An 85,845-nucleotide genomic window follows, 5' to 3' on the forward strand; every position below is an offset into this window, starting at 1 on the left:
AAAGCATATCGATTATGATTTTTACCGTGACTGGATCCCTGCCATGCGAAGCTATGCGAATCGTGAGCTGTTTACGGTCGGCGAATACTGGCACAGAGAATGCTGGGCACTTGAAGCCTATCTGGAAAAGACAAACTATGCCTTCTCCTTGTTTGATGTACCGCTGCATTTCAGCTTCCACTACGCATCCAAGGACAGTGAAGGGTATGATCTGCGCAGAATCTTTGATGGCAGTCTTGTTGCAGCAAAGCCGCAGAATGCAGTTACTTTTGTTGATAACCACGACACAGAACCCGGGCAGGCACTCTGTTCTTTTGTGGAAAGCTGGTTTAAGCCGCTTGCCTATGCACTCATCCTCTTGCGCGAGGCAGGCTATCCGTGTGTCTTTTACGGAGACTGCTACGGTATTCCGTCCCAGAATGTATCTCCGGTCGGCAAGGCGCTTACCAATCTGATCTCTGTCCGCCAGTCACATGCCTACGGACAGCAGCATGATTACTTCGATGATTATCATTGTATCGGCTTTACCAGAGAAGGGCTTGCAGAAGATGCAAATACAGGGCTTGCCTGTATCCTTTCTTCCAAAAATGACACCCAGAAGACTATGTATGTCGGGAAGCAGCATAGTGGACAGAAGTTTTTTGATGTGTTATTCGGCTATCGCCATATGGTAACAATCGATGCGGACGGAAACGGTACCTTCCCTGTTCACGGCAGATCAGTTTCTGTCTGGATCCCAGTGTAGGAGCAGCCCGTCCTTGCGGGTCATCGGTTCCACATCCGGAAAATACCGAATCATACGATAGATATAAAACAGGAGCATACAGGCAATGAGAATGATCATAAACTGTAATGCTCCTTTTGGTTTGCCGCCTTTGATATAGCGGCAGAACAGGACATACAACAGAAGCACTGCCCATCCGTAAATAAACGGATGCATCTGAAATGCCGCTGCAAAATGTCCGGTCAGAAGCAATACACCTGCTCTTGTCAGTCCGCAGCCCGGGCATGGCAGTCCATACAGGATCTGCACCGGGCATACATCCTGGAAAATAAGCGCAAAAAGGATAAGACATGCCACTACCGCAGCACATCCTATCCCGTTTTTTTGCAAATCTTTTTTGATTCTGTCTACTATATTCTGCATTTCAAAATATAACCTGTTATTTTCTCTGTGCTTCCAACAGATCAAAGAGGGCATCGTCACTGTCTTCCACCCATGCGGTTTCTTCCTCTTTGTTCAGACCCAGAAACTTTGCCAGTGTCTCCTTTGTATCGGAATTGTTCCATGCAATGATGTAATCATCGATTGCTTCCAGCTCCACTTCATGTGCCAGATATTTTTCCTTGAATGTTTTCTCCATGCTATTCCTCCTGCCCGTAAATCTCCTGCTTCAAAAGCTTCTTATTTGCTTCAAAATCAACCTGCAGAATTGCCATCTTACGGATCGTGGCATTGGAATAAGTACCTTCTGCCGGAACGGTGCTCTGTACCACATCATAGGTCAGAAGTTTACTTGCCTGCGTTGATAAGCTATACATTTCCGTCTGTGTCAGGTTGGTTGTCAGATTCGGGAACAGACCGTCTATCAGTTCCCCTGAATTGGTTGCCATGGCAAGCGGCAGCTTTTTCATAACGGCTGAAAGTACTTTTCTCTGTCTTTCCGTTCTGCCGAAATCCGTTCCGATATATCTGTTTCTGCTGTAAGCAAGTGCCTGTGGACCGTTCAGATGGATTTCCCCGCTTAATGAGGTATCCAGATAATCGGTCGTCATCTCTTTTCCTTCCAGCAGGTTGTATTCATTCAAATATGCATTGATCCACTGGACTTCTTCATTCGTCACTTCCAGATCTACGCCGCCGACTGCATCTACCAGACTTGCAAATGCCTGAAAGTTCACAAGTACATATCTGTTTACTTCAATATCCAGATTCTGCTTGATCGTCTCACACAAAAGCGCAGGCCCGCCATAAGCGTAAGCCGCATTTAACCTGTTGCCGTCATGCCCCGGAATGTCCACGTACATATCACGCAGCAGAGAGGTCATGTGGATCGTCTTTGTTTTATTGCTGATAGAGATCAAAATCATCGCATCGGAACGGCCGTCTTCTCCGTTTTCACGGGAATCGTTTCCGATCAGCAGCACATTGATCACGCCCTGATCCTTTAAAGAACCGCTTGCCAGTTCATCCGACTTTTCATAATTCATTTTATGGTAGATCCGTCCCATGGTCAGATACCACCACAGGAAAAGTGCCAGAATCACAATTCCGAGGATCAGCAGTATTTTCTTTGGCTTGGACAGCTTGTCCTTCTTTTTGCCGTCTTTCTTTTTCTGTCTCTTATCGGCTTTTCTGTTGGACTTTTTATGCTGTTTCTTCTTATTTTCAGATACAGGCGGTTCATATGCCTGATGCTTTCTCTCAGATGCTGTACTGCGGCGGTCGGAAACATCTTCCTGTCTCCGGCGTGAAGTTTCTTCCCGATCTGTGTTATGATATCTGTCCGTTTCCTGCGATATTCTTCTCCTGCTTACCGCATCCGCAGCATGGCTTGTCTGTCTCTCGCCCATGCTGCTTCTATGTTCCGGCTGTCCCGCCGTAGCTGTATATCCTCCTGCGGACCTTCTCTCATAGCTTGCCTTCCTCTTTGGCGTTACTTCTGTGGCAAACTCAGTCTTAAGTTCTTTTTCCTTTGGCTCTTCGTTATATATAATGGTTCTGTTCGGTGCCACCTGTTCCTTGCGGACACCTGCCAGCTCTTCATCCAAAAAGCGTTCCAGCCCATCCTGTATTGCCTTATTTTCTTCAATCGAATCCTTATTCATCTTTATCACCCTTCGAAATCATAGCATGCCTTTCTTAAAATTCCTAGCGAAAAAAGGAATCTTAAACAAATCTTCAAAAAGTTCCTGCAGATTTTACGAAGAAGCCTGTGCTTTTTTATGGAAAAGATCCTTGGATATGATGATACCGCTTATGATCAGTGCAGCACCGATCAGACCCGTTACACCCAGTCTTTCTTTCAGAAAAATGCTGCCCATCACTGCTGCACTCATCGGATTTACTGCGGTAAGCAGTCCTGCCCGTTCCGCAGTCAGGCGGCTTTGCGCCACCGGCTGGAGGGTAAAACCGAAGCCCGTACAGACAACTGCCAGATAGATGACCATAAGCCAGCTCATCTGTCCCTGTGGCAGCGTCGGCTGTTCAAACAAAAAGGAAGCTGCCATGCCAAGTGTTCCGATCGTTCCGACCTGTACCATTCCGATCAGCAGCGAATCATCATTGTGGGAAAGTCTGTCTGTTGTAATGATCGCGATCGCATATAAAATACCGGATAACACGCCCAGACATTCTCCTTTTCCGAAAGACATTCCTGCACCGCCCAGCGTCAGGAATCCGATGCCTATGATCGCCACCACAACGCCGATAATGCTGGTTGCCTTTGGCAGTCTGCGCAACAGTACCGCTTCAAAGATCGGTACAAATACGATCGCCATATTTTCCAAAAAGGAAGAGGTAGATGAGGCTGTCAGTCGGAGCGTAAAAAGCTCTGCTGTCATGACGCAGAAAAAGGCCAGTCCGACCAGCATTCCTTTCAGCAAAGTACGCTTTTTGATCTTCACAAGCCTTTTCCCAAACGGGATGCAGAGAAGCAGAAACGCCAGCAGGAATCTGACTCCCAGCAGGTTAAACGGATCCATCGCATTCATTGTGACCTTCGACATCACAAAGGATGTACTTCTGGCAACCAGTACCAGGATCAGTAAGATCTCCGCACCGCGCTCTGTTTTTATGCCTTCCCATTTTTTCATTTTTCTATTTGCTCCTTATATCTTCTGCCTTTTTATTCTGTCAAGGAGTCTACCGTTATGGTATACTCGCTTTCACCATTCGCAAGTATTTTACCATTCGTGTCAAGTATTGTCACGGATTTTCCGTTTGCGTCCGTGATCGTTCCGTTATTTGTAAGACTGGTCAGTACGCTGTCTCCTGTCACGATCCATGTCGAATCTTTGTCGATCACCAGATTGGCATAACCGTCACCGCCGTCTCCCGCATTGCTCTCATCCTGCACAAAAGCACCGGTCAATGTGCTGCTTTTCATCGTAAAGTCAAGCTGGCTGATGCTGTCCCAGATCACATTACCCTGCATTTCCTGCTGTTCTGCGGTAAAGCTGCAGTCAGCACCGTTCTTTCCTGTTTCACCCCAGCCTCTCTGGTTGGCATTTCCGGTACATTTTAAGAAAAACGGATTATCCTTCGCATAAGTCATGTCAACACCTGACAGATAAAAGGTACTTTCTGTATTGGTTGTATAGAACATACCGCCGTTTTTCGCTGTCAGACTGCCGCCGGTCATGCTGAAGGTACTATTGCCGACCTCAGAATCACCGGACATGCTCTGGTATAAGATCACATTCCAGGTACAGTCATTCTGGGAAAGATCCTGCATATTGCCTGTCAGATCGCAATTTGTCAGTTTCAGGGAATTCAGACCTTCTATGCAGACCGCCTCGGAACCGTTTGCGGTAAGTGTTGCATCTGACACCGTAATATCTGCTGTACTGTAAACTGCCGGTGATCCTGTTCCATTGGAGGTATAGCTGCCACCGTTTACTGTCATGGTTCCGCCGCCGCGGTCACTTCTGATCGCCGCTGACGACTCGCCGCTTGTCTCTACCGTCAGATTGGTTGCTTTCAGTGTTCCGCCGCCTGCTACGTGGATTCCGCCCGATGTATCCTGCCCTGTTGTAATCGTAGTATCCGATACCTCTGCCACGCCATCTCCGTAAGCAAAGACGCCTGCTGCGCCCGCTGCATCTGTGGTGATCGTGCTGTTTGTGACCTTCACCGTTCCGTCTGTGGTAAGCACTGCTGCACCTACGCCGTAAAAACTGGAAGAATCGCCGCCTGTGGAAGCATCACTTGTTCTGTCGATCTTTACGTCTGTAAGAGAAACTGTCGCACCATTCTGTACCAGAACCGCATTTTCATCCGTCCCTGTGGAACTGATGCTTTCTCCCGTTACCGCTGCATCCTCCGTATATGTATTTTGTGCATCGTATTCTGTCGGTGCCTGACTCTGTCCGCCCGGTCCTCCGTTTCCATCCGGCGGTGCGCCGTCAGGCTTTTCTCCACCGGGGCCGTTTCCGTCCGGTGCCTGCCCATCCGGTGGTGCACCATCCGGTTTTTCGCCATCCGGTGCTTCTCCGTCCGGCTTTTCAGGCGGTGTATTCTGATCTGTATTCTCGTCTGCCGCAGTGCTTTCCTCCTGCGTCTGCTGCGCCGTATCCGTCTGTGTGCTCTGATTGCTGCAGCCTGCCAGAATGCAGCAGCCGGTAAGCATTGCAAGTGTCCAAAGAGTTCTTTTTCTCATGGTCATTCCTCCTGTCCTTCACATCTTTTATCTGTCCTTATTATAGCCGGCAAATTGTGTTGTCTTTTTGACCTGTCTGTGTAAAAAATGTGAAACAGAATTTTCCATTTATCCGTCGATCATACTCTCCTGCAAAAATGAGAGGATCTTCTGATAGCTTTCTTCTCTTGCCTCCATGCACTCTTTCGGGTATTTCTTTTCCATTGTAATAAATTTTCCAAGCATACGCATCAATTTATCCACATCCCCCATGGCTGCCAGTGCTTCATTTGGCATACCCAACAGATGACTGCCTTTTTCATAGATCACACACTCATAACGATGAGGGTATTGTTTTTCCCGCAGAACCTGTATCATACGTTTCACCGCCTGATCGGACGGCCATGTATCGTCATAGCCCGGTGCCAGAAACAGCCAGTCGCAGTTTCCGTTTTCTACCTTGATCCTGCTCGCATCTGTCCGGTTCTTAAAACATTCATTATAATAGAAGCGGTTCATTGCCTTGGAACCGTAACGCGGATCCTTTTTCCACTTTTTCAGTGTTGCAGGCAGGTGGGAAAGTGCCTCCGCAGGCTCATACGGTATATTTTCCCCATGCAGGGTAAAATATGATCTATGCTGTCTGATGACCATATTTTTGCAGCCTTCCACTACAAAATCAAAGCCCGAAACAACGATTGCACAACTGATCTGCGGAAAATAAGCACCGCAAAGTGCCGTATAGGCAGCACCAAGTGAAAGCCCGATCATGCCGATCTTGGTTACCTTTACCGGACATTTTTCTTTTAACCAGTCGATCGCCAGTTCCACATAATCGAGTGGGATCGCTACGGTCTGTCTGGAAAGCGGCTTCCAAAGATAGTAGCCCACTGCTAACACGCTGTAGCCCTCTTTTGCCAGGATCGCAGCTCTTGCCTCTACCACATTCCGTGGTTCTCCACTGCCTCCCACAAAAATGATCGCTTTATCCACATAACGGTCTCCCTGATAAAAACTGCCAAGAAACCCTTCCTTTTCCAAGCTGCAGATCAGATCCGGTTTTCTTTCCTGTCCGTTTTCCATAAAAAAACTCCCTTCCGTGTTACATGTTAGTCAATTCTAACTCAAATTGTAACACAGAAGGGATCGTTTTACTATCTTTTATTCAGATCCTGCCAGCTTTCATATTTCTTATCATAGATTTTCTGTATATTCTTTTTAGAAAGCTCTTCCAGTGGATTTTCTGTATTTACGATCACCGCGATCGCATCCCGTCCGAATACCTGCGTCTGTAACAGCTCTTTTTCATATGCTTTCAGACTTCTGGATGACATCGCCAGATCGCAGCGGTTTTGCAGTACATCGTTGATACCCTGCGTGGAATCCGACACCTCGATCTCTATCTTCGCATTGGGATTTTGCTTTTCATAATCTGCTGCAAGCTCCTGCATCATTGGTGCCATAGAGGAAGAACCATGTATCACGAGCGTTCCCTTTGACTGATCTGACAAAAATGTTTCCGATTTCTGAACAGGCACGCAGTACTTTCCTACCAGCTCCTGTCCCTTTGTCCGTACATAGTACAGGAAATCATTTGCAACAGCGGACAGTGTATCCGGATATGCCACATAATACTCTCTTGTCAGCGGATATTTTCTTTCTTCTATCGTCTGCTGTGTCGGCAGACTTCCATCGATCGCAAGTACCTTGATCTGTGCAGACTCCTGTAATGCGCTGTATGCCACATATCCGATCGCATCCTTTGCTGCCTCCACCTGCTGTATCATATCCTCTGTGGAAGCTGCGATCTCTTTTGTGCCTGATGCATCTGTATTTACCAGATTTTCAAATTCCGCTTTTGTACCGGAACCGTCTTCTCTGGAAATTACCTGCAGCTTACCCATTTGGGACAGATCAGGAAGCGTCTTTTGTCCACAGCCTGTCAGAAGCAATAGGAAAGCGGGCAACAGTAAAAGTAATTTTCTCTGTCCTTTCATGCTATGCCAGACTCCCTTCTGCTGCGGGAACCTTCAGACCTTCCCTTACAAGTTCTTCGTTTTCGATGGCAAACTTGTCGAATGTGATATGCTCCAGTGCTTCCTCCGCGATTGCTGCGCAGTTATCTGCCATTCTGTCCATATTATATAGAATAGAGGAATACGTTGCTGTCAACTTACCGGAACAGGTCTTTTTCTTGACTCTGGCAAGATGTGCCTTGTTGTTCTGCTTCTGTGCCTTCGTCATTTTACGTTTATCCATGACTACTTTTTCAGCCACCTGTTCGTTCCCATCTGTTACAGCTTCCACGCATCCTCCGAAAAGTTTTTCCAGAATCTGCATACAGTCTTTTAATTCCTTAACAGCCGCTTCAGAAAAATACTTGTCTTTTTCTTCCATTTTTTCAATAAAACCGCTTATTTCCTGACAACGGTCTGCAATCCTGTCCACGTTATTATTGATGACCAGAAGACCGGCTGTCTGTTCTGCCTGTGTTTCCGTCAGGTTGCCACCGGCAAACATTTTGGATATATAATCTGTAATCCGATCCTGCAGCTTCTTCACAGTTTCATATTCTGCATGATATTCGCTTCTCTGTTCTTTGTTTTTCCCGTCGGAAAGTACCTGCTTCATATTGGAAAGCATGGCAGCTGTATGACCGCAGAGTTTTGTCAGCTCACAGGATACCAGATACATGGCAACTGCCGACTGACCGATCAGATGTTCATCCAAAAATTGTGGCTGATAAGAAACAACCGGCTGTTTGTCCTCTCCGCGGATGATAAATTTCACGATCTTTACCATGATCGGGATAAGTGGCAGCCAGATCAGCGTACATACGACGTTAAAGGTTGTATGCGCATTGGCGATCTGTCTGGAGATCACTTCTATTTCCGGTCCTTTCGGTGAAATGAACTGTACAAACTTTGTCAGTACAGGGATCAGGAACAGAAACAGGATACTGCCCGTAATATTAAATACACTATGTGCAACTGCTGTTCTCTTTGCATTCTTGGACTGTCCGATAGAAGCAAGCAGTGCTGTGATCGTTGTACCGATATTATCACCAAGCAGGATCGGGATCGCTCCGGCAAGTCCTATTACGCTGACCGTGCTGTCTGCCGCAATCGGCTGCGTGGCAAAATTCTGCAAAACGGCAATGGTTGCAGAACTGCTCTGTACAACAAGTGTCATGATCATGCCGAGTAACACACCGAGAACCGGTATATCACTGACCTTTCCCATCAGATCCAGAAAGATCGGGCTTCTTGCCAGCGGTTTCATAACGCTTCCCATGATTTCGATACCTTCAAACAACAGACCAAAGGAGAATATGACCATACCGATATTTTTGATCTTCTCTTTTTTGCAGGCGAAGAACAGCATAAAGCCCACAAAAATGATCGGATAAATATAATCACTGATCTTAAACGCCATTAACTGCGCAGTCATTGTTGTTCCGATATTCGCACCGAAAATAACGGAAATTGCCTGTGGCAGCGACATGAGTCCTGCACTGACAAAACCGATCACCATAACGGTTGTCGCAGAGCTGGACTGCAGTACGGCTGTTACCAGTGCTCCCGCAAGCGCTCCCATGATCGGATTCTTTGTCAGAAAGCCCAATACCTTTTTCATCTTTTCACCGGCTGCTTTCTGCAGGGCATCGCTCATACTGTTCATACCATATAAGAACAGTGCAAGACCGCCCACCAGACCAAATATTACTTGTACTTTTTCATTCATAATTCTTCTCCTTTGTCTGATACACTTTCTTCAGTGTATCAGTGAGAAGAAATATGCAATATCACATACCGGTAAAATGAAAGTAAAATTTATGTCAAGCGTGCAGCAGCTTTGCCAGATCTTCTTTAGGCGTGGAAATTTTGCCGATATTATAGTTCTTTACTAAGATATCCAGTACATCGCCGGACAAAAATGCAGGCAGTGTAGGACCAAGCAGGATATCGTGGATGCCCAGATGCAGCAGTGTCAATAGAATGCAGACTGCCTTCTGCTCATACCAGGAAAGCACCATGGAAAGCGGCAGTTCATTGACACTGCAGCCAAACGCCTCTGCCAGCGCAAGTGCGATCCTGATCGCACCATAGGCATCATTACACTGTCCGACATCCATGATACGCGGAAGTCCCGCTATCGTTCCGAGATCCAGATCATTAAAGCGGAACTTTCCACATGCCAGCGTCAGAACGATCGTATCCGGCGGTGTCTGTTTGACAAATTCCGTATAGTAGTTTCTGCCCGGCTTTGCACCGTCGCAGCCACCCACCAGAAAGAAATGGCGGATCTTTCCGGCTTTGACCGCTTCCACCACTTCAGCCGTATGCGAAAGCACTGCGTGATGTCCGAAGCCTGTCATCACCTTTTCTCCACCGTTGATGCCATGAAGCTGCTTATCCTCCTGATAGCCGCCCAGTGCAAGTGCCTTTTCAATGACCGGTGTAAAATCCTTATCGTCTCCGATATGCACCATCTCAGGATAGGAAACAACCTCCGTTGTAAAGATCCTGTCCGCGTAGCTTTCCTTTGGTGGCATCAGGCAGTTAGTTGTGAACAACACTGGCGCGGGAATATCTGCAAACTCCTTTTGCTGATTCTGCCATGCGGTTCCGAAATTTCCTTTTAACTGCGGATGCTTTTTCAGCTCCGGGTAGCCATGCGCGGGCAGCATTTCACCATGTGTATAGACATTTACGCCTCTACCGTCTGTCTGCTCCAGCAAAAGTTTTAGATCCAGCAGATCATGCCCGGATACGACAATAAACGGTCCTTTTTCGATCTTCAGCGGAACCTCCGTCGGCTCAGGATTTCCATAGCTTTCCGTGTTGGCACGATCTAACAGTTCCAGACAGAGCAGATTCTTTTCTCCCACTTCATCTACAAGGGGCAGCAGATCTTCTACTGTCAGTTCTTCCCCCAGCAAAAAGAGTGCTTTTATCATGAAATAGTTTACTTCTTCATTCCGAAAGCCAAGCACCATGGCATGATACGCATAAGCTGCCATACCACGCAGCCCGAATAGCACAAGAGATTTTAAAGATCTGATATTTTCCTCCGCCGTCCAGATGCTGCCAAGCTGCAGATCCTCGGTCATCCCACAAGGATTCGCACAGCTCTTACAGCCGGGCTTTAAGCTGTCCTTTTCCTGCTGCACCGCTGCGATCATTTCCTTTATGGATGCTTCATTAAAATTGACATTCGTCAGTGTGGCAAACAATGAGCGGATCACCAGATCACTTGTCCGCTGCTCTACTTTTCCGGCTCCGTTTAAAGAACGGGCAAGCCCGATCAACGCGCCGGTCAGTTCATCCTGCAGATTTGCCACCTCCGCCGTTTTGCCGCAGACACCCACTTTTCCGCTGCAGCCATCACAGCCCGCAGTCTGCTCACACTGAAAACAAAACATATTCTGTATTTCTTTTCCCACCGGATACTCTCTCCTTTTCTATGTTTTCTTATGTATTTAGTATTCTTCCGAATTGCATTTCTATGTATTTTATCATAAAAATGTAACTATTCGGCTGCGCCATAAGAAAAACTGATCGGGACTGATTCATGGTAGGCTTCCATCGCCTTGTTAAAATCTGCTTCGGACCGGGTGTCATCCTTCTGCTCACAGATAAGCTGACACGTCGTTTCATCGATCGCATATTTACTTACACTATGATTTCCCGCCGTATAGATACAGCCCTGCCCATAGCTGACAGGATATGCGGTTCCTTCGCTTTCCACACTGCCCAGATCCTTTACACTACCGTCTATCACATAATATACATGGCAGTCCAGAGCAGCCTGCACGCCCGTATCGTAGGTATAGCTTTGCTCTGTGGTAAACAGCACAGGATGCTCCAGTCCGATATCAACCAGTGCAAACTGTGTCTGATCATCCAGTCCGGCTATGGTATTCCCGTACAGTAACGCATTTTCCGCACTCTTTGTCACATCTTCTATCTCAATCGTTCCCGTATCGTAGCTCTGCAGATTCCATGTTTTTACCTGTATGCTACTGTCTGCCGGATCACTTGCAGGCGCTGGGAAGGTAAACGTTCCGCTGTAGCCATCTGCTGCTTTTTCCATGGTCGGCTCTGAGTCGGATGTACCGGTATAAGCCCATGGTGTATAGAAATAATTCCAGTTATCCTCACCGTTTAACTTATTGTTCAGAAGGATACCATAACTTCCGTATTCCCCACAGAGAAAACCATACGCCGCATACTGTCCGGTCGGATCCTCCGCCATTTTGATGAGTGCCCTGGCATCGTCCTTAAATTTTGGAGTGTTGCCCCACGGATACGCCTTGGAGAGATCCCCGTCAAGCTCTGCCAGAATGCTGTCCATCATGTCCTGTACCTGCTCCTCCATTTTCTGTCGTGCACTCTCGGCAGCAGCTTCCGCTGCTTTCTCTGCATCCTGTTGCGCCTGCTCTGCTGCATTGGCTGCATCTGCTGCATCTGCTGTTGTTTCCGACTCCTGCTGTGCCTGTTCCGCCGTCTGTCTGGCAGCTTCCGTCTCCTGCTGCGCTGCTTCTGCTGCTTTCTTATTCTGGACATTTTCAGTTACCTGTTGCTCACTTTGTGCAGCATCTGCTGTCTGTAAAGCGCTTGTGTCATCCTCTGTTTTCTGACCGGTCAGACAGAATACTGCTGCCAGTATCACAGCCAGTATCGCCAGAAGACTGCCCCACACCTTCGGCTTTTTAAAGTCCAAAATATTTTTAATACGTCCTGATGTATCGGATTCTCCGAATGCCAATGGGGAGAAAGTGACCTGCTTTCTGCCTGTCGCAAAAGTAAGCAGGGAGTTACTGTATGCTTTCCGAATCTGTGTCCCAAGCTGCAAAAGTACAGCTTCATCACAGCTCATTTCCATATCCCGGATCATCAGAAAGTAGGCGATCCAGACAAATGGATTGATCCAGTAAGCTGCCAGTAATACAAATGCAAGCAGCCGGACAATCGGATCTCCTCTCCTGATATGATACATTTCATGCGCCAGAATATAAGGCTTTTCTTCCACAGATAAATGGAACGGAATATAAATGCGCGGTTTTATGATCCCCAGAACAAACGGAGTTGTCAGATGATCGCATTCCCAGATATTTGCCTCCATATGTACTGCCTGTGCAGTCATTCTCCTGCATTTTAAATAAGAAATAATGCCATACAGCATCAGCGCGATCACGCCGGCGATCCAGATAAACATACAGATCTGCAAAATCTGATTCCATCCGCTGCCCAGTCCGGATCCTGCCTGTGACAGTCCCTGTGCTGCTCCGGTCACTGTCTGTCCTGTAATAAGCTGCCCTGCCGGCTGCAGATTCTGCGTGCCCGCCTGCAGATCTGTTAGCCTTTGCATATTGGATATGGTTACCTTCGGCGAATCCGTTAGAAACCGGATACCACTGATCCGCTGCATCAGGAAATGCCAGATACTGAGTAAACTGAACCGTGCTGGGAGCTGTATCTGGAACAGCATCCGGATACCAACCACTGACCAAAGCAGATAGCTGTATTTTTTCGGCAGTCTGCGCAAAATGAGACGCACCAGTAAAACAGCAAGGATCACAAGTGTCAAAATTCCGTTTCTCTGTAAAAATGTCATAAAGAATTCCATCTGCTATTCCTCCTTATGTGCCTCGATCATCTGTTTCAGTGCTTCCGCTTCCTCACCGGATATCTTTCTGCCCCCCAGAAATGCTGCAATAAAACCGGGCAGAGATCCGTCAAAAGTTCTCTCCACAAACTCCTCCGATTCCTTTGCCTGTATCTGCTCTTTGGATACCAGTGCTGATACGATCGTGTCCTTATTTTCCAGATATCCTTTTTCACACAGCTTTCTGAGAACGGTGTAAGTTGTTGATTTCTTCCAGCCCAGCTTTTCCTGGCATAAACTAACCAGTTGCCCGGAACTTACCGGCTCTGCCTCCCAGATCACACACATAAAACGATATTCGCTGTCACATAATTTTGCATATTCCATTTGACATTCTCCTTTTCCGGGTTCTTCGGTCTATAGTTGTAAACCTATTGTGGTTTTAGTTTATAACCATAAACCAGAGCTGTCAATATGCAATTCTAAAATAATCTAAATATGCTTTATACCTGTCCTGCGCTGTCAGACAAGTATCCGTCAGATACCCCTTCTCATTGTCCCATTCCTTCAGTCCACGATAATAGAACAGCTTCAGATCATCTTCAATAATAAACGGAACGATATGATATTTCAGACATTCCTTAAACAGGATAAGTCTCCCTACACGCCCATTTCCATCCTGAAACGGATGAATCCGTTCAAATTTCACATGGAAGTCCAGAATATCTTCCAATGTCTTTTCTTCCTTGCTGTTATATGCCGCCAGCAGCTTCTTCATCTCACCGGCAACTTCTTCCGGAAGTGTAGTTTCCATACCCCCAACTTCATTCGGCAGCTTTTTATAGTCCCCGACAACAAACCACTCTTTTCTGGAATCACTGGTACCGTTCTTTAAGATCAGATGCAGTTCTTTGATAAACTTTTCTGTAAGAGTTGTTTTTGCACAGTCAATGATGCTGTCAATGCAGCGGAAATGGTTTGCCGTTTCGATCACATCGTCTACATTGAGTACTTCTTTTTCGATACCGATTGTGTTTGTTTCAAATATATACCGGGTCTGATCATGTGTCAGGCGACTGCCTTCCATGTGGTTGGAATTATAGGTCAGTTCGATCTGTGTCTTATGATAAATACCACCGGCATATCTGTTTGCCTTTTCATCCTGCAAAATATCCAGCAAAGTTACCGACTGCTCCTTTTTATTGGAACGCTCGGGCTTTTCTGCTTTTTCCGGAATATACCATGTTTTCCCTTTCAAAAAGGCTTCCGGTACACGTCCCTGTGCACAATAATTTCTAACGCTGCGTTCCGATATATTCCACTTTTTTGCCATCTCAGCCACGGAAAGATATTGCATATGTGTCCTCCCTTTTAAAGTTTTAAGCCACGTCTGTTTTCATTAGTATACCATATTATCGGCAATAAATGCGCTGATTTGTATTGTTTTTATCCATATTTCTTGCCGATACAAGTTATTACCAGATCTACAACCCAATCAAAAAGAACGTAATATTCATAGTACACTCTCACGCTGAATGCGGTTGCTTGCATTATATATGCTATCACAGAGAAATCCCGGACAAAGCAGCCACAGGCTGCTTCATCCGGGATTCTTATTCTGGTTTTCTTTTTATTCACATGCATTCATATGCACGTTATACCTTACGGAACGTAATAAAACCTTTTCCATACAGTATCTTCATATACTGTGCCAGTCTTTCATATAAGGGCTCCGCTTTCTCGCCAAAGGCTTCCTGCACCAGTTCACCGATCTGCAGGATGCTTTTCTCTCCGTCGATCTGCTGCCAGATAAAGCTGCCCAGTTCTTCCAGCGTGATATGGCTGACCTTCGGTCTGCCAAAACAAAGCTGTGCAATGCGGTTCGCCAGACCTTTGTTTTCCATAGCAATGATGACATGGTCTTTTTCCAGCCTCCAGCTTATTCCCTCTTTGATCTTCGGAATATATTCCAAAAAATTATCTTGCTTCTTCATAGTTACTCTTTGTCAACCTTTTTATTCCAGATCGTAAATTTCAGGATTGTTAAAATGACAAGGGCAAGTACAACAAGTGCTCCGATCTGTCCGAGATTTACGCTGCCTGACAGATCAATATACTCTGCAAGTGATCTTCCGTTTACTTTTACAACCGCAAATACGGCAAGTAAAATGCCGACCAGACCTTCGCCTGCGATCATACCGGAACAGCAGAGCACACCATTTGAAATTGTGCTTTCCTTCTGCTCCCCACTCTTATATTTTCTCTTTTCCAGTGCCCAGCGTAAAATACCACCGATCATGATGCAGGAACTGAGCTCGATCGGCAGATACAGGCCAATGGCAAACGGCAGTACCGGAATGCCAAGAAGCTCTACGGCAAGTGCAATAAAGACACCGATGAAAACAAGTGTCCATGGCAGATTGCCACCCATAACACCTTCTACGATCATCTTCATGAGTGTTGCCTGTGGTGCGGAAAGCTCCGGTGTACCAAAGCCCCAGGCTGCATTTAACAGATATAATACAAAACCGATCGTTACAGCAGATACAACGGTTCCGATCATTTCACCGTACTGCTGTTTCACTGGGGTTGCACCTAAAATATAACCTGTCTTTAAGTCCTGTGACATATCGCCTGCCATTGCAGCGACAATACAGATCACGGAACCGATCGCGATCGCTGCTGTCATACCGGACATACCTGTGTGACCGGTTGCTTTCAGCAGAACAGTTGTCACAAGCAGTGTTGCGATCGCCATACCGGATACCGGGTTATTGGAACTGCCGACCAGTCCTACCATACGGGAAGAAACGGTTGCAAAGAAGAAACCGAAGATAACGATCACGATCGCGCCGATCACATCAATCGGAATAACCGGTGTCACTGCGATAGCAACAATGAGGATTGCCAGCATAATGAGTACAACCGACATCTTCAGATCTTTTTCGGTACGCAGTTCATTTGCCTGTTTCCCGGAATTTTTCAGTCCTTTCATTGCATCTGCGAATGTTCTGACGATCAGTGGCAGAGACTTGATCAGACTCACAATACCACCTGTTGCCACAGCACCTGCACCGATATAGCGGATGTAGCTGCTCCAGATACCGGATGCACCAGCCTGCTCCCAAAGCTCATGTACGGAAACACTTGCCGGGAATAACGTCGTATCCGCACCAAATAAATAGATCATCGGAATGAGAACGAGCCAGCCTAAAATACCGCCCGCAAACATATAAGAAGAAATCTTAAAACCGCAGATATAACCTACGCTGACAAGTGCCGGATATACCTGCGCACTGATCTCTCCGTGAATTTTCTGTACAGTTACCGTAACGGCAGAAGATACCACTTTCAGACCGTCTACAATAAATTTAAACAGAGCTGCGATTCCCATGCCAAGGAATACGACTGATGCATTTGCACCGCCCTTTTCGCCTGCCAGCAATACTTCCGCACAGGCAGTTCCCTCCGGATAAGGCAGTGTTCCGTGCTCTTTTACGATCAGTGCCTTTCTAAGCGGTACCATAAAGCAGATACCAAGCAGTCCACCGATCAGGGCAATGAGTGCAATTTCCATAATGCTTGGCATTTTAGTGCCTTCCTCCTGTGCCCATAAAAAAAGCGCCGGCATCGTAAAGATCGCACCGGCTGCAAGTGATTCACCTGCCGAACCGATCGTCTGTACCATGTTGCTTTCCAGAATCGTGTCCTTTTTTCTGCACAGGCGGTAAACGCCCATACCAAGAACAGCCGCCGGGATCGATGCGGATACGGTCATACCGACACGCAGACCCAGATATGCATTGGCAGCACCGAAAACGATCGCCAGAATGATACCGACAATAATAGAAAGCGGTGTCATTTCATGCAGCGTCCGATCTGCGCTGATGTAAGGTTTCATAGTTTCTTTTTCTTCCATTTGTAATGTGTTCCTCCTAAATAAAAGTGCGTTGGCTAACGAGTAGCCAACGCTAACTTTCACGATTGTATCATATTGCACAAAAAATTGCAACATACTGTTCCCGTTTTCACTCCGTTTCCAGTATTTTGTGCATTTTCAGGCTTTTCCATTCGAACCGAATAATAAAATCTTGTCACGGACAACTTCTTTCATGGCATCGATCTCATACGGAATGAGCCCCATCATAGACTTTGCTCCTGCTGCAAGTCCCGCTTCAATACCACGCTTTCCAGCCTTATCGATGTCCGTAAAGATATTGACCTTGGCAACACCTTCCTTGACAGCCGTCTTAAAATCTGTATCGGAAAGCCCGCTGCCGCCATGCAGCACAAGCGGAATCCCTGTTTTTCCCGCGATCACACGAATGCGGTCAAAATCCAGCTTTGGCGGGAATGCATAATCGCCATGTGCGTTACCGACTGCTACCGCAAGAGAATCCACGCCTGTCCGTTTTACAAAATCTGCGGCTGTTTCCGGATCTGTAAAATAATCACTCGGATTTTCCAGTTTGCCTGCGCCGGCATTATCGCCGACATGCCCCAGCTCACCTTCTACCGTTCTGCCCATTGCATGACAGATCTTTACCATTTCAGCCACCTTTTCAATATTCTCCTCATATGGAGCGGTAGAGCAGTCATACATAATAGAAGTGAAACCGAGCTCCAGTGCCTGCATACATTTTTCAAAGGTCAGACCGTGATCGTAATGTACACAGACAGGCACACTTGCCTTTTCTGCCATCGGAATCAGATACTCCGCTACTCTTGTCATTTCCATAGCAGGCAGCAGGACTTCTGCCGTTCCGACCATGACCGGAGCTTTCAGTTCTTCTGCTGTTTCAATAATGGCTCTTGCCATCTCTACATTAACCGCATTAAAAAATCCTACGCCGTAACCGCCCTTCTTTGCAGGCAGCAGGACATCATTCATATTGGCTAACATCTTTTCTCCTCCTTACATATGTGGAACCTCTCGCATGTTTAATCGCTGCGCGATGCGAGAGGCTACATCATGCATCTAACGATGCATGACATTTTGTGGAACCTCTCGCATGTTTAATCGCTGCGCGATGCGAGAGGCTACATCATGCATCTAACGATGCATGACATTTTGTGGAACCTCTCGCATGTTTAATCGCTGCGCGATGCGAGAGGCTACATCATGCATCTAACGATGCATGACATTTTGTGGAACCTCTCGCATGTTTAATCGCTGCGCGATGCGAGAGGCTACATCATGCATCTAACGATGCATGACATTTTGTGGAACCTCTCGCATGATTGATTGCTGCGCGATGCGAGGGGCTGCATCATGCACCTATCGATGCATGACATTTGTCCCAACCTGCGGCGATCTTCTTCCGCAGCTCATCAAACGGCTTCAATCCGCTTAGTGCGTCATATTCCGTTACACAGCAGGCACCTGTCGCCGCCGCCAGATGCAGTGCTTCCTCCGGCTCACAACCTTCCAGCATGGCAGTCAGAAACGCTGCAATGCTCGAATCACCCGCTCCTGTCCCGGAACGTACTCTGTCCGGTACATAGCTTCTCTCAAAGATCTCTTTTTCTGCCCATGCATCTGCGGTAAGCTCTGCCTTACTGCCGATCTCCCGCAACGCAGCTTTGTCTGCCGTGCGCAGATACATGCCCGGAACACCGCATTTGATCAAAAGTACCTTTGCCCCCAGCTCCATACACGCATCTGCAAGAGGTCTGATATCTTTCTCCACATCCAGGATTTCCGTGATATCACGTCCGCCTGCCCTCTCCTGCCATGCATGAAACCGCTCACGATCCAGCATAAAGCAAAGTTCTTCCACGCTTGGGACAAAGAAATCCACAAAAGGCAGTACATTTTTCAGAATTTCTTTCCAGTCAGCCTGTCCTGCCGGTGCATTTTCATCTACCGCTGCCATATCCAGTGAAGTTGCCACGCCTGCAGCTTTTGCACGTTTCATCAGTGAAACGAGCTCTGCACCGTTGTCCGCATACATTTCCGGCATTAGCGGTGGGTAACCAAAGTGGAACAACGCTGCTTCCTCCAGTTTTTCCTGTGGAATATCCGCTGCCTTAAAATGACGGTTTGCCCCCGCATTATGCAAAAAGATGCGGTCGATCCCCGGAATTGCAAGCACGACAGAATAAGAGGTCTCTTCCCCCTCTTCTATCAGCATATCCGTATCCGCATCATGTTTTTTCAAAATATCCAGGATCATATTGCCAAAAGCATCTTTTCCGACCTTTCCCATCAAAGAGACATCAGCGCCAAGCTTCTTCATGGCAAGCCCCGTATTGGCAACACTGCCACCTGTATGTACATCAGCCGCGCCAACCTCCAGAAGCTTTCCGGGGGATAGGATCTCCCCCGGATGCTGTACTTTTCTGTCTGGAAACATCGGTGTGATATCAAGGCAGATATGACCTGCCGCGATTACCTTCTTTTTTTCCATACTTATTCAATCCCCATCAGTAAATTCATCACATACATTTCAAGTGCTTCGAAGTCTCTGTTTTCCACACATTTCTTCTGGAACTCATAGTCAAATCTATCTACCTTTTCTTCCAGTGCCTTAAAGATCTTCAAGCTGTTTTCCAGATGCTTATAGCTGTCCTCGTCCTTTGTGGTACGCATTGCTTTTACATCCAGTCCGACATATTCACCATGGCTTCCATAGCCGTTTTCTTTCAGTACCTTTACCTGATTAAAGGCAGCACGCAGATTTTCTACGCCGAAGGATTTATCCTGATCGTAACGGATTCCGTTCTGGTCATTTAAGTGCACTGTCATCAGCTTGCCCATTGCAAGTGCAAAACCGATCTCATTTGCCGGATCCAGACCTGCCAGGATCGCATGTGCGCTTTCCAGATTACCGCCGACACGGGAAGGATCAATCGTAGCTGCTGAAATTGCCATGACATGCCCCATTGTACCACAGATGCTTCTGTCGATTGGTTCATTTGGTTTTGGCTCGATGCAGACACGGATCTTCGGATCATATTCAAGCATCTTGTTGATCGCTTCTATCAGCATCTTGGTTGCCCATACAGGAGATTTTGACTCTGCACATAAGGTACCTTCTCTTGCCAGCCAGAGCACGATCATATCTGTGCCAAGCTCATTTGCAATATCAATAGAACGGTAAGCTCTCCACATTGCATACTCTCTGTCTTCCTTGGAAGTGCTCATGAATCCGCCGTCCTGTGTATGCTCATCCATCCAGAGACGAGGTGCCACGAACTCTGCCTTTAAGTTGTACTTGTCTAATGTTTTCTTTAATTCTCTTGCTTTTTCCCTGATCTCTTCTTCTGTGTAATCATTGATGTTCGGTACTGCGTCATCATCATGGAACTGCACTGCAGAGAATCCAAGCTCTGCAAATTTTTTATATTTTTCCTCTGCCGGAATATCTGCTCTTGTTGCCGGTCCGTAAGAATCTGCTCCCGGATGTACGTTCCATGGTCCTACTGAAAATTTAAACTGTGACATATTGTTTTCCTCCTTTTCCAATCATACTGCACGCGTTGTATTCTATATCCTCCGGGTATTACCGGAGTTGTTTTTGATGTATTTATCCTACTATGGAACGCAGCTTTTGGCTGTTACAAGTTTAAGGAAAAAACATGACTAATTTGCTGTATTGTGCTATCATAATACACATGATGAAAAGAGAATACGAGATCATTTCCCATGAGGAAACCAATTTTAAAGTATTTGTGGTGAATCTGCTCTACCGCGCACCACACATTCATAAAGACTTTGAGCTCGGACTTGTGCTGGACGGTAACATCTCCATCCTGCTGCCCGGGCAGACACTTTTGCTGCAGCCCGGCGACTTCTGGCTGATCAATCCGTTCCAGAGCCACGAAATAAAAGCGGACAAGCCTGCACTGCTGCTTTCCCTGCAGGTTTCATCCGCCTTTTTTGCTCCGTATTATCCCGAGATCGATCATCTGGAATTTATTTCCTGTGTTCTGTCTGCCAGTGCCGATCCACAGTACCGGACACTGTTTTCCGATATGACTGCACTTGCCCTTACTTATTTTCAAAAAGATGCCTACTTTGCGCTCCGCTGCGCCAGTCTGGTCAATGCCTGCTTTTTCTCCCTGCTGCAGCTTTTGCCGCACCATTTTATTTCCCATCAGGAATCACAGTTGCTCCATGAAAATGCCAGACGTACCAGAAGCATCTCCCAGTATATTGAACAGCATGCAGGAGAAAAGCTGCTGCTTTCCGATATTGCAGCACGCGAAAATCTTTCCCTGTACTACCTTTCCCATCTGTTCAAGGAAACATTCGGAATGCCCTTTCAGACGTATCTGCTCAAAATACGATGTGAAAATGCCAGACGACTTTTGCTCCTGACCGATCTTTCCCTGCTTGATATCTGTATTAGCTGCGGCTTTTCCGATCCCAAGTATTTTAACAAAGGCTTCCGCCAGCAATATCAGCTCTCCCCGAAGGAATACAGACAGCAGTTCCAGCACGAAAAGCTGCCACAGCAGCAAAAATCCATGCTGACAACGCAGGAATTTTTATCAGAAAGCGCGAGCCTTATTGTACTGGAAAATGCCTATCGCAAGTCCAGCGGTTACAAGCTCCGCAATGCCAAAGGCGAGGAAGACACCGTTCGCCCCCAGACTTCTGCTGAGAAGCCAGGCAGCAGGGATAATGACCACGACATATCTTGACAGCGAGATAAAGAAGGATGGAATTCCTTTTCCCAGTCCTTCCAGCACACCGGAACATGTCACAGATACGGAAGATACCACAAAGCCAAGGCTGATCAGCCGAAGTGCTGTCATACCCAGACGCAGCGTTTCTTCATTCGTGATAAAAATGCCCATAAGCTGCTTTGGCAGACACAGGCAGAGCAGCATACCAACTGCCATGATCCCCATGATCAGGGCAAGGGCAAAACGGTAAATCTGTTTTACCCGCTTTTCTTCCCTGGCACCGTAGTTATAACCGATCAGCGGACGGATTCCCTGGATAATACCGTTTGCCGGCAGATACAGGAAAGTCTGCAGCTTGTAATAGACACCAAGCACCAGCACGTAAGCCTGTGAAAAGCCGGAAAGGATCGTATTCAGTGCAGAGATCAGAAGCGACGGAAGTGCCATATTCAACGTTGCGGGGATTCCGACACCATACAGCCGTTTCGCCGTTTCACTGTCCGGTTTCCAGCCCTTTAACTGCACCTTGACGGGGATTGGGCTGGCATAATAAAACACCAGATACACCAGCAATGTAATGACCTGTCCGATGCCTGTTGCTACTGCCGCACCTTCCATGCCCATTTCCGGGAACGGTCCCAGTCCGAAGATCAGGACAGGATCCAGCACAATATTGGTGATAAAGCCTGCCATCATACTGATCATCGATACCTTCATCCTGCCAACCGCCTGAAAGATCTTTTCATAGGCAATTCCCACCGTAATGACAACCGCAAACGAAAATGCGATCCGTGAATAGGAAAGCCCGTAGGCGATCACTACCTCATCCTCTGTAAAAAAACGCAAAAATGCCGGCATAAAAAGCAGACAGCCGATCACCAGCAGAATGCCATGCAAAATGTTGTACAGAATTGCATCTGCCGCTGCCTGGTCTGCCTTGTCCTGCTTCCCTGCGCCCAGATAGAAAGCGATCGCCGCATTCACACCGACAGAAAAGCCGACCGCGATCGCCGTGATCAGGTTCTGTACCGGATACACAAGAGAAAGTGCCGTCATTGCCTTATCACTGATCTTTGCCACAAAGTAGCTGTCTACAATATTATAAAGGGAATTGACCAACATCGACGCTGCCATCGGAAGTGACATCGATATGACAAGCGGGATGACCGGTTTTTCTTTCATAAAAGTCTGGTTCATTTTGGTTCTCCTTCCTTATTACAACAAACGCCACATAACTGCCTACTGGCAATTATGTGGCGAAAAATAGATACATATCCTAAAAAATCCACATGATTTTTATTATAGCTTATACAAACAACTCGATCACAAATACGAGCAGGCAGCAGATGACAGATACCGGAAAAAGTCCCGCACCAAGCCATGCTGCGATCATGCCCGCGATCAGTGCTGCCAGACCGGAGATCGGACTCTGCGTGGCATGTACGATAGCCGGGAAAGTCATGACGGCAAGTGTGACATACGGTACATAATATAAAAAGGACTGAATAAACCGGTTTTTGATCGGTTTTCGGATCAGCGTCAGAGGCAGGATACGGATTGTGTAAGATACCAGTGCCATGACAATAATATAGATCACATTACTTCTCACTTGTCTGTCCCTCCTCTTCCTGTGTATCCTTTACCGGGAATAAGATCGCTGCTGCGCCTGCGATCAGTACTGTCAGCAGGATCGTTCTTGTACCGTCCGACAACTTTGAAATAAGCGGCAGATAACCACAGACAAAGCTCAGCGCAAAACTGATCACAACCAGCACACCTACGATCTTATCTTTTTTAGCAGGCGGAATGATGATCGCAAGGAACATACCATACAGTGCCACACTCAGCGCACTTACAATCCGAAGCGGCAGTGCATTACCCGCCATGATGCCAAATGCTGTACCGAGTGCCCAGGCAGGTGCTGCCAGCAGGATCGCACCATATGTATAGAAGGGATTCAGATACCCCGGTCTTGCGATCGTAATACCAAATAATTCATCCGTCACATCATAACCTATGATCAGTCTGTGATAAAATGGCATGCCCGGTGCACATCTCTGCGCCAGTGCACAGCTCATCAGCAAATATCTCGCATTGGCGATCAGCGTGATGATCGCAACCTCCAGATAAGTTGCGTGCGCCGCGATCAATGTAAATGCTGCGTATTCTCCTGCGGATGCATTGTTAAACAGGCTGGCGAAGAATCCCTGCAGCGGTGTCAGCCCGGCTTTTCTTGCTGCGATTCCAAGCGAAAAGGAAACCGCAAAGTAACCAAGGGCAATCGGGAAGCCATCCCGCATACCATCACAGAACACTTTTCTGTTAAATGCATAGACCGCTTTATCTACTACATTTTCTTTTGTTTTACTCATGACTTTTTCCTCAAAACTGATTTTCTTCCAACACCGACAGACCATTTCCCACTTATCGATGTCAGTCACCGGATAATATCCGCATAGCTGTCCGACTGCTGATTGGAATAAATCAGGTTATATATTCCAGTCCGTATACAGCCAAGGCATATTATAACGCACAAATCAGGAAGAAAAAAGAGGCAATCTGTCCAATTTCCAACTAATTTCTGCTATTTTTCATGTTTTGGCACAATTTTTCTCCCGCCATGTTACAATATGGAAGGCACAAAGAATGTGCCCTGGCACATTCTTGCGCCTGCGGCGGTCGCTTGCGACATCCACATTGTACGCCGCAGTGCGCATCCCCGCGGAGCGTTTTTGTGTAACAGGAACGAAGTTTCCTATTACACAAAAAAACAGATTCTGTTACATTTCAGATAGCGGAATGAAATTATAAAAGGAAATTACTCTATGCTGACAATTTATCCAGACTATTATACTCAATTTACCTGCATCGCCGATTCCTGCTCCATCACCTGCTGCCAGGAGTGGAAGATCTATGTAGACGATACAACAAAGAATAAATGGAAAACACTCTCTGCACCTGACTCTATGGATGCAGATGGCAGAAAGCTTTCTTCCTATATCACGAAAAAAGAAGGCTCTCACGTGATCCGGCTTCTGCCGGACCATCGTTGTCCTTTTCTAACCGATAATAAATTATGTTGCCTTGTACAAACTTACGGAGACAGCGTGCTGTCCGAAACCTGTACCTCATTTCCAAGGGAGCTGCATACATTTTCTACGCATAAAGAGGCTTCTCTTATGCCATGCTGCCCTGCAGTGATCGATCTGTGGCAGCAGGCTGATGCTATGGGCTTTCCTTCTTATACCATGTTTTCCGAACAGATTCTGCCTCCTTCTGCCGGTCAGACACAGGCAGCCTTTTTACTGCGTGATCACCTGATCCAGCTTTTCTCTGATGCCAGTCTGACACCGGAGGAAGCACTTTTGACTGCCTTCTATTTTCTGCAGGAGCTGCTGCGGGAAGAAAAATCCGGCAAAAAACTGACAACGTCTTTGGTAGCATCTTATTTCCAAAAAGAAAACCTGCAACAGTTGCTGCAGGCTATTCACGAAATGCCATGTGTCATTTCCGATCTGTTATACGAATGTAATGAACTTCTGCAGGATCTTTCCGTCAATTACCTGCAGGAAGGGTTGTATACTGCTTACCTTTCTCCACTGATGGAACAGGCAGAAAATTTAACGCAGTTATTTCAGGAGCCAACTGATTCAGATGCCCGTATGGCATCCCTCTGGAAAGACTTCATGCGCAGCTTTTCTGTCTATCATCCGCTCCTGAGAAGCTATCTGGCAAATGACATATATGCGGATCTTCTCATTGACGAAGACCTTTCCCTGTCACACATGCTCATGCGCCTTGAGTGGACGACGCTCCAGTATACTGCGATCCGTCACAGTCTGTTCCTGCAATATCAGGCACAGGATGTGCCTGTCCTCTCTTATGAAGCAGTACGGGAATCCCTTGTTATCCTGACCCGTATGACAGGCTATGAAGAAGAGGATATCATCAGCTATCTGGAAAGCAGCTTTGAAGCACTCTTATGGGATTTTGGTTACCCTGCGCTTATTGTTGGCCGGTAACATCCAGTATTTCGGATGATGCTTCAGGCGATACTTCGGGAAGTTCGCCCTGTGCCTCTGTATTGTCAGCGACACCTTCCGGATCGTACTCTCCGCCTTCCTCATCGTCCCAGAGAGAATCGTATTCCTTCTGCTTTTCTTTCATGGCAGCCATCATCATCTGTGCCTGTTTTGCCTTACCATACAGGTCCGAATCATACTCCATCAGCTTCTTTTCATCCGCATAAGGTACTTTATCCCCCGCACACATTCTGGCTACCGTTGTCATGATCTTGGACATAGTTGCTGCCATACCTGTTTCCGGATCTGCCAGTGCCTTTGCATTTTCCGCGTTAGCTGCCAAACACCACTGTTCCGTCAGGCCGTCCAGCACTTCCTGGTTCTTATCAAATTCTTCCTGCGTCTTTTCGATGGAAAGCTGCAGCGTCGCAGCCTCATCCGACCACGTTTTGTCATTGGTTGCCTCAAATTTGGCTTTTGCAGCATCTCTTTGTTTTACCAGACTGCGCGTCTGATCAACTAGCTGCTGCCTGTATCTCTGATAAATAGGCATTGCGTCCTTGAGCTTCATCTTTTCAACCTCCCTGTTGCTATTGTGATCAAGTTATATACTTCCCTGTATTTTACCTTTTATATCATATAAATCGGCATATTGCCATGCAGGCTTAACCATCTCTGCTCCTCTTTGCAGTTCCGCCACAAATTTTCCTTTTTATTTCATGTGGCAGATAGTATACTATATGTAAGGAATTTATTACCCCGTACTAACCTTATAGAAGAAAGGATTTCTCATCTATGGAAAAGTTTTTTAAACTCAAAGAAAACGGAACCGACGTCCGTACAGAGGTTCTTGCCGGTATTACCACTTTTATGACAATGGCGTATATTCTGGCGATCAACCCGAACATGCTCTCCGCAGCAGGCATGGACGCTACAGCCGTTCTGATCGCAACCTGCTTATCCGCCTTCTTTGGCACCATGTGCATGGCACTATTTGCAAACTATCCGTTTGCGCTTGCTCCTGGCATGGGGCTGAATGCTTACTTTGCTTATACGGTCTGCCTTGGCATGGGCTATGACTGGCGTGTTGCACTGGCAGCCGTTGCGGTGGAAGGTATCATTTTTATCGTTTTATCGCTCACCAATGTCCGCGAAGCTATTTTCAATGCGATCCCAAGCATGCTCAAGAAGGGCGTCAGCGCAGGTATCGGTCTTTACATCGCTTTCATCGGTCTGCAGGGTGCTCATATCGTCGTCAACAGTGATTCGACTCTGATCACCTACGTCAGCTTCCGTTCCAAATTCGGAACCGAAGGCATCTGTGCACTGCTTGCCCTGATCGGTCTTTTCCTGACCGCCATTTTATATGCCCGCAATGTGAGGGGATCTATCCTGATCGGTATTATCGCCACATGGGTTCTTGGTATGCTCTGTCAGGCAGTCGGTATCTATCAGGTAACACCGGAGGAAGGCTTCTATTCCTTATATCCGTCCCTTGCCCTTACCGATTTTTCAAAGTTTTCCCTGACTTTCGGACAAGTGTTCAAGGCTGATTTTTCAGGTGTCAGCCTCAGTAATTTCATTGCCATTTTATTTGCTTTTCTTTTTGTTGATATGTTTGATACGATCGGTACTTTGGTCGGCGTTGCGACGAAGGCAGATATGCTTGACAAGGATGAAAAGCTGCCTCGCATCAAACAGGCTTTGTTTGCAGATGCGATCGCTACGTTAGTCGGTGCTATCTTCGGTACTTCCACAACAACGACCTATGTGGAAAGCTCCGCCGGTGTCGGTGCAGGTGCCAGAACCGGTCTTGCCTCTGTTGTAACCGGCCTGATGTTCCTGCTTGCCATTTTCTTTGCCCCGATTTTCACAGCCATTCCGGGCTTTGCTACCGCTCCGGCTCTGATCTTCGTCGGTTTCCTGATGGTAACCGCAGTGACAGGCATCAGCTTTGATGATCTGACAGAAGCAGTTCCCGCTTATCTCTGCCTGCTTGCCATGCCACTCATGTATAGCATTTCAGAAGGTATCGCGATCGGCGTGATCTCCTATGTCATCATCAACCTGTTTACCAAAAAGGCAAAAAAGATCACACCACTGATGTATGTACTGGCAATCTTATTTGTTGCCAAATATATCTTCCTGTGATCCTATAAAGTGTGCGCGAAGTGCGCATCTTTGCAAGCTTATTTCCTATACATTAGGAAATGCCCAGCCTCCCCCGGTCCAAGACTGAGGGTGGCTGGACATTTCTTGTTATGGCGACCGTTCATCAGAGCGTATCCCGTCTCTGCTTATAATCCCAGATCTGCATAATCCTGCGGCAGAAATCTGTGATAGATCATATGACAGCCTTCGTCTTTAAAGCAGTAATAATACCTGTCTTCTCCTTCCGTAAAACGGATATAAAAATCAAACTCATCCGCCTGCATTTCTTTTGTCAGAAACGGCTTTTCCTGTGCTTCAAATAATGCCGTCACCTCCTGTTTTGTTACCCCATGCTTACTTACAAGATCTATCAGCCTTGCAATAAATGGATTCTCCTGTTTATGCGCATGCACATAAGCCGATGCTTCCTCTGTCAGAAAGAAACAGAAACGATCTCCCTGATGCGTTACCCTGCTCTCACCAAATATAGGCTGCTTCACTGTCAGGAAATCCTGTAACCTTGCCTGCATTTCTTCTGTCAAAACCTCATCACCAAAGAAATGATTTAAAGAGGACAGTGGATAATATAACCTGACCGGCTCATCACGATACCCCAGCTTGATCTGCTGCTCCAGCATCACGTCCTCTATATTTGCTGCTAACTTTTGATATGCTTCTTCCCACATATGACTACTCGCTTTCTTTTCATTTCCATCGGTACAGATGAATCTGCACACTTTTCTATGATCATCATAACCTATTTTTCCCGGTATCGCCACATTCTTTTCCTTCATTCCATTGCTCCAATTTACATGACGCATTTGCGCTTCTTACAATCTCTGCTATACTGAAAGAAAAGATTTTATAGGAGGAACTGCACATGAAGGTTCTGATCGCCATAGATTCATTCAAAGGAAGTCTGTCCTCTTTGGAGGCAGCATATGCCATACAGGAAGGCATTTACAATGCAGATTCTCATACTGATGTCTGCATCCGTCCACTTGCAGACGGCGGGGAAGGCACAGCCCAGGCTCTGACACAGGGCATGCATGGGCATATGGAAACAGTCACTGTCACAGGTCCGCTTGGTGATCCCGTAAAGGCAGACTACGGCATTATTGGTGATACGGCTGTGATTGAAATGGCTGCGGCTGCAGGCATTACACTCGTTCCTGCCGGCAGACGCAATCCGCTTTATACTACTACCTACGGCGTCGGCGAGCTTATTTTAGATGCCATGGAGAAAGGCTGCAGACACTTCATCATCGGGATTGGCGGAAGTGCCACAAATGACTGTGGGGTCGGTATGCTGCAGGCACTTGGCTTTGGCTTTTCGGATTGCAATGGCAAACCTGTATCTTTTGGTGCAGACGGCGTAAAAGACATTGCAGCCATAGACAACTCTCATGTATCTCCCCTGGTATCCCGATGTGATTTCCGGATTGCCTGCGATGTTACAAATCCGCTTTGCGGAGAAAACGGCTGCAGCAGTGTTTACGGTCCGCAAAAAGGCGCAGATCCTGCCATGATCGTCCGGATGGATGCATGGCTGTCTGCTTTTGCCGCTCTGACAAAAGCGCAGTATCCAAATGCAGATCCCTCCATGCCCGGCGCAGGTGCAGCAGGTGGTCTCGGCTTTGCCTTTTCTGCTTATCTCGGTGCCACGCTCCAGTCAGGCATTTCCATTGTCTTAGAAGAAACACAGATGGAAGCTGCCATAAAAGAAGCTGATCTCATCGTTACAGGAGAAGGCAGACTGGATGGCCAGACTGTGATGGGAAAAGCCCCTGTCGGGATCGCTGTCCTTGCCCAGAAACACCATAAAAAGGTTATTGCTTTTTGCGGCTGTGCGGCAGATGACGCTTCTCTTTGCAATGCGCATGGAATTGATGCTTACTTCCCGATCCTGCAAAAGCCTGTCAGCCTGGAAGAAGCCATGGATCCTGTGATCGCCGCCGAAAACCTGAAAAAAACAGCAGAGCAGGTCTTCCGGCTGCTGACCTGCTCTGCTGCCTTATAACTGACTTTATTTATTTTTCCTTTGTGACATAATAGAGACCATATCCCATTCCGGCTGCCAATATCTCTGGCATGACAATCAATACTATATAAACGGTTATATACCCAAATGTTTTTCAATCATCGCCAGAATATTTTCCTGCCTGGCCGGCTTTAAAATATAACCATCAGGCTTTAATGCCAAAAGTTCCTGTATATAATCACGATCCGCTACAGCAGATAAAAAAATAACTGGTAGATGAGCAAACTGATAATTTGCCCGAATAGCTTTTAATACCATTTTCCCATTTATAATGGGCATTTCGCAATCCAGAAAAATGAGATCCGGACACTCCTGTTGCATAACCTCAAAAGCCTGTGATCCGGAAACTGCAATTGATACCCGATATTTATCACTGACCAGAGCCTTCATGCTACGTAGCAGCAGTGGGTTATCATCCACAAACAGAATATGTTTTCTCCGATCCTTTTTCTCCAATATTTTATCCTCATAATCTGTGTAGGAAATCCCCATGCTTTCACACAATGCTCTTATGATTTCCTGATTTTTTACAGGCCTTGTAAGACAATGTATATGAATACTGTCTGAATCAAAGCCATATCCCTTAAATTCATATTGACTTCCAACAAGCACTGCCTGCAGCATATCATACTCTTTTAAAATATTCTTTATCCCTCTTATACCTGTACTGTCTATTTGATTAAATAAAACCAATAAAATATCCGGCTCAAAAATCTTTAACATTTTCCCGGCATAATCCATATCCGCCACACATAACTGCACTTGAAAATAAGGTAGCATTGCCTCATTCAGACTTCTGGTGATTTCATTCATTTCAGCAATCAATAATACTCTTTTCATATGATCTCTCCTCTCATCATCTGTCTGATTCTTTCCCCCAATTCTACTGCTTTTTTATTATTTAGATCCCGAACAGACTCCTGTAGCTGTAAAACCAGATCCTGCACTGGTTTTACATACTGATATTGTTCCAGTTTTTTCTCTATCCTGTCAGCTTCGTCATAATCAAATCTGCACATAGCATCTAAAATCATCTGCACCATGATCTGAAGCTGTTGCATATCTTCGCTTTTTATCTGCTTTGTCTCTTGAAATAACATAGCAAGGTCATTCTCTCCCCGTTCTATTTCCTCTAACAATACCGGAAGCAGCATCTTTATTCGGTCAATATTACCATCTCTGGCTGCTGTTTCTATTACCTTTGACAAACTTGAAATTGTCAAAGCCCCAGCAGCGGCCGTCAGCCCTTTTAAAGAATGCACAGCAATACGAAGCTCATCCAGATCAATCTCTGTGTCTTTTTTCTCAAGTATAACACGCCACTCACATTTGAAATCAGGAAGAGTCTGCCGCAAACCGTTCAACAATTCCAATAGCTGTTCCTCTTCCGGGTTATATAGTTTTGCATAATCCCATTGAAAACAACTAAGATCCGTAAGTCTATCAAAACAAGTGTTTTCCTCTTTTTCTCCCACCTCTTCTATTCTATTGCTGCTAATAAAGCGACATATTTCCTTTTTCAGTTTTTGAGGATCGATTGGCTTTGATAAATAACCATCAAAGCCCTCCCTCTCATATTCTTCTCTTGCACCAGCTATTGCATTGGCGGTCAGCATAATGACAGGTGTTTTTCTGTTTTTGCCATTCTCATCCAGCCTTAGCCTGTGCATTGCCTCAATTCCATCCATATCCGGCATCATATTATCCATAAATATAAGATCATAAACTTCTTCCTTTGCTTTTCTGATACACTCCCGTCCACTTTCTGCCTCTACTACCTGTATCCCGGTCTGTTTTAACAGTCCCTTGAATACACGCCGATTAAGATCTATATCATCTGTAACAAGCACACATACATTCGGTGCCCGAAAACCGGCATGATGTGTTTTCTGTCCTTTATCATTCTTTAGTCGTTCCTCCAGATTACCTATTGCTTCCCCACTTACAATTTTCTGTTCCACAGTAAAGAAGAAGCAAGATCCTTTTCCATAAACGCTTTCTACACGCAAAGTTGATCCCATTAACAATAACAGCTGCTGTGTAATATTAATACCCAGCCCTGTTCCTTCTATTGTACGGTTTCTCTTTTCCTCAATTCTCGTAAATGCCTCAAAAAGCTTATTTATATCCTCTTCTTTGATCCCAATGCCTGTATCCTTTACCTGAAAATCAAGTGCACAGGTATTTCCCTTTATACCGCCATCTACATTTAATGTTACAGTCCCCTGTTCTGTGTACTTTACTGCATTTGTCATCAGATTAACAAGAATCTGTTTCAGTCGGACATCATCCCCGTATAGCACCGATGGAATTGACTCATTCACTTTAATTTGTATGCTAAGACCTTTCTGTCTGGCTCTGTCACCAATCAACATATAAATATCATGAAGTAAACTGGAAAGTTGATATGTCACAGGTTCAATCTCCATATGACCAGACTCAATCTTTGAAAAATCCAGAATATCATTTACAATGCCTAGCAATGAATTTGCCGCCGCGTAAATATCCCCGGCATATGATAGAATTTCTTTCTCCCTACTCTCCCGCAAAATCATCTCGCTCATTCCTATGACCGCGTGGATCGGTGTTCTTATCTCATGCGACATATTTGCCAAAAATGCTGATTTTGCATGATTGGCTCCCTCTGCCAGCTTTTTTTCTTCCTTCAGCTGTTCAATCAAATGAATATCTGGGCTTTCCACAGTCAGGAAAAAACCAAGGTTTACCAATGTAATTCCCAGACATGATATCAAAGAAAGGGGTCTGAATGCCTGATAGACAGATATCGTTACCTGAAACACTACAGTAATCAATATAATTTCCCGTTTCTTTTTTTCCATGTCTTTGTAATGACATAAAAGAGAGTAACTCATCATAACTGTATAAATTGCAACACTACCATAGGTCACATAAGCAGCCGGTCCATAGGAATAATTTCCCAGTTCTGTGATGCGGTAGTATAAAGGAAGTACACCCGCTGCTGCTACAGAGGCAATCATAAGCCAGCCATTCTCTCCGACAGCTTCCTCATAAATCATCAGCAATACATATCGATAAATCAGATAAATACAAGCCACAAGGCTCATCAGGAAAAGACGATGCATCAATTGATTCCAAGCAGCTGGAACCTTACTGATATGATTTACCGTATATACCGTTATTCTGTCAAAGACCAGATATAATAACGATATGATCAACAATAAAGAATATAATTTATGTGATCTGGTAACCGTTCTTTTTACTGAAAAATACAATATCATAATAAATATTGTGATAATAAAGCAGCCAGTCTGTAATTTCCCCATATCTGCTACCTCAATGACAGTATTTTATTCTCATTCGCTATCCGGATTGCCTGCTGTCTTGTTCTAACATTTAATTTAGTATAAATATTTTTTACATGAAATTTTACAGTGTTAATACTAATGTCCATAAAATCTGCAATTTCTGCATTTGATCTTCCATCTGCGATCAGACATAAGATTTCTTTTTCTGTTTCTGTTAATGCAGGATAATCTTCTTTTGCTTTTCTTAGATAGTCCGGATACAGCAATGCCATTCTTTTAGACAAGCTGATCAGTTTATTCAGATACTCATTTTCTTTTTGCCTTTCTTTTTTATAACTACGAAGCAGAAAATATATTTTTTCCCCCTCATCTGCTACCAGCCTGTCAAATCTTCTTTCCAGTATCACTGGTAAGATACGATCCAATATGCTATAAGCTTCTCCCGGATTTCCACACAGAAAATAGCTGATTGCACTCAGTATATCAAGTTCACACAAATCCATTATGCGTCCGGCCTCCTGCAACGGTCGTCTTAAATACTCTGCCAGTGAAAGCTGAGCTATATATTTCTCTTCCAGAATATATGCTCTCATTTTTACCATATATTTATATATATCCAACATACATAGTTCCCCCATCTCCCCCGGTGCTTCCCGTGCCATCCACTCTGATACTGTATGTATATCCCCATCATACAATAGTCCCTTTGCACGCATGGCGCTGAAATTTTCAAGCAGCCATCTACTTCTTCCTTCATATAACCTCTGATAAATCTGATCAAGCATTGGGTACACTACAGCAATCTGTCCCGTGGCGATCATTATTTTCATCTGCAAACTCAACGCAATGAACAGAACAGCAATCTCTCCCTCTTTTTCAATAAATGGAATAATACTCACCAAAGTTGTAATTGCCTCAAAGCATGCGTCCCGCTGATAGCTTATTTCTGCATAAGCGATCTCTGCCATACCGATTGCACTGTCTCCGTATAACTGATTTATATATCTGCCAAGTTGTTCTTTATGACCCAGTATCCAGTTACTATAGGCTGTGAAATCCCTAAATCCATTCACAAGTGTCAAACGTCCGGCTGCCAGAGGCAGGTTAGGTAAAATACCATGACTTTGCTGTAGTCCTGCCAGCTTTTGAAGCGCACGGATTACTTTTTCCATATCATTCCCCGGAATGATCACATCTAGGTGAAGTTTCATAAGAGGTTCGTTTTCCACACATAATGCATACCGCTTTGCCCGCTCCAGATCCCCATAAATAGCACTGATTACAGCCGCTGCAGTTGCCAGATAAGGCGTTTGCATAATTTCCTCTTCCGAAAACGCATTTAAATACTTTCTGCAATATCGAAACCCATTCAAGCAACACGGATATGCCAATATTCTACTCAATTGATCTTTCAATGCTTCTTTATTGCCTGCCTGTAATAACTCATCCAGTTCTTCTTTCACGAAAAATTCATTATCCCGATTTTTCATGCTCCCCCTCCTTCCTCTTTTACACTGTAAGCATAAATAACTTTTACAGGATTGTAAACTACCCTCATGGGTGGGAAACTAAGAACTACAGAATTTATTGTTGATTAGCTGGTCTCAAATATCCGCCTATATGATTGTAGTATCTGTTTTTCCCTTTCGCTACAATAAATGCCCAGAAGTATACCAACTATCTGGGCATTTGCATCCTAATATGTGTTTTAGTGCTAGAACCGAAATTATTTATTTTTCCTTTGTGACATAATAGAGACCATATCCCATTCCGGCTGCCAATACCGCTGTCAGACTGTAAATAACCGGTTTCAGCGCAGTCGCCGAAGATACTTCAAAAATGGCAATGGTTTTTCCTGTCATGATAAAAATACCGATTGTACTGATAACTGCCAGCAGGACTGGCATCCATTCATATTGAAATCCACCGTTTTTTGCAAGATTTCTTCTTTTCTCCATCCGGATCACAAGCCAGAACAGTACTGCGGTCACGAGCAGAAGCACTATGCAAAGCAGTCCCATACTCCACGGACTGACAGCTATTTCATTTCCCTTTGTTTCATACAATGTGTTATAGCTGTAGATAAGTGTTCCCTGCAATGACAGGTTAAAATTATAGCGCCACATGCCCTGACAAAATGCCAGCATCAGATAGCCCCAGACAACCAAAAACAGACAACTGCCCGGCGTATTGGTCATTGCTTTCGCCAGAAGTACGATTGCATAAAGCAGCAGACCGATTTCAAGCATCGCAAACACATACAAACTTTCCAGCAAATAGTTCGCTGCAGACATCATATTTTTCGCCTGAGGAAACTGCTCTGTCAGCGTATGCTGCATGGAAAGCTCCAATCCAAGCTGCCCTGCCATATAAAGCACATATGTGACTGCAAAGAACAGAATGCCGGTCAGCATTTCATAACTTGCAGACTTTCCTCGTGTGATCGGCAATGTTGCACTGAATTCTCTCCCTCGCCTGTTCTCCAGCAATATCCATTTAACAAACTGGAGTATGACCAGAAGTGCTGTAAGCAACTTGGCTGCCAGACATGCATTCATCGTTACCACTCTGTAAGACAAATCCTGCAGTTCTGTCATTGTGCTCTCATACCCATCTCTGAGCATTGTTTCTTCCTGCAGCTTTTCAGAGCCTGTTTCCTGCATTTTCTCTATCTTTTCATCCATTCCCTGTATTGCTTTCCGGTATTCTGCTTCCGTTTCTATACCGGATCTGAGATTCTGCGCATTTTGTCCCAGAAAGAACAAGATCAGTAAAACAGATGCCAGTGTCAAAATAACCAGTTCCAAACGGTCTCTGTATAATAGTTTCTTCATGCTAACCCCTCCTATTTTTCCAGTGCTTTTATCATATCTACATTCTCATTCCATGTCAGAAATACTTCCTCAAAACTGATCTTCTGCCGTGTGAGTGACTGCACGCCCATCTGGCTGAGCATTTGTTCGGTTTCTGCTGCATTGCCCATTGTCTGGAACGTAACGAGCCTTCCCATCTGCTTTACTTCATAAAGCCCGATCTGTTTTCTGACTCTTTCCAGTTCATCCTGTCCAATTTCTCCCTGCCACTTCTGTACGCTCTCTATCACATCGTCCATGTCACTATGTCTTTGGATCCTGCCTTGTTTCATAAAAGAAACTTCATCACATAGCATCTCCAGTCCGTTCAGATCATGGGACGATAGGATCACACACAGCTCTCTCTTTTCCGTTTCCTCGATCAGCACATCCTTCAGGTAGCTTCGGCTTCCCACATCCAGTCCGTCAGTTGGTTCATCCATCAGGATATAAGCAGGTCTTCTGGCGATCGCCAGCATAAAGGGAAGCCGCATCTTCTGCCCCTTTGACAGTGCTCCGATTCCCTTTTTCAGATCCACTCCAAATTTCTGATTCAGCTTCATAAACTGATCCATCTGAAAATCCGGGTAACATTTCTGATAGAATTTGAGCAGTCCTCTCACGGAATAGATTGAAAAGAACTCCTGCGAGTCCGATATAAACGCAACTCTTTGCAGTGTTTCTTCGTTATCGTAGATTGCTTCCTTGTCATATGTAATACTGCCGCTTTCCGGCCGGTAGATCCCCGCCATACATTTTAAAAGAGTAGTCTTTCCCGCTCCGTTTTCTCCGATAAACCCATGGATCCTGCCTCTGTCCGCCAAAATCGTTGCATCCTCTACCGCAACTTTCTTCCCATATTTTTTTGTTACATTCATTACTTCCAACATAGCCGTTTTCCCCCTGTCATGCTTTCAATGGTTATCTCTTTTCAATTTACCTTCTCCTGTGAAACTAACCTGCTGCTAGATCTCTTCATAGGCTTCCGCCATCAGTTCCATGACCTGCTCTCTTGTATATCCCATCATTTTCAGCTCCAATGCGATACTTTTCAGAGAATTACGAAGAGAAAGCACTTTTTTGTCATCCATCCGAATTTCTACTTCCTGTGCAATGAAAGTACCTTTTGCACGGATCGTTTCGATCACGCCCTGCCTCTCCAGTTCCTGGTAAGCCTTAGCTACCGTAGACGGCGTGATCCCAAGCTCTGCCGCCAGCCTGCGAACCGATGGAATGGCATCTCCCGGATTAAGACTTTCCCGCATGACAAGCAGCTTGAACTGTTCGATGATCTGCTCATACAATGGTTTGCTGCTTCGTTCATCCAGTTGAATCATGGTATCCTCCTTTCGTTCTATAGTAACGCGCTTTCTGTATTAACTGTACTACTGTATGTAATACAGTATAGGTACGAAAATTTATTTTGTCAAGTATCTGTATTTACATTTTCCTCGTCGCTATAACAAAAAAGGAGAGAATTTCTTCTCTCCCTTCCGATTTCTGCTTACTGTACTGTTACCTGCCCGGATGCACTGATGATAAATCCAACATCCGTCGCAGCTTCTCCCGCCTTGATCTCTCCGTTATAGTCCTTTGAACGGATCACCAGTTTCTTACCGTCTGCCTGATATTCACCGTTCCAGCCATCGGACAGCGTGATCGTATCCGAGAATGTCAGCGATACTTCCCAGGATGACGTTGTCTCTTTTCCATTGTTTGTAATCGTAAGCTGATACTGATAAAAGGTCTTGCCCTCCGACTCCCAGCTTCCTGTTACCTGCGCATCTACTGTCAGATCTCCCGATTTTACCGTCTGTGCAGCAGCATTTTCATGCTGATCTGCGGCATTTGCGTTCTCCGCTGTTCCGGTGTTGTTTTCCTGTGTCTGGTTTTGCTGGCTCTGCGCGGAAGTCTTACTGTCACGCTCTACAGATTCTGTATCCTGATTTTTCTTATCTCCTGCGCTGCCACCAGTGTTTCCTTCCGTATGCAGCATATCATAGATCCATTTACCGCTTTCACTCAGATCTTCTCTAGTAAAACCGGAGGTTTTCTGGCAAGAAGAAGCGATCAATGCCGAAGTTTCCTCTTTATTACAGAAGCTCCATACCGCATAACTGATGCCTTCTTGGTCCATCGTATCGATCCAGCTCTGCGCCTGCCCCAGATCATTTCCTCCGTTTCCGCTTGCATCACACAGACCATATTCGCTGACAAATACAGGAGTTCCGGCTTCTACCGCACTTACCATTTTATTGCGCAGATCTTCCTTGTGCGTTGCTGCATAGAAGTGAAGTGTATACATGATATTGTCATAGTCTGTGATCGGATCATTTTGCGGCTTGTCAATTTCCTGGCTCCACGTTGGTGTGCCAACCAATATCACGGCGTCCGGCGCATTTTCGCGGATCACGGGGATCACCTCATTGGCATACGACTTGATATCTTCCCAGCTGCAGCCGCTGTTCGGCTCATTACAGATCTCATACAGCACATGTTTTTCGTCTTTCAGTTTCTCTGTCATTTCTTTAAAGAATTGCAGTGCTTCCGTCTTATGGGTCAATGGATTGCTGTCATGCAGGATATGCCAGTCCACGATCACATACATATCTGCCTGCTTTGCATATTCCACGCCGTCTGTTACAAGTGCCTTCAGCTTTTCCTTGTCTCCGTCTGTACAATACCCGCCGTTCTCATCCGTATACATGGCGATCCGGAACAGATTCGCGCCCCAATCCGTACTGAGCTGCATCACAGCATCCTGATTTACAAAATCGGGAAACCATGCAATACCGTGGGTGCTGATCCCGCGAAGCTGCACTGCCTGTCCTTTTTCATCCACGAGCTGTGTGCCTTTCACGGACAATGCCCCATTTTGAGATGGCCGCGCCAGAATGTAATCGCCGTTTTTCACGATCCCCTGCTCCGCAGCTTCATCCTTTTCATTTTCTACAGACACTGCATCTGTACTGCTCTTGGCATCTGCACCACTGTTTCCTATATCCGTGTCTGCTTCAACATTCTTCGGATCATCTGCGCCTTTTGCTGCCTGTTTCCCCACAGTTTCTTTCTCCTGTGTCTGTCCTGTTTCCTGTTCTGCCGTCTGCTGCGCATCCTTCTTTCCACACGCAGTAAGCCCCAGACAACATATGCATATGCCCATGATCACTACACTTTTCTTGAATCCCTCATATAATTGTCTCATGCTAATCCTTCTCATCCGGCGCAAACAGACCTTCCCATTTCATCTGATTCCATTTCGCATTATTCTGCTCCATGCCCTTCTTCTGCATGATACGGTTCCGGTCACTTAAGATCGCAAGCATCTCATCCACGATCTCTTCCTCCGGAAGATTTGTATAATGTGACAGATAGCCGATCATCCGTCCGGCTGTAAAATCCGTATTCAGATTTCTTGTGATCAGCTCGCTGAACTGCTGTGAATAGCCCTTTTCCTGCAATATGTCATACAGTTCTTCACTGATGGGAGATTTCGAGTTTCTTTCCGCCTGCATTTTCGCCTTATGCCTTTCTTTGCTTTTCTATAGGCACATTATATCATTTGAAAAAGAAACCTGCATCAGAATATTTTCTTTACCATGGCTCTCGGAATTAATGCCGCAATCACCCCAAATACAGGGATACATGCAAGCATCGGCCAGATCACATAATGACTGGTGAACATGATCATACCACCGGCAATCGCATATACAACGTAGTAATTCAGTAGCTGCCCTACCGTCAGTACAAGTACAAATGCAAGTCCCATTCTCAGCATTCCTTCAAAGGAAAGCATGAAAGCGATCTGCTTTTTTGTCATACCGACAGACCATAAGATTTTCAGTTCCTGTTTCCGTTCATGGATCGAGGTGTAAGTCAGATTGATAAAATTCAAAATGCCAATCAGCGCCAGGATCGCACTCAACGCACCTCCTACGATCAGAAACATGTTTACCATATCTTTAAATTCCTGCAGATACATTTTTCTGGATTTAAAATCCAACTTTTGATTTGTCACATCACAATACTGTTCTACATACGCCTCATCCGCCTCAAGATACTCCTTCTCCACATTGATCATGAATTGCAAAGCGCCCTTCGCCTGTGGCACAACCTTCAGATATTCCGCAGCGGGTATTGTTATATAGATGTCCATTCCATGGCTGTGCATTGGTCCCATGACATATGGCACATCTCCGATTCCAATGACCTCATATTCCTTTGTGCTGCCATCCGGCAGCTGAACCGGTATTTTCTCTCCTACCTGATACAGCGCCAGATCCGCATCGTTGCCGTCACTATCCAACATAGAAGATACAATGGCATAATCGCCGGAGCAAAAAGTATTCCAGTCGACCTTATCCGTTTCCAGTTCCAGTGCATGGAAGACCAGCTCATCCACACCATACAAATGAGAGCTGATCTCTTTCCGGTCGTAAACACACGAATCCCACCACTCTTTTTCATCCGGGCTTTGCACATACCAGTCAGTATGTTCCTCATATATTTTTTTCATCCTTTCCCATGCATCGCCTTCCAGCTTCTGCTCCGATTCCTCCATATAGATTGCACCGGATTCTGTAACACCATCCATTGCTCTGAGTGCTTCCATATCCTGTGCAGATACTCCCTCCAGATTTTTGTCAATAGCACTGAGATTATATAACGTGGCATCTGCAATGGAAAAATCACTGCCCGCAAACATGGAAATATATTTATCTTCATCAAAGCAGGAAACGATCGATACTGTAACATTGATCATCAGAACGCTGAGTACCATGGATAATAGCACCGCTGTCGTTCTCTTCTTATTTCTTTTCAGATTTTCCCATGCCATGGAAAACGGCGTTACCCACTTTGCCTTTTTATGCTTTGACAGCTTTTCTACCGGACAGTCACTGAACTTTACAGCCTCTACCGGAGATATTTTCCGAATGATCCTGCAGGGCTTTGCGCAACTGATCCTGACTGTGATCCACGCAAATACAGCACAGGCAAGAAACACAAATCCATTCGGATAAACCTTGCATGCATCTGTCAACATATTATTTGCAATCAGAGGCACTACAAAATATGATATCAGATAGCCCAGAAGCATGCCTACCGGGATCGCGATCACACTTAAAAACAATGCCTGCCTTAAAACCATTTTTTTCAACTGCCTGTTCGTCATTCCGATCGTTTTCAACAGACCATAATAATGAATATCGGACGTGATCGCGATCAGGAAAATGTTATAAATGATCAGATACCCCGCCAAAATGATCATGATCAATATAACTGCAACGATCAGAACGGTTGTTGCATCCAGCTCACTTGTCGTATATGCCCAGTTAATGCCATCCTTGATTTCCTCTCCGAAACCGAGTCTGTCCTTCAGCGCATCCATTTTTCCTGTAATATTGAAGGAAGAACTGAAATTAAAATCAGGATTGATGGAACCTGCATAGGAATTTGCCTGCATATATCTGTTATAATCCTCTCTATTCTTCCAGACAGGCGCAAAACTTTCCTGAAATTCTTTTGAAAAATAAATTTCATTTGTCAGCGTCGACGCCGGTTTCTCCCAGATCCCGCAGACTTTAAAATCTCCTTCATAGGTATCAAATCCATTGGTGAGCTGCAGATGCAGGATCTGTCCAAGCTCGTGTGGAACACCGAAGGCGTCCAGAACCGCAGTACAGGTTGCCACTTCCTCATATTTTTGAGGCAGCGTTCCTGTCTCCGGGTAAGAATAGCTCTGCTTTGCGCAAAGAGGCTCCGTGTATCTGATCTCTGTATAATCTTCAGATAATTCTTCATTTAACACTTCTCCAAGTATGACATTATAGGACAGATCGTAAATTTTTGTATCTGTTTTGAGCTTATCATATTCTTCCTGTGTCAGATACTTGAAACCTGCATGTGTGTATGTACCGACCTGATAGCAGGTTGCAGTTTCAAGCGATTTGATCAGACTGCTTATCACCGTAAACAGCGTGGTGAGCATGACCGTTGTTAAAATGATCGCTGCCAGCAGGATACTGTTTCTCTTTTTATTTGCCAGTATGCTCTTTTTACTGATATTCGCAATACATTTCCCATTTTGCACCTTACGCATGGATCTGACCCCCTCCCGCTAAAATGCGTCCATCCTCAATACGGATGATGCGGTCAGCCATCTGCGCGATCTCCTCGTTATGTGTGATCATAACGATCGTCTGTTTAAATTTCTGCCCAGTTACCTTAAGCAAACCCAATACATCCTGACTTGTCTTGGAATCCAGATTTCCGGTCGGCTCATCTGCCAGAATAATAGATGGTTTTGTGGCAAGTGCTCTCGCGATCGCCACCCTCTGCTGCTGTCCGCCGGAAAGCTGATTTGGCAGACTGTTTTTCTTTTCGGTAAGACCTAATGTCTCAATTACCTGTTCTATGAATGCCTCATCCACTCTGCCGCCGTCTAACTGGATCGGCAGTACGATATTCTCATATACGTTCAGCACCGGAACAAGATTATATGCCTGAAACACAAAACCGATCTTTCTTCTTCTGAAAATAGTCAGTTCTTCCTCTTTCAGGTCAAAGATCTTTTTCCCATCTACCAGCACAGTACCTGCTGTAGGGCGGTCAAGTCCTCCCAGCATATGCAGGAGTGTGGACTTTCCGCTGCCCGATGTACCGACGATTGCTACAAATTCGCCCTGTTCTACCGACAGATCCACGCCATCCAATGCTTTCACACATACCATGTTCTGGTCATAATATTTCTTCAGATTTTCTGTTCTTAAAATTTCCATTTTGCTTTCCTTTCCATTGTAGTTTATTATAATCCCGTCAATTAAATATGCTGGGTATTTCTTTACAATACCCAGCATATCGCATTGTTCTTTCCAGATTCTTTCTCAAATCTTACAATGTTGCAATATTTGGAACCTCCATCCGTGCATCTCTTGGAAAGCATATATCAAATGTAGAACCCTTTAAGACCTCTGACCTGACCTTTATGTATCCTCCGTTATGTTCCACGATTTCCCGCGCCAGATATAAGCCGATGCCTATTCCTTCTTTGTCATGCACTGCTTTACCTCTGTAAAACCGTCCAAACAATAACGGAATTTCTTCTTCCGCAATGCCCACACCCTGATCTGTGATCCGTATTCCCGAAAAAAATTCATAAGAAAACTCTTCCACAGAAATCACTGTACCTGCGTCTGAATACTTGATCGCATTGTCCAGAATGTTATAAACTGCTTCCACAACCCATTTTTCGTCAATGTTTGCCTGATAGCAGTTACCTTCTTTTATACAGATCGTTATCTTCTTTTCGGTAGCTTTAGGCAACGCCTGTTCCACCGCTTTGCTGATGATTGTCTGATAAGCAGTTATCTTTTGCTCATATTGGAAGATTCCGGTCTCAAGCCGTGACATTTTCACAAGTGCACCGATCAGGCTTTCCAGCTTCTTTCCCTGCGCATGTATTTCACCTGCATATTCCTTTTCCTTCTCTGTCTCCGCTTCCTCTGTCAACAGTTCCGCATACATCAGTATATTCGTAAGCGGTGTTTTTGTCTGGTGCGAAATATTTGTGATGAGCTCCTTTATGTTATTCTTTTCTTCACAGATCTTCTTTTCAGACATCGATGCTGTAGTCAGATAACGCATCAGCTTTGTCTGCAATTTTGAGAGCTCACTTTCATCAAAGCAGTTTTCCTCAAAAGTGCCTGCGATCGCATCATCCAGCATCTGATTTAAAATTTCATATTCGTTTCTTCTAAATTTCATGTTTCCACCTATGCTGCCATCACAAATATCTGCTATCCGGCAGATGCGCCGCTATCCTTTCAAAACATATCCAATACCGTATATAGTATGGATCAGCCGCTCCCCGGGGCTTTCTATTTTATCCCGCAGTCTTTTCACACTGACAGACAATGCATTTTCATCCACATACTGCTGATTCTGCCATACATGGTCGATCAGCTTTTCCCGGGAAAGCGTGATCCCTTCATTTTCCGTGAAATATTTCAGCAGGCGGATCTCCGTCTTACTCAGCTCAATTTCTGTACCATTTCTCTGAAACAACAAATTGTCAAAATCCAGAAACAAACCATGTTTTTCGTATCTGTTTGCATGCTCTGCCTGTCTGGATCCTGCTCTTGCCAGCAGATTGTTCACGCGAAGCCTTAATGTCATGAGCGAAAATGGCTTTGTGACATAATCATCTGCCCCCAGCGTCAGTCCCATCACCTCGTCCAGTTCCGTATCGTTCGCCGTAAGTATCAGGATCGGTACATTGGATATCTTTCTGACTTGCCTCAAATAATCAAATCCGTTTCCGTCCGGCAGATTGATATCCAGGATCACAAGATCCGCCTGCTCTATATGCTGAATCTCACCTAGTGAAAAAAACTGACGACACTCATATGCTTCATTTCCAAGCGTCAGCTCAATTCCGTGATTCAGTGCCACGTCATCTTCTATGATGTAGATTATCTTTTTGTCCTGTGCCATTTTGCTCTCCTGCAAGTTGTCATTACATTTCTGTATCCATCCGTAAAAGCCATCTCTTAAATGGTCAGGCTTATTACAGCTTTACATCGTTTTGAATACTTACATCATAGCATATTTTCAGGCGTTTGGAATTTCTTTTACACGCTTTCACTGAATATCTATCGAAACCGGCTCCTCTCCCGGCTTAACCAGAAGCAATAACGACTGTATCTCATCCACATCTACCACGCGGTCATAACCTGTGATATGGTATGCATGTGTTGCATCCGTATAGCCGACATTTCCGCCATCTGCCAGATACGGAATATGGGTTCCGTCTTTCAGAATGACACCTTTTACTTCCGGGATTCCAATTTCATCTTCATTTGCCTCCATATCCGCAGAAACTGTGTAATTTACCCGCATGGATATCGGTGATATTTCCGCGTCTGTGACTGTAATGTCCGCTCCCGCCAATTCTTTATTGATATCAAAATGCTTTGCGGAGCTGACATCAGGCAGTTTCATTTCAAATTTCCATACGCCGTCTTTTTCATTGGTAAAATCCGTTTTATATAAGGTTCCCAGATTCTCAAACTCCACATTTACTGTTTTACCTAACAGTGTATCTTTTTCATCGGCAACAAATGCCTTGATAATATATTCCAGATTACCATTTTCATCCAGATAATGACTTATGACATCTCCATCCTCTCCGAACTGAATAGCACTTCCGTCCTCATACACCGGGGTTCCATTTTCATCCGGTACGATCCCATCATAAATTGATCCTGCCATATTCAACAGGACATCTTTGGAATCCACATTAACGCTTTCAAATCCCGGTTCCTTGTCCCCACTTACCTGATATCCTGAGATAGTAAAAGACATGTAGGCAAAACGCTCGTCCACAATGACTGTATCAGGCGCGATCGTTACCCCATTATCTACAACCTTTAATGCTTCATAATCAGCCTTTTCCGGATAAATTTCAGCAATGCTGTCATTTGTCAACTGCTGTTGCTGTGTATCACTTGCCTGTATATTGCCATTCATCCCCCTTCCCCAGTAATGATGAATCGCAGCCACCACACTTGCACTGCTGACTGCCAGTATACATGCACCTGCGATGACCGCAGCCTGTGATTTCAACCATGTTCTCTTATTCTTCTTGCTCATTATGACACAATCCTCCTGTCTGATCATTTCAAAGGCATGATTGGTCTTCTTTAATACACTTTCTGATAATTCAATTTCTTCCGGTAATATTTTTTCTTCCATCATATGAATTCTCCTCTCCGTAAAACTTTGCGAGCTGCTTTCTTCCTCTTGAAAGATATGTTTTTATCGTATTTTGCACTTTCTTCACATTGATCCAGTCCAATATAAACTCTTTTTTCTCTCAAAATAGTATAACAATGATTGATCAGTATTCTTGTAAGCCATGTCTTAAAGTATTGCGGCTTCTTCAAGGTATCTATCTTTTCCCAGCACGATAATATAGTATCCTGCATCGCATCTCCGGCATCTTCTTCACTTGCCAGAATGGCGATTGCAACGCGATACATATCCTTCATCTGTAAGTCCAGCAATTCGCAAAAAGCATCTTTATCACGCCTTTGTGCTCGTTTGACTAAAAATATGTTTTCTGTATTCATTTTTTCTCCTGCGCGCATATCTGTAATTTTAAAATAAAGCGTCCTTTATTTCATTTTACATACATTAGACGGAGATTGGTGGGATTGGGTTTCAAGAATATGAAAAAAGGGTTCCAGAGGAAATCCTCTGGAACCCTATAAACCCATAGTGTGAAAATATACTAAGATCTAATTGCATTTAGAATCTGTAAAATTTGTAGTAATTCTATTCTCCATATGGATAATAATGCTCTGCCTTCGACTGAAACTCCTTCAAATCACAAATCTTCCTATCCGCATCAAACTCCGCAATGGTAACCCCGTTAAAGCCATCCACATTACCATCATAGTTGCACTTAAAATACCACTCTACAACGACTGTATTTTCTGAAACAATCACACGCTTTATATTCCACTGTAAAACCGTACCTTTCCGATTCCATTCTTCAAACCATCTGATTACCTGTCCAATGCCTTTATATACCGGACCATAACACTCACTGTAAATAACATTGTCACTGAAAATCTGTTTTACAACAGTAATATCTTTATCCAACCAGCATTGAAAATATTTTCTAATAACCTCTTCCATTCTACTGTTCTCCCTTTCCACATAAACTTGTTATAGTACTTACAACTTTACCCTTGCAACAAGTGTTTCAAATCCTTAATTAAATAAATATTCAAGCATACAAAAAGAACCAAATTATTTTTTTCGGTATCGTCTATCACGGTTACTACCGATAATTTCAATATGGTCGGAAAGACCTTTTAAAATATCTTTTGTTCGACTTTCTTTCAAACCTAACAATTCACAGAAATCCCAAATACCATACTCTTTTCCATCTTCCATAAATTCAAGAATTCTATCATATTGCATTTGAGTTTTCTTAGTCACTTTCTTACCGCCGCTTTTTATCGCCGTTTTTTTATCGCCGCTTTTTATCGCCGCTTTTTTATCGCCGCTTTTTTTGAACGAAAGCGACAGTACCGTTCTATCAGGATCAAATCTCTCCTCAATCACCGGTTCTTCTAGACCTTCATCTGCCCAAACATTAAAGATATTCGGCACACCACTTCCAGCACGTTCACCGATATTGATAAGATTAAACATCTTCATAAGTGCCTTGTTTCGCGGATCGGATTCACCGCCAAGACGCATCTGCTTTTTACCCGTTCTGATATAACCGGGATTTGCCAAAACCAGCTTGTCCGGCTCTTTTCGAATAACAATGCCACGCAAGCCATGATAATCTGCATTAATTAAACAGTTTGCCAATGCTTCGCGAATTGCCTTGTGTACCGGCGTATCGTCAACACGCTCACCACCGGACATTTTGAATGGCACCTTAACATCTTTGATAATTTTGTTATAAACTCTGAAATAAAAGTCGCACACATTTCCGGACCATTCACCGGAACTGGACTGCAATCTGTCACTCCAGCGCGTAGTAGGATCTAACTCTTCTCTATAATCCAAGAAATACTCAGGGAAATGACGAACAATATTATACTCATCCCCGAACATCAACATGCCCGCTGCCGTAGGATGCAACCTTCCATCTTCCTCAGAAATTGCAGCCGCACCAATGCTTCGCAAGTATTCATGATCACTCAAACGTTCAAATGGATGTCCTTCTTTTAATGTACGATGACTGTTGCGATATCCATGAATCGTATCATAATTCAAATCTTCCATATGAACCTTGTCCAGCACTTCCATATCCATGGTACGCTCAGTCTGATCACGGAGCATTGTTTTTACCTGCAGTCGGGTACAGTGATAATCGCCCTCATAATTTCTGCGGAATGTACCATTAAAAATATCATTATTAATGTACACCGGCTTCTGCTCGCGCTTTGCCATCGGCACATAAATGACCATAATGACATCCTTATTATCACCAACCTCATATATCTGTACATCATCTTCTGACAGGAGATTGATACTTACCTTCTTAGAATTGTTCATATTATCCCAAAATTCTTTACGAAGTTTAGATGCATTCTGAAGACCAGTGGTTCTCCAACTACCATCCTTATTTTCTTTGACACCAAGAATAATAACTCCGCCATAGCAATTTGCAAAAGAAGAATAGGTATCCCACAAAGAAACTGGCAATCCACCTTCTGCTTTTTTCACTTCTCTTCTGTTATCTTCTCTATATTCATCAAACTGTGAAAGGTCAAAAGTATTTTTCAATGGGCTCATCTCTTTTCTATTCTAAGATTGATTTTATCTTACTTCTCATCTAATAATTCTTTCACATCATCTTTATTTTATATATTTAATATTAACATAGTAATTTTTATTTGTACACAAGTCTTAATAGTACAAAAAAGGTCATTTACGCCGCTCCACTATATCTCAGCCGCGAACTTTCCCCAATAAATAAACAAAAATAAACCCAGAAACAAACAAGCTTGTTCCTGGGCTATATTTTTACTTATTTACTTGGCTCATTGCCATCGCGCAGATTACTCGATGATTGTAGCAACACGTCCTGAACCTACAGTACGTCCACCTTCACGAATAGCGAATGTAAGACCCTGCTCCATAGCGATTGGATGGATCAGTTCGATTGTCATTTCTACGTTATCACCAGGCATGCACATTTCTGTACCTTCTGGTAATTCACAAACACCTGTGATATCAGTTGTTCTGAAGTAGAACTGAGGTCTGTAGTTGTTGAAGAAAGGAGTATGACGTCCACCTTCATCTTTTGTTAAAACGTAAACCTGAGCTGTGAACTTTCTGTGGCATGTTACACTACCTGGTTTAGCAAGAACCTGTCCTCTTTCGATATCTGTTCTCTGGATACCACGAAGAAGTGCACCGATGTTATCACCAGCCTGAGCTTCGTCTAACAGCTTACGGAACATTTCGATACCAGTTACAACAGTCTTCTGTGTTTCTTCCTTAACACCAACGATTTCAACTTCATCAGACATATGAAGAACACCACGCTCTACTCTACCAGTAGCAACTGTACCACGACCTGTAATAGAGAATACGTCTTCGATAGGCATCAGGAATGGCTTATCTGTATCACGCTGAGGATCTGGAATATAAGAATCAACTGTATCCATAAGTTCCATGATCTTGTCGCCCCACTCGCTCATCGGATCTTCCAGAGCTTTCAGAGCAGAACCTTTGATGATTGGGCAGCCTGTGAAATCATATTCCTCTAACTGCTCTGTGATTTCCATTTCTACTAATTCAAGTAATTCTGGATCATCAACCATATCACATTTGTTCATGAATACTACGATGTAAGGTACACCTACCTGACGAGACAGAAGGATGTGCTCCTTTGTCTGAGCCATAACACCATCAGTAGCAGCTACAACGAGGATAGCACCATCCATCTGAGCAGCACCTGTGATCATGTTCTTTACATAGTCAGCATGGCCTGGGCAGTCAACGTGAGCGTAATGTCTCTTTGCTGTCTGGTATTCAACGTGAGCTGTAGAAATTGTGATACCACGTTCTCTTTCTTCTGGAGCCTTATCGATATTTTCGAAATCAACTTTTTCGTTACCTGGTACTCTTTCAGCTAATACTCTTGTGATAGCTGCTGTTAAAGTTGTTTTACCATGGTCAACGTGACCGATAGTACCAATGTTACAATGTGGTTTGGTTCTGTCAAATTTAGCTTTTGCCATTTTGAAACTCTCCTTTAATTTTCTTATTATTGTTTGTTTGTGTCTATTAACTCGGCTATCTTTGATTATAGTAAAGATAGCCGATAATTTCAAGCATTTTTAGCCGCAGGGGTCAATTATTTTGCCTTTGCTGCTAAAACCTTTTCCTGTACGGACTTCGGTACCGGCTCATATTTCTCGAAGAACATTGAGTAGTTACCACGTCCCTGTGTCTTAGAACGCAGGTCTGTAGAATAACCGAACATTTCAGCAAGCGGAACATAACCCTTAACCATCTTGCCGCCGCCGATATCTTCCATACCTTCGATACGTCCACGACGTGAGTTGATATCACCGATTACATCACCCATGTATTCTTCAGGCATTGTAACTTCTACCTTCATGATAGGCTCAAGTAATACAGGTGCAGCCTTCTGCATAGCTTCCTTGAATGCCATAGATCCGGCAATATGGAATGCCATTTCTGAGGAATCGACTTCATGGTAAGAACCATCGTATACATTTGCATGTACACCAAGTACAGGGAATCCTCCAAGGATACCAGCCTTTGCAGCTTCTTCGATACCTTCACCGACTGCTGGGATGTATTCCTTCGGAATAGCACCACCGACAACGGTAGACTCGAACTTGAATGTTTCTTCGCCGTTCGGATCCATTGGCTCGAATTTAACTTTACAGTGTCCGTACTGTCCACGACCACCGGACTGCTTAGCATATTTGTATTCCTGATCAACAGGCTTTGTAAATGTCTCTTTGTAAGCAACCTGAGGAGCACCTACGTTAGCTTCTACCTTGAATTCACGAAGCAGACGGTCAACGATGATCTCCAGATGAAGCTCACCCATACCGGCGATGATTGTCTGACCAGTTTCCTGATCTGTGTGCGCACGGAATGTCGGATCTTCTTCAGCAAGTTTTGCTAAAGCTTCACCTAATTTACCCTGACCTGCTTTTGTCTTAGGCTCGATAGCGAGCTCGATAACAGGTTCCGGGAATTCCATAGACTCAAGGATAACAGGATGCTGCTCATCACAGATTGTATCACCTGTTGTTGTGAACTTAAAACCAACTGCTGCTGCGATATCACCAGAGTAAACTTTGTCAAGCTCTGCTCTCTTGTTTGCATGCATCTGCAGGATACGTCCAACACGTTCCTTTTTGTCTTTTGTAGCGTTCAGTACATAAGATCCAGCATTCATTGTACCGGAATATACACGGAAGAATGCAAGCTTACCAACGAATGGGTCAGCCATGATCTTGAATGCAAGAGCTGAGAAAGGTTCTTCATCAGAAGAATGTCTTACGATCTCATTGCCCTCTAAGTCAACACCCTTGATAGGTGGGATGTCTGTAGGTGCCGGCATGTACTCCAGGATAGCATCCAGAAGCTTCTGTACACCTTTGTTACGATATGCGGAACCACAGCAAACCGGAATAGCTGTACATTCACATGTAGCTTTACGAAGAACTTTCTTTAAATCTTCAACAGCTGGTTCTTCTCCTTCCAGATACTGCATCATCAGATCATCGTCCAGCTCGCAGATCTTTTCGATCAGTTCGCTACGATATAATTCTGCATCATCCTTCATATCATCCGGGATATCAGTGATGGAAATATCATCACCCTTATCGTCGTTGTAAATATATGCTTTCATCTCGAACAGATCGATAATTCCCTTGAAATCATCTTCTTTACCGATTGGTAACTGAAGAACGATCGCATTCTTACCTAATCTTGTTCTGATCTGCTCTACTGCACCGTAGAAGTTTGCGCCCAGGATGTCCATTTTGTTAATGAAAGCCATTCTAGGTACGTTGTATGTGTCAGCCTGACGCCATACATTTTCTGACTGAGGCTCTACACCACCCTTTGCACAGAATACGCCGACAGCGCCATCCAGTACACGAAGGGAACGCTCAACCTCAACTGTAAAGTCAACGTGTCCAGGAGTATCAATGATGTTGATACGATGCTCTAAAGCGCCTGGTTTTGGCTTACAGTTTTCCTCTAATGTCCAGTGACATGTAGTAGCGGCTGATGTGATTGTAATACCTCTTTCCTGCTCCTGTTCCATCCAGTCCATGGTAGCAGTACCTTCATGGGTATCACCAATCTTGTAGTTAACACCAGTATAATAAAGGATACGCTCTGTTAATGTTGTTTTACCAGCATCGATATGAGCCATAATACCTATATTTCTGGTTCTCTCTAATGGATATTCTCTTCCAGCCAAGGTATTTCCTCCTTTTAGAATCTGTAGTGAGCAAATGCTTTATTAGCCTCTGCCATTTTATGCATGTCTTCTTTTCTCTTAACAGCTGCGCCAGTGTTGTTAGCAGCATCTAAGATCTCGTTAGCCAGTCTGTCTTCCATAGTCTTCTCTGATCTCTTACGTGAGAACATTGTAAGCCAACGAAGACCTAAAGCCTGACGTCTGTCAGGACGTACTTCGATAGGTACCTGATAAGTAGCACCACCAATACGTCTTGCTTTTACTTCCAGAGAAGGCATGATGTTGTTCATAGCCTCTTCGAAAGTTTCAAGAGCCGGTTTACCGGATTTCTCTTCTACTTTAGCAAATGCTCCGTAAACAATCTTCTGTGCTACACCTTTCTTACCGTCTAACATAATGTTATTGATAAGCTTTGTAACCACTTTGCTGTTGTACATAGGATCTGCTAATACGTCTCTTTTCTGAATATGTCCTTTACGTGGCACGGTTCTTCCCTCCTTAATTATTATTAACTAAATCATAGGTACTCACATATAACCACTAATGTGTACGTGCGGTATTGTCTATCCACACAATGTGTGATAATCGAATCCCAACACTAAATTAGTCTGTAACCTGTGGTACATTTGAAACCAAGCCGGATTATTTAGCCTGTTTTGGTCTCTTAGCGCCGTATTTGGAACGGGCCTGCTTTCTGTTAGCAACTCCTGCTGTATCCAAAGTACCTCTGATTACGTGATAACGTGTACCAGGAAGGTCCTTTACTCTACCACCTCTTACTAAAACAACGCTATGCTCCTGTAAGTTGTGGCCTTCACCTGGAATATAAGATGTAACTTCGATTCCGTTTGAAAGACGAACTCTGGCGATCTTTCTAAGAGCTGAGTTAGGTTTCTTAGGAGTAGCAGTCTTAACAGCTGTACAAACACCACGCTTCTGTGGTGAAGAAACATCAGTAGCTTTCTTGTGAAGGGAGTTATATCCTTTCTGAAGAGCAGGTGCTGTTGATTTCTTTACAGATGTCTGACGTCCTTTTCTTACTAACTGGTTAAATGTTGGCATTCTTTTTCACCTCATTTCTTATAGTTTGATTTTCTATGCGCACAAAAATAAATGCAATTTCATGCACACTCGTTTAGTATAGGTTCTGATTTTCCCTTTGTCAAGTAGTATTCCCACTTTTTTCTTTCTTAACGGGCAAAGAAAAGGGGCTTTCCGGTCATTTTCCGGAAAGCCCTGTCAAATTCTGCTTTATTCTGTTACATTTTCTGTTGTTTCTTCTGTTTCAGCAGCTTCGGTATCTTCTACCTGCTCTGCTACATCTTCCGCAACATCATCGAAACTTACTTCATCATCAAAGGAGATCTCATCTTCCGGATCCTTATCTGTACTTAAGACTACATTTCTGTATCTCTTCATACCGGTTCCTGCCGGGATCAGCTTACCGATGATTACGTTTTCTTTCAGACCGATCAGTGGATCAACCTTACCCTTGATAGCTGCTTCTGTCAGAACCTTTGTTGTTTCCTGGAAGGAAGCGGCTGACAGGAAGGAGTTTGTAGCAAGGGCTGCCTTTGTGATACCAAGCATTACCTGCTTGCCTTCTGCCGGCTGTTTACCCTGTGCGATCAGTTCTTCATTCATATCTTCGAAGTCGAGTACATCAACTAAGATACCAGGTAAGAAATCGGAATCTCCGTTGTTCTCGATGCGGATCTTCTTCAGCATCTGACGTACGATTACTTCGATATGCTTATCTGCAATATCAACACCCTGCAGACGGTATACACGCTGTACTTCACGGATCATGTAATCCTGTACTGCACGGATACCCTTGATCTTTAACAGATCGTGTGGGTTGACACTACCTTCTGTCAGTTCATCACCGGCTTCAAGTTTTGCACCGTCTAAGATCTTGATACGTGATCCGTAAGGGATCAGATATGTCTTGCTTTCGCCTGTTTCTTCATTTGTAATGATAATCTCACGTTTCTTCTTTGTATCCTTGATCGTAGCAATTCCACCGAACTCAGCAATGATTGCAAGTCCCTTTGGCTTTCTTGCTTCAAAAAGCTCTTCGACACGAGGAAGACCCTGTGTGATATCGTCACCGGCTACACCACCTGTATGGAAGGTACGCATCGTAAGCTGTGTACCAGGTTCACCGATTGACTGGGCAGCGATAATACCAACTGCTTCACCGACCTGTACGGCTTCACCTGTTGCCATGTTGGCACCGTAGCACTTAGAGCAGATACCGTTGTGGCAGCGGCAGCCAAGGATCGTACGGATCTTGACCTGCTCGATCGGATTGCCGTCTTTATCTACACCAACGCTCATGATCTTGCTTGCTCTGCTTGGAGTGATCATGTGGTTTGCCTTTACGATCAGATTACCGTCTTTATCTTTGATATCTTCGCAGGAGAAACGTCCTGTGATACGGTCTTTCAGACCTTCGATCGTTTCTTTTCCATCCATGAATGCTTTTACATACATACCAGGGATTTCGCTGCGGTTTTCGCTACAATCTGTTTCACGGATGATCAGTTCCTGTGAAACGTCAACCATACGTCTTGTCAGGTATCCGGAATCGGCTGTACGAAGCGCCGTATCGGACAGACCCTTACGGGCACCATGCGCTGACATGAAGTATTCCAGTACGTCAAGACCTTCACGGAAATTTGACTTGATAGGCAATTCGATCGTACGACCGGTTGTATCTGCCATCAGACCACGCATACCTGCAAGCTGTTTGATCTGCTGGTTGGAACCACGGGCACCAGAGTCAGCCATCATGAAGATGTTATTGTACTGATCCAGACCTTTCAGAAGGACATCTGTCAGTTCCTTATCTGTCTCGTTCCATGTTTCAACAACAGCTCTGTATCTTTCTTCTTCTGTAATAAGACCACGGTTGAAGTTCTTTGTGATCAGATCAACTGTCTTCTGGGCTTCTTCCAGCATCTGTGGCTTCTGCGCCGGTACTGTCATATCGGAAATGGATACGGTCATAGCGGCTCTTGTAGAGTACTTGTAACCCATTGCCTTGATATCATCCAGTACTTCTGCTGTCTTTGTTGCACCATGTGTATTGATAACTTTTTCCAGAATCTGCTTCAGTCCCTTTTTACCGACATGGAAGTCGATCTCAAGTGCCAGTGCATTATCCGGATTGCTTCTGTCTACAAATCCAAGATCCTGCGGGATGATCTCATTTAAGATGAAACGTCCCATTGTGGACTCTACATTACCTGTTACTGTGCTGCCATCAGGCATCTGCTTGTGTACACGGACCTTGATACGGCTGTGCAGTGTAATGATCTGGTTTTCATATGCCAGGATTGCTTCATTCACACTCTTGAAGAATTTGCCTTCTCCCTTTGCACCAGGTCTTTCCTGTGTCAGGTAGTAAATACCAAGTACCATATCCTGTGAAGGAACGGCTACAGGGCCACCATCGGATGGCTTTAACAGGTTGTTCGGTGATAACAGGAGGAATCGGCATTCTGCCTGTGCTTCCACGGAAAGCGGAAGATGGACAGCCATCTGGTCACCGTCGAAATCGGCGTTGTATGCGGTACATACAAGTGGATGCAGCTTAATAGCCTTACCTTCTACCAGGATTGGCTCAAATGCCTGAATACCAAGTCTGTGCAGTGTAGGAGCACGGTTCAACATAACCGGATGCTCTTTGATGACTTCTTCGAGCACATCCCAAACCTGTGTATCTAACTTTTCAACTAATTTCTTTGCGTTTTTAATATTCTGTGAAATGCCTCTTGAAACAAGCTCTTTCATAACGAAAGGCTTGAATAATTCAATCGCCATTTCTTTCGGCAGACCACACTGATAGATCTTCAGTTCCGGTCCTACAACGATAACGGAACGTCCTGAGTAGTCAACACGCTTACCTAACAGGTTCTGACGGAAACGACCGCCCTTACCTTTCAGCATATCGGACAGGGACTTCAGTGCTCTGTTGCCAGGGCCTGTTACCGGACGTCCTCTACGACCGTTATCGATCAGAGCATCTACAGCTTCCTGCAGCATTCTCTTTTCGTTTCGAACGATGATATCCGGTGCACCGAGCTCGATCAGTCTCTTCAGACGGTTGTTTCTGTTGATGATACGACGATACAGATCATTCAAATCTGATGTTGCAAAACGTCCACCATCGAGCTGTACCATTGGTCTTAAATCCGGTGGGATAACCGGGATCGCATCCATGATCATCCATTCCGGTCTGTTTCCTGACTCACGGAAAGCTTCTACAACTTCCAGTCTTTTGATAATTCTGGCACGTTTTTGTCCGTTGGCATCCTTCAGCTCTGTTTTCAGCTCTACGGAATCCTTTTCCAGATCGATCGCTTCCAGAAGCTCTTTGACTGCCTCAGCACCCATGCCTGCACGGAATGCATTTGCGCCGTATTTATCTTTGGCATCCTGACATTCCTTCTCTGACAGGATCTGTTTGTATTCCAGATCTGTCTCACCTGCATCCAGTACGATATAAGATGCAAAATATAATACCTTTTCCAGTACACGAGGAGAAAGGTCTAATAAAAGACCCATTCTACTCGGGATTCCCTTGAAATACCAGATATGGGAAACCGGTGCTGCCAGTTCGATATGTCCCATACGCTCTCTACGGACGCTTGACTTTGTAACTTCAACGCCACAACGATCGCAGACAACACCTTTATATCTGATTTTTTTGTATTTACCACAATGACATTCCCAGTCCTTGCTTGGTCCGAAAATTCTTTCACAGAACAGACCGTCACGTTCCGGCTTTAACGTTCTGTAGTTGATCGTTTCCGGCTTCAGGACTTCTCCTCTGGACCATTCTCTGATCTTATCCGGTGATGCCAATCCAATTTTGATCGCATCAAATGTCACTGGTTCGTACGTTTCGTTTTTTGTTTCTGACATTTATGGCACTCCTTCCAACTTACGTTTGTAGAATCCTTATTCGTCATATGAATCATCCAGACCGTCGCCGTCGAACGAAAAGTCCTCTGCATCGTCTGCTTCATCATCTACATTGATCAGTTCCTCGCTATCTTCATCAAATTCCTGCTTCTGATAGCCCATGCTTCCTAATGAATCCTCTTCATTATAGTTGCCTCTGTGTCCGCCTTCCATTTCAGCGCGCATGTCTGTATCGCCGTAATCGATGGTCTCCATAATGTCGATTTCATTCTGGTTTTCATCGAGTACCTTTACATCCAGACCAAGAGACTGTAATTCTTTCAAGAGTACCTTGAAGGATTCCGGAATACCCGGTTCAGGAATATTTTCACCCTTGATGATCGCTTCGTATGTCTTCACACGTCCGATCACATCATCGGATTTCACTGTCAGGATCTCCTGCAGTGTATAAGATGCACCATAAGCTTCCAGTGCCCAAACTTCCATTTCACCGAAACGCTGACCACCGAACTGTGCTTTACCACCGAGTGGCTGCTGTGTAACTAAGGAGTATGGTCCGGTTGAACGGGCATGGATCTTATCATCTACCAGATGGTGGAGTTTCAGGTAATGCATGTGACCGATCGTTACCGGTGAATCAAAGAACTCACCTGTTCTACCGTCACGGAGTCTTACTTTACCGTCTCTGGAGATCGGAACACCCTTCCACAGCTTTCTGTGATCTCTGTTTTCATATAAGTAATCCAGGACTTCAGGCAGGAGTTCTTCGCCATGTTTTGCTTTGAACTCATCCCATTCCAGATTGACGTAATCATTTGCAAGCTCCAGCGTATCCATGATATCGCTTTCCTTTGCGCCATCGAATACAGGTGTTGCTACATTGAAGCCAAGTGCTTTGGCTGCAAGAGAAAGATGGATCTCCAGCACCTGTCCGATATTCATACGGGAAGGCACACCAAGTGGATTTAATACGATATCCAGCGGACGGCCGTTTGGCAGGTATGGCATATCTTCTACAGGAAGTACACGGGAAACGACACCCTTGTTACCATGACGACCGGCCATCTTATCACCGACTGAAATCTTTCTCTTCTGTGCAATGTAAATACGAACTGCCTGATTGACACCAGGAGATAATTCGTCACCGTTTTCTCTTGTGAATACCTTGGCATCTACAACAATACCATATTCACCATGCGGAACCTTCAGGGAAGTATCACGTACTTCACGTGCCTTTTCACCGAAGATCGCACGAAGCAGTCTTTCTTCTGCTGTCAGCTCAGTTTCACCCTTTGGTGTTACCTTACCGACTAAGATATCACCCGCGCGGACTTCTGCACCGATACGGATGATACCACGGTCATCCAGATCCTTCAGTGCGTCATCGCCGACACCCGGAACATCTCTTGTGATCTCTTCCGGTCCGAGCTTTGTATCTCTGGCTTCTGCTTCATATTCTTCAATATGGATAGATGTATAAACATCCTCCTGTACTAATCTTTCACTTAATAATACAGCATCCTCGTAGTTATAACCTTCCCATGTCATAAAGCCGATCAGCGGGTTCTTACCAAGTGCAAGCTCACCACCGTCTGTAGAAGGGCCGTCTGCGATCACTTCGCCGGCTTCTACATGATCGCCCTTGAATACGATCGGTTTCTGGTTATAGCAGTTGGACTGGTTACTTCTGGAGAATTTTGTTAAATGATATTCATCCTTTTCGCCATCATCATATGTCATCTTGATCAGCTTGGAAGATACATAATCAACTGTACCTGCCTTCTTAGCAACAACACAGACACCTGAGTCGACTGCTGTCTTAGGCTCCATACCTGTACCAACAACAGGAGCCTCTGTAAATAACAGCGGAACTGCCTGACGCTGCATGTTGGATCCCATCAGCGCACGGTTGGCATCATCGTTCTGCAGGAACGGGATCAGTGCTGTTGCAACGGAGAAGATCATCTTTGGAGATACGTCCATGTAATCGATCATAGTACGAGGATATTCCTGTGTTTCCTCACGGTAACGGCCGGAAATGGATGTTTTCTTGAAATATCCGTTTTCGTCCAGAGGTTCACTCGCCTGTGCTACATGGTAATTATCTTCTTCATCTGCTGTCATGTATACAACTTCGTCTGTTACACGCGGATTCTGCGGATCAGACTTATCAACCTTACGATAAGGTGCTTCCACGAAACCATATTCATTGATTCTTGCATAAGATGCAAGAGAGTTGATCAGACCGATGTTAGGGCCTTCAGGTGTTTCGATAGGACACATTCTTCCGTAGTGGGAGTAATGTACGTCTCGAACCTCGAAACCTGCACGATCTCTGGAAAGACCACCAGGACCAAGTGCGGAAAGACGTCTCTTATGGGTCAGCTCACCAAGCGGGTTGTTCTGATCCATGAACTGTGACAACTGGGAAGATCCGAAGAATTCCTTCACTGCTGCCTGTACCGGCTTGATATTGATCAGTGCCTGTGCAGTCACTTCTTCTGTATCATGTGTTGTCATTCTTTCACGAACAACACGCTCCAGTCTTGTCAGACCTACACGGTACTGGTTCTGCAGCAGTTCACCTACCGCACGGATACGTCTGTTACCGAGGTGATCGATATCATCATCGTTACCCAGACCGTATTCCAGATGCATATTATAGTTAATGGAAGCTAAAATATCTTCCTTTGTGATATGTTTCGGAATCAGTTCTGATACATTTTTTGAAATAGCATCTGCTAATTCTTCCGGCTTATCAGAGTACTCCTGCAGGATCTGCTGCAGAACAGGGAAATATACCAGTTCTGTAATACCAAGCTCTTTTGGATTGCAGTCCACAAAGCTTGTCAGATCTACCATCATATTGGAAAGAACCTTGACTTCTCTCTCTTCTGTCTGGATCCATACATATGGAACAGCAGCATTCTGGATCTCATCAGCCAGCTCTGCGCTGACTACATCACCGGCACTTGCAATGATCTCCCCTGTGAAAGGATTGGTAACATCCTGTGACAGAGTAGCATGTCTGATACGGTTTTTCAGTGCAAGCTTTTTGTTGAATTTATAACGTCCAACCTTTGCAAGGTCATAACGTCTTGGATCAAAGAACATAGCTGTGATAAGGCTTTCAGCACTTTCTACGCTGAGCGGTTCACCAGGACGGATCTTACGATACAGTTCAAGAAGACCTTCCTCATAGCTGCCTTCCGGATTTCTTTCTGTAATAGAAGGATCCTTTGTGAAGCTGGCAAGAATCTTTGGTTCCTCACCGAATAACTCCAGGATCTCTGAGTTAGTACCGATACCAAGTGCACGTAAAAATACGGTGATCGGCACCTTTCTTGTTCTATCTACACGAACGCTGAAAACATCATTGGAATCTGTTTCATACTCTAACCATGCACCACGGTTAGGAATTACGGTACAGGAATAAAGCTCCTTTCCGATCTTATCATGACCAATCGCATAATAAATACCCGGAGAACGAACTAACTGACTGACGATAACACGTTCAGCACCGTTGATCACGAATGTACCTGTTTCTGTCATGAGCGGAAGATCGCCCATAAAGATGGAATGTTCTGTGATCTCTTCCTTTTCCTTGTTGTAAAGACGTACTTTTACCTTTAAAGGTGCTGCATATGTTGCATCACGCTCTTTACACTTTTCAATAGAATACTTGACTTCGTCTTCACAGAGTTCAAAATCAACAAACTCCAGACTTAAGTGTCCACTGTAATCGGCAATCGGAGAAATATCTGCAAATACTTCTTTCAGGCCTTCGTCCAGAAACCATTTATAGGATTCCTTCTGAACCTCAATCAGGTTTGGCATATCCAAAACTTCTTTTTGCCGTGAGTAACTCATACGTATATGCTTGCCGGAAGCAATCGGACGTATTCTGTTCTTTTCCATTGACATTCACCTCGTTCATATTATTTGCCATGCTGCTTTTGGCTTTTCTCCCAGATATGGGCATAAAATAGCCTACCGCACCACAATAGTGCACCATACATTCTACTACAACGTGTTTTTCAAGTCAACAAAAACTTTTCTCAAATTTAAAAAGCCCCAGACAAATGTCTGGGGCCTGTTATTTACGCTTTGATTATTTAAGAGTAACCTTTGCGCCTTCAGCTTCAAGTTTAGCCTTGATATCATCAGCTTCTTCTTTAGAAGCAGCTTCTTTGATAACCTTAGGAGCGCCGTCAACTACGTCTTTAGCTTCCTTTAAGCCAAGGCCTGTAGCTTCACGAACAACCTTGATAACCTTAACCTTGTTAGGACCAACTTCTGTCAGCTCTACGTCGAACTCTGTCTTTTCTTCTTCAGCTGCTGCGCCAGCACCTGCTGCTGCAACTACAACGCCTGCTGCTGCAGATACGCCGAATTCTTCTTCACAAGCTTTTACTAAATCATTTAATTCTAAAACTGTTAACTCTTTGATAGCATCAATAAGTTCTGCTGTTGTTAATTTTGCCATTTTAATATCCTCCATTTTTAATAGTTTGTTTTCGTTTTCTTATTCAGCCGGTGTTTCAGCTGCTTCTTCTGCCGGAGCCTCTGCTGCTTCTGCAAGAGCTTCTGCTACTTCGCCGCCTTTTTCAGCGATCTGCTTAATAACACGGGCAAAGTTTGTAATAGGTGACTGCATGCTTCCCAGTAATTTGGAAAGGAGTTCCTCTCTGCTTGGAATTGTTGCGATGTTTGCAATACCTGCTGCATCGTAAGCAATACCTTCAACTACACCACCCTTGATCTCAAGCTTGTCAGCTTCCTTGGCGAATTTACCAAGTACACGTGCAGGTGCTGTTGCATCTGTAGTAGAGATAGCTGCTGCGCTAGGTCCTTCCAGATATGGAGCAAGAGCTTCAAACTGTGTTCCCTTGAATGCAAAGTTCATCATTGTGTTCTTGTAAACTTTGTATGTTACGCCGTTCTCACGACACAGCTTACGAAGCTTTGTATCCTGTTCTACTGTAAGACCACGATAGTCAACAAGGACAACTGACTGTGCATCTTTGATGTTTTCTGAAATTTCAGCTACAATCGGCTGCTTTAATTCTACTTTAGCCATTTTTTTACCTCCTTTTAGATTTGCTGTCGTCTGGAGTCATAGCCTTTTAAACGAGTGCGTGATACGCTATAAAAAGCCTCCCGAAAACGGAAGGCTAAACATTCAAACTAACTATTGAATCTTTCCCTCGGCAGGCGATACACTTACGCTCATCGAGCACCTGCTGTCTTCGGCATGATCTAAAACGACCTTGTATAAATTAGCATATTATGAGGGCTCTGTCAAGGCATTTTTCCTTTTTTGTTCAAAACTTTGAACAAATATCCGCACCACCTCGACTATCACTTATTGATATAACCTTCCACATCGATCGTGACATTTTCCGACAAGCTCTGCAGATAATTGATGACCCGTTCTTTTTCTGCACCGTCCAGTGCATTTGTGCTGCAATCCTTCTGCAGAGCCGGGATCATCTGGACGCTTTCCAGCGCACTGCCCTGCACCGTCACTTTCAGAAGTGCCGTATCTGCCTCTTTGGAATTAAACCAGAAATTGCCAAGACTGTAGATCACCGGCGTATCTCCCATGTAGTCGATTCCCTGCAGACAGTGTGGATGGCATCCGACGATCAGATCCGCGCCAGCCTCCGCGATCAGTTTTGCCTGATAGGGCTGTGCCCAGTCAAGTTCGTCTGTATTTTCCGTTCCCCAGTGTATGTATACCGTCAGAAAATCGCATTGCTGTTTTGTCTGTTTTATCTGGTCCAGCAGACGGTTTAATTCCGTTTCGTTAAAGCACCTAAATACGCCCGGGCTGTTTTCGGCCGCGCCCTTCGTATCCGGGTTTTCCAGCCGTTCAATCTGGGTAGCTGCTAAAATACCGATCTTTGTTCCATTTATATCAAAATACGCAGGTGCCATCGCTTCTTCCAGATTTCTGCCGGCTCCCACATGCGCAACTCCTTCCCCATCCAGTGTATCCAGACTGTCAAGAAGTGCATCCGGTCCGTAATCATACGCATGATTATTGGCAAGTGAAACAATATCCACACCCATCTGTGACAGCAGCTTTACATTGGCCGGCTTACTACGGAATGCAAAAGTCTTTTCTTCGATCGGCTGTCCGCGGTCTGAATATGGGAACTCATTATTGACCATACAAATATCCGCATTGCGCATTTCCGCAAGAAGTGATGCGCCGATACAACTTTCGATGTTACCACCGCGGGTAGAAAGCGCATACATGTTGGCATACGCATCATGAAAGCAGATATCTCCCGCAAAAGTCATGACAACCTTTCCTTTTTCTTCTGCCGAATCAATCGTCTGTTCTTCCTGTGGAGTCAGAATTTCCTGGTCCGTCCTGATCTCCGGAAGCATTGCATCTTTATCAACCGTTTCCTCAGTCTTGTCATCCTGCCCGTTTCCGATCTGCGTGCCCGCTCCTGCATGCATTGGTGTTTCTGCATCTGTTTCTGCAATCTTCTCTGCCTGCATCTGCTCCTGCCAGACTGTATTTTCCTTCTTTTTATGTTGTAATACAGTCACCAGTACTACTGTTCCGACAAGCAGTGTCAGAACAAGTGCCATCGTGAACCATACTAATTTTCGTTTCCAGCTTTTCTTCATCTATTTCATTCCCTATTTAATCTTTGCAAGCTTGTTTGCTTTTGCTACATAGGAAATCCCTTCGGAATTCCCTATGTAGTAAAAAGAAGGCGACCGGTATGACCGATCGCCTCAATTGATCTCTAATAATACGAATTAGAATTTAGCTACGCTAACCTTTACACCAGGTCCCATTGTAGGAGCAAGTGTAATGCTTCTTAAATACTGACCCTTTAATGTGCTTGGTTTTGCCTTTACGATAGCATCCATCAGTGCATCAAAGTTCTGCTGAAGCTGTTCCTCTGTGAAAGAAGCCTTTCCAACTGGAACGTGGATAATGTTGGACTTATCTAATCTGTACTCGATCTTACCGGCTTTGATATCTTTAACAGCCTTTGTAACATCCATTGTTACTGTACCGGCCTTCGGGTTTGGCATTAAACCTTTCGGTCCTAAAACCTTACCAAGACGACCAACAACGCCCATCATATCAGGTGTTGCAACAACAACGTCGAAGTCTAACCATCCATCATTCTGGATCTTAGGGATCAGCTCATCGCCACCGACAAAATCTGCACCGGCTGCTTCAGCTTCTGCAATCTTATCACCTTTAGCGAATACTAAAACCTTTACTTCTTTACCTGTTCCGTTTGGAAGAACAACTGCGCCACGGATCTGCTGATCTGCATGACGTCCGTCACATCCTGTTCTGATGTGAACTTCGATTGTTTCATCAAATTTAGCAACTGCTGACTTCTTTGCTAATGCAATAGCTTCTGCAGGTTCAAACTGTGTAGCGCGATCGAATGCTTTCGCAGCATCGCTATATTTCTTACCATGTTTCATTTCGTTTACCTCCTAGTGGTAGTGGCGGAACTAATTCCTCCCACTTTTGTGTTATGTCTGCAAAAGTATTATTCTTCTACAGTGATTCCCATACTTCTTGCTGTACCAGCGATCATGCTCATAGCAGCCTCAAGGCTTGCTGCATTTAAATCTGGCATCTTTGTCTCAGCGATCTTCTGCAGATCAGCTTTAGAGATTGTTGCAACCTTTGTCTTGTTAGGTGTTGCAGAACCGGATTTGATGTTGCATGCTTTCTTTAAAAGAACCGGTGCAGGTGGAGTTTTCGTTACGAAACTGAAACTTCTGTCTGCATAAACTGTGATAACTACAGGAATGATCATATCACCCTGATCAGCTGTCTTTGCGTTGAACTGTTTTGTAAATTCAACGATGTTTACACCATGCTGTCCAAGTGCAGGACCAACTGGTGGTGCTGGTGTAGCTTTACCAGCAGGGATCTGTAACTTAATGTATCCTTCTACTTTCTTTGCCATTTTGGCACCTCCTAATAAATTGTGGTAGTGGCGGGCATTGCCCTCCCACAGTCCAAGTATGAACCTTCTTATATAAGTAGGACTTCATCCTATGAACATCTTGTTCTGTCTGTGCAAGATTATGACATCTTGCGAATTTCCGCAAAGCTGATCTCAACCGGTGTTTCACGACCGAACAGCTCTACATTGATCGTTGCAGTCTGTTTGTTGTAGTCCATTCTCTGAACCATACCAACCGTATCCTTCCAGACACCTGCAACAACAGCGATCGTATCGCCTTCTTCAAAGTCAACCGATACATTCTCTGTCTTGATTCCGAGCGGTTTCATTTCCGCTTCGGATAATGGAACCGGTTTGCTTCCCGGACCAACGAATCCTGTCACGCCACGTGTGTTGCGGACTACATACCAGGTATCATCGTTCATGACCATATTGATCAGTACATAGCCTGGGAACATCTTTTTCTGAACAGTCTTTTTCGCACCGTTCTTTACTTCCACAACATCCTGAAGCGGAACTCTAACTTCCAGAATCTCCTCTTCCAGATGACGGTTTTCGATTGTCTTTTCAATATTGGCTTTTACTTTGTTTTCATAGCCTGAGTAGGTATGCACTACATACCAGTTTGCGTCTGCCATATACTTTTCCTCACTCTACATTGTTATTAAGTTTACCGCATACTGCATGACTGTATCGAGCAGTGCGATGATCAGTCCTAAAACAATAGAAATTGCAGTAACAGCTACCGCCTGTTTTCCGAGTGTTGTTTTGTCGGGCCAGATAATCTTCTGGAACTCAGCCTTCAGCCCTTTGAAAAAACCAACCTTTTCGTTACTACTTTCTCCCATAACTTTGACTCCTGTTCTTGAAAAACGGATTATTTTGTTTCTTTGTGTAAAGTATGAGTCTTGCAGAATCTACAATATTTCTTTGTTTCCATTCTGTCCGGATGATTCTTTTTATCCTTTGTCATGTTGTAGTTACGGTTCTTGCACTCTGTACAAGCTAATGTGATTTTTGTACGCATTCTTTTCTCCTTCTTGCCGCCCGCATGCTTTACTTCTGTGCGACCTTTTCCTGTTTGACATCTGCGCACGCGTCAGAGGACAGATGTACGAGACCGTCCACACCCGGTTTATGCTTGTCTTGCCACCATCTGGTAGAGCCTGGAAACCGGCTGCCCGCAGAAATCTGCCGGACAGGTTCAATTTTTACAGCATAAAAAAAAGACCTAAAAGTCACCTCGCCTGTCTAATATAGCATAGCTGCAGCCCCGCGTCAATTCCTTTTCCTGATTTTTTTCTGTATTTACGCAGTTTTCCCTGATTTCTTTACCGTTTTTTCTGTAGAAATGATTGCATTTTGCATATTGCAATGCTATATTTACTATATATAAGTAGATTCTCATGCCCATGCAAAGGCTGACAAGGAGTGTCAAAGCCGTAATATGCAGATTCAAGGAAGAAAGGAGGGCTTCTGATGGCAATCGGATTCGATGCGCTCAATCAGGTTTACAATCATTACCTGACGGAATATGCGCCCAAGCCAAATACTGCACTCGATACGCATAAGAAGAGTGATCTGCGCAGTATCTATAATTCCATCGTTAAATTAAATAAAGATGCTCCCCTTTGTATTCTGGATACAAGCGATGAAGCAAAGCAGTACGCCGTTTCCTTAAAGGAACAGTCAAGGCTTTTCAGAAACGCCCTGATCGCCACAAAAGGCAGCAGTGATTCCGAACAGCTCCTGCAGCAGAAGGTTGCTTACTCTACAAAGGAGAATATCGCGACTGCATCGTATGTCGGCAGTGAAAGCGAATCGGATACCCCTTCTTTTACGCTTTCCGTAGAACGGCTGGCAAGTGAGCAGGTCAATTTCGGCAGAGCGGTTCCGGGTGATGATAAGATTTCGCTTGCGCCGGACACTTATTCCTTTGATTTGTCCGTTTCCGATATGAACTATGAATTCCAGTTCCAGCTCCATGAGGATGATACGAACCGTGAAGTCATGGAACGGCTCGGGCGTCTGATCACGAAATCGGATGTCGGGCTCAACGCAGAAGTCCTTCCTGATAACGAAGGGAATGTCTTCTTAAAACTCTCTTCCGAAGCGACCGGAAAGCCGGATGGCAGAGAACTGCAGTTTGAGATCAGCGATCATAATACAAGCAAAAAGGCAGGTATCGTATCTTATTTTGGCATGGATCAGGTATCGCAGAATCCCGAAAATGCTTTATTTGAGATCAATCACATTGAACATACCGCCTCTTCCAACACCTTTACCGTGGAAAAGGCTTACGAAATCACCTTACAGGGTGCAAGTCCCGATCCCGATACTGTGACGGAGATCGGTGTAAAAAATAATGTAGAAAGTCTGCGGGCAAATGTCCATTCTTTAGCAGACAGCTACAACGAATATCTCGGGCAGATCGCACAGCCACAGGCATCGCATACGAGAAGCTCCCAGCTTCTGAGTGAGTTATCCCGGATCTCCCGGCATTATGCGCAGTCACTCTCCTCTGTCGGACTTTCTTTTGCAGAAGACGGCAGTTTAAATGTGGATGATGCGCAGCTATCCGACGCAGCACAGGCAGATGCACAAATGAGCCTGAAGCCGGTACAGGATTTCGCAAACGCCATGCTAAGGAAGAGCAACCAGATTTCTTTAAATCCGATGGAATACGTCAACAAGACGATCGTGGCATACAAAAATCCGGGCAGGAATTATCCGTCGCCCTATATCACCAGTGCCTATTCCGGTATGCTGTTTAATAATTATTGTTAAAAACGGATGTACTTTTAAAAAGCACATCCGTTTTTGTTTACTCTTCTTTGTCAAATTCCCTGTATAAAAATTCCAGATCCAGCATTTTATCATCCACATAATAATCCGCATTCGGTTTTCCCATATGCAGCTCATCGTATTTTACACCCCAGTTCTGCATCTGTTTTTCTGTCACAGGCTTCCAGTCGATCCCTGTCACATAACCACGAGCCGTAAAAAGTACAATACGATTGCCCCAGTCGTGCAGCTTGTTGATGATACGGATCATTCTTTCATTCGGCATTGCCTGTCCGTAATCCAGATCCTCGCGCTTCATGGCGATCACGCCGTCAATATCAAAGACAAACAGTTTGCCACCCTGTCGGATCCTCATGAAATCATCCACTCTGGCAAAATCCGCCTCTGTATCCACATCATACATTTCCTTCATGACATAACCTTTGATTTTCTTACCGGTCATGGAATGCAGCTCTGTCACATTACGCGGTCTGAGCAGATCCACGTTTCCGTTCTGATAATAGGTGTCAGGAAGCTGCTGGCGTGGCATATTATAAGCTTCCGGAATATCCTTTAAGATCGGATCAAGCGTTCCGTCCTCTCCCACATACCACATTTTATGCGGAACCACTTCGTTTTTCTTAATACTGCGGACAGCATCTACAGTTTCATCATTTAACATGATCTCGATCATGGCATCGATATCCGCCGGATCGCGGAACGGATAGGTCGGTCTGAGCTGGACGATGATATCCGGTACATAATCTTCCTTTTCTTTCAGGAAAGAAAGCGCATGGGCAAATACATCAATATCCAGTGCCGTATCCGTTGCATATTCCGCCGGGCGGATAAACGGGGTTTCCGCACCGTATTCTCTGGCGATCTGTGCATATTCCTCACTGTCTGTGGAAACGATGATCCGGTTGATATATTTAGATGCCTTTGCATGCTCTATCGAATATGCCATCATCGGTTTGCCGTTGATCTTTCTGATGTTTTTATTCACGACACTTTTGGATCCGCTTCTTGCCGGGATCAGTGCCAGGATCTTTTTCTCTGCCATTTTCTTACCTCTCTTTTTCCGCCGCAGCCATATCAAGTGCTGCTCTGATCACTTTATCCATATCATAGTATTTATACTGTCCAAGTCTGCCGCCAAACAAAATATTTCCCTGTTCTTTGGCAAGCACCTCATATTTCCGGTACAGTGCGCCGTTCTTTTCGTCATTGACCGGATAATACGGCTCATTTCCCCGCGTAAATGCTGCAGGATATTCTCTTGTGATGACCGTTCCTTCGCCTTTGCCAAATTCAAAATGCTTGTGCTCGATGATGCGGGTATAAGGGACCTCCCGCTCCGTATAGTTGACAACCGCATTGCCCTGGAAATTATCCTCATCCGGCAGATACTCACTTTCAAACCGCAGGGAGCGATATTCCAGCTGTCCGTAGCAATACTCGAAAAATTCATCGATCATGCCTGTATACAAAACCTTATCAAAGGTGTCTTCCGTTTCCGTCAGGAATGCTTTGTATTCTGTCCCCAGTCTGACAGGAATGTCTGCCAGCAGTTTTTCTGCAATCTGTGTATAGCCGCCTACCGGAATGCCCTGATATCTGTCATTAAAATAATTATTATCATAAGTATAACGCAGTGGCAATCTTTTTATAATAAACGGCGGAAGCTCTCTGCAGTCACGTCCCCACTGTTTCTCCGTATAGCCCTTGACCAGCTTTTCATATACCGTCGTTCCGGCAAGAGAAATTGCCTGCTGTTCCAGATTCTGCGGATTGGTAACGCCGGCTTCTTTGATCTGCTCCGCAATCACCTGCTTTGCCTCTTTGGGTGTATTTACGCCGAACAGAGCATGAAAAGTATTCATATTAAACGGCAGATTATAAAGCTCACCTTTATAAACCGCTACCGGTGAGTTGATATAGTTGTTAAAATCTGCCAGTGCATTGACATAGTCCCACACCTCCCGGTCAGAGGTGTGAAAAATATGTGCACCATACATATGCACCTGAATCCCATGCTGCTCCTTCGTATAAATATTACCCGCGATATGGTCTCTCTTTTCTATTACCAGACAGGATTTTCCCGCCTGTTTCATCTCATGGGAAAATACACAGCCAAACAGCCCTGCACCCACGATCAAGTAATCATATTTCACAAGATTTCCTCCAGTATTTTCGTCCTTATATCCCAGGTATGTCCTGCCAGCGCCAGCTCTCTTCCGGCTTTTGCGATCTTCTGCAGTTTTTCGTCCATCTGCGGCTGCAAAAGCGTGATCAGCCGTTCCGCAAGTTTCCCCGGTTCCTCTCTATCATACAGGATAACATTCTCCCCGTCTATCAGAATCTGATCCAGATAGGGATTACTGTCCGTTACACAGACTGCGCCCGCCAGCATCGTATTGAAGATCCTGTCATGTGCCCCTGCATGAAAACAGGGCAGGACATTCAGTGACAGCTTGGCATCTGCCAGTGCCAGAAGACATTCCTGTGAGCTTGCATACGAAGACAGGATCAGGTTCTCGGGATGACTGCAGGGCAGATTCTCCCAGCCTGCGCCAATGATATGCACCTTCAGCCCCGCATCCGCAAGTGCTGCTACAACATTTCCCCGCAGCGTAAAACGGATATAATAATCCAGAAACTGGATATGGCCAAGTGTTTCCCTGAGTTCCTCCTCTGTTGCCTCCGGTATTTCTTCCGTCAGCCTGCGCCTTGCCACATCCTCCAGTAAAGCCTGCGGATCTGCCAGCACTTCGTCTATGATCGAATGATAAAACTGACTGTACTCCTCTCCGTTCCGGTTAATAAATACATCAAAATGAGACGGGCAGACGTATGTTCCCGTAAACAGAATATCTGTCCCGCGGTCGCTCCAGGGCTTACACAACGCCTCTGTTCCTGCCGTCGGCAAAAACGGCCCCAGCTTTACCTGCGGAAAATAACGCTGCATGTAAGCCATGTGCAGCTGATCGATACAGATCTGCATATATCTGTCTGCCCGACTCTTCAGCTGTTCCTTTATAAAATCATGATAATGGTACGGATGATCCACAATAATATTGATGCAGCGCAGTGCATACCTGTCTACAACCGGTATCGCCTCTGCAGCATCCAGCCATGTATCTTCTCCGTAAAGTCCCGCGAAGTTAAAAGTCAGGAAATACGCCCCGGGCGTTATTTCGCCCGTTCCTTCCGCCGACTTTTTTTCTGCATCAAAATAGAAAGGACAGACCTCATATCCGTCCTTTCTAAGTTGTTTTTCTATTTGTGTCAGGAAATAGGATGTTGTTTCCACACCCCCATGAAATGTAATGATCTGCATATACCTGCCCACTTTTCTATTTCTTATTATCCAGAAACTGCGGCGGCAGATAATTCAGCTGGTTCATATTCTGATAATATCCGTATGCCACTTTGGAAGACGTTCTTCCCTTTCGGATTCCGGCTCTGTACTCCTGAAATCTTTTTTCTACACTTGCTTTATTGCGAGCTTCATCTGCCTGCAATGTAATACTTTTATCTGTTACCTCAGTAATCAGGTCCTGCAAAATTTTGATCTGCTGTGCGTAGGCTTTCTTGCCCTCCGGGCTCTGCAGCAGTTCACTGACATGTGTAAATACTGTTTCAAATCCCTGATCGAGCTGGTTCAGTGTGTCGATCAGATCTGATTTTGCGTCCGTTCCCTGATCAAATGCATCCCAATCCACTGTATTCTCCTTCAAGAGCTCTGCCTGCTTTTCACTGTTTTTGATCAGTTCTGACAGGATGTCACTTTTTTTCTGCAAACTTTCTATCAGGATTGTAATGTACTGTTTCTCCATTCCGTTACCTGCCGTTTCCTGCTTTCTTCATAACCTCTTTCCATGTATCACGCATAGAATGCAGGTGTGTATTAACTTCTTCCAGAATTTCTTTATCTTTTTTGATGTTAGCTTCCAACAACCGCTCCAGAAGATATTTGTATACGCGGTCAAAATCCTCTGCAACCGGATAGCGCATATCCAGCGTTGCACGAAATTCATCAATGATCCTCTGTACGCGCTTAATATTATTATTCGCCTTCTGGATATCGTTGTGTTCAATACCCATGATTGCCATGTTACAGAACTTAATCGCTCCTTCATAAAGCAACAGCGTAAGCTCCGCCGGAGAAGCACTCATAATTTTATTTGTATTGTACTGCGCATATTGCTGCGCGTATGGATTTGCTGCCATATTCTTTTGCTCCTTAACCTAACAGTCCTGCTATCGCGCTCGTCTTGGATGACAACTTTGCAAGTGCTGTTTCCATTGCACTGAACTTCTGATACCATTTATCCTGCAGTGCTGTCAGTTTCTCTTCCTGTTCTGCAATATCACTGGTATATTCATCATACTCCTGCTTCATCTGTTTATCATTATAAGCCTTGTAGATGCTTCGCATACTGTTCGCGCTCATCTTTTCTGTCATTTTTGTATACAAACTATTGCTGAGCTGCTGGAAGAAATCAACTACAGTTTGTGGATCATTTGTGATCATTGTTTTTAAAGAATCCGTTTTTCCGGCGGTAGCTGAATCATCCTTATCTCCATTAATATGATAAGCATGCTTTTCATTTTCAGCAGCTGTAAAATACCCCAATGTATTAATTCCGAAATCACTAAGATAATAAGTTTTATCACCAACAGTAAAGCCAGCCCCCATTGCTTCCTCCATTGCCGAGGAAATATCATTCAGGCTACTGTCTCTGCGCAGAAGCGATTCCTTAATCTTCTTCTCCCAATCTTCAATCTCTGAATCACTCATTTCTTTCTTTTCATCAGAAGTCAGTGGCTCATAGCCTTTGGAAGAATCTGCATTATAAAGCTTATCCATTTCATTGATCAGCTCATTATATCCTTTAATAAATTGCTTGATCGTGTCATAAATGCCGTCATAATCATTGGAAGTGGTCAATGTTACTGTTTCCTGCGACTCCACCAGAGCAGTAATGGTCATATCATTAATCGTAAAACTATTAGTTGCAGATGTAAATGTTGCATTGTTCAGCTCAATCTCTGCATCCTGTCCCTGAATCCTTGTTGCTTTTGCAGAATAGTCACTGCTAGCAAGGGCTGCCTGCGCCATCGTGATCCGCTGTTCAACATCCTGCGTTACCTGATCTCTGATCGCTGCACTGTCATCAGCTACAAGCGCCTCATTATCTGCCTTTGTCTGCTGTGCAGCTTCCATCTTGGATACATAGCCTGCAAGCGTATCGACACTTTTCAGTCTGGCTTCCGCTTCTTTCAGCTTTTCCTCGCGTGCAGTCTTTTCTTCGTCCGTTTCACCTTCCGGTGCTTCCTTTAAACTATCGCGATGTGCTGTTAATGTTTCCTTAAACTTTGCGATCTGTTCTGATGTCTGCAACTCAGACTTTACGAAATCAGGATCTACATTCTTTTCAAAAAACTCGTCATATAATTTCTGATTGTCAGTGATCGTCTTTTCTGCTGCCGTGATCGCTGCATTTGCCGCTTCTGTCTTTGTCTGTACCTGTTCATCTATGTAAGCTGCCTTATCTGAATCAGACATATTGGCAAAACGTGTATACTCACTCTTTGTCACATCATCGAGAACATTGATTCCCATTGCGGAAAGTGCTTTAAATCCGTTCTGGTTATTTGCCGTCAGAGAGAAATCTGCATTCTTTCCTGTTGTGGTGGAGCTGATGAAAAATCTCTGATAGTTTTCATCAAAAGAAGCACTCACACCGGCATCTTTCAACTGTTTAGTCAGATCTGCAATCGTCGAATCCCCTGACAGGTTTATATCTGTGCTCTTATCGCCCGTTTTCAACGTCAGGCTGATCTTTCCTTCAGCATCAAGCTGCATACCTTCGATATCTTTCAGCTTTGTGGCACTTGTATAGGAAGCAAGGCTTCCATTTGCTTTTTTCAGTTCAGCGCCGGTCAGGTAACCCGATTTTGCAAGCTTGTTGACCTTCAGTGTCTGCACACCGTCTGTTGCATTGGCTCCAGCAATCACTGATGCAACAGCACTGTTGGATACAGTAGTCTTTTTCTTTGCATAAGCAGCTGAAAATCGAAGATTACTAACAGTTCCTGTATAAAAGCTATAAATCTTACTATTTAAAGTCTTCCACGCATCCATCTTCCAGGAAAGCTTCGTCTGTGCCTTTACCAGACTGTTTTTCTTGGCGCTCTGGGCCGATACAAGTTCCGTAATAATCGATTCCGTATCAAGTCCCGAATTCATACCCGTAATTCTGATCGTCATAAACAGCCTCCTATCGTTTCTCGTCTACTAAAATGCCTGCCATTTCCCAAACTTTGGCGATCATATCCAAAGTCTTTTCCGGTGGCAGTTCCTTTATTACCTTTTTTGTGTCCTTATCTACGATCTTGATCGTCACACGATTTGTCTTTTCGTGGATGCCAAATACAGCCTCTGAATTTGCCATCTTTTTATTGAGCTGATCCACAGCCTGTTTGATCTGATCGTTTGACGGCTGATTACTCTGTCCGTTTCCGCCATAAGCGTTACTGCCGTCTTCTCCTGTTTCCTGTATCTGGGCAACACCTGCTGTCGTTCGATCCAGCTGTGCTCCCACTTCCTGTGCCGTCGCGTCCATGCTCTCTGCTACAGGCTTGCTTGTTTCCTGTGGCACGATTGTCTGTGCCTGCAGACTCATCATGCTTCCGATTGGTTCAATAGCCATATTAACACCTCCCTGTTCGTCTCATAGCTATTTTCATTTATATATATCGGCATTTTCCATTTCATTATTAACAAATCCTAAAAAAGTTTTTTCAATGCTTCCAGATCCGCCTGCATTGCTTCCTTATTGGAATCCTGAATCTGCAGGTAGACTTCCTTCCGGTAGATCGGAACTTCCTTCGGTGCTGATATGCCGATCTTGACCTGATCACCCTTGACTTCCAGAATAGTTACTTCGACATTATTGTTAATAACAAGTGCCTCTCCTTTTTTTCGCGATAATGCCAGCATATCATTCACCTGCCTTTCTGCTCTGTAACAGTTCATAGATCGGATACTTAACATCGTATCCCTCCGCAATAATCTGGCAGGCTTTTTTCGTTGCCGCGTTGATTACGATCGGTCCCTGCAGATTGACACTCATCTTGGTCAGATCGGACGGTACGGTAATTGTTACAAGCACCAGCATATCATCATTTTCAAAGCTGCCAAGCGGCTTTAGCAGTTCGTCTTCCACCTGCGGATTATATTCCGGCATAATCATAAGCGGGTTGACTACAGGCAACGCAAACTGTGGCTCCTGCATAGACTGCAGCCACTGGATGCCTCCTTCTTTTTCCTGATCATGAATCAGCGCAAACTCCGTCAGCTGTGGGAATCCCACAATTCCGTTTACGAAATGGAGCACTTTACTATCATCAATACAGATCTGTCCAAAAATTCTTGAATTAATTTCCATCGTTTTTCCCTTTCTTTTTATAAGTAGTTCAGCAGTGTCGTCTGGGCAATTTTACCGGTTGCCATCAGTGCTGCATTATATGCCAGCTCTACACTGCGAAGATTGACCGTCACTTCCGTAATATCCACATCCTCATTTTCGGAGGAGAGTGTTTTAAAGTTTGTCTGCTGCTTTGCAAGTCTGTTGGAAACAAGTTCCACGCGGGAACCTCTGTTACCGGTCGCAGTCAGCGCAGAATTGGCAAGATCCAGATGCCCCTGTGCTTTTGTCATGCTGCTTTCAAACAGCTTCTGCATCTTGTCATTCATCAGTGTATAAGATTTATTTGCCGCATCCAGTCTTTCCTGCAGCTCTGTATTATTCGGATCCTGTTTCAGCATATCTTTGAGCGTGGAGATATTTTTCTCCATAGTATCCACATCCTCGATCGCACTGATCAGATCGTCCATATCTCTGCGGAGCGCCGGTGTAAAAAGTTCACTTGCCAGTGTATTGACACGGACACTCTGGTTAAATCCCACATCATAGGAAATATACTGTTTACTGTTATCATCGGTTGCACCGGTCAGATAGCCCGGATTATAATCGATTCCCTCTGAAGTACATGCAAAATAATGTTCCGGTCTTAAATCATTTTTCTCAAAAGTATCCTTTTCATAAGTAACACGGATCTCACCTTCATCCACATCCGATGTTGCTGCACTATCTTTCACACCCGAAAGCTTCTCATAAGCCGTATCGCTCAGGATCAGTTCACCCGTCTCCGGAATGTACACAACACCGTCTGCTGCCTGATCTGCACTTGTATAAGGATTTCTTGCCGCATCATAGACAGAAACAATTTCCGCTGTCATTGTCTGCTGATTACCGTTTGCATCATAATAAGTGATCGTCGGTGCTACGGTATCGGAACATTTATTATAGGATAAACGCATTCTATGTACGGTGGACGATGTAATGTCCTGCTCCGTTGTGCCAAGTCCTTCCGCATTTGCCTCTGTCATGTCCTTCAGCTTTCCGCTGTCCACATAGGTCATATCACTGAGGCTGTCTACGGTGAGCTGCTCCGTGATCTTGTAATTCTGCTTGACCGTATTGCCGAAGGTAACGGAAGTATCCGTACGATAACCGCTGAACACATAACGTCCCGCATAGTCCGCATCGCCCGTCGCATATACTTCCTTCTGCATGGATTTCAGGTTTTCAAGCACCTTACTTCTATCCTCGGTCGTATTGAACCCAGCAGCTCCTTTTTCACAGTTTTTATAGAAATCGGAAACAATATCCACCACTGTGGTGATTGCGCTTTCCGTAATATCCAGCCACGACTCCGCATCCGGAATATTTTTTTTATAATACTGGTTGACCTGACTTAAATTGGTACGCAGTCGCAGTGCACGAATCGCAACAACCGGGTCATCGGATGGGCGGTTGATCTTGGATCCTGTAGAAAGCTGTGTATTGATTTTGTCCTCCAGCACTTTATTCCGATTGATATTTGTCACAGAATTATTGGATATGATTTTGTTTGTAATTCTCATATACTGCCTCTTTCTTTTCTATTACACTGTCACACCGTTTTCTATCTGTTATATCGGTTCAAAACAGTGAAAACTATACCCCTGTCTGCAGGATCAGTCTGTCATAAACTTCTGTCAGCACCTGAATCATCTGCGATGCAAGATTATAGGCACGCTGGTACTGTACCAGATTCAGGGATTCTTCTTCGGTATCTACACCGCTGACAGATAACCGTTGTGTGTCGATTGTCTTTGCGATATTCTGATAGCTTGCGGAAAATGTATTGGCACTGCTTGCATTCAGTGATACATCCGATAACACGCACTGCAGAAAATCACTTGCTGAACAGCCACGGAAGCTCATCTTATCTTTATTGGTCTGCAGGTCGATCAGCTCTTTGACAAGGTCATAACCTTCCGGTCCTGTTCCTTTTCCCGTATGAGTTGCCAGAAGCTGTGAATCATCCAGCATTTCCTTGTTGATTGCAAAATTAGTTGCTGTCAGGTAATAATATGTATCATCTGTGCTGGATACTGTAGCACCGGCCGCCTGATTTCTGGATGTCACAAACTTGCGCTGCGTCACATCCGTCGCCTCATTTGCTACAAATAAAACATCTGCCGCATTGCCATAGCCATCTACCGCATCCTGCCCTGTCAGTATCTTGTTAAATGCCTGTGCATAGGTTCTGACCCATTCATTGAGCTGCTGCTGGTAATACGGAACGCCCTGATAATCAATAGAAACTCCGATCTGCGCTTCCTTGCCGACCCGGTCATCCGCCGGCTGTCTGCTGTTTTTATTCAGGTCATCACTGATCTCAAAGACATATTTTTCAATCTTGCCGTCTGCACCGTAAACTGCCTTAAAGGTGTCATAATAGTATTCCTGATTTCCGATCTGGATCACACCGCCATTATCCGGCAAAGTTGATTTATTCAAGTCTTTCAGATAAGAAGCACTGACATCGATCGTTACTTCATTCTTACCTGTTGTCTGATTTTTGCCGATCTCTGCTACTGTTCCTTTAAAGCATTCTCCGTTATTTCCGTCACGCAGGGCGATCAGCCCCTGTAGCTGCCCGCCGATCCGGTTGCTTGACATGCTGAACTCATTGCCGTTCTTCCAGACAATATCAAAAAGTCCCAACGCATCAGACTGATTATTCGCCTCATAGTTTGCTCTCGCAACGCATTCCAGTTCATTATAGGTATTGCCGTCTACAAGCATCTGTCCGCCTGCGATCTTTACGGTATATCTGTTGGCACCCGTATCTCTGTCCGGGTAATTCGGATCTCGGATCGGCGTCTCATTGATCTCTACATTTGTGATCAGGGAAAGCTGATCGATCAGAAGATCCCTTCTGTCGCGCAGCTCATTTGCCGTTGTTCCTGTCAGCTCGATCACATTGATCTGCTCGTTCAGAGAGGCAATCTCCGCTGCATAGGAATTGATCTCGTCCACTTTATTTTTGATCTCTGCATTGATATCCGTCTGGATATTAACCAGATTCTCCGCTACCGTATTAAAATAATAAGCCAGATTATTGGCAAATCCGATCATCTGTGCCTTCGTTGTCGAATCGCCCGGATTTTTCTGCAATTCCTTCAGTGCCTCGGACAGTTCATTAAACACTGTTGTAAAGCCCTTGATCGTCTTATTGTCATCTGCAAACAGATCCTCGATCTGCTTCATATAATATTCTTTTTCGCCGTACTCGCCCACTTTATCGTTATTATTCCAATATTTAAAGTCATAAAAAGCGTCTCTGTTACGGTCGATGGACATCGTGTCAACGCCGGAACCGGCGCATCCGTAAGTCGTATGGGTGCGGATTGCATCACTTGCCCGCTGGGTCACCGTCTGTCTGGAATATCCCTTGGTTTCCACATTGGCAATATTATTACCTGCTGTATTGATCGACGCATTGGACGCGATCAGTCCTGTATATGCTGTATTCAATCCAAAAAAAGTAGAAGGCATATGCTAACTCCTCTCCTATGCGCCAAGTGTATTGATAATGTGCTCCAGAAGCTGGTCGATCACATTGATATAGCGGCTTGACGCATTATACGCATTTTGAAATTTGATCATATTGGACAGTTCTTCTTCATCGGAAACACCCACTACCTGCTGTCTGGCATTATCTGTGGAGCTGACTGTCGTATCTTCATTTTCATAGATGCTCTTAAATACAGCACCTGTATTTGCTACCTGACTGACAATGTTGGAATAATAATCAATCAGATTGGATTTTGTTGTCACATTCGGATTCAGGCGATACGCTTTTGTTTCAAAAACAGCCTGCAGCTCCTGCGCGATCGCATAATCCTCTTTCTTATCATTTTTGATAAAGCCAAGCTTGGTCGGTTCTTTGACAAGATCCGGATTCACTACAATGTTAGCAATCGTAAACAATGTATTTTCCTTACCTGCCGACAGATCCTCACGGATCAGCTGGCCGTTTTCATCATAAGTATCACTGGAAATACGCTGGAACAGCTGTATGATCGTTCCGTCTTCATTCCGCAGATAAGGCGGTCCTTCCTTTTCTGCCGCATTTTCCAGCACTCCATTGATCTTTGTCACGATATTATGTACTAAATTGTCAAATTCCGCCTGCACATTCATCAATATAGAAGATGAAACTGTTTCATTATAAGCATCCGCATCCTGCAGATCCGTATAATCGGCTCTGTGGTCACCACGGGCAACCAGCATGCCTTTCAGGCTTCCGACATCTGTATTACAAGCTGTTGAAATCTCACGGCTCAGATCATATACCTTACAATTGGAAATATCATAACGGTATGTACCGTTTTCCTGCGGGATCTTTTTGGCATCTCCCTGCCAGAAAGGTGTATAAAAACCGGTATCTGAATTCTGATCCAGTCCAATTTTGAAAACCTGTGTTGCATTTACCAGTGTATGCCCTTCAAACTTGACATTTACACTGCCATTCCAATCTTCACTGTAAGAAATATTTCCATATCTGCCAAGTGCATCCAGTATCTGGTTCCGTTCATCACGCAGATCGTTTGCATGTTCAATTCCACCTGTCTCGATCTTTATGATTTCGTTGTTCAGTTCAAACAGACGGTCCGCATATTGATTGATCTGATCGACCTGTCCTTTGATCTGGTTATTCAGGTTATCCTGATACTTGGAAAGTGCACTGTAGACATTTCCTGCCTGCTCCACAAACTGGGATGCACGCTGGATCAGAAGCCCCTGTGTCACAGAACTTGCAGGCTGCTTTGCCAGTTCCTGCACCGCTTCCCAGAGATCATTCAGAGAGTTACTGAAGGATTCGCCATCCAGCTCACCTAAAAGCGATTCCACCTCACTGAGTGTATTATAGGACACCTCATAAAAGGCACTTCTACCGGATTCTTTTCTGTATTTCTGATCAAGAAAACTGTCCCTGACCTGTCTGACATCCGCATAAGTAACGCCCAGACCCGTCTGCTGATTTGCTGCAGCTTTCGGATTGACTGACAATAAATTATAGTTTTTATCCGTCAGCAGTGTCTGCTGTCTTGTGTATCCCTTTGTATCTACGTTAGATAAGTTATGTGCAGTTGTATTCAGTGCATTCTGCCCGGTCTGCAGTCCGGAGGCACCTACATATAAACTACCGAATAAGGACATTTCCTCACCTCATTTTCTTACTGTTTGGCATCAAAGCCGCCTCTTGACGGCGCCATATAATTGCCTGCGTTCATGGCACCTTTGTTATATTCCGCTGTCTGTGGTGCAGCTTTTAATCCCCGCACCAGATTCAGGTCAAATTCTACCATTTCAAGGGCACTCTGCAAGAGTTCCCTGTTCTGCTCATTGATACGTGCCATGGCTCTCACGGTCTCCTTCAGCTTATCACTTGCCTCGGACAGCCTTCTCTGTTCCTGCTCTCTGGCATCCAGCGCCTGGATCAGCACCGGGATCGTCAGTGTACCGACATCGCGGTTCATGACATTTGCCATATCCGTCATAATGCCCATTCGCCTTTTATCCACGCTGTTCACCTGATCGATCAAAAGCTGTTCCTGCTCTGTGATCTGCTGTAGTGCCTGTATATTATTGGAAACAATGACCTCTGTTTTTTTCATGGACAATTCCAGAAGAGAATCATAGTATCCGCTCTCCTCTTCCAATACATCCATCAAATTTTCCATCAGACTTGCCATATGTACTCATTTCCTTTCCGGGTTTCATTACAAAAACGGTGTCTGGCCTTTTAGGCACAGACACCGTTTTTCTTTTTCATCAGCCTAATAATGCACTATATTTTTCCAGTAATTTCTCTGCAAAATCGTCAGAAGATACATCATAACTGCCGGACTGTACTGCCTGTTTGATCGGGGCTGTCACATCCTCGCGGATATCCGGAGCTGCAAAAGCGGCAGCTTTAGCGGTCTGAAAATCTTTTCCTGCGCTTGATATCTGAACTGCATCCTTAAAGCTCTTATTTGTTGTCTTCTGTGTTTTTCCTGCTTTAGAGGTATTATAAAGCTGCTGAATCTGTGTATAAGCTTCAATACGCATGGTAATTCCTCCTTTATGTGTATTGATGTTTGTTCTTATACTATACATATCGGAAAAAAACACGTGAACTTAATAGGTATTTTTCTTTTTTCTCTTTTTCGGTTTAACCAAGCCCCAGCAGATGCTGCGCAAGGATCTTGATTCCCATCAGGATCAACACGATGCCTCCCGCCATCTCTGCCTTCGACTTATAACGGCTTCCAAACACATTTCCGATCTTGAGTCCCACACCGGAAATAATACCTGTTGTAATACCGATCAGAATGATCGCCTCGATAATATTTACTCCCAGAAAAGCAAATGTCACACCGATCGCAAGCGCATCAATGCTTGTTGCGATCGCCAGAAGCAGCATCGTGGAAACTGTGAAAGAATCATCCAGTTTTTCTTCCTCGGCTCTGGATTCACGCACCATATTAGCACCGATCAGTCCAAGCAGCACAAATGCGATCCAGTGATCCACATTGGCGACCATCGCTTCAAACCGGACACCGAGCAGATAGCCAAGAAGCGGCATCAACGCCTGAAACCCTCCAAAATAAGCCCCCACGATCAGATAATGCTTGGGCTTTACCTTCTGCACCGACAGTCCTTTGCAGATAGAGACCGCAAATGCATCCATTGACAGTCCGACCGCAATTACCAATAATTCCCATAAACTCATGTTTTTTACCTTTCCTTCTCCGGGATTTTCCGTGGTCGCTTTGTTTCATTCCCTATTCATACTCGAAAATCCCGCTTTTTCAAAGCGTCGCAGCTTCGCTGCTTCTGATTTTCTCGTTGTACGCTCAGGCGAAATCAAATGTCTGCTTCGCAGCCGCTTGATTTCGTTCCCTATTCATACTCGAAAATCCCGCTTCTTCGAAGCGTCGCAGCTTCGCTGCTTTTGATTTTCTCGTTGTACGCTCGGGCGAAATCAAATGTCTGCTTCGCAGCCGCTTGATTTCGTTCCCTCGCTACACATAAAAAGAGACCTATCCGGATAGACCGATGCTATCGCAGATAAGTCTCGTCATTTCAGATGATGCCAGGAACAAATCCAGTATGTTGACCTCACCACACTTCGTGCCGACTACTCCCTTATTTCGTTCCATTATACTAAATTGATAATTTTTGTCAACTATTAATTGTTGAATAATGCAGTAGACAGATATCTGTCACCGGAATCCGGCAGGAGTGCTACGATTGTCTTACCCTTGTTCTCCGGTCTCTTTGCCAGGATTGTTGCTGCCTTTAATGCTGCGCCGGAAGAAATACCGACCAGAATACCTTCGCTTACTGCGAATGCTCTGCCTTCTGTAAAGGCATCTTCATTTTCGATCGCAATGACTTCGTCATATACTTTTGTATTTAATACTTCCGGTACAAAACCCGCGCCGATTCCCTGGATCTTATGTGCACCCGGTGTTCCTTTGGAAAGTACAGGGCTTGTTGCAGGCTCTACTGCTACGATCTTCACATTCGGATTCTGTTCTTTCAGATATTCCCCAACACCTGTTACAGTTCCGCCTGTACCGACACCTGCTACAAAAATATCAACCTTACCGTCTGTCTGCTCCCAGATCTCCGGACCTGTTGTTCTCTTATGCACTGCAGGGTTTGCAGGATTTACGAACTGTCCGAGAATCACTGCGCCCGGAATTTCTTTTACCAGTTCATCTGCCTTTGCAATAGCACCCTTCATGCCCTTTGCACCTTCTGTCAGGACAAGCTCAGCACCATATGCTTTTAATAAGTTTCTTCTCTCTACGCTCATGGTATCCGGTAATGTCAGGATTGCATGATAGCCTTTTGCTGCTGCCACGGCTGCAAGACCGATTCCGGTATTTCCGCTGGTAGGCTCGATGATCGTAGCCCCCTCTTTTAAAATCCCCTTCTCTTCTGCATCTTCGATCATGGCAAGTGCAATTCTGTCCTTTACAGATCCTGCCGGATTCAGATACTCAAGCTTTGCAAGGATCGTTGCATCTGTTACCCCTGCTTTTTTGCTATATCCGTTCAGTTTTAAAATCGGTGTTTTTCCGATCAGTTCCAATGCGCTTTCTTTAATCTGACTCATTTCAGTTCCTCCTTCATTTCTGACAGCCGCTTTCCGATTTCGGTTGTCCGGTTGTTTATTCCTACTATCTATGTAGGAATAATATGTTTGTTGTTGAAACTGATTATATATGCTGTTGTTTTCCTTGTCAATAACTTTTTTATATTTATTGATTGATTCTACACGGGCTCTTTCTGTTCTGATTCCGTAAGTTCTTCGCCAATCGCTTCAATTACTGTCTCATATCTTCTTTTCAACAAAGCAAGCTGATCAGATGTCAGCTGCGGGAAGCCCGCATGGAACTCATTTGTAATCTGTTCACTGATCTGAAACAAATCACCGAATCCAAGATTCAGGCTTACCCCTTTTAAATTATGTATATAACGATATGCTTCTTCCTCATCATGTGCTTCGTATCTTTCCAAAAAATTCCGATAACTGTTCTCTTCCAAAAATCTTTTCAGAAAACGCAGTATCGTTTTATTGTCCTCCAGTCTGTAATAGACATCTTTGTAATCTCCGCCAAGCCTCCTGTAAAAAACTTCCAGCATCCGATTCCCCTTTCTTTCCCAAAATGCAATTATATTACTATTTTAGTATCTTTTTTATCTTTTAATAATTCTACCATATATTTACAGGATATGTCATAAAAGTGCCGTTTCCCTTTACCATTTCTTTACCACATTTCATCGACAATTTTTACACTTTATTTTGCAACAGCGTCGACGGTCTCTTTTTTTGATGGTATAATGTAATGGCGCAAAAAAACAGGCGGTGCCGAAGGCAACTTTTGTTTTTCTTGTGCGAGTATCTAAACATATTTTTTACATAAGGAGGACTCTTTTATGCAGACTACTACAATATCCGATGCAGTCCGCTACATCGGTGCAGACGATACAACGATTGATCTTTTCGAAAGCCAGTATGAGGTGCCAAACGGCGTATCTTATAACTCTTACGTTATTTTAGATGATAAGGTTGCTGTCATGGACACCGTAGATGCGCGCAAGACAGAAGAATGGCAGTCCAATCTGAAAAACGTCTTAAACGGACGCACTGCCGACTATCTGATCGTCTCTCACTTAGAGCCGGATCATTCCGCAGGGATCAAGCTGTTTACAGAGCAGTTCCCACAGGCAAAACTTGTGATGAGCACAAAAGCCAAATCCATGCTGCCACAGTTTTTTGAAATCCCGGAGCTTGACGAAAAATGTATCACGGTTGCGGAAGGAGAAACCCTCTCTCTCGGTTCTCACACACTGCAGTTTTTCATGGCTCCCATGGTACACTGGCCTGAAGTCATGGTAGAATACGAAACAACCGAAAAGATTCTTTTCTCTGCTGACGGCTTCGGCAAATTCGGTGCTTTGTCCACAGATGAAGACTGGGCATGTGAGGCCAGAAGATATTATTTTAATATTGTTGGTAAATACGGAGCTCCCGTGCAGACGCTTCTGAAAAAGGCAGCCACGCTCGACATTCAGACGATCTGTCCGCTGCACGGTCCGATCTTAAAAGAAAACCTGCCTTACTATATCGGCAAATACCAGACATGGAGCAGCTACGAACCGGAAGACAAAGGTGTTCTCGTTGCCTGCGCGTCTATCCACGGCAATACGAAGGCAGCAGCAGAAAAAATGGTCACACTGCTGCAGGAAGCAGGCGCAGCCAAAGTTGCTTTTACAGATCTTTCCCGCGACGACATGGCAGAAGCCATTGAAGATGCCTTCCGTTATGACAGCCTTGTGCTTTGTGCAGCCTCTTACGACGGCGGCGTATTCCCGCCAATGGAAGACTTTTTGAACCGTCTTTCCCATAAAGCTTTCCAGAAACGAAAAATAGGAATCATCGAAAACGGTTCCTGGGCACCATGCGCAGCAAAGAGCATGAAAGCGATTCTGGATACCATGAAGAATTTAGAGATCTGCGAGAAAGTTGTTACCATCAAAACAACAATAAAAGATGCAGATGTGGAAACTATGAAGGAACTGGCGAAAGAGATTGTAGGGTAATGGGCAAAAAGACACTACTCGTAAGTAGTATACTCATGAGTAGTGTCTTTAAATTTCCTGTTTGATCAGCACAGTTTTCCCTTCAAATGCAAAACCATATTTTTTGATATTTTCCCTATCAATCCCTTCTGCAAGCAGTTCTGCCACATATCCCTTTTCCTCAATCTGTCGTAGTGCCTTATACGCACAGTCTTCCAGATCTTTATCCTTCTTTGGATTAAAGACCTTAAATTCTATGATACAAGAACTCTGTTGTGCATCTACAGCCTTCATCATAATGTCATATCGCCCTATACCGCTTTCCCGATTTGATGTAATATGATAGCGATCCGATAATTCAGCAAGCAGCCCCAACACAAAACCATGATAAAACCGTTCTGTTTCATCAACCGCCCCATAGCCGGACCCACAGTCAAAATAACTGAAGGTTGTTTTTGCAACCATATTCATATAATAATTCATCTCTTCAACATTACCCGAAAGTAAAGCCTTCTGAAAATCTCGAGTCTGTGAAAGTTTTTCTGTAAATAGGATTTTAAGGTCTTCTATGATAAAATATAAAATCATAGGAGGCCTTATTTTATGGCAAGACAAAAGAAACCAGTACACAAAGTACAAATGA

At 44.6% G+C, this 85,845-nt stretch carries 76 protein-coding genes, 1 pseudogene and 1 other annotated feature (1 of these 78 only partly in view); of the genes and pseudogenes, 7 read left to right on the plus strand and 70 right to left on the minus strand.

The window, feature by feature from the left end:
* Positions 1-745: the 3' portion of an alpha-amylase gene (locus KQI22_RS04975; protein ID WP_253293513.1), read on the plus strand. It extends 698 nt beyond the left edge of the window; the window shows 745 of its 1,443 coding nt (coding positions 699-1,443); its start codon lies beyond the left edge, outside the window; its stop codon occupies positions 743-745.
* Here the strand turns inward: KQI22_RS04975 and KQI22_RS04980 are convergent.
* From KQI22_RS04980 to KQI22_RS05060, 17 genes are all read right to left on the minus strand, one after another.
* On the minus strand, positions 719-1,147 hold the full coding sequence (locus tag KQI22_RS04980; RefSeq protein ID WP_216550969.1) for a DUF2752 domain-containing protein: 429 nt from the start codon (positions 1,145-1,147) through the stop codon (positions 719-721). The genes KQI22_RS04975 and KQI22_RS04980 overlap by 27 nt on opposite strands.
* A 16-nt stretch (positions 1,148-1,163) precedes the next feature.
* Entirely contained in the window at positions 1,164-1,364 is a 201-nt protein-coding gene (locus tag KQI22_RS04985; RefSeq protein ID WP_216550970.1) for a hypothetical protein, read from the minus strand.
* A 1-nt stretch (position 1,365) separates the two neighbouring features.
* Positions 1,366-2,829 (minus strand): LCP family protein, encoded by a 1,464-nt coding sequence (locus KQI22_RS04990; RefSeq protein ID WP_216550971.1) that lies wholly within the window; start codon positions 2,827-2,829, stop codon positions 1,366-1,368.
* A 93-nt stretch (positions 2,830-2,922) separates the two neighbouring features.
* The gene (locus KQI22_RS04995; RefSeq protein ID WP_216550972.1) at positions 2,923-3,816 is read right to left on the minus strand and encodes a DMT family transporter; all 894 of its coding nucleotides are present in this window, start codon (positions 3,814-3,816) and stop codon (positions 2,923-2,925) included.
* 32 nt (positions 3,817-3,848) lie between these two features.
* The gene (locus tag KQI22_RS05000) at positions 3,849-5,381 is read right to left on the minus strand and encodes a right-handed parallel beta-helix repeat-containing protein (RefSeq protein ID WP_216550973.1); all 1,533 of its coding nucleotides are present in this window, start codon (positions 5,379-5,381) and stop codon (positions 3,849-3,851) included.
* A gap of 108 nt (positions 5,382-5,489) precedes the next feature.
* Entirely contained in the window at positions 5,490-6,443 is a 954-nt protein-coding gene (locus KQI22_RS05005) for an acyl-CoA thioester hydrolase/BAAT C-terminal domain-containing protein (RefSeq protein ID WP_216550974.1), read from the minus strand.
* 71 nt (positions 6,444-6,514) lie between these two features.
* Positions 6,515-7,357 carry a substrate-binding domain-containing protein gene (locus KQI22_RS05010; protein ID WP_216550975.1) on the minus strand — a complete coding sequence of 281 codons (843 nt, stop codon included), beginning with the start codon at positions 7,355-7,357 and terminating at the stop codon, positions 6,515-6,517.
* A gap of 1 nt (position 7,358) precedes the next feature.
* Complete coding sequence (locus KQI22_RS05015) at positions 7,359-9,104, minus strand: Na/Pi cotransporter family protein (protein ID WP_216550976.1); 1,746 nt, start codon at positions 9,102-9,104, stop codon at positions 7,359-7,361.
* Positions 9,105-9,198: 94 nt separating this feature from the next.
* Positions 9,199-10,785 (minus strand): hydroxylamine reductase, encoded by a 1,587-nt coding sequence (gene hcp, locus KQI22_RS05020; protein WP_216551041.1) that lies wholly within the window; start codon positions 10,783-10,785, stop codon positions 9,199-9,201.
* Positions 10,786-10,892: 107 nt separating this feature from the next.
* A complete protein-coding gene (locus KQI22_RS05025; protein WP_216550977.1) occupies positions 10,893-12,992 on the minus strand; it encodes a M56 family metallopeptidase in 2,100 nt (699 codons plus the stop codon).
* A gap of 3 nt (positions 12,993-12,995) precedes the next feature.
* Positions 12,996-13,358 carry a BlaI/MecI/CopY family transcriptional regulator gene (locus tag KQI22_RS05030; RefSeq protein ID WP_216550978.1) on the minus strand — a complete coding sequence of 121 codons (363 nt, stop codon included), beginning with the start codon at positions 13,356-13,358 and terminating at the stop codon, positions 12,996-12,998.
* An 82-nt stretch (positions 13,359-13,440) separates the two neighbouring features.
* Positions 13,441-14,328, minus strand: a complete 888-nt coding sequence (locus KQI22_RS05035; protein WP_216550979.1) for a Fic family protein — start codon at positions 14,326-14,328, stop codon at positions 13,441-13,443.
* Positions 14,329-14,626: 298 nt separating this feature from the next.
* Positions 14,627-14,965 carry a PqqD family protein gene (locus KQI22_RS05040; protein ID WP_216550980.1) on the minus strand — a complete coding sequence of 113 codons (339 nt, stop codon included), beginning with the start codon at positions 14,963-14,965 and terminating at the stop codon, positions 14,627-14,629.
* Between the two features lie 2 nt (positions 14,966-14,967).
* A complete protein-coding gene (locus tag KQI22_RS05045; protein WP_216550981.1) occupies positions 14,968-16,890 on the minus strand; it encodes an OPT family oligopeptide transporter in 1,923 nt (640 codons plus the stop codon).
* Between the two features lie 138 nt (positions 16,891-17,028).
* A complete protein-coding gene (locus KQI22_RS05050) occupies positions 17,029-17,874 on the minus strand; it encodes a class II fructose-bisphosphate aldolase (RefSeq protein WP_216550982.1) in 846 nt (281 codons plus the stop codon).
* A 367-nt stretch (positions 17,875-18,241) separates the two neighbouring features.
* Positions 18,242-19,381, minus strand: coding sequence for a carbohydrate kinase family protein (locus tag KQI22_RS05055; RefSeq protein WP_216550983.1), 1,140 nt, complete (start codon positions 19,379-19,381; stop codon positions 18,242-18,244).
* Positions 19,382-19,383: 2 nt separating this feature from the next.
* The gene (locus tag KQI22_RS05060) at positions 19,384-20,418 is read right to left on the minus strand and encodes a TIM barrel protein (protein ID WP_216550984.1); all 1,035 of its coding nucleotides are present in this window, start codon (positions 20,416-20,418) and stop codon (positions 19,384-19,386) included.
* Between the two features lie 173 nt (positions 20,419-20,591).
* On the opposite strand from KQI22_RS05060, the pseudogene KQI22_RS05065 reads away from it, so the two are divergent.
* Positions 20,592-21,395, plus strand: a pseudogene (locus KQI22_RS05065) (AraC family transcriptional regulator); the annotation flags it as partial.
* Between the two features lie 72 nt (positions 21,396-21,467).
* On the opposite strand, the gene KQI22_RS05070 reads toward KQI22_RS05065, so the two are convergent.
* The 3 genes from KQI22_RS05070 to KQI22_RS05080 all read right to left on the minus strand — a co-directional run bounded on the left by KQI22_RS05070 (position 21,468) and on the right by KQI22_RS05080 (position 23,977).
* Positions 21,468-22,802, minus strand: coding sequence for an MATE family efflux transporter (locus KQI22_RS05070; RefSeq protein WP_216550985.1), 1,335 nt, complete (start codon positions 22,800-22,802; stop codon positions 21,468-21,470).
* Positions 22,803-22,911: 109 nt separating this feature from the next.
* The gene (locus tag KQI22_RS05075) at positions 22,912-23,214 is read right to left on the minus strand and encodes an AzlD domain-containing protein (protein ID WP_022005342.1); all 303 of its coding nucleotides are present in this window, start codon (positions 23,212-23,214) and stop codon (positions 22,912-22,914) included.
* The gene (locus KQI22_RS05080; protein ID WP_216550986.1) at positions 23,204-23,977 is read right to left on the minus strand and encodes an AzlC family ABC transporter permease; all 774 of its coding nucleotides are present in this window, start codon (positions 23,975-23,977) and stop codon (positions 23,204-23,206) included. Before KQI22_RS05080 ends, KQI22_RS05075 begins: the two co-directional genes overlap by 11 nt.
* Positions 23,978-24,430: 453 nt before the next feature.
* On the opposite strand from KQI22_RS05080, the gene fliB reads away from it, so the two are divergent.
* Positions 24,431-25,627, plus strand: a complete 1,197-nt coding sequence (fliB, locus tag KQI22_RS05085) for a flagellin lysine-N-methylase (protein WP_216550987.1) — start codon at positions 24,431-24,433, stop codon at positions 25,625-25,627.
* On the opposite strand, the gene KQI22_RS05090 is transcribed toward fliB, so the two are convergent.
* Complete coding sequence (locus tag KQI22_RS05090) at positions 25,611-26,198, minus strand: hypothetical protein (protein WP_216550988.1); 588 nt, start codon at positions 26,196-26,198, stop codon at positions 25,611-25,613. The genes fliB and KQI22_RS05090 overlap by 17 nt on opposite strands.
* A 224-nt stretch (positions 26,199-26,422) precedes the next feature.
* Here KQI22_RS05090 and KQI22_RS05095 point away from each other — a divergent pair, with 224 nt between their 5' ends.
* On the plus strand, positions 26,423-27,778 hold the full coding sequence (locus KQI22_RS05095) for an NCS2 family permease (RefSeq protein ID WP_216550989.1): 1,356 nt from the start codon (positions 26,423-26,425) through the stop codon (positions 27,776-27,778).
* 146 nt (positions 27,779-27,924) lie between these two features.
* On the opposite strand, the gene KQI22_RS05100 is transcribed toward KQI22_RS05095, so the two are convergent.
* Positions 27,925-28,572 (minus strand): DUF3877 family protein, encoded by a 648-nt coding sequence (locus tag KQI22_RS05100; RefSeq protein ID WP_253293514.1) that lies wholly within the window; start codon positions 28,570-28,572, stop codon positions 27,925-27,927.
* A gap of 86 nt (positions 28,573-28,658) precedes the next feature.
* Between KQI22_RS05100 and KQI22_RS05105 the strand changes: the two genes are divergently transcribed.
* Positions 28,659-29,798, plus strand: coding sequence for a glycerate kinase family protein (locus KQI22_RS05105; RefSeq protein ID WP_216550990.1), 1,140 nt, complete (start codon positions 28,659-28,661; stop codon positions 29,796-29,798).
* A gap of 96 nt (positions 29,799-29,894) precedes the next feature.
* Here the strand turns inward: KQI22_RS05105 and KQI22_RS05110 are convergent, their stop codons facing one another.
* The 30 genes from KQI22_RS05110 to rpmG all read right to left on the minus strand — a co-directional run bounded on the left by KQI22_RS05110 (position 29,895) and on the right by rpmG (position 65,893).
* Positions 29,895-30,659, minus strand: coding sequence for a response regulator (locus KQI22_RS05110; protein WP_216550991.1), 765 nt, complete (start codon positions 30,657-30,659; stop codon positions 29,895-29,897).
* Positions 30,656-33,124, minus strand: a complete 2,469-nt coding sequence (locus tag KQI22_RS05115; protein WP_216550992.1) for a response regulator — start codon at positions 33,122-33,124, stop codon at positions 30,656-30,658. Before KQI22_RS05115 ends, KQI22_RS05110 begins: the two co-directional genes overlap by 4 nt.
* 5 nt (positions 33,125-33,129) lie before the next feature.
* The gene (locus KQI22_RS05120) at positions 33,130-34,596 is read right to left on the minus strand and encodes a LuxR C-terminal-related transcriptional regulator (RefSeq protein ID WP_216550993.1); all 1,467 of its coding nucleotides are present in this window, start codon (positions 34,594-34,596) and stop codon (positions 33,130-33,132) included.
* A gap of 240 nt (positions 34,597-34,836) precedes the next feature.
* Positions 34,837-35,940, minus strand: coding sequence for a hypothetical protein (locus KQI22_RS05125; protein WP_216550994.1), 1,104 nt, complete (start codon positions 35,938-35,940; stop codon positions 34,837-34,839).
* Between the two features lie 11 nt (positions 35,941-35,951).
* Entirely contained in the window at positions 35,952-36,848 is an 897-nt protein-coding gene (locus KQI22_RS05130; RefSeq protein WP_216550995.1) for an ABC transporter ATP-binding protein, read from the minus strand.
* A gap of 75 nt (positions 36,849-36,923) precedes the next feature.
* Positions 36,924-37,295, minus strand: coding sequence for a GntR family transcriptional regulator (locus KQI22_RS05135; RefSeq protein WP_216550996.1), 372 nt, complete (start codon positions 37,293-37,295; stop codon positions 36,924-36,926).
* A 167-nt stretch (positions 37,296-37,462) separates the two neighbouring features.
* Positions 37,463-39,163 (minus strand): cellulase family glycosylhydrolase, encoded by a 1,701-nt coding sequence (locus KQI22_RS05140; protein ID WP_216550997.1) that lies wholly within the window; start codon positions 39,161-39,163, stop codon positions 37,463-37,465.
* Position 39,164: 1 nt separating this feature from the next.
* Entirely contained in the window at positions 39,165-39,473 is a 309-nt protein-coding gene (locus tag KQI22_RS05145; RefSeq protein WP_216550998.1) for a hypothetical protein, read from the minus strand.
* A gap of 65 nt (positions 39,474-39,538) precedes the next feature.
* On the minus strand, positions 39,539-42,058 hold the full coding sequence (locus KQI22_RS05150) for an ABC transporter permease (RefSeq protein ID WP_216550999.1): 2,520 nt from the start codon (positions 42,056-42,058) through the stop codon (positions 39,539-39,541).
* A complete protein-coding gene (locus tag KQI22_RS05155) occupies positions 42,051-42,737 on the minus strand; it encodes an ABC transporter ATP-binding protein (RefSeq protein ID WP_216551000.1) in 687 nt (228 codons plus the stop codon). The genes KQI22_RS05150 and KQI22_RS05155 overlap by 8 nt, the downstream gene beginning before the upstream one ends.
* 112 nt (positions 42,738-42,849) lie before the next feature.
* Positions 42,850-43,722: a sensor histidine kinase gene (locus KQI22_RS05160; protein ID WP_216551001.1), complete on the minus strand. Its 873-nt coding sequence runs from the start codon at positions 43,720-43,722 to the stop codon at positions 42,850-42,852.
* Between the two features lie 51 nt (positions 43,723-43,773).
* A complete protein-coding gene (locus tag KQI22_RS05165; RefSeq protein WP_216551002.1) occupies positions 43,774-44,451 on the minus strand; it encodes a response regulator transcription factor in 678 nt (225 codons plus the stop codon).
* A 147-nt stretch (positions 44,452-44,598) separates the two neighbouring features.
* Positions 44,599-45,714, minus strand: a complete 1,116-nt coding sequence (locus tag KQI22_RS05170) for a DUF4179 domain-containing protein (RefSeq protein ID WP_216551003.1) — start codon at positions 45,712-45,714, stop codon at positions 44,599-44,601.
* Complete coding sequence (locus KQI22_RS05175) at positions 45,711-46,088, minus strand: sigma-70 family RNA polymerase sigma factor (protein WP_216551004.1); 378 nt, start codon at positions 46,086-46,088, stop codon at positions 45,711-45,713. Before KQI22_RS05175 ends, KQI22_RS05170 begins: the two co-directional genes overlap by 4 nt.
* A 205-nt stretch (positions 46,089-46,293) precedes the next feature.
* Positions 46,294-46,659 carry a nuclear transport factor 2 family protein gene (locus tag KQI22_RS05180; RefSeq protein ID WP_216551005.1) on the minus strand — a complete coding sequence of 122 codons (366 nt, stop codon included), beginning with the start codon at positions 46,657-46,659 and terminating at the stop codon, positions 46,294-46,296.
* A gap of 114 nt (positions 46,660-46,773) precedes the next feature.
* Positions 46,774-48,270: an ATP-binding protein gene (locus tag KQI22_RS05185; protein WP_216551006.1), complete on the minus strand. Its 1,497-nt coding sequence runs from the start codon at positions 48,268-48,270 to the stop codon at positions 46,774-46,776.
* Between the two features lie 275 nt (positions 48,271-48,545).
* Positions 48,546-49,733, minus strand: coding sequence for an elongation factor Tu (tuf, locus tag KQI22_RS05190; RefSeq protein WP_216551007.1), 1,188 nt, complete (start codon positions 49,731-49,733; stop codon positions 48,546-48,548).
* Between the two features lie 116 nt (positions 49,734-49,849).
* Entirely contained in the window at positions 49,850-51,967 is a 2,118-nt protein-coding gene (gene fusA, locus KQI22_RS05195; RefSeq protein WP_216551008.1) for an elongation factor G, read from the minus strand.
* 14 nt (positions 51,968-51,981) lie between these two features.
* Complete coding sequence (gene rpsG / locus KQI22_RS05200; protein ID WP_022004974.1) at positions 51,982-52,452, minus strand: 30S ribosomal protein S7; 471 nt, start codon at positions 52,450-52,452, stop codon at positions 51,982-51,984.
* A gap of 157 nt (positions 52,453-52,609) precedes the next feature.
* Positions 52,610-53,029, minus strand: coding sequence for a 30S ribosomal protein S12 (rpsL, locus tag KQI22_RS05205; protein WP_022004973.1), 420 nt, complete (start codon positions 53,027-53,029; stop codon positions 52,610-52,612).
* Between the two features lie 189 nt (positions 53,030-53,218).
* The gene (rpoC, locus tag KQI22_RS05210; RefSeq protein WP_216551009.1) at positions 53,219-56,899 is read right to left on the minus strand and encodes a DNA-directed RNA polymerase subunit beta'; all 3,681 of its coding nucleotides are present in this window, start codon (positions 56,897-56,899) and stop codon (positions 53,219-53,221) included.
* 36 nt (positions 56,900-56,935) lie between these two features.
* Positions 56,936-60,817, minus strand: coding sequence for a DNA-directed RNA polymerase subunit beta (gene rpoB, locus KQI22_RS05215; RefSeq protein WP_216551010.1), 3,882 nt, complete (start codon positions 60,815-60,817; stop codon positions 56,936-56,938).
* Positions 60,818-61,010: 193 nt separating this feature from the next.
* A complete protein-coding gene (rplL, locus tag KQI22_RS05220) occupies positions 61,011-61,385 on the minus strand; it encodes a 50S ribosomal protein L7/L12 (protein WP_022004970.1) in 375 nt (124 codons plus the stop codon).
* Positions 61,386-61,424: 39 nt separating this feature from the next.
* Positions 61,425-61,979: a 50S ribosomal protein L10 gene (gene rplJ / locus KQI22_RS05225; RefSeq protein ID WP_216551011.1), complete on the minus strand. Its 555-nt coding sequence runs from the start codon at positions 61,977-61,979 to the stop codon at positions 61,425-61,427.
* Between the two features lie 60 nt (positions 61,980-62,039).
* Positions 62,040-62,170: a sequence feature (ribosomal protein L10 leader region), on the minus strand.
* Positions 62,171-62,260: 90 nt separating this feature from the next.
* Positions 62,261-63,547 (minus strand): CapA family protein, encoded by a 1,287-nt coding sequence (locus tag KQI22_RS05230; protein WP_216551012.1) that lies wholly within the window; start codon positions 63,545-63,547, stop codon positions 62,261-62,263.
* 135 nt (positions 63,548-63,682) lie between these two features.
* Positions 63,683-64,372: a 50S ribosomal protein L1 gene (gene rplA / locus KQI22_RS05235; RefSeq protein ID WP_216551013.1), complete on the minus strand. Its 690-nt coding sequence runs from the start codon at positions 64,370-64,372 to the stop codon at positions 63,683-63,685.
* A 68-nt stretch (positions 64,373-64,440) separates the two neighbouring features.
* A complete protein-coding gene (gene rplK / locus KQI22_RS05240) occupies positions 64,441-64,866 on the minus strand; it encodes a 50S ribosomal protein L11 (protein ID WP_216551014.1) in 426 nt (141 codons plus the stop codon).
* Between the two features lie 119 nt (positions 64,867-64,985).
* Positions 64,986-65,504 (minus strand): transcription termination/antitermination protein NusG, encoded by a 519-nt coding sequence (nusG, locus tag KQI22_RS05245; RefSeq protein WP_216551015.1) that lies wholly within the window; start codon positions 65,502-65,504, stop codon positions 64,986-64,988.
* A 15-nt stretch (positions 65,505-65,519) separates the two neighbouring features.
* The gene (gene secE / locus KQI22_RS05250; protein WP_216551016.1) at positions 65,520-65,714 is read right to left on the minus strand and encodes a preprotein translocase subunit SecE; all 195 of its coding nucleotides are present in this window, start codon (positions 65,712-65,714) and stop codon (positions 65,520-65,522) included.
* A 29-nt stretch (positions 65,715-65,743) separates the two neighbouring features.
* Positions 65,744-65,893 (minus strand): 50S ribosomal protein L33, encoded by a 150-nt coding sequence (gene rpmG / locus KQI22_RS05255; RefSeq protein WP_216551017.1) that lies wholly within the window; start codon positions 65,891-65,893, stop codon positions 65,744-65,746.
* Between the two features lie 452 nt (positions 65,894-66,345).
* Here rpmG and KQI22_RS05260 point away from each other — a divergent pair, with 452 nt between their 5' ends.
* The gene (locus KQI22_RS05260) at positions 66,346-67,653 is read left to right on the plus strand and encodes a flagellar filament capping protein FliD (RefSeq protein ID WP_216551018.1); all 1,308 of its coding nucleotides are present in this window, start codon (positions 66,346-66,348) and stop codon (positions 67,651-67,653) included.
* A gap of 37 nt (positions 67,654-67,690) precedes the next feature.
* Here the strand turns inward: KQI22_RS05260 and KQI22_RS05265 are convergent, their stop codons facing one another.
* The 17 genes from KQI22_RS05265 to KQI22_RS05345 form a co-directional block, all read right to left on the minus strand.
* Entirely contained in the window at positions 67,691-68,713 is a 1,023-nt protein-coding gene (locus KQI22_RS05265; RefSeq protein ID WP_216551019.1) for an acylneuraminate cytidylyltransferase family protein, read from the minus strand.
* A gap of 4 nt (positions 68,714-68,717) precedes the next feature.
* On the minus strand, positions 68,718-69,824 hold the full coding sequence (gene glf, locus KQI22_RS05270) for a UDP-galactopyranose mutase (protein ID WP_216551020.1): 1,107 nt from the start codon (positions 69,822-69,824) through the stop codon (positions 68,718-68,720).
* Positions 69,821-70,990: a glycosyltransferase family protein gene (locus KQI22_RS05275; protein WP_216551021.1), complete on the minus strand. Its 1,170-nt coding sequence runs from the start codon at positions 70,988-70,990 to the stop codon at positions 69,821-69,823. Before KQI22_RS05275 ends, glf begins: the two co-directional genes overlap by 4 nt.
* A 16-nt stretch (positions 70,991-71,006) precedes the next feature.
* Positions 71,007-71,489, minus strand: coding sequence for a flagellar export chaperone FlgN (flgN, locus tag KQI22_RS05280; protein WP_216551022.1), 483 nt, complete (start codon positions 71,487-71,489; stop codon positions 71,007-71,009).
* Positions 71,490-71,493: 4 nt separating this feature from the next.
* Positions 71,494-71,883 carry a flagellar export chaperone FliS gene (gene fliS / locus KQI22_RS05285; protein WP_216551023.1) on the minus strand — a complete coding sequence of 130 codons (390 nt, stop codon included), beginning with the start codon at positions 71,881-71,883 and terminating at the stop codon, positions 71,494-71,496.
* Positions 71,884-71,896: 13 nt separating this feature from the next.
* On the minus strand, positions 71,897-73,927 hold the full coding sequence (fliD, locus tag KQI22_RS05290; protein ID WP_216551024.1) for a flagellar filament capping protein FliD: 2,031 nt from the start codon (positions 73,925-73,927) through the stop codon (positions 71,897-71,899).
* A gap of 10 nt (positions 73,928-73,937) precedes the next feature.
* Positions 73,938-74,369, minus strand: coding sequence for a flagellar protein FlaG (locus KQI22_RS05295; RefSeq protein WP_216551025.1), 432 nt, complete (start codon positions 74,367-74,369; stop codon positions 73,938-73,940).
* A gap of 77 nt (positions 74,370-74,446) precedes the next feature.
* The gene (csrA, locus tag KQI22_RS05300) at positions 74,447-74,659 is read right to left on the minus strand and encodes a carbon storage regulator CsrA (protein ID WP_216551026.1); all 213 of its coding nucleotides are present in this window, start codon (positions 74,657-74,659) and stop codon (positions 74,447-74,449) included.
* A gap of 1 nt (position 74,660) precedes the next feature.
* Positions 74,661-75,107: a flagellar assembly protein FliW gene (gene fliW / locus KQI22_RS05305; protein ID WP_216551027.1), complete on the minus strand. Its 447-nt coding sequence runs from the start codon at positions 75,105-75,107 to the stop codon at positions 74,661-74,663.
* 17 nt (positions 75,108-75,124) lie between these two features.
* Complete coding sequence (gene flgL, locus KQI22_RS05310) at positions 75,125-76,648, minus strand: flagellar hook-associated protein FlgL (protein ID WP_216551028.1); 1,524 nt, start codon at positions 76,646-76,648, stop codon at positions 75,125-75,127.
* 73 nt (positions 76,649-76,721) lie between these two features.
* A complete protein-coding gene (flgK, locus tag KQI22_RS05315; protein ID WP_216551029.1) occupies positions 76,722-78,590 on the minus strand; it encodes a flagellar hook-associated protein FlgK in 1,869 nt (622 codons plus the stop codon).
* Between the two features lie 36 nt (positions 78,591-78,626).
* The gene (gene flgK, locus KQI22_RS05320; RefSeq protein ID WP_216551030.1) at positions 78,627-80,279 is read right to left on the minus strand and encodes a flagellar hook-associated protein FlgK; all 1,653 of its coding nucleotides are present in this window, start codon (positions 80,277-80,279) and stop codon (positions 78,627-78,629) included.
* A 17-nt stretch (positions 80,280-80,296) separates the two neighbouring features.
* Positions 80,297-80,815, minus strand: a complete 519-nt coding sequence (locus KQI22_RS05325) for a flagellar protein FlgN (RefSeq protein WP_216551031.1) — start codon at positions 80,813-80,815, stop codon at positions 80,297-80,299.
* Positions 80,816-80,894: 79 nt separating this feature from the next.
* Positions 80,895-81,173, minus strand: a complete 279-nt coding sequence (gene flgM / locus KQI22_RS05330; RefSeq protein ID WP_216551032.1) for a flagellar biosynthesis anti-sigma factor FlgM — start codon at positions 81,171-81,173, stop codon at positions 80,895-80,897.
* A 103-nt stretch (positions 81,174-81,276) separates the two neighbouring features.
* Positions 81,277-81,837, minus strand: a complete 561-nt coding sequence (locus KQI22_RS05335) for a manganese efflux pump MntP (RefSeq protein ID WP_216551033.1) — start codon at positions 81,835-81,837, stop codon at positions 81,277-81,279.
* 459 nt (positions 81,838-82,296) lie between these two features.
* Positions 82,297-83,232: a cysteine synthase A gene (cysK, locus tag KQI22_RS05340; protein ID WP_216551034.1), complete on the minus strand. Its 936-nt coding sequence runs from the start codon at positions 83,230-83,232 to the stop codon at positions 82,297-82,299.
* 158 nt (positions 83,233-83,390) lie between these two features.
* Positions 83,391-83,762 carry an Hpt domain-containing protein gene (locus tag KQI22_RS05345; RefSeq protein WP_216551035.1) on the minus strand — a complete coding sequence of 124 codons (372 nt, stop codon included), beginning with the start codon at positions 83,760-83,762 and terminating at the stop codon, positions 83,391-83,393.
* Between the two features lie 294 nt (positions 83,763-84,056).
* On the opposite strand from KQI22_RS05345, the gene KQI22_RS05350 reads away from it, so the two are divergent.
* Positions 84,057-85,223, plus strand: a complete 1,167-nt coding sequence (locus tag KQI22_RS05350; protein ID WP_216551036.1) for an FprA family A-type flavoprotein — start codon at positions 84,057-84,059, stop codon at positions 85,221-85,223.
* A 48-nt stretch (positions 85,224-85,271) separates the two neighbouring features.
* On the opposite strand, the gene KQI22_RS05355 is transcribed toward KQI22_RS05350, so the two are convergent.
* Positions 85,272-85,673 (minus strand): PD-(D/E)XK nuclease domain-containing protein, encoded by a 402-nt coding sequence (locus tag KQI22_RS05355; protein WP_253293515.1) that lies wholly within the window; start codon positions 85,671-85,673, stop codon positions 85,272-85,274.
* Between the last annotated feature and the right edge of the window lie 172 nt (positions 85,674-85,845).

The organism is Kineothrix sp. MSJ-39, assembly GCF_018917935.1.
GTDB lineage: Bacteria > Bacillota > Clostridia > Lachnospirales > Lachnospiraceae > CAG-194.

What these genes read in the sequence shown, in the direction of transcription:
- KQI22_RS04980 (WP_216550969.1), bottom strand. Translation starts at nt 1,147, where the DNA reads ATGCAGAATATAGTAGACAGAATCAAAAAAGATTTGCAAAAAAACGGG.
- KQI22_RS04985 (WP_216550970.1), bottom strand. Translation starts at nt 1,364, where the DNA reads ATGGAGAAAACATTCAAGGAAAAATATCTGGCACATGAAGTGGAGCTG.
- KQI22_RS04990 (WP_216550971.1), bottom strand. Translation starts at nt 2,829, where the DNA reads ATGAATAAGGATTCGATTGAAGAAAATAAGGCAATACAGGATGGGCTG.
- KQI22_RS04995 (WP_216550972.1), bottom strand. Translation starts at nt 3,816, where the DNA reads ATGAAAAAATGGGAAGGCATAAAAACAGAGCGCGGTGCGGAGATCTTA.
- KQI22_RS05000 (WP_216550973.1), bottom strand. Translation starts at nt 5,381, where the DNA reads ATGAGAAAAAGAACTCTTTGGACACTTGCAATGCTTACCGGCTGCTGC.
- KQI22_RS05005 (WP_216550974.1), bottom strand. Translation starts at nt 6,443, where the DNA reads ATGGAAAACGGACAGGAAAGAAAACCGGATCTGATCTGCAGCTTGGAA.
- KQI22_RS05010 (WP_216550975.1), bottom strand. Translation starts at nt 7,357, where the DNA reads ATGAAAGGACAGAGAAAATTACTTTTACTGTTGCCCGCTTTCCTATTG.
- KQI22_RS05015 (WP_216550976.1), bottom strand. Translation starts at nt 9,104, where the DNA reads ATGAATGAAAAAGTACAAGTAATATTTGGTCTGGTGGGCGGTCTTGCA.
- hcp (WP_216551041.1), bottom strand. Translation starts at nt 10,785, where the DNA reads ATGTTTTGTTTTCAGTGTGAGCAGACTGCGGGCTGTGATGGCTGCAGC.
- KQI22_RS05025 (WP_216550977.1), bottom strand. Translation starts at nt 12,992, where the DNA reads ATGGAATTCTTTATGACATTTTTACAGAGAAACGGAATTTTGACACTT.
- KQI22_RS05030 (WP_216550978.1), bottom strand. Translation starts at nt 13,358, where the DNA reads ATGGAATATGCAAAATTATGTGACAGCGAATATCGTTTTATGTGTGTG.
- KQI22_RS05035 (WP_216550979.1), bottom strand. Translation starts at nt 14,328, where the DNA reads ATGCAATATCTTTCCGTGGCTGAGATGGCAAAAAAGTGGAATATATCG.
- KQI22_RS05040 (WP_216550980.1), bottom strand. Translation starts at nt 14,965, where the DNA reads ATGAAGAAGCAAGATAATTTTTTGGAATATATTCCGAAGATCAAAGAG.
- KQI22_RS05045 (WP_216550981.1), bottom strand. Translation starts at nt 16,890, where the DNA reads ATGGAAGAAAAAGAAACTATGAAACCTTACATCAGCGCAGATCGGACG.
- KQI22_RS05050 (WP_216550982.1), bottom strand. Translation starts at nt 17,874, where the DNA reads ATGTTAGCCAATATGAATGATGTCCTGCTGCCTGCAAAGAAGGGCGGT.
- KQI22_RS05055 (WP_216550983.1), bottom strand. Translation starts at nt 19,381, where the DNA reads ATGGAAAAAAAGAAGGTAATCGCGGCAGGTCATATCTGCCTTGATATC.
- KQI22_RS05060 (WP_216550984.1), bottom strand. Translation starts at nt 20,418, where the DNA reads ATGTCACAGTTTAAATTTTCAGTAGGACCATGGAACGTACATCCGGGA.
- KQI22_RS05070 (WP_216550985.1), bottom strand. Translation starts at nt 22,802, where the DNA reads ATGAACCAGACTTTTATGAAAGAAAAACCGGTCATCCCGCTTGTCATA.
- KQI22_RS05080 (WP_216550986.1), bottom strand. Translation starts at nt 23,977, where the DNA reads ATGAGTAAAACAAAAGAAAATGTAGTAGATAAAGCGGTCTATGCATTT.
- fliB (WP_216550987.1), top strand. Translation starts at nt 24,431, where the DNA reads ATGCTGACAATTTATCCAGACTATTATACTCAATTTACCTGCATCGCC.
- KQI22_RS05090 (WP_216550988.1), bottom strand. Translation starts at nt 26,198, where the DNA reads ATGAAGCTCAAGGACGCAATGCCTATTTATCAGAGATACAGGCAGCAG.
- KQI22_RS05095 (WP_216550989.1), top strand. Translation starts at nt 26,423, where the DNA reads ATGGAAAAGTTTTTTAAACTCAAAGAAAACGGAACCGACGTCCGTACA.
- KQI22_RS05100 (WP_253293514.1), bottom strand. Translation starts at nt 28,572, where the DNA reads ATGAAGGAAAAGAATGTGGCGATACCGGGAAAAATAGGTTATGATGAT.
- KQI22_RS05105 (WP_216550990.1), top strand. Translation starts at nt 28,659, where the DNA reads ATGAAGGTTCTGATCGCCATAGATTCATTCAAAGGAAGTCTGTCCTCT.
- KQI22_RS05110 (WP_216550991.1), bottom strand. Translation starts at nt 30,659, where the DNA reads ATGAAAAGAGTATTATTGATTGCTGAAATGAATGAAATCACCAGAAGT.
- KQI22_RS05115 (WP_216550992.1), bottom strand. Translation starts at nt 33,124, where the DNA reads ATGGGGAAATTACAGACTGGCTGCTTTATTATCACAATATTTATTATG.
- KQI22_RS05120 (WP_216550993.1), bottom strand. Translation starts at nt 34,596, where the DNA reads ATGAAAAATCGGGATAATGAATTTTTCGTGAAAGAAGAACTGGATGAG.
- KQI22_RS05125 (WP_216550994.1), bottom strand. Translation starts at nt 35,940, where the DNA reads ATGAAGAAACTATTATACAGAGACCGTTTGGAACTGGTTATTTTGACA.
- KQI22_RS05130 (WP_216550995.1), bottom strand. Translation starts at nt 36,848, where the DNA reads ATGTTGGAAGTAATGAATGTAACAAAAAAATATGGGAAGAAAGTTGCG.
- KQI22_RS05135 (WP_216550996.1), bottom strand. Translation starts at nt 37,295, where the DNA reads ATGATTCAACTGGATGAACGAAGCAGCAAACCATTGTATGAGCAGATC.
- KQI22_RS05140 (WP_216550997.1), bottom strand. Translation starts at nt 39,163, where the DNA reads ATGAGACAATTATATGAGGGATTCAAGAAAAGTGTAGTGATCATGGGC.
- KQI22_RS05145 (WP_216550998.1), bottom strand. Translation starts at nt 39,473, where the DNA reads ATGCAGGCGGAAAGAAACTCGAAATCTCCCATCAGTGAAGAACTGTAT.
- KQI22_RS05150 (WP_216550999.1), bottom strand. Translation starts at nt 42,058, where the DNA reads ATGCGTAAGGTGCAAAATGGGAAATGTATTGCGAATATCAGTAAAAAG.
- KQI22_RS05155 (WP_216551000.1), bottom strand. Translation starts at nt 42,737, where the DNA reads ATGGAAATTTTAAGAACAGAAAATCTGAAGAAATATTATGACCAGAAC.
- KQI22_RS05160 (WP_216551001.1), bottom strand. Translation starts at nt 43,722, where the DNA reads ATGAAATTTAGAAGAAACGAATATGAAATTTTAAATCAGATGCTGGAT.
- KQI22_RS05165 (WP_216551002.1), bottom strand. Translation starts at nt 44,451, where the DNA reads ATGGCACAGGACAAAAAGATAATCTACATCATAGAAGATGACGTGGCA.
- KQI22_RS05170 (WP_216551003.1), bottom strand. Translation starts at nt 45,714, where the DNA reads ATGATGGAAGAAAAAATATTACCGGAAGAAATTGAATTATCAGAAAGT.
- KQI22_RS05175 (WP_216551004.1), bottom strand. Translation starts at nt 46,088, where the DNA reads ATGAATACAGAAAACATATTTTTAGTCAAACGAGCACAAAGGCGTGAT.
- KQI22_RS05180 (WP_216551005.1), bottom strand. Translation starts at nt 46,659, where the DNA reads ATGGAAGAGGTTATTAGAAAATATTTTCAATGCTGGTTGGATAAAGAT.
- tuf (WP_216551007.1), bottom strand. Translation starts at nt 49,733, where the DNA reads ATGGCAAAAGCTAAATTTGACAGAACCAAACCACATTGTAACATTGGT.
- rpsL (WP_022004973.1), bottom strand. Translation starts at nt 53,029, where the DNA reads ATGCCAACATTTAACCAGTTAGTAAGAAAAGGACGTCAGACATCTGTA.
- rpoC (WP_216551009.1), bottom strand. Translation starts at nt 56,899, where the DNA reads ATGTCAGAAACAAAAAACGAAACGTACGAACCAGTGACATTTGATGCG.
- rpoB (WP_216551010.1), bottom strand. Translation starts at nt 60,817, where the DNA reads ATGGAAAAGAACAGAATACGTCCGATTGCTTCCGGCAAGCATATACGT.
- rplL (WP_022004970.1), bottom strand. Translation starts at nt 61,385, where the DNA reads ATGGCAAAATTAACAACAGCAGAACTTATTGATGCTATCAAAGAGTTA.
- rplJ (WP_216551011.1), bottom strand. Translation starts at nt 61,979, where the DNA reads ATGGCTAAAGTAGAATTAAAGCAGCCGATTGTAGCTGAAATTTCAGAA.
- KQI22_RS05230 (WP_216551012.1), bottom strand. Translation starts at nt 63,547, where the DNA reads ATGAAGAAAAGCTGGAAACGAAAATTAGTATGGTTCACGATGGCACTT.
- rplA (WP_216551013.1), bottom strand. Translation starts at nt 64,372, where the DNA reads ATGAAACATGGTAAGAAATATAGCGATGCTGCGAAAGCATTCGATCGC.
- rplK (WP_216551014.1), bottom strand. Translation starts at nt 64,866, where the DNA reads ATGGCAAAGAAAGTAGAAGGATACATTAAGTTACAGATCCCTGCTGGT.
- nusG (WP_216551015.1), bottom strand. Translation starts at nt 65,504, where the DNA reads ATGGCAGACGCAAACTGGTATGTAGTGCATACCTACTCAGGCTATGAA.
- secE (WP_216551016.1), bottom strand. Translation starts at nt 65,714, where the DNA reads ATGGGAGAAAGTAGTAACGAAAAGGTTGGTTTTTTCAAAGGGCTGAAG.
- rpmG (WP_216551017.1), bottom strand. Translation starts at nt 65,893, where the DNA reads ATGCGTACAAAAATCACATTAGCTTGTACAGAGTGCAAGAACCGTAAC.
- KQI22_RS05260 (WP_216551018.1), top strand. Translation starts at nt 66,346, where the DNA reads ATGGCAATCGGATTCGATGCGCTCAATCAGGTTTACAATCATTACCTG.
- KQI22_RS05265 (WP_216551019.1), bottom strand. Translation starts at nt 68,713, where the DNA reads ATGGCAGAGAAAAAGATCCTGGCACTGATCCCGGCAAGAAGCGGATCC.
- KQI22_RS05275 (WP_216551021.1), bottom strand. Translation starts at nt 70,990, where the DNA reads ATGCAGATCATTACATTTCATGGGGGTGTGGAAACAACATCCTATTTC.
- flgN (WP_216551022.1), bottom strand. Translation starts at nt 71,489, where the DNA reads ATGGAGAAACAGTACATTACAATCCTGATAGAAAGTTTGCAGAAAAAA.
- fliS (WP_216551023.1), bottom strand. Translation starts at nt 71,883, where the DNA reads ATGGCAGCAAATCCATACGCGCAGCAATATGCGCAGTACAATACAAAT.
- fliD (WP_216551024.1), bottom strand. Translation starts at nt 73,927, where the DNA reads ATGACGATCAGAATTACGGGTATGAATTCGGGACTTGATACGGAATCG.
- KQI22_RS05295 (WP_216551025.1), bottom strand. Translation starts at nt 74,369, where the DNA reads ATGGCTATTGAACCAATCGGAAGCATGATGAGTCTGCAGGCACAGACA.
- csrA (WP_216551026.1), bottom strand. Translation starts at nt 74,659, where the DNA reads ATGCTGGCATTATCGCGAAAAAAAGGAGAGGCACTTGTTATTAACAAT.
- fliW (WP_216551027.1), bottom strand. Translation starts at nt 75,107, where the DNA reads ATGGAAATTAATTCAAGAATTTTTGGACAGATCTGTATTGATGATAGT.
- flgL (WP_216551028.1), bottom strand. Translation starts at nt 76,648, where the DNA reads ATGAGAATTACAAACAAAATCATATCCAATAATTCTGTGACAAATATC.
- flgK (WP_216551030.1), bottom strand. Translation starts at nt 80,279, where the DNA reads ATGTCCTTATTCGGTAGTTTATATGTAGGTGCCTCCGGACTGCAGACC.
- KQI22_RS05325 (WP_216551031.1), bottom strand. Translation starts at nt 80,815, where the DNA reads ATGGCAAGTCTGATGGAAAATTTGATGGATGTATTGGAAGAGGAGAGC.
- flgM (WP_216551032.1), bottom strand. Translation starts at nt 81,173, where the DNA reads ATGCGTATTGAAGCTTATACACAGATTCAGCAGCTTTATAATACCTCT.
- KQI22_RS05335 (WP_216551033.1), bottom strand. Translation starts at nt 81,837, where the DNA reads ATGAGTTTATGGGAATTATTGGTAATTGCGGTCGGACTGTCAATGGAT.
- cysK (WP_216551034.1), bottom strand. Translation starts at nt 83,232, where the DNA reads ATGAGTCAGATTAAAGAAAGCGCATTGGAACTGATCGGAAAAACACCG.
- KQI22_RS05345 (WP_216551035.1), bottom strand. Translation starts at nt 83,762, where the DNA reads ATGCTGGAAGTTTTTTACAGGAGGCTTGGCGGAGATTACAAAGATGTC.
- KQI22_RS05350 (WP_216551036.1), top strand. Translation starts at nt 84,057, where the DNA reads ATGCAGACTACTACAATATCCGATGCAGTCCGCTACATCGGTGCAGAC.
- KQI22_RS05355 (WP_253293515.1), bottom strand. Translation starts at nt 85,673, where the DNA reads ATGAATATGGTTGCAAAAACAACCTTCAGTTATTTTGACTGTGGGTCC.